The sequence below is a fragment of the Roseateles sp. Mitsp63 genome, from assembly GCF_059491535.1.
Window position 1 is genome coordinate 1 of record NZ_CP168509.1, and the last position, 113,408, is coordinate 113,408.

General features: G+C 70.0%; 94 protein-coding genes, 3 tRNA genes and 1 pseudogene (1 of these 98 running past the window's edge). 33 read left to right on the forward strand and 65 right to left on the reverse strand.

Annotated features, from left to right (window positions below):
* The 4 genes and pseudogenes from tuf to ACEN96_RS00020 form a co-directional block, all read right to left on the reverse strand.
* A pseudogene (gene tuf, locus ACEN96_RS00005) lies at positions 1 to 1,164 on the reverse strand (elongation factor Tu); the annotation flags it as partial.
* A gap of 47 nt (positions 1,165 to 1,211) precedes the next feature.
* Positions 1,212 to 1,286, reverse strand: a tRNA-Thr gene (locus ACEN96_RS00010).
* A gap of 71 nt (positions 1,287 to 1,357) precedes the next feature.
* Positions 1,358 to 1,431: transfer RNA gene (locus ACEN96_RS00015), tRNA-Gly, on the reverse strand.
* A gap of 83 nt (positions 1,432 to 1,514) precedes the next feature.
* Positions 1,515 to 1,600: transfer RNA gene (locus tag ACEN96_RS00020), tRNA-Tyr, on the reverse strand.
* A gap of 482 nt (positions 1,601 to 2,082) precedes the next feature.
* On the opposite strand from ACEN96_RS00020, the gene ACEN96_RS00025 reads away from it, so the two are divergent.
* Positions 2,083 to 4,722, forward strand: coding sequence for a TonB-dependent receptor (locus ACEN96_RS00025; protein WP_495586010.1), 2,640 nt, complete (start codon positions 2,083 to 2,085; stop codon positions 4,720 to 4,722).
* Positions 4,723 to 4,808: 86 nt separating this feature from the next.
* Here ACEN96_RS00025 and ACEN96_RS00030 read toward each other — a convergent pair whose 3' ends face one another.
* The 15 genes from ACEN96_RS00030 to trpE form a co-directional block, all read right to left on the reverse strand.
* Positions 4,809 to 5,519: a DUF6445 family protein gene (locus ACEN96_RS00030; protein WP_495586011.1), complete on the reverse strand. Its 711-nt coding sequence runs from the start codon at positions 5,517 to 5,519 to the stop codon at positions 4,809 to 4,811.
* 30 nt (positions 5,520 to 5,549) lie between these two features.
* Positions 5,550 to 6,623 (reverse strand): acyltransferase family protein, encoded by a 1,074-nt coding sequence (locus ACEN96_RS00035; protein ID WP_495586012.1) that lies wholly within the window; start codon positions 6,621 to 6,623, stop codon positions 5,550 to 5,552.
* Between the two features lie 22 nt (positions 6,624 to 6,645).
* The gene (locus tag ACEN96_RS00040) at positions 6,646 to 7,548 is read right to left on the reverse strand and encodes a glycoside hydrolase family 16 protein (protein ID WP_495586013.1); all 903 of its coding nucleotides are present in this window, start codon (positions 7,546 to 7,548) and stop codon (positions 6,646 to 6,648) included.
* Positions 7,545 to 8,864, reverse strand: coding sequence for an MFS transporter (locus ACEN96_RS00045; protein ID WP_495586014.1), 1,320 nt, complete (start codon positions 8,862 to 8,864; stop codon positions 7,545 to 7,547). Before ACEN96_RS00045 ends, ACEN96_RS00040 begins: the two co-directional genes overlap by 4 nt.
* A gap of 57 nt (positions 8,865 to 8,921) precedes the next feature.
* Positions 8,922 to 10,403 (reverse strand): beta-N-acetylhexosaminidase, encoded by a 1,482-nt coding sequence (gene nagZ / locus ACEN96_RS00050; RefSeq protein ID WP_495586015.1) that lies wholly within the window; start codon positions 10,401 to 10,403, stop codon positions 8,922 to 8,924.
* Positions 10,404 to 10,425: 22 nt separating this feature from the next.
* Positions 10,426 to 11,448: an SIS domain-containing protein gene (locus tag ACEN96_RS00055; RefSeq protein WP_495586016.1), complete on the reverse strand. Its 1,023-nt coding sequence runs from the start codon at positions 11,446 to 11,448 to the stop codon at positions 10,426 to 10,428.
* Positions 11,445 to 12,566 (reverse strand): N-acetylglucosamine-6-phosphate deacetylase, encoded by a 1,122-nt coding sequence (nagA, locus tag ACEN96_RS00060; protein WP_495586017.1) that lies wholly within the window; start codon positions 12,564 to 12,566, stop codon positions 11,445 to 11,447. Before nagA ends, ACEN96_RS00055 begins: the two co-directional genes overlap by 4 nt.
* Entirely contained in the window at positions 12,563 to 13,306 is a 744-nt protein-coding gene (locus ACEN96_RS00065; RefSeq protein ID WP_343635936.1) for a GntR family transcriptional regulator, read from the reverse strand. The genes nagA and ACEN96_RS00065 overlap by 4 nt, the downstream gene beginning before the upstream one ends.
* 16 nt (positions 13,307 to 13,322) lie before the next feature.
* On the reverse strand, positions 13,323 to 14,267 hold the full coding sequence (locus tag ACEN96_RS00070; protein WP_495586018.1) for a glucosamine kinase nucleotide-binding domain-containing protein: 945 nt from the start codon (positions 14,265 to 14,267) through the stop codon (positions 13,323 to 13,325).
* Positions 14,268 to 14,449: 182 nt separating this feature from the next.
* The gene (locus ACEN96_RS00075) at positions 14,450 to 15,151 is read right to left on the reverse strand and encodes a uracil-DNA glycosylase (protein WP_495586019.1); all 702 of its coding nucleotides are present in this window, start codon (positions 15,149 to 15,151) and stop codon (positions 14,450 to 14,452) included.
* The gene (trpC, locus tag ACEN96_RS00080) at positions 15,151 to 15,942 is read right to left on the reverse strand and encodes an indole-3-glycerol phosphate synthase TrpC (RefSeq protein WP_495586020.1); all 792 of its coding nucleotides are present in this window, start codon (positions 15,940 to 15,942) and stop codon (positions 15,151 to 15,153) included. The genes ACEN96_RS00075 and trpC overlap by 1 nt, the downstream gene beginning before the upstream one ends.
* Before the next feature lie 23 nt (positions 15,943 to 15,965).
* The gene (gene trpD, locus ACEN96_RS00085; RefSeq protein ID WP_495586021.1) at positions 15,966 to 17,006 is read right to left on the reverse strand and encodes an anthranilate phosphoribosyltransferase; all 1,041 of its coding nucleotides are present in this window, start codon (positions 17,004 to 17,006) and stop codon (positions 15,966 to 15,968) included.
* 12 nt (positions 17,007 to 17,018) lie between these two features.
* The gene (gene ltaE / locus ACEN96_RS00090; protein WP_495586022.1) at positions 17,019 to 18,071 is read right to left on the reverse strand and encodes a low-specificity L-threonine aldolase; all 1,053 of its coding nucleotides are present in this window, start codon (positions 18,069 to 18,071) and stop codon (positions 17,019 to 17,021) included.
* Positions 18,068 to 18,652 (reverse strand): anthranilate synthase component II, encoded by a 585-nt coding sequence (locus tag ACEN96_RS00095; protein ID WP_495586023.1) that lies wholly within the window; start codon positions 18,650 to 18,652, stop codon positions 18,068 to 18,070. Before ACEN96_RS00095 ends, ltaE begins: the two co-directional genes overlap by 4 nt.
* Positions 18,653 to 18,672: 20 nt before the next feature.
* A complete protein-coding gene (gene trpE, locus ACEN96_RS00100) occupies positions 18,673 to 20,157 on the reverse strand; it encodes an anthranilate synthase component I (RefSeq protein ID WP_495586024.1) in 1,485 nt (494 codons plus the stop codon).
* A gap of 383 nt (positions 20,158 to 20,540) precedes the next feature.
* On the opposite strand from trpE, the gene ACEN96_RS00105 reads away from it, so the two are divergent.
* Positions 20,541 to 21,212, forward strand: a complete 672-nt coding sequence (locus ACEN96_RS00105) for a chalcone isomerase family protein (RefSeq protein ID WP_495586025.1) — start codon at positions 20,541 to 20,543, stop codon at positions 21,210 to 21,212.
* A 14-nt stretch (positions 21,213 to 21,226) separates the two neighbouring features.
* On the opposite strand, the gene gph is transcribed toward ACEN96_RS00105, so the two are convergent.
* Positions 21,227 to 21,892: a phosphoglycolate phosphatase gene (gene gph, locus ACEN96_RS00110; protein WP_495586026.1), complete on the reverse strand. Its 666-nt coding sequence runs from the start codon at positions 21,890 to 21,892 to the stop codon at positions 21,227 to 21,229.
* Between the two features lie 256 nt (positions 21,893 to 22,148).
* Between gph and ACEN96_RS00115 the strand changes: the two genes are divergently transcribed.
* Positions 22,149 to 23,087, forward strand: coding sequence for an endonuclease/exonuclease/phosphatase family protein (locus ACEN96_RS00115; protein WP_495586027.1), 939 nt, complete (start codon positions 22,149 to 22,151; stop codon positions 23,085 to 23,087).
* The gene (locus ACEN96_RS00120) at positions 23,084 to 23,494 is read left to right on the forward strand and encodes a hypothetical protein (RefSeq protein ID WP_495586028.1); all 411 of its coding nucleotides are present in this window, start codon (positions 23,084 to 23,086) and stop codon (positions 23,492 to 23,494) included. Before ACEN96_RS00115 ends, ACEN96_RS00120 begins: the two co-directional genes overlap by 4 nt.
* Before the next feature lie 196 nt (positions 23,495 to 23,690).
* Here the strand turns inward: ACEN96_RS00120 and ACEN96_RS00125 are convergent, their stop codons facing one another.
* Positions 23,691 to 25,715: a sigma-54-dependent Fis family transcriptional regulator gene (locus ACEN96_RS00125; protein WP_495586029.1), complete on the reverse strand. Its 2,025-nt coding sequence runs from the start codon at positions 25,713 to 25,715 to the stop codon at positions 23,691 to 23,693.
* A gap of 254 nt (positions 25,716 to 25,969) precedes the next feature.
* Here ACEN96_RS00125 and exaC point away from each other — a divergent pair, with 254 nt between their 5' ends.
* The 5 genes from exaC (at position 25,970) to ACEN96_RS00150 (ending at position 34,312) form a co-directional block, all read left to right on the forward strand.
* Positions 25,970 to 27,490 (forward strand): acetaldehyde dehydrogenase ExaC, encoded by a 1,521-nt coding sequence (gene exaC, locus ACEN96_RS00130; protein WP_495586030.1) that lies wholly within the window; start codon positions 25,970 to 25,972, stop codon positions 27,488 to 27,490.
* 218 nt (positions 27,491 to 27,708) lie between these two features.
* Positions 27,709 to 28,794 carry a carbohydrate kinase gene (locus ACEN96_RS00135; RefSeq protein WP_495586031.1) on the forward strand — a complete coding sequence of 362 codons (1,086 nt, stop codon included), beginning with the start codon at positions 27,709 to 27,711 and terminating at the stop codon, positions 28,792 to 28,794.
* A gap of 29 nt (positions 28,795 to 28,823) precedes the next feature.
* Positions 28,824 to 29,753 carry a pseudouridine-5'-phosphate glycosidase gene (locus ACEN96_RS00140; protein ID WP_495586032.1) on the forward strand — a complete coding sequence of 310 codons (930 nt, stop codon included), beginning with the start codon at positions 28,824 to 28,826 and terminating at the stop codon, positions 29,751 to 29,753.
* A gap of 177 nt (positions 29,754 to 29,930) precedes the next feature.
* On the forward strand, positions 29,931 to 31,193 hold the full coding sequence (locus tag ACEN96_RS00145) for an efflux RND transporter periplasmic adaptor subunit (protein WP_495586033.1): 1,263 nt from the start codon (positions 29,931 to 29,933) through the stop codon (positions 31,191 to 31,193).
* Positions 31,190 to 34,312 carry an efflux RND transporter permease subunit gene (locus tag ACEN96_RS00150; RefSeq protein WP_495586034.1) on the forward strand — a complete coding sequence of 1,041 codons (3,123 nt, stop codon included), beginning with the start codon at positions 31,190 to 31,192 and terminating at the stop codon, positions 34,310 to 34,312. Before ACEN96_RS00145 ends, ACEN96_RS00150 begins: the two co-directional genes overlap by 4 nt.
* Here ACEN96_RS00150 and ACEN96_RS00155 read toward each other — a convergent pair whose 3' ends face one another.
* Positions 34,313 to 34,921, reverse strand: a complete 609-nt coding sequence (locus ACEN96_RS00155; RefSeq protein WP_495586035.1) for a DNA-3-methyladenine glycosylase I — start codon at positions 34,919 to 34,921, stop codon at positions 34,313 to 34,315.
* Positions 34,922 to 35,018: 97 nt separating this feature from the next.
* On the opposite strand from ACEN96_RS00155, the gene ACEN96_RS00160 reads away from it, so the two are divergent.
* Positions 35,019 to 37,271, forward strand: a complete 2,253-nt coding sequence (locus ACEN96_RS00160; RefSeq protein WP_495586036.1) for a hypothetical protein — start codon at positions 35,019 to 35,021, stop codon at positions 37,269 to 37,271.
* 7 nt (positions 37,272 to 37,278) lie between these two features.
* Here ACEN96_RS00160 and ACEN96_RS00165 read toward each other — a convergent pair whose 3' ends face one another.
* Both ACEN96_RS00165 and rpe read right to left on the reverse strand, forming a co-directional pair.
* Positions 37,279 to 37,758 carry a low molecular weight protein-tyrosine-phosphatase gene (locus tag ACEN96_RS00165; protein ID WP_495586037.1) on the reverse strand — a complete coding sequence of 160 codons (480 nt, stop codon included), beginning with the start codon at positions 37,756 to 37,758 and terminating at the stop codon, positions 37,279 to 37,281.
* 23 nt (positions 37,759 to 37,781) lie between these two features.
* Positions 37,782 to 38,468 carry a ribulose-phosphate 3-epimerase gene (rpe, locus tag ACEN96_RS00170; RefSeq protein ID WP_495586038.1) on the reverse strand — a complete coding sequence of 229 codons (687 nt, stop codon included), beginning with the start codon at positions 38,466 to 38,468 and terminating at the stop codon, positions 37,782 to 37,784.
* A 120-nt stretch (positions 38,469 to 38,588) separates the two neighbouring features.
* Between rpe and ACEN96_RS00175 the strand changes: the two genes are divergently transcribed.
* The 4 genes from ACEN96_RS00175 (at position 38,589) to mltA (ending at position 45,033) form a co-directional block, all read left to right on the forward strand.
* On the forward strand, positions 38,589 to 40,835 hold the full coding sequence (locus ACEN96_RS00175; protein WP_495586039.1) for a hypothetical protein: 2,247 nt from the start codon (positions 38,589 to 38,591) through the stop codon (positions 40,833 to 40,835).
* Between the two features lie 51 nt (positions 40,836 to 40,886).
* Complete coding sequence (gene apaG / locus ACEN96_RS00180; protein WP_495586040.1) at positions 40,887 to 41,261, forward strand: Co2+/Mg2+ efflux facilitator ApaG/CorD; 375 nt, start codon at positions 40,887 to 40,889, stop codon at positions 41,259 to 41,261.
* On the forward strand, positions 41,261 to 43,270 hold the full coding sequence (gene tlpB / locus ACEN96_RS00185; protein ID WP_495586041.1) for a transporter-like protein TlpB: 2,010 nt from the start codon (positions 41,261 to 41,263) through the stop codon (positions 43,268 to 43,270). Before apaG ends, tlpB begins: the two co-directional genes overlap by 1 nt.
* Before the next feature lie 479 nt (positions 43,271 to 43,749).
* Positions 43,750 to 45,033 (forward strand): murein transglycosylase A, encoded by a 1,284-nt coding sequence (gene mltA, locus ACEN96_RS00190; RefSeq protein ID WP_495586042.1) that lies wholly within the window; start codon positions 43,750 to 43,752, stop codon positions 45,031 to 45,033.
* Here mltA and ACEN96_RS00195 read toward each other — a convergent pair.
* Entirely contained in the window at positions 45,023 to 45,304 is a 282-nt protein-coding gene (locus ACEN96_RS00195) for a DUF427 domain-containing protein (protein WP_495586043.1), read from the reverse strand. The genes mltA and ACEN96_RS00195 overlap by 11 nt on opposite strands.
* Before the next feature lie 11 nt (positions 45,305 to 45,315).
* On the opposite strand from ACEN96_RS00195, the gene ACEN96_RS00200 reads away from it, so the two are divergent.
* Both ACEN96_RS00200 and ACEN96_RS00205 read left to right on the forward strand, forming a co-directional pair.
* Entirely contained in the window at positions 45,316 to 45,585 is a 270-nt protein-coding gene (locus ACEN96_RS00200) for a hypothetical protein (protein WP_495586044.1), read from the forward strand.
* Between the two features lie 66 nt (positions 45,586 to 45,651).
* Positions 45,652 to 46,818 carry a Fic family protein gene (locus ACEN96_RS00205; RefSeq protein WP_495586045.1) on the forward strand — a complete coding sequence of 389 codons (1,167 nt, stop codon included), beginning with the start codon at positions 45,652 to 45,654 and terminating at the stop codon, positions 46,816 to 46,818.
* 4 nt (positions 46,819 to 46,822) lie between these two features.
* Here the strand turns inward: ACEN96_RS00205 and ACEN96_RS00210 are convergent, their stop codons facing one another.
* Together ACEN96_RS00210 and ACEN96_RS00215 are read right to left on the reverse strand one after the other, a co-directional pair.
* Positions 46,823 to 48,472, reverse strand: a complete 1,650-nt coding sequence (locus tag ACEN96_RS00210; RefSeq protein ID WP_495586046.1) for a GDYXXLXY domain-containing protein — start codon at positions 48,470 to 48,472, stop codon at positions 46,823 to 46,825.
* Positions 48,469 to 49,419 carry a DUF2157 domain-containing protein gene (locus ACEN96_RS00215; RefSeq protein ID WP_495586047.1) on the reverse strand — a complete coding sequence of 317 codons (951 nt, stop codon included), beginning with the start codon at positions 49,417 to 49,419 and terminating at the stop codon, positions 48,469 to 48,471. Before ACEN96_RS00215 ends, ACEN96_RS00210 begins: the two co-directional genes overlap by 4 nt.
* A gap of 100 nt (positions 49,420 to 49,519) precedes the next feature.
* Here ACEN96_RS00215 and ACEN96_RS00220 point away from each other — a divergent pair, with 100 nt between their 5' ends.
* Entirely contained in the window at positions 49,520 to 50,191 is a 672-nt protein-coding gene (locus ACEN96_RS00220) for a dienelactone hydrolase family protein (RefSeq protein ID WP_495586048.1), read from the forward strand.
* 7 nt (positions 50,192 to 50,198) lie between these two features.
* On the forward strand, positions 50,199 to 51,689 hold the full coding sequence (locus ACEN96_RS00225; protein WP_495586049.1) for a M28 family peptidase: 1,491 nt from the start codon (positions 50,199 to 50,201) through the stop codon (positions 51,687 to 51,689).
* Between the two features lie 16 nt (positions 51,690 to 51,705).
* On the opposite strand, the gene ACEN96_RS00230 is transcribed toward ACEN96_RS00225, so the two are convergent.
* From ACEN96_RS00230 to ACEN96_RS00260, 7 genes are all read right to left on the reverse strand, one after another.
* On the reverse strand, positions 51,706 to 52,395 hold the full coding sequence (locus tag ACEN96_RS00230) for a YciI family protein (RefSeq protein WP_495586050.1): 690 nt from the start codon (positions 52,393 to 52,395) through the stop codon (positions 51,706 to 51,708).
* Positions 52,396 to 52,454: 59 nt separating this feature from the next.
* Entirely contained in the window at positions 52,455 to 52,901 is a 447-nt protein-coding gene (locus ACEN96_RS00235) for a methylglyoxal synthase (RefSeq protein ID WP_495586051.1), read from the reverse strand.
* A 35-nt stretch (positions 52,902 to 52,936) separates the two neighbouring features.
* Positions 52,937 to 54,277: a glycoside hydrolase family 18 protein gene (locus tag ACEN96_RS00240; RefSeq protein ID WP_495586052.1), complete on the reverse strand. Its 1,341-nt coding sequence runs from the start codon at positions 54,275 to 54,277 to the stop codon at positions 52,937 to 52,939.
* Between the two features lie 109 nt (positions 54,278 to 54,386).
* Positions 54,387 to 55,097 (reverse strand): hypothetical protein, encoded by a 711-nt coding sequence (locus ACEN96_RS00245; protein WP_495586053.1) that lies wholly within the window; start codon positions 55,095 to 55,097, stop codon positions 54,387 to 54,389.
* Positions 55,098 to 55,122: 25 nt separating this feature from the next.
* Positions 55,123 to 55,845: a zinc metalloprotease gene (locus tag ACEN96_RS00250; protein ID WP_495586054.1), complete on the reverse strand. Its 723-nt coding sequence runs from the start codon at positions 55,843 to 55,845 to the stop codon at positions 55,123 to 55,125.
* A gap of 2 nt (positions 55,846 to 55,847) precedes the next feature.
* Entirely contained in the window at positions 55,848 to 56,732 is an 885-nt protein-coding gene (locus ACEN96_RS00255) for an EamA family transporter (protein WP_495586055.1), read from the reverse strand.
* 406 nt (positions 56,733 to 57,138) lie between these two features.
* On the reverse strand, positions 57,139 to 57,690 hold the full coding sequence (locus ACEN96_RS00260; protein WP_495586056.1) for an Lrp/AsnC family transcriptional regulator: 552 nt from the start codon (positions 57,688 to 57,690) through the stop codon (positions 57,139 to 57,141).
* Between the two features lie 236 nt (positions 57,691 to 57,926).
* Here ACEN96_RS00260 and ACEN96_RS00265 point away from each other — a divergent pair, with 236 nt between their 5' ends.
* Both ACEN96_RS00265 and ACEN96_RS00270 read left to right on the forward strand, forming a co-directional pair.
* Complete coding sequence (locus ACEN96_RS00265; RefSeq protein WP_495586057.1) at positions 57,927 to 61,487, forward strand: indolepyruvate ferredoxin oxidoreductase family protein; 3,561 nt, start codon at positions 57,927 to 57,929, stop codon at positions 61,485 to 61,487.
* Positions 61,488 to 61,691: 204 nt separating this feature from the next.
* Positions 61,692 to 62,612 (forward strand): DUF2167 domain-containing protein, encoded by a 921-nt coding sequence (locus tag ACEN96_RS00270; RefSeq protein ID WP_495586058.1) that lies wholly within the window; start codon positions 61,692 to 61,694, stop codon positions 62,610 to 62,612.
* 82 nt (positions 62,613 to 62,694) lie between these two features.
* On the opposite strand, the gene ACEN96_RS00275 is transcribed toward ACEN96_RS00270, so the two are convergent.
* The 6 genes from ACEN96_RS00275 to ACEN96_RS00300 form a co-directional block, all read right to left on the reverse strand.
* A complete protein-coding gene (locus ACEN96_RS00275; protein ID WP_495586059.1) occupies positions 62,695 to 63,255 on the reverse strand; it encodes a hypothetical protein in 561 nt (186 codons plus the stop codon).
* 97 nt (positions 63,256 to 63,352) lie between these two features.
* Positions 63,353 to 64,963, reverse strand: a complete 1,611-nt coding sequence (locus ACEN96_RS00280; protein ID WP_495586060.1) for a CYTH domain-containing protein — start codon at positions 64,961 to 64,963, stop codon at positions 63,353 to 63,355.
* Positions 64,960 to 66,672 (reverse strand): alkaline phosphatase D family protein, encoded by a 1,713-nt coding sequence (locus ACEN96_RS00285; RefSeq protein WP_495586061.1) that lies wholly within the window; start codon positions 66,670 to 66,672, stop codon positions 64,960 to 64,962. The genes ACEN96_RS00280 and ACEN96_RS00285 overlap by 4 nt, the downstream gene beginning before the upstream one ends.
* A complete protein-coding gene (locus ACEN96_RS00290; RefSeq protein ID WP_495586062.1) occupies positions 66,669 to 70,718 on the reverse strand; it encodes an alpha/beta fold hydrolase in 4,050 nt (1,349 codons plus the stop codon). Before ACEN96_RS00290 ends, ACEN96_RS00285 begins: the two co-directional genes overlap by 4 nt.
* Positions 70,678 to 72,480, reverse strand: a complete 1,803-nt coding sequence (locus ACEN96_RS00295; RefSeq protein WP_495586063.1) for an ATP-binding response regulator — start codon at positions 72,478 to 72,480, stop codon at positions 70,678 to 70,680. Before ACEN96_RS00295 ends, ACEN96_RS00290 begins: the two co-directional genes overlap by 41 nt.
* Before the next feature lie 400 nt (positions 72,481 to 72,880).
* Positions 72,881 to 73,459: an HD domain-containing protein gene (locus tag ACEN96_RS00300; RefSeq protein WP_495586064.1), complete on the reverse strand. Its 579-nt coding sequence runs from the start codon at positions 73,457 to 73,459 to the stop codon at positions 72,881 to 72,883.
* Between the two features lie 312 nt (positions 73,460 to 73,771).
* Between ACEN96_RS00300 and ACEN96_RS00305 the strand changes: the two genes are divergently transcribed.
* From ACEN96_RS00305 to ACEN96_RS00315, 3 genes are all read left to right on the forward strand, one after another.
* Positions 73,772 to 74,311, forward strand: a complete 540-nt coding sequence (locus tag ACEN96_RS00305) for a cytochrome b (RefSeq protein ID WP_495588692.1) — start codon at positions 73,772 to 73,774, stop codon at positions 74,309 to 74,311.
* 55 nt (positions 74,312 to 74,366) lie between these two features.
* Positions 74,367 to 74,996: a YceI family protein gene (locus ACEN96_RS00310; RefSeq protein ID WP_495586065.1), complete on the forward strand. Its 630-nt coding sequence runs from the start codon at positions 74,367 to 74,369 to the stop codon at positions 74,994 to 74,996.
* A gap of 89 nt (positions 74,997 to 75,085) precedes the next feature.
* Positions 75,086 to 75,655 (forward strand): YceI family protein, encoded by a 570-nt coding sequence (locus tag ACEN96_RS00315; RefSeq protein ID WP_495588693.1) that lies wholly within the window; start codon positions 75,086 to 75,088, stop codon positions 75,653 to 75,655.
* Positions 75,656 to 75,669: 14 nt separating this feature from the next.
* On the opposite strand, the gene ACEN96_RS00320 is transcribed toward ACEN96_RS00315, so the two are convergent.
* Positions 75,670 to 76,440, reverse strand: coding sequence for a hypothetical protein (locus tag ACEN96_RS00320; protein WP_495586066.1), 771 nt, complete (start codon positions 76,438 to 76,440; stop codon positions 75,670 to 75,672).
* Positions 76,441 to 76,850: 410 nt separating this feature from the next.
* On the opposite strand from ACEN96_RS00320, the gene ACEN96_RS00325 reads away from it, so the two are divergent.
* From ACEN96_RS00325 to ACEN96_RS00335, 3 genes are read left to right on the forward strand one after another with little or no spacing between them, the layout of a single operon-like run.
* Positions 76,851 to 78,392 carry a histidine kinase gene (locus ACEN96_RS00325; protein WP_495586067.1) on the forward strand — a complete coding sequence of 514 codons (1,542 nt, stop codon included), beginning with the start codon at positions 76,851 to 76,853 and terminating at the stop codon, positions 78,390 to 78,392.
* A complete protein-coding gene (locus tag ACEN96_RS00330) occupies positions 78,389 to 78,829 on the forward strand; it encodes a hypothetical protein (RefSeq protein ID WP_495586068.1) in 441 nt (146 codons plus the stop codon). The genes ACEN96_RS00325 and ACEN96_RS00330 overlap by 4 nt, the downstream gene beginning before the upstream one ends.
* A gap of 15 nt (positions 78,830 to 78,844) precedes the next feature.
* Positions 78,845 to 79,669, forward strand: coding sequence for a LytR/AlgR family response regulator transcription factor (locus tag ACEN96_RS00335; protein WP_495586069.1), 825 nt, complete (start codon positions 78,845 to 78,847; stop codon positions 79,667 to 79,669).
* Positions 79,670 to 79,681: 12 nt separating this feature from the next.
* Here the strand turns inward: ACEN96_RS00335 and ACEN96_RS00340 are convergent, their stop codons facing one another.
* The 4 genes from ACEN96_RS00340 to ACEN96_RS00355 all read right to left on the reverse strand — a co-directional run bounded on the left by ACEN96_RS00340 (position 79,682) and on the right by ACEN96_RS00355 (position 85,914).
* Positions 79,682 to 82,336, reverse strand: coding sequence for a hypothetical protein (locus tag ACEN96_RS00340; RefSeq protein WP_495586070.1), 2,655 nt, complete (start codon positions 82,334 to 82,336; stop codon positions 79,682 to 79,684).
* The gene (locus ACEN96_RS00345) at positions 82,333 to 83,019 is read right to left on the reverse strand and encodes a lysoplasmalogenase (RefSeq protein ID WP_495586071.1); all 687 of its coding nucleotides are present in this window, start codon (positions 83,017 to 83,019) and stop codon (positions 82,333 to 82,335) included. The genes ACEN96_RS00340 and ACEN96_RS00345 overlap by 4 nt, the downstream gene beginning before the upstream one ends.
* Positions 83,020 to 83,115: 96 nt before the next feature.
* Complete coding sequence (locus tag ACEN96_RS00350; protein WP_495586072.1) at positions 83,116 to 83,688, reverse strand: ImmA/IrrE family metallo-endopeptidase; 573 nt, start codon at positions 83,686 to 83,688, stop codon at positions 83,116 to 83,118.
* 159 nt (positions 83,689 to 83,847) lie between these two features.
* Positions 83,848 to 85,914, reverse strand: coding sequence for an ATP-dependent helicase (locus tag ACEN96_RS00355; protein WP_495586073.1), 2,067 nt, complete (start codon positions 85,912 to 85,914; stop codon positions 83,848 to 83,850).
* Between the two features lie 65 nt (positions 85,915 to 85,979).
* Between ACEN96_RS00355 and ACEN96_RS00360 the strand changes: the two genes are divergently transcribed.
* A complete protein-coding gene (locus ACEN96_RS00360) occupies positions 85,980 to 86,357 on the forward strand; it encodes a DUF1304 domain-containing protein (protein ID WP_495586074.1) in 378 nt (125 codons plus the stop codon).
* Between the two features lie 6 nt (positions 86,358 to 86,363).
* On the opposite strand, the gene ACEN96_RS00365 is transcribed toward ACEN96_RS00360, so the two are convergent.
* The 3 genes from ACEN96_RS00365 to ACEN96_RS00375 all read right to left on the reverse strand — a co-directional run bounded on the left by ACEN96_RS00365 (position 86,364) and on the right by ACEN96_RS00375 (position 89,120).
* Positions 86,364 to 87,185 (reverse strand): substrate-binding periplasmic protein, encoded by an 822-nt coding sequence (locus tag ACEN96_RS00365; protein WP_495586075.1) that lies wholly within the window; start codon positions 87,183 to 87,185, stop codon positions 86,364 to 86,366.
* A 77-nt stretch (positions 87,186 to 87,262) separates the two neighbouring features.
* Complete coding sequence (locus ACEN96_RS00370) at positions 87,263 to 87,742, reverse strand: hypothetical protein (RefSeq protein ID WP_495586076.1); 480 nt, start codon at positions 87,740 to 87,742, stop codon at positions 87,263 to 87,265.
* A 244-nt stretch (positions 87,743 to 87,986) separates the two neighbouring features.
* Positions 87,987 to 89,120: a serine/threonine-protein kinase gene (locus tag ACEN96_RS00375; RefSeq protein ID WP_495586077.1), complete on the reverse strand. Its 1,134-nt coding sequence runs from the start codon at positions 89,118 to 89,120 to the stop codon at positions 87,987 to 87,989.
* Positions 89,121 to 89,155: 35 nt separating this feature from the next.
* On the opposite strand from ACEN96_RS00375, the gene ACEN96_RS00380 reads away from it, so the two are divergent.
* The gene (locus ACEN96_RS00380) at positions 89,156 to 91,606 is read left to right on the forward strand and encodes an alpha/beta hydrolase family protein (protein WP_495586078.1); all 2,451 of its coding nucleotides are present in this window, start codon (positions 89,156 to 89,158) and stop codon (positions 91,604 to 91,606) included.
* A gap of 24 nt (positions 91,607 to 91,630) precedes the next feature.
* Here the strand turns inward: ACEN96_RS00380 and ypfJ are convergent, their stop codons facing one another.
* The 3 genes from ypfJ to ACEN96_RS00395 form a co-directional block, all read right to left on the reverse strand.
* On the reverse strand, positions 91,631 to 92,521 hold the full coding sequence (gene ypfJ, locus ACEN96_RS00385; RefSeq protein WP_495586079.1) for a KPN_02809 family neutral zinc metallopeptidase: 891 nt from the start codon (positions 92,519 to 92,521) through the stop codon (positions 91,631 to 91,633).
* An 85-nt stretch (positions 92,522 to 92,606) separates the two neighbouring features.
* Positions 92,607 to 94,763: a sensor histidine kinase gene (locus ACEN96_RS00390; protein ID WP_495586080.1), complete on the reverse strand. Its 2,157-nt coding sequence runs from the start codon at positions 94,761 to 94,763 to the stop codon at positions 92,607 to 92,609.
* Positions 94,764 to 94,778: 15 nt separating this feature from the next.
* Positions 94,779 to 95,627, reverse strand: coding sequence for an ABC transporter substrate-binding protein (locus tag ACEN96_RS00395; protein WP_495586081.1), 849 nt, complete (start codon positions 95,625 to 95,627; stop codon positions 94,779 to 94,781).
* Between the two features lie 232 nt (positions 95,628 to 95,859).
* On the opposite strand from ACEN96_RS00395, the gene ACEN96_RS00400 reads away from it, so the two are divergent.
* Together ACEN96_RS00400 and ACEN96_RS00405 are read left to right on the forward strand one after the other, a co-directional pair.
* Positions 95,860 to 96,432 carry a response regulator gene (locus ACEN96_RS00400; RefSeq protein ID WP_495586082.1) on the forward strand — a complete coding sequence of 191 codons (573 nt, stop codon included), beginning with the start codon at positions 95,860 to 95,862 and terminating at the stop codon, positions 96,430 to 96,432.
* Between the two features lie 16 nt (positions 96,433 to 96,448).
* Positions 96,449 to 97,168, forward strand: coding sequence for a response regulator (locus ACEN96_RS00405; RefSeq protein ID WP_495586083.1), 720 nt, complete (start codon positions 96,449 to 96,451; stop codon positions 97,166 to 97,168).
* A gap of 12 nt (positions 97,169 to 97,180) precedes the next feature.
* Here the strand turns inward: ACEN96_RS00405 and ACEN96_RS00410 are convergent, their stop codons facing one another.
* Positions 97,181 to 99,286: a primosomal protein N' gene (locus ACEN96_RS00410; protein ID WP_495586084.1), complete on the reverse strand. Its 2,106-nt coding sequence runs from the start codon at positions 99,284 to 99,286 to the stop codon at positions 97,181 to 97,183.
* A gap of 361 nt (positions 99,287 to 99,647) precedes the next feature.
* Positions 99,648 to 100,754: a uroporphyrinogen decarboxylase gene (gene hemE / locus ACEN96_RS00415; protein ID WP_495586085.1), complete on the reverse strand. Its 1,107-nt coding sequence runs from the start codon at positions 100,752 to 100,754 to the stop codon at positions 99,648 to 99,650.
* An 84-nt stretch (positions 100,755 to 100,838) separates the two neighbouring features.
* On the opposite strand from hemE, the gene ACEN96_RS00420 reads away from it, so the two are divergent.
* The 3 genes from ACEN96_RS00420 to ACEN96_RS00430 are packed head-to-tail and all read left to right on the forward strand — an operon-like array spanning position 100,839 to position 103,091.
* Positions 100,839 to 101,525 (forward strand): LemA family protein, encoded by a 687-nt coding sequence (locus tag ACEN96_RS00420; RefSeq protein ID WP_495586086.1) that lies wholly within the window; start codon positions 100,839 to 100,841, stop codon positions 101,523 to 101,525.
* A 10-nt stretch (positions 101,526 to 101,535) separates the two neighbouring features.
* Complete coding sequence (locus ACEN96_RS00425; protein ID WP_495586087.1) at positions 101,536 to 102,543, forward strand: TPM domain-containing protein; 1,008 nt, start codon at positions 101,536 to 101,538, stop codon at positions 102,541 to 102,543.
* Positions 102,543 to 103,091: a TPM domain-containing protein gene (locus ACEN96_RS00430; protein WP_495586088.1), complete on the forward strand. Its 549-nt coding sequence runs from the start codon at positions 102,543 to 102,545 to the stop codon at positions 103,089 to 103,091. Before ACEN96_RS00425 ends, ACEN96_RS00430 begins: the two co-directional genes overlap by 1 nt.
* Positions 103,092 to 103,097: 6 nt before the next feature.
* Here ACEN96_RS00430 and ppk2 read toward each other — a convergent pair whose 3' ends face one another.
* From ppk2 to ACEN96_RS00490, 12 genes are all read right to left on the reverse strand, one after another.
* The gene (gene ppk2 / locus ACEN96_RS00435) at positions 103,098 to 103,979 is read right to left on the reverse strand and encodes a polyphosphate kinase 2 (RefSeq protein WP_495586089.1); all 882 of its coding nucleotides are present in this window, start codon (positions 103,977 to 103,979) and stop codon (positions 103,098 to 103,100) included.
* A gap of 45 nt (positions 103,980 to 104,024) precedes the next feature.
* Complete coding sequence (locus tag ACEN96_RS00440; RefSeq protein WP_495586090.1) at positions 104,025 to 104,870, reverse strand: D-hexose-6-phosphate mutarotase; 846 nt, start codon at positions 104,868 to 104,870, stop codon at positions 104,025 to 104,027.
* Positions 104,871 to 105,002: 132 nt separating this feature from the next.
* Complete coding sequence (locus ACEN96_RS00445; RefSeq protein WP_091728389.1) at positions 105,003 to 105,419, reverse strand: F0F1 ATP synthase subunit epsilon; 417 nt, start codon at positions 105,417 to 105,419, stop codon at positions 105,003 to 105,005.
* 81 nt (positions 105,420 to 105,500) lie between these two features.
* Positions 105,501 to 106,913, reverse strand: coding sequence for a F0F1 ATP synthase subunit beta (gene atpD, locus ACEN96_RS00450; RefSeq protein WP_495586091.1), 1,413 nt, complete (start codon positions 106,911 to 106,913; stop codon positions 105,501 to 105,503).
* 48 nt (positions 106,914 to 106,961) lie between these two features.
* Positions 106,962 to 107,837, reverse strand: a complete 876-nt coding sequence (atpG, locus tag ACEN96_RS00455) for a F0F1 ATP synthase subunit gamma (RefSeq protein ID WP_343635783.1) — start codon at positions 107,835 to 107,837, stop codon at positions 106,962 to 106,964.
* A gap of 61 nt (positions 107,838 to 107,898) precedes the next feature.
* Complete coding sequence (gene atpA, locus ACEN96_RS00460) at positions 107,899 to 109,452, reverse strand: F0F1 ATP synthase subunit alpha (protein WP_495586092.1); 1,554 nt, start codon at positions 109,450 to 109,452, stop codon at positions 107,899 to 107,901.
* A 91-nt stretch (positions 109,453 to 109,543) separates the two neighbouring features.
* Positions 109,544 to 110,077, reverse strand: a complete 534-nt coding sequence (locus ACEN96_RS00465; RefSeq protein ID WP_495586093.1) for a F0F1 ATP synthase subunit delta — start codon at positions 110,075 to 110,077, stop codon at positions 109,544 to 109,546.
* Positions 110,078 to 110,079: 2 nt separating this feature from the next.
* A complete protein-coding gene (locus tag ACEN96_RS00470) occupies positions 110,080 to 110,550 on the reverse strand; it encodes a F0F1 ATP synthase subunit B (protein WP_495586094.1) in 471 nt (156 codons plus the stop codon).
* Positions 110,551 to 110,588: 38 nt separating this feature from the next.
* Positions 110,589 to 110,837: a F0F1 ATP synthase subunit C gene (atpE, locus tag ACEN96_RS00475; RefSeq protein ID WP_058933479.1), complete on the reverse strand. Its 249-nt coding sequence runs from the start codon at positions 110,835 to 110,837 to the stop codon at positions 110,589 to 110,591.
* A gap of 78 nt (positions 110,838 to 110,915) precedes the next feature.
* Complete coding sequence (gene atpB / locus ACEN96_RS00480) at positions 110,916 to 111,794, reverse strand: F0F1 ATP synthase subunit A (protein ID WP_495586095.1); 879 nt, start codon at positions 111,792 to 111,794, stop codon at positions 110,916 to 110,918.
* 15 nt (positions 111,795 to 111,809) lie between these two features.
* A complete protein-coding gene (locus ACEN96_RS00485; protein ID WP_495586096.1) occupies positions 111,810 to 112,364 on the reverse strand; it encodes an ATP synthase subunit I in 555 nt (184 codons plus the stop codon).
* Positions 112,365 to 112,656: 292 nt separating this feature from the next.
* Positions 112,657 to 113,408, reverse strand: the 3' portion of a protein-coding gene (locus tag ACEN96_RS00490) for an SMP-30/gluconolactonase/LRE family protein (protein ID WP_495586097.1). 193 nt of this gene lie beyond the right edge of the window; only the last 752 of its 945 coding nucleotides appear in the window; the start codon falls outside the window, past its right edge; the stop codon is at positions 112,657 to 112,659.

Sequence of the window (113,408 nt, forward strand, 5' to 3'; positions counted from 1 at the left end):
CGAGCCGACGGTACGACCGCCTTCACGGATGGCGAAGCGCAGACCTTCTTCCATGGCGATCGGAGCGATCAGCTTCACGGTGATGCTGACGTTGTCGCCCGGCATGACCATTTCCTTGTCCTTCGGCAGCTCCACGGCACCGGTCACGTCCGTCGTGCGGAAGTAGAACTGGGGACGGTAGTTGTTGAAGAACGGGGTGTGGCGGCCGCCTTCTTCCTTGCTCAGCACGTAGATCTCAGCAGTGAAGTGCGTGTGCGGCTTGATCGTGCCCGGCTTGGCCAGCACCTGGCCGCGCTCGACGTCTTCACGCTTGGTGCCGCGCAGCAGGATGCCCACGTTGTCGCCAGCCTGACCTTGGTCCAGCAGCTTGCGGAACATTTCCACGCCCGTGACGGTGGTCTTCTGCAGATCGCGGATACCCACGATCTCGATTTCCTCGCCGACCTTGACGATGCCGCGCTCCACGCGACCCGTCACCACCGTGCCGCGGCCCGAGATCGAGAACACGTCTTCCACCGGCAGCAGGAACGCGCCGTCCACCGCGCGCTCAGGCGTGGGGATGTAGCTGTCCAGCGCGTCGGCCAGCGCCATGATCGCGCCTTCGCCCAGCTCGCCCTTGTCGCCTTCCAGCGCCAGCTTGGCCGAACCCTTGATGATCGGGGTGTCGTCGCCCGGGAAGTCGTACTTGCTCAGCAGCTCGCGGACTTCCATTTCCACCAGCTCCAGCAGCTCGGCGTCGTCCACCATGTCGCACTTGTTCAGGAAGACGATGATGTACTTCACGCCCACCTGACGCGCCAGCAGGATGTGCTCGCGGGTCTGGGGCATCGGGCCGTCAGCGGCCGAGCACACCAGGATCGCGCCGTCCATCTGCGCCGCGCCCGTGATCATGTTCTTCACGTAGTCGGCGTGCCCCGGGCAGTCCACGTGCGCGTAGTGACGGTTGGCCGTCTCGTACTCCACGTGCGCCGTGTTGATCGTGATGCCGCGCGCCTTTTCTTCAGGAGCCGCGTCGATCTGGTCGTAGGCCTTGGCTTCGCCGCCGAACTTGGAGGCCAGCACGGTCGCGATCGCGGCCGTCAGCGTCGTCTTGCCATGGTCAACGTGACCAATCGTGCCCACGTTCACGTGCGGCTTGGTACGTTCAAACTTGCCTTTTGCCATCTTGCGCTCCTGGCGATCAGATCAAGAAACGGGATAGAAGAGATTGGTGGTGCCCATGACGCGGATCGAACGCGTGACCTCTCCCTTACCAAGGGAGTGCTCTACCACTGAGCCACATGGGCATCGACACAGGATTGATGACCTTATCAGCAAACCTGTATCGATATCTCGACACGACACCTTCAGCTTCCGGTGGAGCGGGAAACGGGAATCGAACCCGTGTCATTAGCTTGGAAGGCTAAGGTTCTACCATTGAACTACTCCCGCCCGGGAGCTTGCCAATTCCAGCTGCCTGAACCGCGAAGCGTGTGACGATCACCCGCTTCGTTGCTCCTGCAATCTGTTCGCCTTGGTGGAGGAGGCTGGATTCGAACCAGCGTACGCGTTAGCGGGCAGATTTACAGTCTGCTGCCTTTAACCACTCGGCCACCCCTCCGAGGCGAGCCCACGACTATAGCAGCGTTCTTATTTGGCGCAAACACTTTTTGCTCGAGGAACCGTGGGCGTGCGATTGGCGAGTCGGCGCCTGGCGCAGCTCTCCTCATGACGCAGCGCCGCAGTCGACACGAACGCATCCCGGCGCACGCGCGTAGGCGCATGCATACGGACCACTAGTAATACCAATTTACGACCAAGTGGTCTCGTTCCAGCACTCGCCTCCGTCCCTCGCGCCAGCCCTCGCGGAAACCGCCAGACACCGCTGTCCATGCGGGTCGCGGCGGCGCTACAGCAGGGAAAACACGCCCCATTAACTGGTAGCAAAGTGGCGTTACCGACCGTTATAGTGGCATGGCATTGGTTGCATTGAGGTGTATTCGGGGGCGCCAGCAGCATGTCACTCAGCGGTCGGGTGTCGTGATTTCGGGTGCCAAGTCTTCATCAAGGCCAACAACTCCCAGGCCACTAGAGGAGCAGTTCATGAAGGTCAACAAGACCCCTATCGCGGCGGCGGTCACGCTGACGCTGCTGAGCGCGGCGTTCGCCGTGCAGGCGCAGGAACAGAAGAAGGACGACGGCACCCAGCTGGAACAGGTGGTGGTCACCGGCATCCGCGCGTCGCTGCAGTCGGCGGCCAACATCAAGAAGAACGCCAGCGCCGTCGTGGACGCCGTGAGCGCCGAGGACGTGGGCAAGCTCCCCGACTCCGACGTCGGCCAGGCGCTGGGCCGCATCCCCGGCATCTCGGTGGGCCGGGCGTTCGGCCAGGGCGCCTCGGTGTCGATCCGCGGCACCGACCCGCAGATGACGTACACCACGCTGAACGGCCAGACCGTCGCGTCCACCGGCTGGTACGACCAGATGGACATCGACCGCTCGTTCAACTATTCGCTGCTGCCCGCGGAAATGATCGGCGGGATGGAGGTCTACAAGTCCTCGCAGGCCAACCTGACCGAAGGCGGCATCGGCGGCACGGTGATCGTCAAGACCCGCAAGCCGCTGGACCTGAAGGCCAACACGGTCTTCGGCAGCGTGCGCTACGGCGACGGCACCATCAGCGATCCGGAGAAGGAAGTCTCCGGCCTGTACAGCTGGCGCAACGAGGGCCGCAGCCTGGGCGTGCTGGTCGCCGCCGGCCTGTCCAAGGGCGACTACATCCGCCGCGGGGTCGAGTCCGACAGCCGCTGGAACAGCGACGTGGCCCCCACCGCCTTCGTGCAGGAGCGCAAGCGCACCTCGTTCAACGTCGCCCTGCAGGCGCGTCCGGTCGAGGGCCTGGAAGTGGGGCTGAACCTGTTGAAGCTGAAGCTCAATGCCGACAGCTCCAACGCCAGCGACTACCTGATGCATGACCAGAATTGCGACAACCGCAATACCGCGGTCAAGTCGGACTTCAACCCGAACGGCATGTGCCTGCACAGCACGACCACGGCCGCCAACCCGCTGCCGCACAAGTTCTTCCAGGTCTGGGCGCGCGGCGCCAGCATGGACTCGGAAAGCGCGGTGGCCGACGCCCACTACACCCTGGGCAGCGCCAAGTTCGACCTCGTCGTCGGCACGACCAAGGCTGACGGCGGCACCTCGGCCACCACCAACTACCAGACCGCCGCCTTCGACGGCGCCGCCGGCCCCTTCACGCGACCGAACTGGCAGGGCACGATCGACGCCACCGGCAAGCAGATCAAGATCAATCCGAGCACCGACCAGTCCTGGGGCGTCGGCGCCCTGCCGGCGCAGATGTCGCCGGAAACTTGGGCCACCTCCGCCGGCCCCAACAAGGACAAGGAAAAGTTCGGCCAGCTCGACGCCACCTTCGACCTGGACTGGGGCGTCATCAACGCCTTCAAGACCGGCGTGCGCTTTGCCGACCACACCTTCGTGAAGCGCAGCTTCCGCCCGATCTGGAACACGACGATCACGCCGGTCGCCACCTCCGGCCTGTTCGACGGCTCGGTGAACGTCGGCGGCTGGACGGTGCCGCGCGCCAACATCGGCGCGATGCTGGACAACACCAACCGGAACATCGCCGGCTGGGTCGAGGACCGCTCCGGCTATGGCGAGCTGAACGAGAAGAACCGTTCGGTCTACGGCATGTTCGAGTTCGAGACCAAAGGCCTGCGCGGCAATTTCGGCGTGCGCTACATCTCCACCAAGGCCACCAGCACCGGCTACAAGTTCGACGGCGTGACCCCGCCCGACGAGTACGCCGGCAACCAGAACTGGGCGAAGACCACCACGTCGACCAAGTCGTCCTACAACGACGTGCTGCCGAGCCTCAACCTGGCCTTCGACCTGAACAGCAACCTGGTGCTGCGGGCCACCGCCTCGCAGGCCATCACGCGCCCGAACTTCGCCAACATGTTCGGCGTGACGGTGTCCGGCTACAACGACGACCGCGTCGGCAACGAGACCTGGACCATCGGCAACATCGGCCTCAAGCCGATGAAGTCGAGCCAGGCGGACATCGGCCTGGAGTACTACTACGGCCGCGGCAACATGATGTCGGCCACCTACTTCGTCAAGGACATCTCCAACTTCGTCGTCGCCAATGCCACGCCGAACCAGAAGGTCGGCCTGGTCGATCCCAAGTCCGGCGTCGACAACTGGACGGTGCAGAGCTTCCAGAACGCTGGCGGCGGCAAGATCCGCGGGGTGGAACTGCAGGCCAACCACGCCTTCGGCAACGGCTTCGGCGCGCAGGGCAACTACACCTTCACCGAAGGCACGGCGCCGGCCAGCAGCTACCTGGACCAGCTGAGCCTGTTCACCCAGTCCTCCAAGCACAACGTGAACCTGGTCGGCTACTACGAGAACGAGCAGTACTTCGCCCGCCTGGCCTACAACTGGCGCTCGAAGTACATGATCCGCGAAGGCGCGTTCTGGTACGGCAACCGCATGCACGATGCCTACGGCACGCTGGACGCCAGCGTGGGCTGGAACATCACCAAGAACCTGCGGCTGTCGTTCGAGGCGATCAACCTGACCAAGGAAGACGACGTCCAGTACGGCGCCGCGGCGGCCTCCAACACCGCCATCAAGGACCCGCTGCGCGCCGGCTTCCCGGCCTGGAGCTTCAAGGGCGAGACCACCTACAAGCTGGGCCTGAGCGCCAAGTTCTGACCGGCGCCGCGGCGTCACTTCGAAAGCCCGGCAGCCGCCGGGCTTTTTTCATTGCGCTGCGCCGCCGGGCGGGCAGCGCTCGCGCGCTAGAAGTCGTAGAACGTGGTGATGGTCAGGCGGCCCTGGCGCGGATCGCTGCTGAGCCCCAGCGCCGGGTTGACGATGGCCGAATGCAGCAGGCTGCCCCGGTAGGCCACCAGGCGGTTGAATCGCGCCGGCAGCATGCCCAGCAGCTCGAAGCAGTCGTCCGAGTCGCTGAAATAGCGCGGCGGCGCCGGGCAGCGCTCCATCTCCGCATAGATCAAGTCGCCGTAGCGTTCGCGCTGATCGGCGGTGATCTGCTGCAGGCCGCTGGCCTTGTGGCGGTAGAAGGCGGTGCCGCCATGGCGCTCGTCGCAGAGGTAGAGCATCACGGCCATGAAGTGCGGCGTGCTGGCATCGAAATGCGGCACCCGCTGCAGCGGTCCCAGGTCCTCGGGTGCCACCGTCGTCAGCGAGAAGGTGCACGGCGACTTGCGCAGCGGCAATTCTTCGGGAACGCCGAAGTTCAGCCGGATCAGCGGGTCAAGCAGCTCCGTCAGGCTTTCGGTATAGGCCGCGGGCGCCGGCGCGCGCAGCCCGGGATAGCCTTTGCGCTCGTCAGCGCCCGGGCAGCGCTCGAAGCGGGCCTGGCAGGCCGCCTCGACCAGGGCCTGCGGATGCGCGAGGAAATCGTCGATGACGACGACCGGGTGCTCGCCGACCCGCACCGAGCGGATGTCGGGCGGCATGCGAATGGCGAAGGTCTCCGGGCTCATGGAGCGGTATTGTGCGGGCGCAAAGCCCGCTCAGATCTTCCAGTACCAGCGGCGCCGGTCGAGCTCGCGCACGATGAGCCACCACACGCCCACGAAGGCCACCGCGAAGCCCAGCGACTGCGCATGCGGCCCGAGCCAGGCGCCCAGCCAGCCGAAGCCGTGCGCGTAGAGCGGGCGCATCCAGCCGAAGCCTTCGAGGAACACGGTGCACATCCACGCGCCGGCGTAGGCCGCGATCGCGTTGACGCCAAAGCTGCGGAACAGCGCGGGCGCGCCGAGCCGGTCGATCAGCGCGTGGGCGGCGAGCAGCACCAGCGCGGCCAGGCCGCCGGTCCACAACACGAAGGACGGCGTCCAGAGGTTCTTGTTGATCGGCATCAGGCCGATGGCATCGAGCGCGAAGCCCGTCGCCGCCGCGATGAGGCCGACGGCCGCGAGCTGCCTGAGGGCGCCGGCGCGCAGCGCCTCGCCGCAGCGCCAGCCCAGCAGCGTCGTGGCCAGCGCGCCCAGCGTCGCGACGATGCCCTCGGGGTCATGGCCCAGGCCGGTGGCCGCATCCCATTGGTACCCATGCGGACCGAGCAGCCAGGCATCGACGCGGCTGGCGATGTTGTCGGCCTTGTCGAGCGGACCGCCCCACAGCAGCAAGGCGCCGTATCCGGCGAGCAGGGCCGCGAGCCAGACGCGTTGACCGGCGGCGCGCCACTGGATCGCGATCAGGCCGGTGAAGGCGAAGCACAGGCCGATGCGCTGCAGCACGCCGGGAACGCGCAGTGCCGGCTTGTCCATCAGCCACCAGGCCAGCGCATGCAGCACCAGGCCCAGCGCCACGATGCGCAGTCCGCGCGTGATCACGGTGCCGCGCAAGGCCGCGCCACCGCCGGCCTCGATCCGCGCGCCCATGGCCAGCGACAGGGAGACGCCCACGATGAACAGGAAGAACGGGAACACCAGGTCGGTCGGCGTCCAGCCGTTCCACTCCGCGTGCTCCAGCGGCGCGTAGACATGGCCCCAGTCACCGGGGTTGTTGACCAGCAGCATCGCGGCGACGGCCAGGCCGCGCATCGCGTCGACGGACGCGATGCGTTTGGAAGGAGCGTTCATGGGAAGGCGGCGGGAAGGAGACTCAGAAATCGCAGCGGCTCTCGAGCGCCGGCTGCGCGGCCGGCACCTGATCCAGCCGGGCAATGCCGCCCGCGCGCCAGCGCTGCACCTGCGCCTCGACCTGCGCGGGACTCAGCACCGTGTCCTTCACATGGAAGACCCAGTCGACGTCCTGCTCGTACACGCGCGGCGGACCGCCGGCCGGGCCCTTCGGCAACGGACCTTCCGGCGAGAACCACAGGTTGAAGTTGATCGACATCGGCACCACCGGATAGTTGCGGCCGCCGTGCTCATCGACCTTGCGGCCATCGATGAACCAATGGGTGCGGCCGTCGGCCACCTGCATCACCAGCGTGTGCCAGTCGCGGCCGCGCTCGCCGAGCGGACCGAACTCCTCGTGCTGCTGATTGAAGGCCAGCCAGGGATCGAGGCGCACCGTCTGCCAGGTGATGCCGTAGATGCGCGTCTTGTCGCTGCCCCAGCCGCCGTTGGGCAGGTATTCCCAGTCCAGCTCGCTGAACTCGGGATCGAAGTCATGCTTCAGCGGGCTCACCGCGTAGAAGGTCTGGATCACCGGATCGCCATCGGCGCCGCTCACCGGCAGGTCGCTGAAGCGGATGCGCGCGGCATAGGTGCCGGCGAGGTACTTGCGCTGGTGGCACACCTGCACCTGCGCCGTGCCCGGGCCGGTGCCGTCGGTCGCGGCATGCAGCCGCAGCTTGCCGTCGACCAGGCTCAGGCCCTCGGGCGCCCAGCGGGCGCCGGGAATGCCTGGGTGACCCGGCGCGCCGCGGACCGTCCAGCCTTGCTTGAACAGCGCGGCCGTATCCGGGTAGTTGAAGTCGTCGAAGAAGTACTGCGGCTCGGCGGCATGAGCGCCGGCCGCCATCGACAGCGCCACGGCGCCGGCGGCGATCGCCTTCATGTCGCGTTCTCCACCGGCGCCGCGGCGGCCGCCGGTGCCTTCGGCGCCCGCCCGGGCATGCGCACGAACAGCAGCAGGATCAGCGCCGGCGCGCCGCAGGCGATGGTCCACAGGAAGAAGCGCTCGTAGCCCATCGCGAGCTGGATGTCGCCGCTGATCGTCTTCGAGAAGATGAAGCCCAGCTGCATCACGCCCGAACCCAGCGCGTAGTGCGCCGTCTGGTACTTGCCCGGCGCGACGGCCTGCATGATGAACAGGATCATCCCGACGAAGCCGAAGCCGTAGCCCAGCATCTCCACCGCGACGGCGAAGCCGACATGCCAGAGATCCGCCGGCATCGTGACGGCCAGGTAGTAGAAGGTCGCGTTGGGCACCGCCATCGCCACGATCAGGAAGGGCATCGCGCGGCGCAGGCTCATCCAGCTGGTGAAGTAGCCGCCGGCGATGCTGCCCAGCAGGAAGGCCGCCGTGCCCACCGTGCCGTAGATGCCGCCCACCTGCTCGGTGGTCAGGCCCAGGCCGCCCTTGTCGCGCGCCTCGATCAGGAACAGCGGACCGATCGTCTGCACCTGCCCCTCGGCGAAGCGGAACATCACGATGAACAGGATCATCAGCCAGATGCCCGGCTTGCTGAGGAAGTCCGCGATGACCTCGCGCAGCGTGCGCCACACCCCCGCGGCGGTGAGATCGCCATGATCGGTGTTGAGCGCGCCGGGCAGCGCGTAGGCGTTGTAGCTGGCCAGCACGAACAGCAGCACCGCCAGCAGCGCGAAGATCACCGACCACGCGTTCATGACGCCGATGCCGCGCTCCAGGTGGCCGGCCAGCACCAGCAGGCCGCCCAGCGTCAGGAACTTCGACGCGTTGAAGAACGCGCCCTGCCAGCCGGCATAGGCCGCCTGCTGCTTGTCGTCGAGCGCCGCCATGTACAGGCCGTCGCAGGCGATGTCGTGCGTGGCCGACGCGTAGGCGAGCAGGAACAGCACCGCGATGCTGGCCGCGAACCACATCGGCAGCTGCAGCGCCACCGCCATCAGCGCCAGGCCCGCGGCGCCGGTGAACTGCCCCGCCACGACGATCAGCTTCTTGCTGCGCGCCAGCTCCAGGAACGGGCTCCACAGCGGCTTGAATGCCCAGGCCAGCCCCAGCAGGCCGGTCCAGCGCGCGATCTGGTCATTGGCCACGCCCATGTTCTTGAACATCAGGCCAGCGATCAGCATGACGACGAAGAACTGCATGCCCTGCACGAAGTACAGGCTGGAGACCCAGCGGATCGGCGATCGCGGGGGCGGGGAAGCGGTGTGCGGCTGGCTCATGTCGGGGCCCTCGGATCAATGCGGCGTCACGGCGGCGTCACGGCGGCGGCCGTGCGCTCAGTTCAGCGTCACCGGCGACTGGCCGCCGGCCACGCCGTGGCCCTGCAGCCACGCGCCCAGCGCGCCCAGCGCGCCGTCGGCGTAGCCCCAGCTGATCACCGTCGGCGCGTCGACGTCGAGCGCCTGGAACGGATTCCACAGCACCAGGTGCAGGTCGGGCGTCCAGGCGCGGGCGTTGTCGCCATAGCGCGCCCGATGCGTCGAGGCCACGATGGTGAAGCGGCCATCGCGCGGCACCGAGGCCCAGTCCAGCGCGGCGATGTCGGCCAGCGAGACGAACTCGACGTCCGCGTGGCCGTCGAAGAGCGCCCTCACCTGCGCGCCGGTCGGTCCGGCCTCGGACACGCCGTCGGTGGGCACCTCGTCCTGCACCAGCACGCGGATCGGCCGGTCGATCGCCGGCGGCGCCGCGCCGCGCAGCGCGCTCAGGCCCGCCGCCCAGGCGGCGCGCATCAGCGCGTCATCGGCGTCGCGGCGCGCGCCCTGGTAGTCGTCGAAGCGGACCGGGAAGTCGCGCGCCAGCTTGTCCAGCCGCGCCTGCGCCTGCCGGCCCCGCGCGGCGCTCAGCTCGCCGCGCGCGAGCGCGTCCTGCAGCGCATGGATGGCCTGCGCCTGCTCGTCCAGCGAGCCCTGCGCCAGGATCATGTCGGCGCCGGCATTGATGGCCAGCACCGCCGCCTTCGCATAGCCGTAGCGCTCGGCGATGGCCTTCATCATCAGCGCGTCGGTGATGACGACGCCGTCGTAGCCGTACTCGTCGCGCAGGATGCCGCCGAGCAGCGTCTTCGAGAGCGTCGCCGGGTAGCGCGGATCGATCTTCGGATAGACGATGTGCGCCGTCATGATCGACGGCGCCGCGTCGCGCAGCGCCTTGAAGGGCTTGAGCTCGAGCGCGTCGAGCTCGGCGCGCGACTTGTCGACGGTCGGCAGGTCCAGGTGCGAATCGACATGCGTGTCGCCATGTCCCGGGAAGTGCTTGATGCAGCAGGCCACGCCCGCGTCCATCGAACCCTTCATCCACGCGCCGGCCAAGCGCGTGACGAGGTCGGCCGTCTCGCCGAAGCTGCGCTCGGCGATGACCGGATTGGCGGCGTTGTTGTTGATGTCGGTGACCGGCGCGAAGTTCCAGTTGATGCCGATGCCGCGCAGCCCGCGCGCCACCGCGGCGCCGACCTGCTCGGCCAGCGCCTCGCCGCCGGCCGCGCCCAGCGCCATCGCCGACGGCGGCTGCGGCAGGAAGGTCGCGCGCACGACGGAGCCGCCCTCCTGGTCGAGGCCGATCAGGGCGTCGGGGCCCATGGTCTCGCGCAGGTCGCGTGTCAGCCGGCGGACCTCGGCCTCGGTGCCCAGGTTCTTGCGGAACAGGCAGACCGCGCGGATCCGGTTGTCGCGCAGGAAGGCGGCGGTGGCCGCATCCAGGGTCTTGCCCTGGATGTCCACCATCACCAGCCGGCCCGGATGGAATGCTGTCTCGCTCATGTCGTTCTCTTGCTGCCGGGAATCAATGCGTCTTCGTGACCTTGGCCAGATGGCGCGGCTGGTCGGGGTTCAGGCCCCGCGCCTGCGCGAGCGCCTCCACCATCGGATAGAAGCTCTGCACCGCGGCGATCGGATCCAGGTCCTCGTTGCCGGTGCAGCTCAGCGGCAGCTCGGCGCCCGGCGTGCCTTCCGGCGCCGCCAGCAGCACGCGCGCGCCGCGGCCGCGCATTTCCTCGGCCAGCGCGAGCAGGCCCGCCTGCGCCGGACCGCGCGGCGCGAAGACCAGCAGCGGATAGCCCTCGTCGACCAGCGCCATCGGGCCGTGCTTGACTTCCGCGCCGGAGAAGGCCTCGGCCTGGATGCCGCAGGTCTCCTTGAACTTGAGCGCCGCCTCGAGCGCGATCGGCAGCGAGGTGCCGCGCCCGATGACGAACAGCTTGTCGGCGTCCTTCAGCGCGTCGACGGCCACGTCCCAGCGCTGGCGCGCGGCCTGCTCCATGGCCCGCGGCAGCGATTGCAGCGCGGCGGACAGGTCCTCGTCGCCCTGCCAGGCCGCGACGACGCGCGCGCCGGCGACCAGCTGCGCGATGTAGCTCTTGGTCGCGGCGACGCTCTGTTCGACGCCCGCGTGCAGCGGGAAGACGTGCTCGGCGGCGGCGGCCAGCGGCGAGCCCTCGGCATTGACGAAGGCGACCGTGCGCGCGCCATTGGCGCGGAAGTACTGCGTCGGCGAGACCAGGTCCGGGCTCTGGCCCGATTGCGAGAAGGCCAGCGACAGCAGGCCCTTGCTCTCGATGCGGCTCTGGTAGAGCGTGATCAGCGACATCGGCAGCGAGGTCACCAGCCGGCCCAGGCGCGCCATGACCAGGTAGGCCAGGTAGTTGGACGCATGGTCCGAACTGCCGCGCGCGATCGTCAGCAGCGAGGCCGGCGGCTGCTCGCGCAGCGCGTCGCCAAGCGCCGCGTAGGCGCCCTGATCGGAGGCCATCTGACGGGCCACCACCTGCGGCGCGCTCAGCGCCTCTTCCAGCATTCGCGAGGTCATATCGATTCCCCTTCCACGACCACGCGTTGCAACTGCAAGCCACGGTCCATCACCACGAAGTCCGCCCAGGCGCCCGGGGCCAGCCGGCCCCGGTCGTCCAGACCCAAGTAATCGGCCGCGTGCGTCGAGACGCGCCGCGACGCGTCCTCGACCGGCAGGCCCAGTTTCAGCACCAGGTTGCGCAGCGCCTGGTCCATGGTCAGCGTCGACCCGGCCAGCGTGCCGTCGGGCAGGCGCACGCCGCCCAGGCACTTGGTGACGCGGTGGCGGCCCAGGCTGTACTCGCCATCGGGCATGCCGGCCGCCGCCGTCGAATCGGTGACGCAGAACAGGCGCGGGATGCTGCGCAGCGCGACGCGGATCGCGCCGGGATGCACGTGCAGCAGGTCCGGGATGATCTCGGCGTACTGCGCATGCGCCAGCGCGGCGCCCACCATGCCCGGCTCGCGGTGGTGCAGCCCGGTCATCGCGTTGAACAGATGAGTGAAGCCGCCGGCGCCGCGGCCCAGCGCGGCCACGCCGTCCTCGTAGGTGCCCAGCGTGTGGCCGATCTGGACCTGGAAGCCGGCCTCGCGCAGCGGCGGGACGAGGTCCAGGTTGCCGGGCAGTTCCGGCGCCAGCGTGATCAGGCGGATCGGCGCGATCGCGTGCAGCTCGCGGATCTCGCCGATCGACGCGGCCTTGGCGAAGTCGGGCTGCGCGCCGAGCTTGCCGGGATTGATGTAAGGGCCCTCGAGGTGCACGCCCAGCACGCGGGCGCCGCCGGCGGGCCGCTCGGCGCAGGTCGGCGCGAGCGCGCGCATCGCATGGCGGATCTCGTCCAGCGGCGCGGTCATCGTCGTGGCCAGCAGCGAGGTGGTGCCGTGCTTCGCATGCAGCGCCGCGAGCCGCGCGGCGGCCGCGCCGCCTTCCATCGTGTCGTGGCCGGCGCCGCCGTGGACATGGGTGTCGATGAACCCGGGCAGCACGAGGGGCAGGTCTTGCGCGCCGTGGCGCGCCTCGTGCTCGGAGACCGCGCTCCCGTCGATGCGGGTCACGCGTCCGTCTTGATGTTCCAGCACACCGCGGAGGAAACCGCTCGGTGTCAGTATGAATCCGTCGATGTGCTGGGCCGTCATCCGTCTCGCCTCATCTCCGCGACGAAGTCGTAGTAGTCGCTGCGGCAGTAGGAATGGGTCAGCTCGACGGCTTGACCCTGGTCCAGATAGCCCACCCGCGTGATGAACAGCACCGCCTGGCCCACCGGAACTTCCAGCAGGCCGGCCAGCCGCGAATCCGCGTTGATGGCTCGAATGTGTTGCAGCGCGCGCACCGGCGCGCCGCCATGCCGGGCGAGGTGCTCGTAGAGCGAGGACTCGACCTTCTGCGGCTCGGGCAGCACGGCCTCGGGCAGCACGGACAGCTCATAGGCCATGACCACGGCATCGGCCAGGCGCAGGCGCTCCAGGCGCGCGACGCGCTGGCCGGTCGTCAGACCCAGCGACAGCTGCTCGTCCGGCGCGGCCATGGCGAAGCCGCGGGTCAGCCAGCGGCTGCTGGGCTTGAAGCCGCGCTGATGCAGTTCTTCGGAGAAGCTGGTCAGGCGCGACAGCGGCTGCTCGAGCTTGGGCGCGATGTAGTTGCCGGAGCCGCGCTTGCGCACGATCAGCCCCTGCTCGACGAGCCGGTCGATGGCCTTGCGCGCGGTGACGCGCGAGAGGTCCAGCGATTCGGAGAGCACGCGTTCCGACGGGAGGGCTTCGTCGGCCTGGTACTGGCCTTCGCGGATCGCCTGCGCCAGCTTGTGGGCCAGCTGCATGTACAGCGGCGAGGCGGCGGCGGAGTCGGGCTTGAACTGGAAGGGCAGCTTGGTGCTCATCGGGCGTCTCTTCTTCTCAACGTGTTTCGGAGAGAGCGCCGCGGACCAGCCGCAGCGCGCCGTCGGCCGAGTCGCCTTGAGGCGACACGCAACGGGCCCGAATGTTGCCTGAGAAAAGCGCGGCGAGCCGCTGCGCCACGCTGCCCGCCAGCGAGAGCGGCAGCTGCTGCGAAGGGTCCAGCGCGAGCGCGAGCTGCTCCAGTTCCGCGACCGCCTGCGCGACGAGCGCGTGCGCGGCCGGATCGGTGTCGGCGTGCTCGAACACGAGGGGCGCCAGCTGCGCGTAGGCATGCTGGCCGGCCTGGGCGACCCAGGCGTTGACGGCGTCGCGGTCCTGGTCATGGGCGCAGCCGGCGGCCGCCCACACGGCGCGGGCCAGCGGGCCGGGCCCGGCGCGGCCGTCCATGGCCTTCTGCGCGACGCGCATCGCCTGGATGCCGAGCCACGCGCCGCTGCCTTCATCGCCGCCGATCCAGCCCCAGCCGCTGACGCAGACCAGCGCGCCATCGGCGCGCAGCGCCTCGCCCACCGTGCCGGTGCCGGCCGCGATCACGCCGCCCGGACGGCCCGCATGGGCGCCGATGACGGACGTGGTGCCGTCGTTCACGAGTTCGATGTGGGCGTAGCCGGGCTGCTGCGCGACGAAGGCCTGCGCCTGCGCGGCCACGCCGGCACCGGACAGGCCCAGGCCGATCGCGGTGTCGCCGAGCGGCAGCCGTTCGATGCCGGCCTTGGCGGCGGCCTCCTGGACCGCCATCTGGATGTGGCGCCAGGCCTGGGCGATGCCCTGCCCCAGCGCGGACGGGCCCGCCCATCCCTGGCCAAGCAGGCGTCCGTGGACATCGCTCAGCCGGACCCGAGTGCCGGTGCCGCCGCCATCCACCCCCACCAGGAAGCGAACGGCCGCGAACTGCGGCTGCAAGGGCGCGGACCAGGCGTCCGCCAGGGTGTGGCTCGTCATGATTAATACCAGTTTAGTACCAAAAAACGCGAAGCGTCAATTGGTAGTGCACTGGACTTAACCCTGATGCATGGATCGCTCCGCTAGGGGCTCGCGGATGATAACCACCAACGTACCAGTGATGGCAGCGTCGTGGAATCGGGAGCAGCGCGCACTGGTGGCCTGCGTCCTGCGCGGTACCGTCAGTCCAGCGACCACTCGAAGTCGACGCCCTTGCCCTTGAGCCAGTCGCGCGCGGTCGAGAAGTGCCCGCTGCCGATGAAGGGCGCCGGGCCCCGCGTCGCGGAGAGCGGCGACGGGTGATTGGCCTGCAGCACCAGGTGGCCGCGGCCGGCCGCCTCGACGAGCGGCGCCTTCGCCTGCGCGTGCGCACCCCACAGCAGGAAGACCTTCGGCGCCGGGTCCTTCGCCGCCGCGGCGATGAGCGCGTCGGTCAGCGATTCCCAGCCCTTCTTCGCGTGCGAGGCAGCCGCGCCATCCTCGACGGTCAGGCTGGTGTTGAGCATCAGCACGCCGCGCCGCGCCCATGCCGACAGGTGGCCCGACATCGCCGGCTGCTGGCCCAGGTCGCGCAGCAGTTCCTTGAAGATGTTGCGCAGCGACGGCGGCAGCTTCTGCCCCGCCGGCACCGAGAACGCGAGGCCCTCGGCCTGCCCCGGCCCGTGGTACGGGTCCTGGCCGACGATGACGACGCGCACGCCCGTCAGCGGCGTCAACCGCAGCGCGCGCAGCGGGTCGGCGGGATAGATCGCCGCGCCGGCGGCCAGGCGCTCGCGCAGCAGCGCCTCGATGCGCTGGCCATCGGCGCTCGCGCGCCAGGCGTCGACCAGCGGCTGCCAGCCGTCGCCGACCTGCCAATCGATGGTGTTCAGCGTCGCCGGCATCAGCCGAACAGCGCCGCCAGCGCCGCGCCCGGATCGGGCGCGCGCATGAAGGCCTCGCCGACGAGGAAGGCGTTCACCTGCGCCTGGCGCATGCGGGCCACGTCGCCGGGGCCGAGGATGCCCGACTCGGTCACCAGCAGCCGGTCCGCCGGCACCTGCTTCAGCAGACCCAGCGTCGTGTCCAGCGTGACCTCGAAGGTCTTCAGGTTGCGGTTGTTGATGCCGACCATCGGCGTCTTCAGGCGCAGCGCGCGCTCGAGTTCGTCGCCGCCATGCACCTCGACCAGCACGTCCAGGCCCAGGCCCAGCGCGCAGTCCTCGAGCTCGGCCATCTGCCCGTCGTCCAGGCTCGCCACGATCAGCAGGATGCAGTCGGCGCCCATCGCGCGCGCTTCGTAGACCTGGTACGGATCGATCATGAAGTCCTTGCGCAGCACCGGCAGCGCGCAGGCGGCGCGCGCCTGCTTCAGGTACTCGACCGAGCCCTGGAAATGCGGCGCGTCGGTCAGCACGCTCAGACAGGCGGCGCCGTGCTGCTCGTAGCTGCGGGCGATGTCGGCGGGACGGAAGTCCTCGCGCAGCACGCCCTTGCTCGGGCTGGCCTTCTTCACTTCGGCGATGACGCCGCTGCGGCCGGCGGCGATCTTCGCGCGCAGCGCGTTCACGAAGCCGCGCGTGGGCTCGGCGCGCGATTCGGCCTCGGCGCGCAGCGCGGCCAGCGGCACCTTCGCCTGCGCCGCGGCGACCTCGTCGCGCTTGACGGCGTTGATGCGATCCAGGATGTCAGACATGCGGTTTCCTCTGCGTTTGCGGCCTAGGCGTGCGCGGCGGCCTGCTTCTGCGTCTCGGCGACGAACTGGTCGAGCTTGGCCCTTGCCGCGCCGGATTCGATCGCCACGCGCGCCTTCGCGACGCCGTCGGCGATGGACTCGACGACATTGGCCGCGTACAGCGTCGCGCCGGCGTTCAGCAGCACGATGTCGCGCGCCGGGCCGGGCTCGTTGCCGAGCACGGCCAGCAGGATCTGCCGGCTCTCCTCCGGACCGCCGACGCGCAGGTTGCGGCTCGCCACCATCGGCATGCCGAAGTCCTCGGGGTGGATCTCGTACTCGCGGATCTCGCCGTTCTTGAGCTCGCCGACCATCGTCGCCGCGCCCAGCGAGATCTCGTCCATCCCGTCCTTGCCGTAGACGACCACCGCGTGCGCCGCGCCCAGGCGCTGCATCACGCGCACCTGGATGCCCACCAGGTCCGGATGGAACACGCCCATCAGGATGTTGGGCGCGCCGGCCGGGTTGGTCAGCGGGCCCAGGATGTTGAAGATCGTGCGCACGCCCAGCTCCTTGCGCACCGGTGCGATGTTCTTCATCGCCGGGTGGTGGTTGGGCGCGAACATGAAGCCGATGCCGGCCGCCTCGACGCAGCGCGCCACCGCCTGCGGCGGCAGCGACAGCGTCACGCCGAGGGCCTCCAGCACGTCGGCGCTGCCGGTCTTGGACGAGACGCTGCGGTTGCCGTGCTTGGCGACCTGCGCGCCCGCCGCCGCGGCGACGAACATCGAGCAGGTCGAGATGTTGAAGGTGTGCGCGCCGTCTCCGCCGGTGCCCACGACATCGACCAGATGCGGCCCCGGCTCGATCGGCACCTTGACGGAGAACTCGCGCATCACCTGCGCGGCGGCGGTGATCTCGCCGATGGTCTCCTTCTTGACGCGCAGGCCGATCAGGATCGCCGCCGCGGTCACCGGCGAGATGTCGCCGCTCATGATGCGGCGCATCAGCGCCAGCATCTCGTCGTGGAAGATCTCGCGGTGCTCGATGACGCGGGTCAGCGCTTCGTTGTCGGTGATGGGCATGTCGATCTCCGCTCAGGCATTGAAGAAGCGCCGCGTCGCCGCGATCGCGCGGTCGACGCCCGCGGCGTCCACGTCGAGGTGGGCGACGAAGCGCAGCTTGTACAGCCCGGTCGCCAGCACGCCTTCGGTCTTGAGGTGCGCCACCAGCGCCGCGGCGATGTCCTTGTCCACGTCGCAGAACACGATGTTGGTCTGCGGCGCCTCGACCGTCAGGCCGGGGAGCCCCCGCAGGCCGTCGGCCAGCCGCCGCGCCAGCGCGTGGTCCTCGGCCAGGCGCGTCACGTGATGGTCGAGCGCATGATGCGCCGCCGCCGCGAGCACGCCCGCCTGGCGCATGCCGCCGCCAAGCATCTTGCGCCAGCGGTGCGCGCGCTGGATCAGCTCGCGCGAGCCGCACAGCACCGAGCCGGCCGGCGCGCCCAGTCCCTTCGAGAAGCACACCGACACGCTGTCGAAATGCCCGCTGATGCGCCGGGCCGCGGCATAGGGATCGCCGCCTTGCGCGGCGGCCACCGCCACCGCCGCGTTGAACAGCCGCGCGCCGTCGAGGTGGCGCGCCAGGCCATGCTTCGTCGCCAGCGCCGACGCGGCGGCCAGGTAGTCCATCGGCAGCACCTTGCCGCCGATCGTGTTCTCGAGCGCCAGCAGCCGCGTGCGCGCGAAGTGGGCGTCGTCGGGCTTGATGCTGGCCTCGATGTCGGCGAGCGGCAGCGAGCCGTCCGGCGCGTGGTTCAGCGGCTGCGGCTGGATCGAGCCCAGCACCGCCGCGCCGCCGCCTTCCCAGCGGTAGGTGTGCGCGAACTGGCCCACGATGTATTCGTCGCCGCGCTGGCAATGCGACATCAGCGCCGCGAGGTTGCTCTGCGTGCCGGTCGGCATGAACAGCGCGGCCTCGAAGCCGAGCCGTTCCGCCAGCGCCGCCTGCAGCGCGTTGACGCTGGGGTCGTCGCCGAACACGTCGTCGCCCAGCGGCGCCGCGGCCATCGCGGCGCGCATGCCGGCGGTGGGCTGGGTGACGGTGTCGCTGCGCAGGTCGACGACCTGGCCCTTCATGCCTGCATTCATCGCGCCAACTCCAGGAAGTTCCGCAGCATCGCGTGGCCATGCTCGGAGAGGATGGATTCGGGGTGGAACTGCACGCCTTCCAGCGGCGTCGCGGTGCCGGCCAGCGCGCGGTGGCGCACGCCCATGATCTCGCCGTCGTCGGTGCGGGCGCTGATCTCCAGCTCGGCGGGCAGCGTCGCCTCCTCGATCGCGAGCGAGTGGTAGCGGATCACGTCGAAGCGCTCCGGCAGCCCGCTGAACACGCCTTGCGTGTCGGTCGCGATGGTCGAGGACTTGCCATGCATCTGCACCTTCGCGCGGACGATATTCCCGCCCAGCGCGGCGCCGATGCTCTGGTGCCCCAGGCACACACCCAGGATCGGCAGCTGGCCGATGAAGCGCTGGATCGCCGGCACGCAGACGCCGGCTTCCTTCGGCGTGCAGGGGCCGGGCGAGAGCACCAGGTGGGTGGGCTTGAGCGCGGCGATCCCGTCCAGCGTGATCTGGTCGTTGCGCACCGTCTTCACGTCGGCGCCGAGCTCGGCGAAGTACTGCACCAGGTTGAAGGTGAAGCTGTCGTAGTTGTCGATCATCAGCAGCATGTCGTTCTCCTTCGTCAGCCTCAGAAGCCTTCCTCGACCAGCTCCGCCGCGCGCAGCAGCGCGCGGGCCTTGGCCTCGGTCTCCTTCCATTCGAGCTCGGGCACCGAATCGGCCACGATGCCCGCCGCCGCCTGCACGTACAGCACCTGGTCCATGACCACGCCGGTGCGGATCGCGATGGCCAGGTCCATGTCGCCGCCGAAGCTCAGGTAGCCGCAGGCGCCGCCATAGATGCCGCGCTTGACGGGCTCGAGCTCGTCGATGATCTCCATCGCGCGGATCTTGGGCGCGCCCGACAGCGTGCCCGCCGGGAAGCTGGCGCGGAACACGTCCATGTTGCCGATGCCCGGCTTGAGCAGGCCCTCGACGTTGCTGACGATGTGCATCACATGCGAGTAGCGCTCGACCGCGAACGCGTCGGTCACCTTGACGCTGCCGGTGCGCGCGATGCGGCCGATGTCGTTGCGGGCCAGGTCGATCAGCATCAGGTGCTCGGCGCGCTCCTTGGGATCGGCCTGGAGCTCGGCCTCCAGCGCCTGGTCCTGCTCCGGCGTGCCGCCGCGCGGACGCGTGCCGGCCAGCGGACGGATCGTCACCTTGCGGCCGTCCGGCGTCTGCTCCTGGCGCACCAGGATCTCCGGCGAGGCGCCGACGATCTGGAAGTCCCCCATGTCGTAGAAGTACATGTAGGGACTGGGGTTCAGCGAGCGCAGCGCGCGGTACAGGCTCAGCGGGGACTCGGTGTAGCGCTTCTTGAGCCGCTGGCCGAAGACGATCTGCATGCAGTCGCCCGCGGCGATGAAGGCCTTGGCCTTGTCGACCGAGGCCAGGAAATCGGCCTTGGCGAACTCGCGCTCCACCGGATGCGCCTGGCCGCGCGCGATGCGCGGCGCGGCCACCGAGTAGCTCAGTTTGTCCTTGAGCTCGGTGAGGCGCTTCTTCGCGCGGAAGTAGGCCTCGGGCTGCGACGGGTCGGCGTAGACGATCAGGTAGAGCTTGCCCGACAGGTTGTCGATGACGGCGAGCTCCTCGCACTGCAGCAGCATCACGTCGGGCGTGGGCAGGCCGCCCTCGGGCGTGGACTGCGCCAGGCGCGGCTCGATGTAGCGCACCGCGTCGTAGCCGAAGTAGCCGGCCAGGCCGCCGCAGAAACGCGGCATGCCGGGCCGCAGCGCGACCTTGAAGCGCTGCTGGTAGGCCTCGATGAAGGCGAGCGGGTCGCCGTCGTGGGTCTCGATCACCGCGCCGTCGCGGATCACGCGGGTGGTGTGGCCCTCGCTCTTGAGCACGGTGCGGGCCGGCAGGCCGATGAAGGAGTAGCGGCCGAAGCGCTCGCCGCCGACCACCGACTCCAGCAGGAAGCTGTGGCGGCCCGGACCGTTGCCGGCGCACAGCTTCAGGTAGAGCGAGAGCGGGGTCTCGAGGTCCGCGAAGGCCTCGCTGAGCAGCGGGATGCGGTTGTAGCCGTCGGCGGCCAGGCTTTGGAATTCCAGTTCGGTGATCACGTCGTCAAACCTCTTGTCGGTCGCGGCGCGCCGTCAGTGACACAGCGGGTCACGGCGCGCGCGCAAGCGGAAACTCAGGTCGCCTGTTGGACCTGCCCCGTCGGAGAAGGGTGCAGCAAGAGTGTGACGGTGACCCGCGTCCGGGGGGTGAGGGTGGACGGCGGGTGGCAAGCAGCAGGCGGCTTCAGATGAAGTCGTGCCAGGATCGCCAGGGCCAGGCTCCCCGGTCGTTCGACCCCTTGATGTGCTTGCGCGTGATAAACATGGTGGCGGGCAGTGTAGCAGGACGATCCCGGATGTCCGGGCCTCGGATCCGTGGCACATACTCGCGTCCAGAGCCGGCCGCGGAGCCGGCCGATCTTCCTTGGAGGGAAGGAGACACCATGTCCAAGCGCCTTGTTCCGATGACCGCCGGCCTGCTCGCGGCCGCACTCCTGATGCCCATCGCGGCGTCCGCCCAGACCGCGCCGCCGGCGAGCGCGGCCAACGCCGCCGCGCCGGTCGAGGTGGCCGGCGTCAAGTACGACGGCACCGCCGAGGTGGCCGGCCAGAAGCTCGTGCTCAATGGCGCGGGCATCCGCTACAAGGCGATCTTCAAGGTCTACACCGCCGGCCTGTACCTGAACGCGAGGGCCGCCACGGCCGAGGCGGTGCTGGCCAACACCGGCCCCAAGCGCATCCACATCCAGATGCTGCGCGACATCGACGGCGAGGAACTCGGCAAGCTCTTCACCAAGGGCATGGAGCAGAACGCGACGCGCGAGGAGTTCGGCCGCTCGATCAGCGGCGTGCTGCGGATGTCGGAAGTCTTCGTGCAGAAGAAGAAGCTCAAGAACGGCGAGAGCTTCGGCGTCGATTACATCCCCGGCACCGGCACGGTGATCTTCGTCAACGGCCAGCTGATGCCGGGCGACCCGATCAAGGGCGAGGACTTCTTCCACATGCTGCTGAAGATCTGGCTGGGCAAGTCGCCGGCGGACAGCGACCTGAAGGTGGCGCTGCTGGGCGGGGCCAAGCCGGCCAGCAACCGCAACGCGGCCGGCAGCAGCCGCTGACGGGCGCGCCGGCCTCAGCCGCGCAGCAACTCGTCGAGCCGGTCGACGTGGCGCTGCGCGGGCACCTCGCGGATCGGCTGGCCGTGGTTGTAGCCGTAGCTCACCAGCGCGATCGGGCAGCCGGCCGCGTGCGCGGCGCGCGCGTCGTTGCTGGAGTCGCCGATCATCCAGGTGGTCGCCGGCGCTGAGCCCATCGATTCGCAGGTCTTGAGCAGCGGCAGCGGGTCGGGCTTCCTGCGCTCGAAATCGTCACCGCCGAAGACGCGGTCGAAATAGCCGTCCAGGCCCTTGCGCCGCAGCAGCTCGCGCGCGAAGGCGGCCGGCTTGTTGGTCAGGCAAGCCATCGGCAGGCCGAGCGCGCGCAGCGCCTCCAGACCTTCGATCACGCCGGGGAACACGTCGGCGTGCTCGCCGTTGAGCACCTCGTAATGGCGCTGGTAGAGCGCCCAGGCTTCCTCGTAGCGCGCCTGCGGCGCGCCGGCCTCGGCGAGCACGCTGCGGATCAGGTGCTCGCTGCCCTGGCCGATCGTGTGCTCGATGAAATCGCGCGCGACCGGCGGCAGCGCCATGTCGGCCATCACGCGGTTGAGCACCGCGACGAAATCGCCCAACGTGTCGACGAGCGTGCCGTCCAGGTCGATCATGAAGGCGGTGGGCGGGGGAGTGAGCGGAAGGGTCATCTCGGCGGGAAGAAGGGATGCGATGCAGCGCGCGACATCGTATCCGCAGGGACCCACCACTGTCGGTGGGTCCGCTGACTGATGCTCGGCATCGGCGGCGGAAAGTGCATCAAAAGGAGAGCGACGGAGCGCTGGCGGCGCGAAATCCCGGCACGTAGAGTGACTGCCTTCCCCGCGAAATGCGCGATGGAAAGGCCGCCGTCCCGCAAGGGCTGGCGATGTCCTCCACCCCCTCGGCGACGCCCGCTCTCCGTCCATGAAGATCCAGCTTTCTCACACCGATCCCGGCCTTTGCATCGCGTGGTGGAACACCGGCCTGGCGCCGCCACGCGCCAGGAAACCGGCCGAAGATGCCGACATCGACGTGGCGGCCAGCGTGCTCCAGCACCTGATCGAGCACAACGGCGCCGATGTCATCGTGCTCGCGGAGATGTCCGAGGAATGCGTTCATCGCCTACGCGCCAGCTGCGACATCGCACGCACCGAGTTCACGTGGCTGCAGGCCTTCGTCCCGGCCGGGCGAAGCCGCTTCTCGCTTTGCGTGCTGAGCCGTACCCGCCGGCTCCATGTGAGGCTGATCCACCCGATCATCAAGAAGGAGGGCAACGCCTTCATCAAGATCGGCCTGCACTTCAGTGTCCGGCCTCACGGTGAGGACGAGCACCCCTTCACGCTGATTGCCTCCCACTGGCCCAGCCGGCTCCACATGGATCGGCATGACAGCGAACGGACCCACATCGCGGCCCACCTGCGGCGCTGGATCGACGATCACATCCCCTCGATCGAGGAGCTCTCGAATGTCGTGCTGATCGGCGACTTCAACGACGAGCCCTTCGACGAAGGCCTGGAACGCTACCTCTACGCGAGCCGGGACCGGGAGAAGGTCCGGCGCAATCCGCGGCTGCTCTACAACCCGTTCTGGCGCCACCTGAGTTCATTCCAGCCGGAGGCGCCCGCCCGCGCACAGGCGGATCCCGGGACCTACCTCCATCACGGCGGGACCTGCTCGCGATGGAGGACCTTCGATCAGGTCATCGTCTCGTCGGCCGTGCTGTTCGGACGCGCCGGTTGGCGCTTGAACGAAGCAGACACCCGAGTCGCGGTCCTACCCCAACTCGACCTCGAACGCGCACCGGCGCTTAGGGTCTTCGACCACTTCCCCATCGTGGGCCACCTTGAAAGGCATTACGCATGATTGACTTCGCAGAGCGCATCCGCACCGGCATCGAGAACGCCACCACCGCCGACGGCGAGCGCGCCGAGATCGAGCGCATCCTCGAGCAGCTCGACGCCGCCGTCCGCAGCGCCACCTTCGGCAACGCCCGGCTGTTCGTCGGCAAGTTCCGCAATGCCGAGGACGAGGAGGTGATGCGGATCTCCGACCTGAGGCATCGCCTGGTCATCCGGAGCACCGAGAACGAGCACGAGGGGCGGATCATCGCGGGCTGGGAGATCGACAGCCACGGCGGCTACGCCGTCAATCTGGTCTACGAGTTCCAGAGCCTCTACTGCAGCGACGGCGACGAGCTGATGGAGGAACTGGGCAATCTGCTGGAGACCGCGCGGGTCGGCCGCGCGATCCAGCACTTCGCCAATCGCTGAAGCCTGAAAAGACGAAGGCGGACATCCTTTCGGATGCCCGCCTTACCCATTGACGTCCGGCTTGCGCCTCTGCAATCCACCACCAGAAACCTTGGACCGCATGAACGAAAGAATACGGGCCGCCGCTGGCGCGCAGAAGCCGCGTTCGCCGCATCGCGGCTTCGGCGGATCGCTGATGGCCGCGTGAGGCGTTGACTTACACGGCAGGACCGCCCGCGCTGCCGCGCAGCAGCCGGTACAGCGTGTTGCGCCCGATGCCCAGCCGCCGCGCCGCTTCGGAGTGGTTGCCGCCGCAGTCCGCCAGCATCCGATGCGCGTGTGCGCGCGACTGCTCGCGCAGCATCGAGGGTCTTGGTGGCGGCTCGGCCGCCGAGGCCGGCACCGGCTCGCGAAGATCCAGTTCCTCGACGAGATCGTCCGGCAGATGGCCGCGCCGGATCATCGACTCGCCAGGCTCCATCAGCGCGCAGGCGATGCGCAACGCCTGCTCGAGCTGACGGATGTTTCCCGGCCATCGATACGCCGACAGTTCGCGCTCCAGCGCCGGGTCGAGCATGACGACGCGGGAGGGCTCGATGCCGGCCAGCAGCCGCTCCACGAGCAGGCGGAGGTCCTGACGCTCGCGCAGCGGCGGCAGGCTCAGCGTCAGGCCATTGAGCCGGTAGTAGAGGTCCTCGCGGAACTGGCCCTGCGCCGCGAGCTGGCGCAGCGGCCGGTGGCTCGCGCCGATCAACTGGAAGTCCACCTGGACCGGCGGACCGCCGCCCAGCGGCTGCACCTGCCGGTCCTGCAGCACGCGCAGCAGCCGCGCCTGCAGCGGCAGCGGCATGTCACCGATCTCGTCCAGGAACAAGGTGCCGCCATGCGCCTCGCGCAGCCGGCCCGGCGCGCCGTCGCGCGATGCTCCGGTGAAGGCGCCCGACCGGTAGCCGAAGAGCTCGGCCTCGATCAGCGATTCGGGCAAGGCGGCGCAGTTCACCGCCACGTAGGCGCGCTCGCGCCGCGGTCCGCTGTCGTGCACCGCGCGCGCGAACACGTCCTTGCCCACGCCGGATTCGCCTTGCAGCAGCAGCGGGATCGGCTTGTCGATCACGCGCCGCGCGCGCAGCACCGCCTGATGCATCGCCGCATCGCCGAGGTCCAAGGCCTGCAACGCGTCCGGCGTCTGGCCTGGCACCACTTGCGCAACGGCGGAGCACTGCGGCTTCACGTCATGCCGCGCCTGCTTGCCGGCGTCGAGGTCCATCTCGACCACGGCCGGCGAATTCACGGCCTGCTTCTGTCGCCACGCGCCCGGCGCTTCCATCCGCACCCAGAGCGCCGGAGCGCCCTCGCGACGGATCAGCCGCGCGCCTTCCCCGCCCTGCCGCGCCCAATCCATCAGCTCGGCCCAGCGGACCGGGAGCACGGATTCGAGCGGACTGGCGCGCGCCGTCCCGGCGCCCAGCCACGCCTGCGCCGCCGCGTTGCAGCCGAGGATCCAGCCATCGTCGCTGAGGGCGAGCAGCCCCTCGGTCGGCGTGCCCAGGCCTTCCGGCTGCACATGCAGCTGCAGTCGCAGTCCATCCGCGTGCCGGGTCTGGAACAGGCGATGCTCCACCATCCTCGCCGCCGACCGCACCAGTGCCAGCGTGTGCCGCTGGAAGCCGCGCTGCTCGCCCGAGATGTCGAGCACGCCCAGCACCCGCCCTTGCGGGTCGCGGATCGGCGCGGCGGTGCAGCTGAGGAAGCCATTGCGCTCGAGGAAGTGCTCGCCGCCCAGCACCGACACCGGCCGCTGCTCGGCCAGCGCCGTGCCGATCGCGTTGGTGCCGCGCCAGCGTTCGTCCCAGATCGCGCCCGGACGCAGCGCCACGCGCTGCGCGCGGTCGACGAAGCGGCCATCGCCGAGCGCGCCCAGCAGCAGCCCCTGCGCATCGGCCAGGATCACCAGGCCATCGCTGTCGCGCGTCTGCTCGAACAGGTCCTCCATCACCGGGCGCGCATGCGCGACCAGCTCGTGCTGGCGCTCCAGCGCGCGCCGCAGTTGAGCGCCCGACGCATGCGGCGCGCCGGGCGGACGGCCGACCGGACTCAATCCGAAGTCGCGGCTGCGCAGCCAACTGCGGCTCAGGCCCTCGTCGAGCACCTCGACACTCAGTTGGCCGGTGTCCAGCAATTCGCGCCGCGCGGCGCGCAGCAGCCGGGGCGCGGGCATGGCGCCGCTCGGGGTTTTCACCATCCTGTCGTCTCCTTGCGTCCGGTTCGAGCCGCTCGCGCGGGGCGGGTGTTCCATTCCGGAACAGCTGCGGCGCGCCGGGTCATCCCGGATCAGTCTGTGGAGCGATCCTGACCAAAGGCTTGCGGCTTGGGAAGGGGCTTCGCGCCGGCCGGCAGGGTCTTCGGCGCGAAACGGGAGGCCGCGCCGCATTGGCACGCGCCATGCAAGGAAGCGCCCGGCGTCCCTTCGCCTCATCCCTACACGGAGACATCGTCATGATCTATGCCAAGCCCAACGCGGCCGGCGCGCCGCTGCAGTTCAAGCCGCGCTACGACAACTTCATCGGCGGCCAATGGACCGCGCCGCGCGATGGCCAGTACTTCGACGTGATCACGCCCATCACCGGGCAGGTCTACACGCAGGCGGCGCGCTCGAACGCGGCGGACATCGAGCTCGCGCTGGACGCGGCGCACGCGGCCGCCGAGCGCTGGGGCGCCACGCCGGCGGCCGAGCGCGCGAATGTGCTGCTGCGCATCGCCGATCGCATCGAGCAGAACCTGGAGCGGCTGGCCTACGCCGAGACCATCGACAACGGCAAGCCGATGCGCGAGACGCTCAACGCCGACCTGCCGCTGGCGGTGGACCACTTCCGCTACTTCGCCGGCTGCCTGCGCGCGCAGGAAGGCGCGCTCAGCGAGATCGACGCCAGCACCATCGCGTACCACTTCCATGAGCCGCTGGGCGTCGTCGGACAGATCATTCCGTGGAACTTCCCGATCCTGATGGCCGCGTGGAAGCTGGCTCCGGCGCTGGGCGCGGGCAACGCGGTGGTGCTCAAGCCGGCGGAGTCCACGCCGGTGAGCATCCTGGTGCTGACCGAGCTGATCGCCGATCTGCTGCCGCCGGGCGTGCTCAACATCGTCAATGGCTACGGGAAGGAAGCGGGCATGCCGCTGGCGCAGAGCAAGCGCATCGCGAAGGTCGCGTTCACCGGATCGACGGCGACCGGGCGCGTCATCGCGCAGGCCGCGGCGACCAACCTCATCCCGGCCACGCTGGAGCTGGGCGGCAAGAGCCCCAACGTGTTCTTCCCCGACATCGCGGCGCAGGACGACGATCTGTTCGACAAGGCGATCGAAGGGCTGGTGCTGTTCGCGTTCAACCAGGGCGAGGTCTGCACCTGTCCGTCGCGCGCGCTGATCCATGAATCGATCTACGACCGCTTCATCGCCCGCGCGATCGACCGCGTGAAGGCCATCAAGCAGGGCAATCCGCTCGACACCGAGACGATGATGGGCGCGCAGGCCTCGTCGATGCAGCTCGACAAGATCCTGTCCTACCTCGAGATCGGCAAGCAGGAGGGGGCGCAGTGCCTCATCGGCGGTGGACGCGCGCAGCTGGGCGGGGACCTGGCGGGCGGGTACTACATCCAGCCGACGCTGTTCAAGGGGACCAATGACATGCGGATCTTCCGCGAGGAGATCTTCGGGCCGGTGCTGGCGGTGACGACGTTCAAGACCGAGGAGGAGGCGCTGCGCATCGCCAATGACACGCCCTATGGGCTGGGCGCGGGGGTGTGGTCGCGGGATATCAATACCGCCTTCCGGATGGGCAAGGGCATCAAGGCCGGGCGCGTGTGGACCAATTGCTATCACGCGTATCCGGCGCATGCGACCTTTGGCGGATACAAGGAGTCCGGCATCGGGCGCGAGACCCACAAGATGATGCTGGACCACTACCAGCAGACGAAGAACCTGCTGGTGAGCTACTCGCAGAAGAAGTTGGGGTTCTTCTGAGATTGCTGGCCCTGGCCGCCGCCGGTATCCAAAAAAACTCCCTCGCCCCGCCGGGGAGAGGGTGGGGGAGAGGGGGCGGTTCGGTGGGCAGCAGCGCTGCGGCGAGACCCCTCTCCCCTTCCCTCTCCCCCTGGCGGGGGCGAGGGGGAAATACACGAGCGAAAGTTGGGCGCATTGGACATTTGTCCTTGTCGTAGACATTTGTCTAGAATGCGCCGATGTCTTCATCGAAGGACCAGCTGTTCGCGCTGGTCGAATCCAACCCCTTCATCAGCCAGCAGGAACTGGCCGACCAGCTCGGCCTGTCGCGTTCGGCCGTGGCCGGCCATCTCGCGCAGTTGACGAAGGAGGGCCGCATCCTCGGCCGCGCTTACGTGCTCCCGCAGCGCCAACCCATCGTCTGCATAGGCGGCACCAACCTCGATCGCAAGCTGCGCGGCATCGGGCCGCTGCGGATGGGAAGCTCCAATCCCGCGACCCAGCATGAAACGGCCGGTGGCGTCGCCCGCAACATCGCGGAGAACCTCGCGCGGCTTGGCCTGCCGGTGCATCTGCTGACGGCCGTCGGCCGCGATGCCGCGGGGCAGGCCCTGCTGGCGCAGCTGCAGGCGCTGGGCGTCGATTGCGCCGGCTCGCTGCAAGCCGCGGACGCGGCAACGGGCAGCTACACCGCCGTGCTCGATCCGCAAGGCGAGCTGGTGCTGGCGCTCGCGCACATGGAGCTCACCGACCGGCTCGATCCCGCCTTCCTTCGCCAGACCGCGCCGCAGCGGGCGCCGGCGCGCTGGCTCGTCGCCGACCTGAACCTGCCGCGCGAGACGCTCGACGAGCTGCGCGCCGAAGCCCGCCTGCGCGAGCAGCGTCTGCTGCTCGTCGCCGTGTCGGAGCCGAAGATGGCGCGCCTCGGCGCGGACCTGCGCGGCGTCGAGCTGCTGGTGCTGAACCGCGGCGAGCTGCAGGCGCTGGCCGGCCGCGCGCTGCCCGATGAGGCCGCGCTGCGCGGTGCCTGGCACGCGCTGCGCGAGGCCGGCCTGCAACGGCTGGTGATCAGCGATGGCGCGCAGGGCGTGCGCCATTCCGAGGGCGATGAGCTCGCCCTGCTCGCCGTGCCGCCGCTGGATCCCGCGGCCATCCGCGAAGTCACCGGCGCGGGCGACGCGATGACCGCGGGCATCGCCGCGGCGCTGCATCGCGACCCCGACGACCTGCGCGGCGCCTGCGCGCTCGGCCTGCGGCTGGCGGCGCTGACGCTGCAGAGCGACGCGACCGTCAGCCAGGCGCTGAGCCCGGCGCTGCTCGTCTGACCCCGACCCATGAATCCGAGAGAGACCGCATGAACACGCAAGACCGCTTAGACCCGACCCTGATCGACTTCTCGCCCGAGGTGGCCGCCGCGCGCGCCGGAGGCCGTCCGCTGGTGGCGCTGGAGTCCACGATCATTTCCCACGGCATGCCGTATCCGCAGAACGTGCAGACGGCGCGCGAGGTCGAGGCCATCGTGCGCGAGCACGGCGCGGTGCCCGCGACGATCGCGGTGCTGGACGGGAAGATCCGCGTCGGCCTGGGCGATGAGCAGCTGGAGCTGCTGGGCAAGTCGCCCGACGCGATGAAGCTGAGCCGCCGCGACCTGCCCTTCGCGCTGGCGACCGGCCGCATCGGCGCGACGACGGTGGCCGCGACGATGATCTGCGCGCGGCTCGCCGGGATCGAAGTGTTCGTGACGGGCGGCATCGGCGGCGTGCATCGCGGGGCGGAGACCTCGTTCGACATCTCCGCCGATCTGCAGGAGCTGGCGCGCACGCCGGTGGCGGTGGTCTGCGCGGGCGCCAAGAGCATCCTGGACCTGGCCTTGACGCTCGAGTACCTGGAGACGCATGGCGTGCCGGTGCTGTCGGTGGGCCAGGAAAACTTCGCCGCGTTCTACACGCGGGACAGCGGACTGAAGGCGGACTTCCGCATCGACGCGCCGGCCGAGCAGGCCCGATTCCTGCGCACGAAATGGGCACTCGGCCTGAACGGCGGCGCGGTGATCAGCAACCCGGTCCCGGCCGAGCACGAGATGCCGAAGGCGCGGATCGACGGCTTCATCGAACAGGCGCTGGGCGAAGCCGCGGCGCAGGGCATCAGCGGCAAGGCGGTGACGCCTTACCTGCTCGCCCGCATCAAGGACCTGAGCGGCGGCGCGAGCCTGGCGACCAACATCGCGCTGGTGAAGCACAACGCCCAGGTGGGCGCGGCATTGGCCAAGGCGCTGCGCGGCTGATCGAGACCGGAGGACGAAAAGGGGTGAGGGACGTCACCCTCGCGCAGGTCCGAAACCCTCCAATCGCACAGTTTTCCTGACGCTCGCTCAGGATTAACCTGAACGAAACATTCATCGCAGGACCGCGGCCTAAGCTTCCGCGCCCCTCGAAGAAGACCGTCGTTGGAGAACGTGTTCATGCGCCGCCAGTCCCTCGCCCTGTCCTTGCTCATCCTGCTGCTGGCCGCCGGCGGCGGGTGGTGGTGGTGGAAGGCGCGCTCGGCGGTCCCGGGCGGCGACGCATCGGCCGCCGCGCCCGCTTCGCGCGGCGCTTCCGGCCCGGGCGGCATGCAGATGGTCGGCGTCGTCACCGCGCAGCGCCGCGACGTGCCCGTGACCGTCGAGGCGTCCGGCACCGTCACCCCGCTCAATCAGGTCGACATCCGCGCCCAGACCACCTCCACCGTGCGGGACGTGCTCGTCCACGACGGCCAGACCGTCGCCCAGGGCCAGCCGCTGTTCCGCTTCGATGAACGCGCCGATCGCGCCAACCTCGACAAGGCCCGCGCCCAGCTCGCGCGCGACAGGGCCGCCCTCGCCGACCTGCAGCGCCAGTACGAACGCGCCAAGGACCTGCTGGCGCAGAAGTTCGTCGCGCAGAGCGCCGTCGACACCGCGCTGGCCAACTTCGAGGGCGGCCGCAGCCTGGTCGACGCCGACACTGCCGCCGTCCAGTCCGCCTCCGTCGCGCTCAGCTACAACGAGATCCGCGCGCCCTTCGCCGGCCGCGCCGGCGCCGTCAACGTCTGGCCTGGCAGCCTGGTCCAGGCCAGCGCCACCGGCACGCCGCTGGTGAACATCGTCCAGATCGATCCGATCGCCATCAGCTTCAACCTGCCCGAGACCGAGCTCGCGCCCGTCCTCGAGGCGATGCGCCCGCAGCCCGGCAACGCCAAGGCCACGCCGCCCGAGGTCCAGGTCGTCCTGCCCGTCATCGAGGGCGGCCCCTCCCGGAAGGACGACAAGGACAGCCGCGGCGGCAAGCCGGCGGACGCCGCCGCGCGCGGCAGGCTGGTCTTCGTGGACAACCTCGTCGACGCCACCACCGGCACCATCAAGCTCAAGGCCGAATTCGAGAACGGCGCGCAGAAGCTCTGGCCCGGCCAGTACCTGCGCGTGCGCATGACGCTGCGCAGCATCCCCGGCGCGGTCGTGGTGCCGCAGGCCGCGATCATCCTGCGCGGCAGCGACCGCCAGGTCTATGTCGTCGGCGCCGACAAGACCGCCCAGCTCAAGCCCGTCAAGCTGCGCTACACCTTCGGCGAGATGGCCGTGGTCGACGGCGTCGATGCCGGCGCGATGGTCGTGCTCGACGGCAAGCAGAACCTGCGCCCCGGCACCCCCGTGCGCACCCAGCCCGCCGCGGTGGATCCCGCCGCTGCGGCGCGGAGGCTGCCATGAACCTCACCGAACTCTTCATCCGGCGGCCGGTCATGACCGTGCTGCTGAACATCGCGCTGGTCGTCGCGGGCCTGGCGGCCTGGAGCCGCATCCCCGTCGCCGCGCTGCCCAGCTTCAACACCCCGGTCATCAACGTCCAGGCGGTGCTGCCCGGCGCCAGCCCCGAGACCATGGCCTCCTCGGTCGCGCTGCCGCTGGAGAAGCAGTTCTCCACCATCGCCGGCATCACGACGATCTCGTCCACCAACACGCTGGGCAACAGCTCGCTGACGCTGGAGTTCGACCCCTCGCGCGACATCGACGCCGCCGCCGTCGACGTGCAGGCCGCGCTGTTCCGCTCGCTGCGCGCGCTGCCCACCGAGATGACGACGCCGCCGTCATACCGCAAGGTCAACCCGGCCGACGCGCCGGTGCTGCTGGTCTCGCTGACCTCGCCGTCGATCAACCTGTCCGAGCTCAACGACTTCGCCGAGAACCTGATCACGCCCAGCCTGTCGACCATCGACGGCGTGGCGCAGGTCTCGATCTACGGCCAGAAGCGCTTCGCGGTGCGCATCAAGGCGCGCAACGAGCTGCTCCAGCAGCGCAACATCACGCTGGACGAGCTGCAGGCGGCGGTCAAGGGCGCCAACGCCAACACGCCGGTCGGCACGCTGGACGGCACGCGCCAGACGCTGACCATCCAGGCCAACCGGCAGCTGCGCGACGCCAACGCCTTCGGCGGCATCGTCGTGGCCACGCGCAACGGCGCGCCGGTGTTCCTGCGCGAGGTGGCCGACGTCGAGGACAGCTACGAGACCGTCAAGTCCTTCTCCAACTTCAACGGCGAGCGCTCCATCGTGCTGGCCGTGCAGCGCCAGCCCGACGCCAACACGGTGAAGGTCGTGGACGCGGTCAAGGCGATGCTGCCGCGCTTCGCCGCGCAGCTGCCGGCCTCGGTGCGGATGAGCACGCTCAACGACCGCTCGGTCTCGATCCGCGAGTCGCTGCACGACGTCTACTTCACGCTCGCGCTCACCGTGGCGCTGGTCGTGATGGTGATCTTCCTGTTCCTGCGCCGCATGGTCGCGACGCTGATCCCGACGCTGTCGCTGCCGATCTCGCTGATCGGCGCGGTGACGCTGCTGTTCGCGCTGGGCTACAGCCTGGACAACATCTCGCTGCTGGGCATCACGCTGGCCGTGGGCCTGGTGGTCGACGACGCGATCGTGATGCTCGAGAACATCGTGCGCCATGTCGAGGACGGCATGGCCCCGTTCGACGCCGCCATCCGCGGCGCGCGCGAGATGGCGTTCACCATCATGTCGATCTCGATCTCGCTGGTGGCGGTGCTGATCCCGATCTTCTTCATGCCCGGCGTCATCGGCCTGCTGTTCCACGAGTTCGCGGTCGTGGTGTCGCTGGCGATCATGGTCTCGGCCGGGGTGTCGCTGACGCTGGTGCCGATGCTCTGCAGCCGCTTCCTGAGCAGCCATCACGAGGTCGAGGAGAACGCGCTGGGCCGCAGTTTCGAGGCCGGCTTCACCTGGGTGCTGGACCGCTACACGGCCTCGCTGGACTGGGCGCTGCGCCACCGCCGGGTGATCGGCGCGGTGGCGATCGCGAGCTTCGTCGCCAGCGCCTGGCTGTGGGTCGCGATCCCCAAGGGCTTCTTCCCGGAAGAGGACATCGGCCAGATCCAGGCCAGCACCGAAGCGTCCGAGGACATCTCCTTCGCCGCGATGACGGTGCTGCAGGAGCGCGTCGCCGCCATCGTCCAGGAGGATCCGGCGGTGGCCTCGGTGGCGGCGGCCGTGGGCGGCGGCGGTGGCGGCGGCAACGTCAACACCGGCCGGCTGTTCATCAACCTGAAGCCGCGCGCGCAGCGACCCGCGATGGCGCGGGTGCTGGAGGACCTGCGCAAGAAGCTGCGCGCCGTGCCCGGCATCGCCGTGTACCTGCGCCCGGTGCAGAACCTGCAGCTCGGCGGCCGGCAGTCCAAGAGCCGCTACCAGTTCACGCTGCAGTCGGTCAGCGCCGGCGAGCTCAACACCTGGGCGGAGAAGCTGCAGGACAAGCTGCGCAACGACGCGGTGTTCCGCGACGTCACCAGCGACTCCCAGCTGCGCGGCCTGCAGGCCAACCTGGTCATCGACCGCGAGCGCGCCACGCTGCTGGGCGTGCAGATGCAGGACCTGCGCAACGCGCTGTACTCGGCCTTCGGCGAGCGGCAGGTGTCGAGCATCTACGCGGAGAGCAACACCTACCAGGTGATCATGGAGGCGACCGACAGCGACCGCCTGAGCGAGGACGCCTTCGACAAGATCTACCTGCGCGGCAGGAACAGCACGATGGTGCCGCTGACCGCCTTCGCGAGCGTCAGGCGCGAGCTCGGCCCCACCGCGGTCAATCACCAGGGCCAGCTGCAGGCGATCACGCTGAGCTTCAACCTCGCGCCGGACGTGCCGCTGGGCAACGCGACCGCGAAGATCGACCAGTTCACGCAGGAGATCGGCCTGCCGCCGTCCATCATCACGAGCTACGGCGGCGACGCGGCGGTGTTCAAGGACTCGCAGGGCGGCCAGCTGCTGCTGATCGTGCTGGCGGTGGCGGTGATCTACGTGCTGCTGGGCGTGCTCTACGAGAGCTACATCCATCCGCTGACCATCCTGGCGGGGCTGCCCTCGGCGGCGGTGGGCGCGCTGCTGACGTTGCAGATCGCGGGCATGGAGCTGACCATCATCGCGACGATCGGCATCCTGATGCTGGTGGGCATCGTGAAGAAGAACGCGATCATGATGATCGACTTCGCGCTGGACGCGCAGCGCAATGGCGGCATGACGCCGGCCGAGGCGATCCGCGAGGCCTGCATCCTGCGCTTCCGTCCGATCATGATGACGACGATGGCGGCGCTGATGGGCGCGCTGCCGATCGCGCTGGGCCTGGGCGCCGGCGCGGAGCTGCGCCAGCCGCTGGGGCTGGCGGTGGTCGGCGGCCTGATCCTGTCGCAGGCGGTGACGCTCTACATCACGCCGGTGATCTACCTGGCGCTGGACCGCTTCAGCGGCAAGGGGCCGGACATGCGGGAGGTGGCGCAGACGCGCTTGACGGAGCATCCCGCGCCGGGCCACGCGGACTGATCAGCGCGGCGGCTCGAAGCGCTTGCGCTCCCGCGCCGCCGTCTCGCGGCCGATGCAGCCCGGCGCGTGGTCGTTGATCAGGCCCATCGCCTGCATGAACGCGTAGACCGTCGTCGGGCCGACGAACTTCCAGCCGCGCTTCTTGAGCTCCTTGGACAGCCTCACCGAGGTGTCCGAGGTCGGCCGGACATCGCCGCCCTGCTCCGGATCCTCGAAGCGCCAGAAGAACGCGGCCAGCGAGCCGGCTTCCTGCTGCAGCTCCAGCGCGCGGCCGGCGTTGTGGATCGCCGCCTCGATCTTGCCGCGATGGCGCACGATGCCTTCATCGGCCAGGAGCCGCTCGACGTCGGCCTCCTTGAACTTCGCGACCTTCGCGATCTCGAACTGCTTGAACGCCTTGCGGAAGTTCTCCCGCTTGGCCAGGATCGTCCGCCACGACAGCCCGGACTGGAAGCCCTCGAGGCACAGCTTCTCGAACAGCCGCCGGTCCTCGTGCACCGGATAGCCCCATTCGTTGTCGTGATAGTCGCGGTAGGCATCGAAGCCTGGGGCCTCGCACCACTTGCATCGCCATTGGCCATCGGGGCCCTGCGCCAGTCGTTCGCTCATCGTTCCTCCGGGATCTCACGGTCGTGCGCGCGATTCTGACTTCGCCCGGCGCAACACCCTGTCAGCAGGGCGTCCCGCGATGGCCCACTGACGCGCCATGCATCCCCTCCAATCCCGCTACGCCAGCGCCTTCCTCGCGGAACCCGCCGCGCTGGAAACGACCGTCCCCGCCCATGCTGGCACCGATGAAGCGCCGGCGCAAGGCGCGCCAAGCTACTGTCCCGCGCGCCATGGCTGCGTCGCCGAATTTGCCCTCAGCAACGCTTTCAAGGCGTTCCGGCACGGCATCGAGGACGACATCCAGACCCTGATCGACGTCGCGGCGGGCATGGACGACACGGTGCGCGCGCTGAAGGCCTGGCGCACGAAACTGTTCGACCTCGATATGCACGGCCGGCACCTGGGCTACGGCGAGGCGGAAGCAGCGCTCATGTATCGACATGGCACCGATCTCCTGCGGCGCCTGTCGGCGCTGATCCGCGACGAGCGCCTGACCCCGCAGACCCGCCAGCTGGAGCTGCACCAGCTGGGCCAGCAGCTGGATGTCTGCGCGCCCGCCGTGCTGTCGGAGATGGCGGGCTGCATCGGCCGGCTCGATCCCGATCGGTTCGGCCTGCGCGGCAAGGTCCGCGGCACGGTCGAGCAGATCATCGAGCAGGTCGCCGTCGATGCCGTCGAGGCCACTTACGGCGAGGTGTTCGCCGACGCACACCTGGGTCAGGCGCATTACGTCAGCGGCTTGAAGAAAAAGCTTTACGCGGTACTCGGTCTTCCGTGGCCGCTCCAGGAAGACCCCTTTGCCCATCACCAGCACGAGGAAGCGCTGATCCAGGGATGCATCGAGACCTTGCGTCCAGCGCTCGCGCCCGGCGCGGTGGCCCGGATCCTGGCCGACGACTACCTGCAGCGATTCACCGTCGCCATGCGCGAACTGAGGGCGCGCCACGGACCGATCCCGCATCCGACGCTCGACCAGATCAGGGACTGCACCGAACCGCTGGACGCGGAATTCGGCCCTCCGCCGCCTCGGGAGGCCCTGCTGCTCACTGCGGAGGATGGCAGCGAATGCGCCATCGACTCGACGCCGACGGCGCTGCATTTCCTGGACGCCATGCGATCGGCCGGGTTGCTCATCTCGGACCCGCGCGCTGATGTCGAGGCGGCGTCCGCGCGTCCGCCGAGCGGGAATGACGATGAACAGGGGCTCGACGGCAGGCCGGCCGGACAACTGCGGTGGGGGAGCAGAACCGGCGGCGGGCCCGGCGGAGAGACTGCGAGCCAGGTCGCACGCCACGAGCTGGCGGCATCGGAGATCCAGGAGCTGCTGAACCGGCATCTGCGCGGGGACCTCCCGCCGGAGAACCTTCAGATCCAGCTGAGCGATCTGCTGACCATGGTCGTGGGGGTGCGAAAGTCGTCGCTGGTCCGCGAGCGCCTCGGTCCGCGATCCAGCACCAGCCGCGTCATGGCGGTCACGCAACCCTTGCGACTGTGGTGGCGCGTGATCGGCGAAGCCTTGCGCGCAGAGCCTCCAAGGCTCACGCCCCAAGCACTGCTGGACGTGCTGACACGCCCCGGCAGCACACCGGCACCGCCACTCATCGAATGCCTGCGGAGCGCCGATGAGGACATCGTCCATCTCCTCTTCGCGGGCCTGACGGAACTGCAGCGCGATGGGCTGCTCCCGGCCGAAGCGCTGTTTGAAGCGCTGAACCAGCACGCGCTCACCTTGTCCGGCGGGTGGCCCGCCGCGCTGGCCACCTTCAGCCCTCATGGCGTGAACGCGTTGCTGACCCTTGCCGTGAAGGTCGCCGCCGGGAGTGGGATGACGCATGAACGCTGCCGCGAACTGCTGCTCGGCCCCGGCGCTCATCCGACAGTCACACTGGCTTTGCTCGGAGGGCCGCTCAAGGGCGACAGCTTCAACAAGCGGGCGCGCGCCTACTTCGACGTGCTGAGCGAGGCCGCGTCGCGCCAGGTGATCACGAAGGAGGATCTGCGGCGTGTCGTCGATTGCCTCATTCCCCTGGCGTCGACCTGGGCAGCGGGAGACACGGCCAGCCCGGACGACCGGAACTTCAACTTCGGTCTCCAAACGTGGCTCACCCGGATCGTGGGCCTCTGCCTGGACGGCCACTTGTCCGAGAACGAAACGGTGGCGGCGCTGCGGGTTCCATCCGGCTGGCCGGAGACGGGACGGCCGGCATTCGCCAAGCGCGCCATGGATGCCGTGACGCCCCCGCTGCAACTGGGATCGAACCGGCAGCCCGAGCCGGAGCACCGTGTCCAGGTGCGGCGCCGGTTGCGGAGCGCCCTGACCGGAACGGGTGGTCAACCCCCCGTCGCCTGATCCGGGCTCAAGCGCCGGCGGTCTTGTGGAAGACCGCCTCGTCGCGCGGCCAGGTGTGCACGCGCGCCTCGATGAGATCGAGCACCTGCACGAACGCGTTGCCCGCGCCGTAGTACGGATCAGGCACCTCGTCCAGGCCCAGGCCGGTCATGCCCGCCATGAACAGGCCCAGCCTGGCCGGCGACACCGCCGGCCGCATCGCCCGCAGTCCGCGCAGCACGCTGCGATCCATCGCGAGGATCAGGTCGTGCCGGTCGAAGTCCTCCACCGTCACCTTGCGCGAGCGCCACCGGCGGTCCATGCCGTAGCCGCGCTGCTCGAGCACCGTCAGCGCCCGCTTGTCCACCGGATGCGCCTTCGAGGACGCGAACACGCCGGCCGATCGCACCTCGCTCAGGCCGAGCTCGCCGGCGCGCACCCGCAGCACGGCCTCGGCCATCGGCGAGCGGCACAGGTTGGCCGCGCAGACGAGCAGCAGTCGAGTCACCGGTCCATCGCTCCACGCCGCGTTCAGCGCGCCAGCTCCGCGCGCATCGCGTCGATGACGCTCTTGTAGTCCGGCTTGCCGAAGATGGCCGAGCCCGCGACGAAGGTGTCCGCGCCAGCGTCCGCGATCTCGCGGATGTTGTCGACCTTCACGCCGCCGTCGATCTCCAGCCGGATGTCGCGGCCCGAGGCCAGGATCATGGACCGGGCCTGCTGCAGCTTCTTCAGCGCGCCGGGGATGAAGCTCTGCCCGCCGAAGCCCGGGTTGACGCTCATGATCAGTACCAGGTCCACCTTGTCGATCACCCACTCCAGCACGTCCAGCGGCGTGGCGGGGTTGAACACCAGGCCAGCCTGCGCGCCCTCGGCCTTGATCAGCTGCAGCGTGCGGTCCACGTGCTGGCTGGCCTCCGGATGGAAGCTCACCAGGTCCGCCCCGGCGCGGCAGAAGGCCTGCGCCAGCGCGTCCACCGGCTGCACCATCAGGTGCACGTCGATCGGCGCGGGCGTGCCGTCGGGCTTGACCGCGTGCTTCTTCAGCGCCTCGCAGACCATCGGGCCGAAGGTCAGGTTGGGCACGTAATGGTTGTCCATCACGTCGAAATGGATCCAGTCCGCGCCGGCGGCCAGCACCTGGCGGACCTCCGCGCCCAGGTTGGCGAAATCGGCGGACAGGATGCTGGGGGCGATGCGATGGGTGGGCGGGTTCATGGCGGGCCGGCGCGGGGCGCTGGCAGGAAAGACGACGATTGTAGGAAGGCCCGCACCCGCGCCCGCACGCGCCGACCCGGATGGCGAAACAACAGTTGTCGTCCTTCGCACTGACCCGGCATGCCACTCACCCGACTCCTCCGACACTTCATCCCTTCCAGCGCCGGCCCCGCCATGGCGGAGGAGGCCGCTCCCGACAGCGACATCGCGAACGCCTCGAACTCCTGGCGATACCAGCGTGAGCGCCATGGTGGGCCGGCCGCGTTCGTCCGTCATCCGGACTTCGAGCGATTCCGCGAACACATGGCCGCGCTCACCGACGAACTGTCGACCCACGTCACGGATTCACCGCAGGCAGTGGCCGGCTTGCGGCAGTTCCTGTCCAACGTGACCACCGTCGACGCAGGGGGAAAGAACCTGTTCTTCCAGGAGCAAGCCGGACAGATCTACCACCAGGGTGCCGAACTGCTCGACCGCCTGGTGCTGCTGTCCAGGGATCCCCAGGTGGAACGGCTCCGGCTTCATGCCGAGCTGGTGGACCTGTCGAAAGACCTGGACTTGTGCTCGGCGGCGGTGATCCAAGGGCTGCAATCCTGTGTCCAGCGCCTCTCGGCCCCTCCCCGGACGCTGCAGGACCGGTGGCACGACATGCGGGTCCAGCTCGTCGAGCAGTCGGCCGCCGAGACGGTGCGACTCAGCAGGCACGGGACGACGAACCGGCATGTCGTCAATGCGCTGCTGCCCGACCTGTACCGGAAAGCGAAGCTGCCGGTCCGCCCGACCGACGACCCCTACGTCGCGACGGATCTCGAGCAATCCCTCGTCGACGAGGCCGGGCGCCGGCTCGCTGACGACCTCCACCCCGCCTCCGTGTCGATGCAGATCGCGCAGGACTATCTCGCCCGGCTGAGCGCATCGCTGCGCGAGACGAATGACAAGGCGTCGGCAACTCCGAGGTTGACGCTGACGCAGATGGAAGCAGCCATCGAGTTGCTCGCCGCGGACTTTGGCTGCAAACCACCGCCATCGGCAGTGCTCCGCGTGGATTCCGATGACGGCTCGTGCGAGGTCGCCACGGATGCCACGCTGCTCGCCGCCTACTTCCTGGACTGCTGGCGCAGCGAATCGCGCGCCGGCCGAACGGACGCTCGGAGCCAGCCCGTCGCCTTCGGCAACCCGCCCGCGGGAACGAAGTTCATGCGAGCGGGACGCCTCGCCTGGGCCGAGACGCACGGCGAACGCCGCCTGCTGGATTTCGACGATCTGGAGCGCTTGAAGCCGGAAAAGGTGCCGGCCGACATTGCCGCGTCGATCATCCGGGGCGGCGCGCCCGACGCTTTGTGGACAACGCTGCCAGCCAAGTGGATGCGAGACACGGCGGCGTTCGACGCGCTGCTCGATCGCGTGGACGACGTCGCGCTGCGGGCGTGCTTCGAACGGTGGCAGTCTTCGCCAGCGCCCTTGAGCAAGGATCAGCAGGTGCTGCTGCGGGACGCCTTGCTTGCTCGCGGCCGCGGCGCGGCGTTCTTCGAAGGCGCGACGCTGCACTGGCAGCGGCTGACACTCCCCGATCTGGAAGACCTTGACGGCCTGCGGGCGCTGTATCGCCGACGGCAGTCGGGCGAGATCACGGCGCAGGCGCTGCGCGGCCGTCTGCAAACGATCTGGATGGCCGCCCTGTCCGGCGATCTGTGGGATCTCGTGGGCGTCTCGATGCCCGGTTTGCCGCCAGAAGCGCGCATGCAGGCCTCGGCCCAGTTCGTCCAGCAATGGTTGTTCGCGGCCGCTGAGGCGCTGTCGTCCAATCCGCCTCGCACCACGCTCAACGATGTCTGCTCGGCCATGCGCTCCGGGACTCTCGCCTTGGGGCCGTCAGCCCCAGGCGAGGACTGGGAGATAGGCGCCAGGCAGCCCGCCGCGGCGATGCTGGTCCTGGGAGAGGCCGAGGCGAAGCTGGATTCGCCTCGGCGCGAGCAGGTATTCCGGCCCGGGGAGGCACGCCATCTTCTGCACGGTTTCCTGGACCTGCACGAGGGGCGATCTCGCCTGCTTCAATGGGCGTGGCGCTCCAGAAGGGTCCACCCGCAACACTTCTTCGTGTATCTGGAAACAGCCGTGCGGGCCATGGTCCAACGCGGCTGCAAGTGGTCCGAGTTGAGCGCCCTCCTCCAGGTCGAAGGCGTCCCCCACACGCCCGAGATGATCGAGCGCCTGGCCTACGCTCGCGCTTTCATTCTTGTCCGTTCGTACCCGGACGGCCCGGCGGAGCTCGATCAGCTGCCTCTGGGTTTCAGCAGCATCCCGACAGCCAAAAAGACATTCGCCGATACCGGGATCCAACCGGACGACATCGATGCACAGGCTTGACGCCGCGGCCCAGCGGGCGAACGCCGCGCGCGGAGTCCCTAGAATCCCCCGATGGCACATCCGCAATTCCACTGCAGCGTGGCCGTCGAGCCCCTCGCCGAGCAGACCGTCCCCGAGCGCAACGAGTTCGCCTTCGGCTACACGATCACCATCGAGAACCGCGGCGACGTGACCGCGCAGCTGATCGGCCGTCACTGGTCCATCGTCGACGCGAACGGCAAGGTGCAGGAGGTGCACGGGCTGGCCGTCGTCGGACATCAGCCGCTGCTGCAGCCCGGCGAGCGCTTCCAGTACAGCTCCTGGGCCCAGATCGAGACCCGCCACGGCACCATGAGCGGCCGCTTCCTGTGCGTCACCGAGCACGCCGAGGTCTTCTACACCGACGTGCCTGAATTCCTGCTCGCCGATTCCGGATCGCTGCATTGATGTTCCGACGTCAAGGCTGGGATCTCACCGCGCTGCTCAACGCGGCGCATCCGCAGGCACCGCTGGCCGAACGCAATCTCTGGCTGGTGCGATTGATCGAATGGCTGCGGCACGCGCCGCTGAAGGACGAACGCGCCGCGTCCCCGTCCGCGGAGGCCGCCCCCGCGCCCTCCGCGCCACTGCCGGTGCGGCGCCTGAAATACCTGCTCAACCTGCTGGAGCGCCATCCCGAGCACGCCCGGGCCTTCGCCGAGGTCATCGCCAGCGTCTGGGCCGATGTCGACGCGATCAGCCTGTTCGCCGAGGTCGGCTTCGCGCCCCGGATGGCGCTGTGGAACGAGTTCCTCGGCCGCCTGCGCCGCCGCCTGCTGCCGCTGAGCGCCGACACCCGCGACCTGTCCGAGCTGTTCGAGCTGCTCTTCCCCGAGGAGGACGACGAACAGTGGATCAATGCCGTCGACGACGACCTGCTGCTGCGGCTGGGGCTGCTGTTCACCGGCGCGCCCGAGGGCGACTGGCGCGATGAGATGCGCGCCGCGATCACCGTGCTGGTGAGCGCGGTGCGCTCCGCCGGCCTGTCCGGCGCGCTGCGCGTGCGCATGGACCCGCAGCGGCTGGCGCGCCGGCCGTTCCGCAACCTGGCCACCGCCTGGGAGCAGGTGGAGCATGCGCTCGACGAAGGCGACACCGCCGCCCTGCCCGGCAAGCTGCAGTTCCTGCGCGGCCTGCTCGACGAATGCCGCGCGGCGGTGCGCTCGGTGCCGGACCATCTGGAGGAGCACGGCGTGTCGGTGGACCTGATGTTCGGCGTGGAGCAGATGCAGGCGCGGATGCGCCGCGTCGAGGACCTGCTGGCGGTGCTGCTGGCCGAGCATCCGCAGCGCGAGCTGCTGCGCCTGGTCGCCAGCCTGGTGGCGGTCGTGCACGACCGGCGCAGCGTCCGCACGCTGTTCGCGCGGCATTACTCGCTGCTGGCGCGCAAGGTCGCCGAGCGCAGCGCCGAGACCGGCGAGCACTACATCACCCGCAACCGCGAGGAGTACGGCGACATGCTGCGCCGCGCCGGCGGCGGCGGCCTGGTGATCGCGGGCACGACCTTCATGAAGTTCGCGATCATGGCGATCGGGCTGTCCGCGTTCTGGGGCGGCTTCTGGGCCGGCGTGAACTACGCGGCCAGCTTCGTGCTGATCCTGCTGCTGCACTGGACGGTCGCGACCAAGCAGCCCGCGATGACCGCGCCGGCGCTGGCCGACAAGCTGCGCCACATCGACAGCGACGCGGGCTTGCAGGCCTTCGTCGACGAGGTCGTGCATCTGTTCCGCTCGCAGACGGCCGGCATCATCGGCAACCTCGCGCTGGCCGCGCCGATGGTGCTGGTGGTGCAGATGGCGGCGTGGCTGAGCCTGGGCAAGCCGCTGGTCGGCGCCAAGGAGGCGGAGCACGTGCTGCATTCGCTGACGGTGCTCGGGCCCTCGCTGTTCTTCGCCGCCTTCACCGGCGTGCTGCTGTTCGCGGCCAGCCTGATCGCCGGCTGGGTCGAGAACTGGTTCGTCTTCCACCGGCTGGACAGCGCGATCGCCTGGAACCCGCGCATCATCGCCACGCTCGGCGCGGGCCGGGCCGGCCGCTGGTCCCGCTGGTGGCGCGACAACATCTCGGGCCTCACGGCCAACATCAGCCTGGGCCTGATGCTGGGACTGGTGCCGGCGCTGCTGGGCTTCTTCGGCCTGCCGATCGAGGTCAGGCACGTGACGCTGTCGACCGGTCAGCTGGCGGCCGCGGCCGCGGCGCTCGGCTGGGACGTGCTGCGGCACTGGCCGTTCTGGCTCTGCGTGATCAGCATCCTGGGCACCGGGGTGCTGAACGTCGGCGTCAGCTTCTTCCTGGCGTTCAAGGTGGCGCTGCGCTCGCGCGGCATCCGTCTGGCTGACCAGAAGCGCGTGCGCGCGGCGATATGGACGCGGATGCGGCGCCAGCCGATGAGCTTCCTGGTGCCGCCCAAGGCCTGAGCAACCGTGTCGAGCGCTCCCGCGCTGCTACCGCCGCTGGCCCTCACCCCTCCCGCAAGCGGCCGAGGGGGTCAGACGATCGAGCGCCGCCCGTATGACCCCCTCGCCCCAGCGGGGAGAGGGAGGGGAGAGGGGGCTCGTGCCACAGCGCCGCTGCCCTTCGAAACACACCCTCTCCCCCACCCTCTCTCCCACCCTCTCCCCTGTGGAGGCGAGGGAGTTGGTCAGCAGCAGCGCTTGACACGGTTGCTCTCCCACTTCGCGGGAGAGGGTGTAAGAAAAAAATGCGCTGGCCGGTATGCCCCCCGCCCGTTTGCGGAAGAGAGTGGGGGAACGCAGTCCCGGCAGTGCGGGAAGTGGCTCAGGCCGGATCGCGGTCGTCGGGCCGCTCGCCGCCCTTGCGGCCCGAGAACATCGTCCACCAGACGATGAAGACGAGCAGCGCGAGGGCGCCGAGCGCCTCCAGCAAAATCACGCCCATGATTCGTGGTCCGATCCGTTGCAGAACTCGCCGCTGGAGCGCGGCGCTGGCGATTCTAGGCGCGCTGTCGGCCTGCGCCGGCTCGCAGCCCGTGCGGGAACCGGGGGCTTCCCCGAAAGCGCCGCCGGGCCCGGCGGCCGCGGTGCGGCCCATCCTGCCGGGCGCCGTCGCGCCGCGCGGGGCGGTCGATCCCGAGAAGCTGCTCAACGGCGAGGACGACACCGCCGGCCGCCGCGTGCTGCTGCGCGAGCGCTCGCGCTGGGTCGCGGCCGAATGGAGCGAGCTGCCGGGCTGGGGTCAGGACCGCGCGCTGGAATGGTGGCCGGCGCTGCTGCGCGGCTGCGAGAAGCCGATGCCCGGCTGGACCGCCGCCTGCGCGCAGGCGCGGGCGCTGCGTCCCGCGGACGATCGCGACGCGCTGATCTGGCTGATGAAGACGCTGCAGCCCTACCGGATCGAGACGCCGGAGGGCCAGCGCGAAGGCGTGGTGACGGGCTACTACGAGCCGCAGCTCGAGGCGCGCCGGCAGCCGCAGGGCGACTTCAAGGTGCCGCTGCTGCCGCCGCCGCCGGACCTGGCGCAGCGCAGGCCCTACGACTCGCGCCAGCAGATCGAGAGCAACGCGTCGCTGTCGCGGCTCAGCCTGGCCTGGGTGCAGGATCCGCTGGACGCGCTGGTGATGCAGATCCAGGGCAGCGGCCGGCTGCGCGTGACCGAGCGCGATGGCTCGAGCCGCTGGGTGCGGCTGTCCTTCGCGGCGCACAACGAGCAGCCCTACCGGTCGATGGGCCAGTGGCTGATCGCGCAGGGCGAGTTGCGGCCGACCGAGGCCTCGTGGCCGGGCATCAAGGAATGGGGCCGGCGCAATCCGCAGCGGCTCAAGGAGGCGATGTGGGCGAACCCGCGTTACGTCTTCTTCCGTGAGGAGCCGCTGCCCGACCTGGCGGTGGGCCCGCGCGGCGGTCAGGGCGTGCCGCTGACGCCGGGGCGCTCGATCGCGGTGGACAAGGCCAGCATTCCGTACGGCACGCCGGTGTGGCTGGACACGACCGAGCCGCTGTCGACGACGCCGCTGCGGCGCCTGGTGATGGCGCAGGACACCGGCACCGCGATCGTGGGCGCGGTGCGGGCCGATTTCTTCTGGGGCTGGGGCGAGAGCGCCGAGGCACAGGCCGGCCGCATGAAGCAGCCGCTGCGGCTGTGGGCGCTGTGGCCGCGCGAGGCCGGAACCACGGCCGGCGCTACAGCCGGCACCATGGCCGGCGCGCCCCTCACTCGCTGACCTGGACGCCCTTCCAGAACGCGACGCGGTCCTTGATGCTGGCGGCGGCCTCGGAGGGCTCGGGGTAGTACCAGACGGCGTCCGGGTTCATGTCGCCGTGGACCAGCAGGCTAAAGTAGTGCGCCTGCCCTTTCCAGGGGCAGCTCGTGCGGTGATTGCTGAACGTGGTGAATTCGCGCTTGAGCGCGGTCATCGGGAAATAGTGATTCCCTTCGACCACCACGGTGTCGTCGCTCTCGGCGATGACTTCGCCGTTCCAGGTTGCCTTCATTCCATCTCCTCGTGCAGAAACGCTATTTCGCCCATCGGGGCAAGGACATCTTCGTCACCGCCGGATCGGCGCGCGATCTCGCGCCGGGCAGCTTCGGGATCTGCGCGATCGGGGGCGGCGCCGAAGGCTGGTCGGTCGTCCACGTCGGCCCCGATGGCGACGCCGCCGATCTGGGCGGCGAGTACTACTTTGCCACCGCTGAAGAGGCCCTCGGATTCCTGCGCGAACTCATCGACCTGATGACCGACGGCGGCGAGCCGGAAGGGCTGCGCGGGGAGTAAATCGGCCGCCGTGAGGCGATTAGCGCGCATAATCGACTCATCATTTGAGTCGATTTCTCAACATCCATGGCCTACGACCTCGCGCTGATCTGGCAAGACCCGGCTTGGCCGCGCCTGCGTTTCGACCTGGATCCGGTCGCGGACGCGCTCTCCATGGCGCGCCGCATGCAGGGCATGGTGGAAGGGAAATGGGCCTCGATTGGCGCCAGGCACCGCGCCATCCTCGAAGCCCAAGCCTGGAGCGACGACGCGCTCGCCACGGCCGCCATCGAGGGCGAACGCTACGACCGCGTGTCGGTGGAGTCGTCGATCCAGCGGCGCCTGGGCATCGCGGAAGGCATTGGCCCGCATGTGGCGCGTGACATCGAAGGCTTGCTCGACGTCATGGAGGACGCGGTGCTCCGCTGCGCGGTGCCGCTGACCCACGAGCGGCTCTGGGCCTGGCAGGGCGCGTTGTTCCCGGATAGCCGGTCCGGGCTGCGCCGGATCGAAGCCGGGGCCTATCGCACCCATTCCGGACCGATGCAGATCGTCAGCGGACCCGAAGGGCGGCAGAAGGTTCACTACGAGGCCCCGCCCTCCACGCAGGTTCCGGTGGAGATGGAGCTCTTCATCCACTGGTTCAACGGGACCCTGGGCAAGGATCCGCTGGTGGCGGCGGCACTCGCGCACCTGTGGTTCGAGAGCGTCCACCCGTTCGAGGACGGCAACGGGCGGGTCGGCCGCGCGCTGATCGATCTGGTGCTCGCGCGGGAGATGGGGCCGTCGAGCCGGTTGATCCGCATGTCCCAGCAGTTGCTGGCCGTCAGGCCGGCGTACTACGAACGCCTGCGGGAATCGCGGACCGTCGATGTCACCGAATGGGTGCTGTGGTTCCTCGATCAGGTGCGCATCTGCTGCGAGCAGTCCATCGCGCTCATCGACCAGACGATCGAGAAGTTCCAGTTCTGGACGGAACACCGCGACGCCAACCTGTCGCCGCGCCAGCGCAAGGTGATCAACGTGCTGCTCGACGCCGGCCCCCATGGATTCGAAGGCGGCATGAGCACGCGCAAGTACGAGAGCATCGGCGCGACCTCGCGCGCGACCGCCTCGCGGGAGCTGCTGGAGCTGGAGGCGCTCGGCCTGCTGCGGCGCGTCGGCGCGGGCCGCTCGACGCGGTACTACATCGCCCTCGACGGCTGGGGACCGGCGCCGGACGATGGCGCCGAGGCCCAGGCGCCGGGCGGCTGATCGCTCACAGCGGCTTCAGGTCCTCGCCGACCACGCGCACCAGCAGGCCCTTCCCTTCGGGCGTCACGCGGAACTCCCCATACCGGGCGGGCTGCCAGCGCGGGCCCTCGCCTTCCTTGAAGAACCAGCCGTCGGAGACGAAGGTCCAGCCGCCGCCCTTGGGCGTGAGCTGCAGCAGCTGCGTCCCCGGCGGCGCCGCCTCGCCCGGGCCGAGCAGCCGCGGGGATTGCGCGATGCCGCGCGCATCGAGCGTCACCGCGATGCGCGGACGCACGCCCCACAGCATCGGCGCGCCGACGCGGTGGCGGCTGCTCCAGTCCACGCCGGGCAGGTCGTAGCTCAGCCGCATGTAGTCGCCCTGCATCAGCGAGCGCGGATCCACCGGCGCGAGTTTCACGAACACCGGCCGGCCGGTCTCGATCAGCCGCTCGCGGCCCGCGATGCCGACGTTCACCACCGCCAGCGCCAGCACGCCCGCGCCGGCGAGCACCGCCGGGGCGCCGCGCAGCGCGAGCGTGGCATGCGATGGCCCGCTCGCCGCGGGAGCCGGATGCCAGGCCAGCCAGCGGACCCACGCGAGCAGCGCCGCGCCAGCCGCGACGAGCGCGAGCGACTTGTGCGCCAGCGGCAGGCGCCACTCGTAGTACAGCGCGCCGATGGCCCACACCGCCGCGACGCCAGCAAGCGTCGCCAGCCGCCAGCGGCGCGTCGACAACATCAGCGACAGCACCAGCAGCGTGCCGCCGAGCGCCGGCATCAGCGCGGCCAAGGCCGCCAGCACCAGCACGGGCGGCAGCAGCCGGACCGCGCCGGCCAGCCGCCAGCGGTGCCACAGCCAGGCAGCCGCGATCAGGACGAGGGCCGCGGACAGCACCCGCGACGCGGCGTGGAGCACCGCATGCTCCGCCGGCATGCCGGCCCAGAGATCGCGCGACACGTCGCCCATCGGCCCGAACGCGGCCATCGCGCCGAACGACCAGCCCGCCGCGAGCGCATGGCACGCGAGCACGACGATCCACCATCCAGCCAACGCCGGCTCCATCGCCGCGGCGAGCGGCGCGGTGGCGGACTCCCTGCCGGCACGCGCCTGCAGCCACGCCATCCCCAGGCCGAAGGCGAGCAACAGCGCGGCCTGCGTCAGCGGCTGGCCACCGTCGAAGCGGTACCAGCGGTGAGGCGTCAAGTCCCTCAGCGCAAGATGGATCAGGAAGGCCACCAGCCCCGCCATCCCCGCGCCAAGCAGCACCCGCAGCCAGCCCTGGCGCAACAACGCGATCAGCACGGCGCCAATCACCAGGCCCGCGACGGCCGCGCCATCGTTGGACAGATCCCGCGCCAGCCCGTAGCCCAGGCAGACGCCGCCCGTCAGCAGCAGCGGGACGGCCGCCTGTTCGAGGAACAGCGGCAACGCCCGGCTGCGCAGCAGCACGACGGCGAGCGTCAGCAGGCCGATGCCTTCGATGTAGGCCATCGGCCCTTGGTCCCAGTCGCGGCCGAAGAGCATCGCGAGCAGGAAGATGAAAGGCGGCACCGCCAGCCACGCGCCCAGCGCCGTGAGCACCACCACCGGCCATGGCCGCTCCGGGGCGCCGTCTTCCGCGGGCGCCAGCCCTTCGGCGCGGGCCTGCTCGACCCAGTCCTCACGCGCGGTCATGCCCTAGCCTCCTTCGCACGCACGCGGCGCATGATCAAACTCACGCTGGCCGCCAGCAGCCCGCAAGCCACCAGCCCGATCAGGAACACGCCGCCGATGTCGCCGCGCGCGTCGATCACCGCGCGCGCCAATCCCGCGACGAGCAGCGTGTCGACCGCCAACGCGAGCGCGCTGAGCGCGTAGACCTCCGCATGCCGCCAGGCCAGCACCAGGCCCACGCCCATGACACCGAGGCCGAGATGGAACTGCGGTCCCACCTCGCGCTCGAACAGCGCGCCCAGCGCCGTGCCCGAGATCGCCACCACCGACGCCAGCACCGCGATGCGCCACGCCCACGGCTGTGCATCGGCGCCCGGGCGGAACGCCAGCCCGGCGCACAGCGCGCCATACGCGACGAAGCCGATCGCATGCACCGGCACCGTCGACGCGTCGAAGCGCCACAGATGTCCGCCGAAGGTCTGCATCCACAGCCCGATCCCGGTCGCGACAGCCAGCGCCCACGGCGTCCACACCAGGTCCGAACGCGCGGCCCAGGCGATCGGCAGGCCGATGGCGGCCCACAGGGCGAACAGCTGCCAGGGATCGGCGCCGGTCTGATAGGTCTGGCCGAAGTAGGCGAGCAGCCCGCCCAGCGCCAGGAACGCCGTCATCGCCAGCGGCGCCCGCCAGGCGGCGAGCAGCGCGGCGGCGATCAGCGCCACGCCCAGCACCGCCTCCAGCAGCCCGAAGCGCAGCGCGCGGCCGAAGTCGTCCCAGTTCGCGGCCACCCACAGGATCAGGCCGAAGCCGATCAACCCCGCCGCCAGCGTGCCGGCCCCGCGCCGGATCGGCGTCCACGGCTGGGCCGGCGGATCATCGACGCCGGCGAGCGCGCGCAAGCGGCGTGCGCTGCTCGCATCCAGGCCCTGCCGGGCCGTCCATTGGTACAAGCGCTCGTGCAGACTCACAGCTTCCTCCCTCAGGATGCGGCCGTCTCCGGGCCGCCCGTGGTGTTCATCGAGGGAGCCGATTCTTCCTCATCCTTCGCCTTCCAACCGGGAGATCCACATGGGACAGATGATCGACTTCGAACGCCCCGACGGCGCCCTCACGTCCGGCTACCTGGCCAGCGCCGGCGAGGGCTCGCCCGGCATGATCCTGATCCAGGAATGGTGGGGCCTGAAGCCCCACATCAAGGACATCGCCGAGCGGCTCGCCTCCGCCGGCATCACGACGCTGGCGCCCGACCTCTTCCGCGGCCGCATCGCCAGCGACGCGGACGAGGCCAGCCATCTGATGAACGGCCTGGATTTCGCGGACGCCACGACGCAGGACCTGCAGGGCGCGCTCAACCACCTGCGCGATCAGCTCGGCTGCGGCGCGGTGGGCGTGATGGGCTACTGCATGGGCGGCGCGCTGACCATCGCGGCCGGCGTGCATGTCAAGGACCTGCAGGCGGCGGTCTGCTACTACGGCATCCCGCCCGCGGAGTTCGCCGACCCGGCGAAGATCGCCGCGCCCTTGCTCGGCCACTTCGCGACGCGCGACGACTGGTGCACGCCGGAAAAGGTCGACGCGCTCGAGGCCCGGATGAAGGCCGCCGGCAAGCAGCCGGAGATCCATCGCTATGTCGCCGACCACGCGTTCTCCAACAGCACCCGGCCCGAGGTCTACGACAAGGCCGCCGCGGAGCTCGCGTGGACGCGCACCCTCGACTTCCTCCACCACCACCTCGCCTGATCCCTCCATGCCCATGCATCGCCGCCTGATCTCCACCGCCGCCGCTGTCTGGGCGCTGTTCGCCGCTTCCGCCTTCGGGCAGGTCACGCCGGCCTCGGGGCCCGCGTCGGCGACGGCCCGCGCCATGGCCGAGACCGCCCCGCCGCCGCTCGATCCACGTGTGGCGCCGATGCTGGCGGACATCTCCCCCGAGCGCATCGAGCGGACCATCCGCCAACTGGCCGCCTTCGGCACGCGCCACACCGCGTCCGAGACCGCGAGCGACACGCGCGGCATCGGCGCCGCGCGGCGCTGGATCGAACGCCAGCTCCAGGACTGCGGCGCCAAGGCGGGCGGACGGCTGCGGGTGACGATGGACGCCTTCATCGAGCCCGCGGGCAACCGGCTGTCGGCGCCGACGGAACTGGTCAACGTCGTCGCGACCTTGCCGGGCGCGTCGGCCGGCACGCCGCGCGAGCGGGTGCTGGTCGTCAGCGGGCATTACGACTCGCGCAACAGCGACGTGATGGACGCCAAGGGCGAGGCGCCCGGCGCCAACGACGATGCCTCCGGCACCGCGGCCGTGATGGAGATGGCCTGCGCGATGGCGAAGCAGCGCTTCGACGCCACGCTCGTGTTCATGGCGGTGCCGGGCGAGGAGCAGGGCCTGCTCGGCGCGCGCCACTGGGCCCGGCGCGCGCGCGCACAGGGCTTGAATGTCGAGGGGATGATCACCAACGACATCGTCGGCAGCTCGCGCGGCGACAAGGGCGAGCATGACCCGAAGCGGCTGCGGCTGTTCGCGGACGGCTTCGACCCCCTGCTGCGGCTGCTGGTGAACGCCGGCAGCAACACGCCGGCGACCGACGACGAGGTCAAGACCAATGCCGCGATCCGCGCCCAGCTGCAGCCGCTGGCGGTGGCCGGCGGCGGCGCGGACCTGCCGACGCAGCAGTTCGGCCGGCACCTCAAGGCTGAAGGCGAGCGCTATCTGCCCGGCTTCCGCGTCGACCTGATCCAGCGCCGCGACCGCTACCTGCGCGGCGGCGATCACCTGCCCTTCCTGGAGCGCGGCTACGCGGCGGTGCGCTTCTCCGAGCCCTTCGAGGACTTCCGCCACCAGCATCAGAACCTGCGCACCGAAGGCGGCGTCGTCTACGGTGACCTGCCCGAGTTCGTCGACTTCAACTACGTGGCCGACGTCGCGCGGATCAACCTGGCGGGCCTGGCCACGCTGGCCTGGGCGCCGTCGCCGGTGCAGGGCGCGCGCATCGACGCGCGCGAGCTGACCAACGACACGACGCTGCTGTGGACGGCCAGCGCCGACCCCGGGCTGGCGGGCTACCGCGTGGTCTGGCGCCGCAGCGAGTCCCAGGCCTGGGAAGGCGCCAAGGACGTCGGCAACGTCACCACGGTCACGCTGCCGCTGTCCAAGGACAACCTGATCTTCGGCATCCAGGCCCTGTCCAAGTCCGGCCACGCGAGCCTGGCGAGCTACCCGCTGCCGCTGTCGCGATAGACAAAAGGCCGCCGGGCTATCGCAGCACGCCCTTGCCCAGCCACTGGCTCCAGATCTTCATCGTGACGCGCTGATCGGACAGGCCGGGGTACTCGGCCATGGTCTTGCGCAGCGCGGTCTCGTCGGTGCCGCGCATGAAGACGACCTCGCCGATCGGGCCGTCCTCCAGCGAGTACCACGCGCCGATCACGCCCTCGTCGAGCGCCCGTTGCAGGAAGACCGGCACCGCGTCCTTGTCCTTGGGCTCGGCGCGGCTGAACAGCACGATGCGGTGCTCCTCGATCCCATCGGGATCGATCCCCGTGTGACGGAGCGCCTGGTGCACCGTCGCCATCTGCGCGTTCACCGTCATGTAGCCCTCGCGCACATACGCGTCGGGCTGGAAGTACTGCATCAGGATCTGCCGGTTGGGCGCCTTGGCGACCACGATGCCGCGCTTCTCCCGCGACGGGTCGCGCAGCGGTCCGGCCGCGAAGAGCTTGCCCTCGCCGAACAGCCGCTTGAAGTTGTCGAGGTGTCCGCGCTGCATCGCCTCGACGGCGGCCTTGTCATCGGGCACCGGGCGGCCGGTCTCGAGGAAGATGAACCACATCTGCTCGGCCGCGAAGATCGAGGCGGGGGCGCCGCCGGCCTGCGCCTGGGCCGGCGCGACGGTCGACAGCGCGCTCAGCGCCGCGGCCCCCGCGATCAGGGAACGTCGTTGCATCGGAGTCTCCTTGCCGTTCACCGGACGATCGACGGATCGGCCGGCGCCGGCGGACGACTCTACTCCCGCGGCTGCGTGCCCGGCACCGCCACCCGCAGCGAGTTCAGCATCAGCCGCGCGCTGGACAGGTTGGTGGCGCAGGCGACGTCGTGCACGTCGCAGGCGCGCACCAGCGCGTTGATGTCGGGTTCATGCGGCTGCGGCGTCATCGGATCGCGCAGGAAGACCACCGCGTCGACCAGACCCACCGCCAGCCGCGCGCCGATCTGCAGGTCGCCGCCAAGCGGGCCCGACAGCATGCGCTCCACCGTCAATCCGACTTCCGCGGTCAGGCGCGTGCCGGTGGTGCCGGTGGCGATCAGCTCGCAGCCGCCGAGGAAGTCCGCGAACTCGGTCGCGAGCATCACCATCTCGTCCTTCTTGCCGTCATGGGCGATCAGGGCGAGGCGCAGGCGCGCGGGCGTGGCGGTCGACGCCGAGGCGCCGGAGGGGAGGAAGGCGGTCATGGGCGCGATCGTAGGTCCGCCAGACGGCGCGGGAGTTACCGGCGCGGTTCTTTCTGCGCGGACGCCGTCGCCGCTTTCGGCGCGCCGGCCGCCAGCGGCAGGTTGCCCACGCCGCGATTCATCGCGTTGAGCAGATCGCCGTTGTCCTGGCTGAGCTCCCACGCGAACACGCCGGCGAGTCCCAGGTCGCGCGCGTAGCGGCCCTTGGCCAGCACGGCGCGCGGATCGTCGTAGCCCATCCAGAGCTTGAGCGCCGGGTGGTACAGCGACCACGACTGCGTCACCGGATCCCAGACCGACTGGTAGCCCGCGCGGCCCTTGCCCGCCGCGTCGAGGATCCGTCCCGCGATCTCGCGATAGCCCTGCGCGCCCTCGCCGCCCGGGTAGGCGCCGGTCTTGGCCGCCCCCGCCCGGGTCTCGCCCACGCCGGTGAAGCCACGGCCGTACATCGCGACGCCGGCCACCAGCTTCGCGCGCGGCACGCCGGCGGTCTCGAGGTTGCGCACGGCGCGCTCCAGGCTGTCGTCCGCCTCCGGCCCCGAGGCCCGCAGCGCCGTGTGGTGGCCCGCCACCGGCGACCACATGCCGTAGAAGTCGTAGCTCATCATGAAGACGAGGTCGAGCGGCTTGGACGCGTCCTTGAAGTTGATCTTGCCGACGATCGACGCCATCGGATTCACCGCCGTCGTCAGCAGATAGGGGCGGCCCGTCTCGGCGGTGAGCGCATCCAGCGCCCGGCGCAGGTCGGTCATCAGCTCGGCGTAGGACTGGCCGTCCTGCGGGCTGCCGAGTTGCACGCCGTTGGGCGCGCCGTTGTTGCCGGGATGCTCCCAGTCGATGTCGATGCCGTCGAAGGCCGGATGCTCGCGCAGGAAGCGCTGCGCCGAGGCGGCGAACACCGCGCGCCGGGCCGGGTCGCCGGCCAGATGGAAGATCGGATCCGACCCGCCCCAGCCGCCTATCGACGCGACGATCTTCAGATGCGGCGCGCGCTGCTTGTAGCGCAGGAAGGCGGCGTTGAAGCGCTCGTCGATGGGGCCGGTGCCGATCTCGAAATCCTTCTTGCCGATGCACTTCGCGGCGTCCTTCTCCAGCTGGCCGGGGCCGCACAGGCGCAGGAAGGCGTAGAGCACATGGGTCAGGTTCTGCGGCGGCACGCGCTCGATCAGCTCGACCGGCTCCCAGTTCGGCACGTAGATGCCGACGATCTTGCCGCCGGTGCGTTCGAACTCGACCGGCTTGCCGCCGAAGAGCGCATAGCCCGGCGCCTCGGGTTTGGCCTCGGCGGCCGGCGCGGGCGCCGCGGCGAAGGCGCCCGCCGCGATCAGCGCGGCGCTCAGGGTGATCAGGACGCTGGACAGGACACGAAGGGACATGCGGGCCTCCAATGGACGCCGCAGCTTAGCGGATCAACGCCGAAAATAACACCAGTCAAATACCAATCAAGCCGATGAAGGCGATTCGAAGAAACCGCCATGGATCCAGTCAGGGCGCCACGTCGATCCGCAACTGGAGTTCGCGCAGCTTCTGCACTTCCGCGTCGCGGGTGCTGTAGACGTTGCGGCCGGCGCTCGCCGCGACGCTGCCGGTCCGGGCGATCGTGACCCAGATGCCCAGCGGCGCCTGGACGGTGCTGAGGACATCGGTACCCGGCCGCTGCTGGGCGTCGGGCAGCGAGCTGCCGTAGGTGCCGCCCGGCGGCAACTGCGCCTGGTCCGTCGCGCGGACCTCGACGGTCACCGGCCCTTGCCCGCCCGGCCAGCTCGGCTTGACCACGATGCCGCGCACCCGCTCGGCCATGCCCTGGCGCGGAATGACGACCACGCGATCGCGCGGCTCGCCCTGCTGGCGATCGAGCGCGACGTCGACCCACTGGATCGGCGTCGACTCGGTCATCGTGAACGAGGCCTGGGATCCATTGAGCACCATCAGCCGCGGGAACAGCTGCTGGCGCTGCTCGCGGTTTTCGGTGGACAGCGTCACGCCGCCGCGCGGCGACACGCTGCCGCCGGTGCTGACGACCGTGCTGCCGTCGCGGATGCCGGCGACCGTGGAGCCGCTGAGCTCCGACTCGACCCAGCGCAGCTCGACCTGCAGGTTCTGTCTCGGACCGGGCGCCGCGCGGACGGGCAGGACAGCGGCAAAGGCCAGCGCGGTCAGGGCGGCGAAGGCGGCGAGGCGGCGGTGCGGGTTCATCAGATCAGCATACGCCCGCGCGCTGTCAGCGGTTCAACGCCCGGCAGCGCGCGATGTCGCAGGCGGTGGGCAGCATCGAGCGGTACTCGACGACGCTGCCCCAACTCCTCGAGTCGCGCAGCGCGCAGCGTTCGCCCTTGCCGTTGTCGTAATAGGACATGGTGTCGACGCAGCGCTTCGAATGCGCCATCAGGCCGAAGAAGTGACCCATCTCGTGCGACAGCACCATCTGCAGCGTCTGGTCGGCGGGGTACTTCGGATTGCGCTCGCGCAGCAGCGCGAACAGGCCGGGGCCGATGGACAGGCTTCTCGCGGTGACGTTGGCCAGGGCGAACTGGCCGCGGCTGCCGGCGTCGCTCCAGAGGATCTGGATGGCGTCCTCGGGCGGCAGCTGGCCGCGCGGGACGGCGATCACGGTCAGGCGCAGGTCGCAGGCGGACCAGGCCTGGGCCGAGCGCTTCACGAGCGCGAGCACCTGCGATTCGGTGAACCAGGGCGGCGCGTTGTCATGCCGGTAGGCGAAACGCAGCGAGCGCGAGGCGATCGGACGATCGCGGCCATCGCCCCAGGTCTGGAGCTCGCCGGGCAGGCATTGGGCGATCTCCTGATCGCGCACCGGTGGAGCCTGCGCGGGCGCACTGGCCGTTCCCTTCTCCGGCGGCACGAACTGCGCGCGGCCGGCCGGGGCGAACAGCGCGACCGCCACGGACGCGAGCGCCGCCGCCCACACGCCGCGTGCGCGCCGCATCGTCAGGCGGCCCTGAGCACGCCACGCACGCGCGGCCACAGCAGGTTGACGGCCAGGCCGCTGATCACGAGCGCGGCGGCCATCAGCTTCCACGGCGGCAGGCCTTCGCCGAGCAGCAGCGCGGAGCAGCTCATGCCGAACACCGGCACGAGCAGCGCCATCGGCACGACGGTCGCGGCGGGATGGCGCGAGAGCAGCCAGCTCCAGGCGCCGTAGCCGAACAGCGTATTGCCGGCCGACTGCCAGAGCACGGCGGCCCAGGCGCCGGGACCGGCCTGGGCGAGGGCCTCGCCGATCCGGGCGGGGCCTTCGACGATGAGCGACAGCGCGAACAGCGGCGGCGCGGCGAAGGCGCTGCTCCAGACGACGTAGGCGAGCATGTTCACGGCGCCAGCGCGCTTGCCGACGATGTTGCCGCTGGACCAGCTGAACGCCGCGACCAGCACCATCGCCAGGCCGAGCACGGTGGTCGAGCCGTCGGTGTGCGAGGCGATGACGCCGATGCCGGCGGCCGCCATCGCGAGCGCGAGCCACTGGAAACCCTGGACGCGCTCGCCGCTCATGCGCATCGCGAGCAGCAGCGTGAAGAACACCTGGGTCTGGATGACGAGGGAGGCGAGCCCCGGGGAGATCTGGGAGCCCATCGCCAGGTAGAGCAGCGCGAACTGCCCGACGCCGACGAAGGCGCCGTAGGCGGCAAGGTTGCGCCAGCCGACCTTGGGGCGGGGCAGCAGGAACATCGCCGGCACGGCGGCGAGCGTGAAGCGCAGCGCGGCGAACAGCAGCGGCGGGAACGCGTTCAGGCCCCAGCGGATCACGACGAAATTGCTTCCCCAGATGGCGACGACGGACAGCGCGAGCAGGAAATGGCGGAGCGGTAGCGTCATGACGGCCGAGGCGAGCGGGGGATCGCCGACTATGCCAGCGCGGCTTCAAACCGGACCGATACAGGAACTTGCGGAGGCGACCGGCACAGTCTGCTGGCCCTCACCCCTCCCGCAAGCGGGTGAGGGAGTAGGAAGAGCCGAGCAGCGCAGTCAACCCCCTCGCCCCCGCAGGGGGAGAGGGAAGGGGAGAGGGGCCTCGTGCCCCAGCGCTGCTGCCCTTCGAAGCGCCCCCTCTCCCCTGCCCTCGCCCCCCTCGCGGGGGGCGAGGGGGTTGGTCAGCAGCAGCGCTTGACACGGTTGCTCTCCCCCCCTTGGGGGCGAGGGAGTTGGCGGTCGTGGTCAGGCAAGTCCAAGCGCTTGACACGGTTGCTCTGTCACTTCGCCGGAAAGAGCGGAGTGAGGGTCTTCAGCCTTTGGGCCGGAGGTGCCCCAGCGGCAACGCGCCGCCTGCCTTCACTTCCCCGAGCGAGAAACTCGTGTGGATGTCCTTCACGTTCGGCAGGTTCAGCAGCGTGTCGATCGAGAACCGGCTGAACGCATCCAGGTCGGTCGCCATCACCTCCAGCTCGAAGGTCCCCGCCCCGCTGATGTAGTGGCAGGCGATCACCTCCGGCAGTTGCCGGATCGCCTCCTCCAGCTCCTTCGTCGCGGCGCCGTTGTTGCGGTCCGCGTCCACCCGCACGAAGGCCAGCACTCCCAGCCCCAGCCGGCGCCGGTCGATCTCCGCGCGATACCCGGTGATGAAGCCCTGCTCCTCCAGCCAGCGCACCCGCCGCCAGGTCGGCGCCGGCGACAACCCGATCCTCGCCGCCAGTTCCGCGTTCGACAGCCGGGCCTCCCGCTGCAGCTCCCCCAGGATGGCCACGTGATACCGGTCGAGTTCCCCACTCGCGGGGCCTCCGGCCGCCGCCGCGTCCTCGTGCTCCTCGGCGCCGGTCGAACCCGCCGCCGCCCTCATGGTTTTCCCTGATGAGCCATTTTTCGATGCCATACGAATCCCTTTCACCGTTTCGGGAAAGATTCTTGCTCAAGCTGCCGCTCACGGCGCAGAACGAGCAAACACTCGCCGGGCATTGTTTCCTACACTGATCGCTGCGTTTTGCGCGCGCCAACATACTTGGCGCGACGGCAGCCCAGGCACACGGCCCGCCACAAGCGGGACCGAGGTCAGCCACCCATCAGGAGACTCCCCCCATGAACGCCCCCTTGCCCGAACACATCCTGCGTGCGCTAGAAAAGGTCACGCTGGACGACAAGTACGCCCTCGACGAAGGGCGCGCCTTCATGAGCGGGGTCCAGGCCCTGGTCCGGCTGCCGATGCTGCAGCGCACCCGCGACGCCATCGCCGGCCTCAACACCGCCGGCTTCATCTCCGGCTACCGCGGCTCCCCGCTGGGCGGCTACGACCAGGCCCTGATGGCCGCCAAGAAGCACCTGGCCAAGCAGAACATCGTCTTCCAGCCCGGCGTCAACGAGGAACTCGGCGCCACCGCCGTCTGGGGCACCCAGCAGATGGCCCTGTTCCCCGAGAAGGCCAAGTTCGATGGCGTCTTCGGCATGTGGTACGGCAAGGGCCCCGGCGTCGACCGCTGCATCGACGTCTTCAAGCACGCCAACATGGCCGGCACCTCCCGGCATGGCGGCGTCATCGCCATCGCCGGCGATGACCACATCGCCAAGAGCTCCACCGCCGCCCACCAGAGCGACCACGTCTTCAAGGCCGTCGGCTTCCCGGTGTTCTTCCCGTCCAGCGTCCAGGACATCCTCGACATGGGGCTGCACGCGTTCGCGATGAGCCGCTTCTCCGGCCTGTGGTCGGGCATGAAGACGATCCAGGAGATCGTCGAGTCCTCCAGCAGCGTCAGCGTCGACCCCGATCGCGTCGAGATCCTGATGCCCGAGGACTTCCAGATGCCCCCGGGCGGCCTGCACATCCGCTGGCCCGACCCGCCGCTGGACCAGGAAGCCCGGATGATGGACTTCAAGTGGTACGCCGCCCTCGCCTACGTCCGCGCGAACAGGCTCAACCACAACGTCATCAGCACGCCCCATGACCGCATCGGCCTGATCGCCTCCGGCAAGGCCTGGAACGACACCCGCCAGGCGCTGCACGACCTGGGCCTGGACGACGACAGCTGCCGCCGCCTGGGCATCCGGCTGCACAAGGTCAACGTCGTGTGGCCGCTGGAGGCCACCATCACCCGCGACTTCGCCACCGGCCTGCAGGAGATCCTCGTCATCGAGGAGAAGCGCCAGATGATCGAGTACCAGCTCAAGGAGGAGCTGTACAACTGGCGTCCCGACGTGCGCCCGAACGTGCTCGGCAAGTTCGACGAGACCGACGGCGACCGCAGCGGCGGCGAGTGGAGCCAGCCCAATCCCAGCAGCAACTGGCTGCTGCGCCCGCAGGCCGACCTGACGCCGGCCATCATCGCCCGCGCCATCGCCAAGCGGCTGAGGAAGCTGGGTGTGGACGCCGACACCGCCGCGCGCCTGGATGCCCGCGTCGCGCTGATCGACGCCAAGGAACAGTCGCTCAAGAGCGAGGAGAAGACCGCCGGCGGCGCCGACCGCACGCCCTGGTTCTGCTCCGGCTGCCCGCACAACACCAGCACCCGCGTGCCGGACGGCTCGCGCGCCGTCGGCGGCATCGGCTGCCACTACATGGTCACCTGGATGCCGGGCCGCAACACCGCGACCTTCACCCAGATGGGCGGCGAGGGCGTGCCCTGGGTCGGCCAGGCGCCGTTCACCGACGAGAAGCACATCTTCAGCAACCTCGGCGACGGCACCTACTTCCACAGCGGCAGCCTGGCGATCCGCCAGTCCATCGCGGCCGGCGTGAACATCACCTACAAGGTGCTCTACAACGACGCCGTCGCGATGACCGGCGGCCAGCAGGTCGGCGAGCGCCCCGAGGGCCACAGCGTCACGCAGATCATGAACAGCCTGATCAGCGAAGGCGTCGCCAAGCTGGTCATCGTCACCGACGAACCGGAGAAGTACGACGGCAAGCCGCTCGCCGCCGGCGTGACGGTGCATCACCGCGACGAGCTCGACGCCATCCAGCGCCAGTTCCGCGAGATCCCCGGCACCACGGTCATCATCTACGACCAGACCTGCGCCACCGAGAAGCGCCGCCGCCGCAAGCGCGGCAAGCTGGCCGACCCGGCCAAGCGCACCGTCATCAACGAGCTGGTCTGCGAAGGCTGCGGCGACTGCTCGGTGCAATCGAACTGCCTGTCGGTCGAGCCGCTCGAGACCGAGTTCGGCCGCAAGCGCCAGATCAACCAGAACACCTGCAACAAGGACTTCTCCTGCGTGAAGGGCTTCTGCCCGAGCTTCGTTACCATCGAGGGCGGCGAGCTCAGGAAGCCGAAGAAGGACAAGCGCGTCAGCCCGTTCGACGCCTCGCTGCCGGCGATCCCGCAGCCGGTGGTGCCGAACGCGTCCGAGGCCTGGGGCATCGTCGTCGCGGGCGTCGGCGGCACCGGCGTGATCACGATCGGCCAGTTGCTCGGCATGGCCGCGCACCTGGAGGGCAAGGGCGTCGTCACGCAGGACGCGGCCGGCCTGGCGCAGAAGGGCGGCGCGACCTGGAGCCACATCCAGATCGCCAACTCGCCGGACGCGATCTACTGCACCAAGGTCGGCACCGCCGAGGCCGACCTGGTCATCGCCTGCGATTCCATCGTCGCCGCCAACAAGACGACGCTGGCCGTGATGCGCGAGGGCCGCAGCTTCGTCGCGCTGAACACGCACGGCTCGCCCACCGCCACGCTGGTCAACGACGCGAACTGGTCCTTCCCGGGCGCGGCCTGCGAGGCCGCGGTGCAGAAGGCCGTCGGGGCGTCCCACCTGGGCATGTTCGACGCGGAAGAGGTCGCGGTGAAGCTGCTGGGCGACTCGCTGTACACCAACCCGCTGATGCTGGGCTATGCGTGGCAGAAGGGCCGCGTGCCGCTGAGCCATGCCGCGCTGATGCGCGCCATCGAGCTCAACGGCGTGCAGGTGGACAACAACAAGGCCGCCTTCGAATGGGGCCGCCGCTGCGCCCATGACCTGGCCGCGGTGCAGTCGCTGTTCGCGGCGCAGCAGGTGATCAACTTCGTCAAGCGCCAGGGCGTGGATGAGCTGATCTCCAAGCGCGTCGAGTTCCTGGTCGGCTACCAGAACGCCGCCTACGCCGAGCAGTACCGCGCCTTCGTCGAGAAGGTCCGCGCCGCCGAACTGCCGCTGGGCAGCACCCGCCTGACCGAGGCCGTCGCGCGCTATCTGTTCAAGCTGATGGCCTACAAGGACGAGTACGAGGTGGCCCGTCTGCACACGGACACCCGGTTCCTCGAGAAGATCCAGGCCCAGTTCGAGGGCGACTTCAAGGTCGTGCACCACCTGGCGCCGCCGATGCTCGCCAGGAAGAACGACAAGGGCGAGCTGCAGAAGCGCGCCTTCGGCGGCTGGGTGCGTCCGGCGATGGGCGTGCTGGCGAAGATGAAGGGCCTGCGCGGCACCGCCTTCGATCCGTTCGGCCACACCGGGGAACGCAAGATGGAGCGCCAGCTGATCGCCGACTACCGCGCGACGATCGAAGCCATCCTGGCCAAGGGCCTGACCGCCGAGCGCCTGCCGGTGGCCGTCGACTTGGCCCGCATTCCGGAGGACATCCGCGGCTACGGCCATGTCAAGGAGCGTCACCTCAAGGCGGCGCGCCTGAAGTGGGACCAGCTCGCCAAGCGCTGGCAGGAAGCGGCGTAAGGCCCGGCCATCCGCTGGCGGACGCGGCCCGTCCGGGGAAACCCGGGCGGGCCGCGTGTCTTTCGTCATCTTGGGCGACTGGCGACGCCCTCTCATGGGGGAGGTGCGGTTTTCCCGGCAAGGGGCATCGATAGACTCGCACCCCTCGGCCCGTCAGAGGCCACGCACTTTCCGGCCCGCGAGGCCGTTTCGAGGGAGCTTCCCATGACCACCATCCCCCTGTCCCGCTGGATGCGGACCCTGGCCGGCGCCGTCGCGCTCGGCGCCTCCTTCCTCGCGGCCCCGGCCGCCTCGGCCCAGGCCGCGAACAACGAGTTCGACCAGGTCTTCGCGGCCGCGCAGAAGGACATCGTCAAGGGCCCGCAGGACGTCAAGCTGTCCAGCCAGGCCGTGCTGCACCTGCCCGACGGCAAGCTCTACATCCCGCAGCCGCACGCCGCCCAGCTGATGCACGCGATGGGCAACCCGGGCGACTACAGCGACCTGGAGGGCCTGGTGTTCCAGCGCGACGACGACGGCTGGTTCGCGACGCTGCGCTTCGAGAAGTCGGGCTACATCAAGGACGACGACGCCAAGCACTGGGACGCCGCCGACATGCTCAAGAGCTTCAAGGAAGGCACCGAGGCCAGCAACGAGGAGCGCAAGAAGATGGGCGGCCGCGCGCTGGAGATCACCGGCTGGGCGCAGGAGCCGGCCTACGCCGCGGACACGCACCGGCTGGTGTGGGCGATGAAGTCGCGCGAGGTCGGCGCGCCGGCGAACGAGCCGCAGGGCGTCAACTACAACACCTACGCGCTGGGCCGCGAGGGCTACATGTCGCTGAACCTGGTCACCGGCCTGGACGACCTGCCCAAGTACAAGGGCCAGGCGCAGCAGCTGCTGGGCGCGCTCGAGTTCAACGACGGCAAGCGCTACGCCGACTTCAACGGCAGCACCGACAAGGTCGCCGAGTACGGCCTGGCCGCGCTGGTGCTGGGCGTGGGCGCGAAGAAGCTGGGGCTGCTGGCGGTGATCGGCGCGTTCTTCCTGAAGTTCGCCAAGATCATCGTGCTGGCGGCGGTCGGCTTCGGCGGCGCGATCATGAAGCTGTTCGGCCGCAAGAAGAGCGAGACCGCGGAGTCTTGATCCGCGCTGCTCGCGGACTCGCGGCCTTCCTGGCGGTCAGGATGCACGATGTGCACGATGTGCACGAGATGCTGAGCACCGCTCAGGCGGTCAGGTCCGGCGCGCGATAGAACATCGTCGTCGGCGTCTTGCCGCCCTGCCCGCTCGCCCAGCGGAAATGCGGGCTGGCGGCCTGGTTGTCGACGACGATCATCTCGTCCCCGTTCACCGCCCGCAGCACCAGATACACATGGTCCTCGCCATGGTGCCGCTCCGCGCGGCAGGTGCTGCCGATGTCGCCGGCCCGCTGGTTGCCTGGCGCCACCTCGATCCAGCCCCGGGCCAGCAGCATCGCCGGCACGTCCAGGGCCCAGAACAGGTCGGGCACGTCGAATCCCGCGCCCTGCATCAACACGGACAAGGTGATCGCGCAGCCATCGGCCGGATACACCGTGCCGTCTTCGTTCAACAGCTTGCGCGCGGCCAGCGCCTGCGCGGCGCGCAGTTGATCGGGATCGAGCGCATGCGCCAGGAGCGCGACGACCCTGTCGTGGTCCGGGATCGCGTCGACATCGGCATCGGCGCCGGCGAGGCGGGTGCTCGTGGCGCTGCTCGCGGGACGATCGCCGTTCGGACAGGGGTGGGAAGAGAAGTTGGTGGACATGTCGGCCTCGAGGCAAGAGGAATGGGAAATCGTCCGCCGGCCTCGATCGGAGGAGCCAGCGGCGCATTCCTCAGTGAAGGCGGCCGGCCGGCCCGCTTCAGTCGGGCTTGCCGCCCTTCGAGGCCTTGGCGGGCTTCGCCCGCTTGGCTGCCTTCGCCGGCTTGAAGGCCGGGATCGCGCGGACGGCCTTGGCGGCCCGCTCCAACGCCTGCTTCTGGCGCGGCCGCAGCCAGCCCAGCGAGAACCCGGCTCTCGCGGCGGCCGGCACATCGCTGCTGGCCATCGCCAGCGCGAGCTGCTCGCGGGCCTGGGACAGGCCGATCTCGAGGTCGTTCAGGGCACCGAGCTTCTGCGCCGCCTCGTGGACGCGCTCGAGCAACTTGCCGCGGGTCTCCAGTTCCTTCTTCGACAGCCGGCGGCCGTCCGCGCCGCCGGGCACGGCGAAGGCGAGTTCCATCGCCAGCCGCAGACGGCGCAGACGCCGGCGCAGGTGGTGACGGCCTTCGGCGTCGAGCCGGTCGAAGCGCTTGAGCTGCTTGTCCGCGGCGGCCCGCCACTGGGCGATGCGCTCATGCACGAAGGACAGGTCCTGCTGCGACCCGGGCACGTGCTCCGGCTCGGGACGCGCGAGCCAGCCGATGATCGCGAGCATCCAGCCCTGGACCTCGCGCGCGTGGATCAGACCGGCCACGTCGACGCGCGGCGCGGCGGCGGCCTCGGGCGCGGCGGCGGACGGACGCTCGGCGCGCCAGGCGGCAAGCATCGCGACTCGCCAGGGCGCCTCGGCCTGCGCGTCCGCGTCCCGCGCGGCGGTGAGCCGCCGCGACAACTGTCCCGCGCCATCGGCGAGCGCGTGGAGCGCCACCTCGTCGTCCCCGGCCAGCAGCCGCAGGCCGGCGCGCAACCGGCGCAGGGCGACGCGGAGCTGGTGCAGGTGCTCGGGCTGATGCCGGCCGCTGACGATCTGCGAGGCGTTGCCCAGGACCGGCTCGAGGCAGTCACGCAGCAGCACGTGCAGCGCGTCGTCGCGGGTCATGTCGCCGGTCCAATGGATGCCATGCGACTCGGCGACCGGCGCGCAGTCCAGGTTGCGCGCCAGCAGATCGCCGCGCAGCGCCTTGGTGCGCAGCTCCAGCGACAGCCCGAAGCGCTCGACGGCCCATTGGCGGGCGACCTCGAGGACCGCGCGCGCCTGGCCGCTCTTGAGCTCGATCTCGAGTTCGGCGACGGCGGCCGAGCGCAGCGTGTCGCCCTCGCCGGCGAGCAGCGCGCCGTGGTCGAGCGCGAGTTCGACGAGTCCGTAGCGCGTGCGCAGCGGCCGCGTCAGGCGCGTGATGTCGGTGCGGAACAGCGCTTGCAACGCGCCCTCGGGCAGCGTGGCGAGCAACTCCTGCAGCGCCTGGCCGGCAGGGTGGTCGGCGTGCCGCGCGACGTCCAGCGCGGGGGTGTCGGCGCCGAGCGGAACGTTGTGTTCGAGCCGGGTCATGCCGTCGGGCGCGGCGCCCTTGAGCGTCTGCACCCAGACCTCGCCCTCGCGGCGCAGGCGCAGCGCGAAACCGGCGCGCGCGAGATCGCGCTCGGCGGTGTCGAAGTAGGCGGCCTGCAGGCGCTCCTGCGCGGCGGTGGACTTGCCGCTCCCCGCCACCCAGCGATGCACCGCGGGCCATTGCGATTCGGGGATCTGGAAACGGAGCTCGATTTCGTTCATGGGGCAGTGTCGCATGCGAGGGGTGACAGCAAGGCAATGGCCTCCTCGCCCGGCTGCCCCGCCCGATCGAACCACAGCTCGGTGCCCGCACCGGTCACCCGAAGCACGGCGAAGCCGTCGCCCGGGTGGTCCACCCATGCACCGACGACGCATCTCAGACGCCGTCCCTCGGGGCCGTCGAACTCGAACATCTCCGGCGCGGCGAGTTCCTCCTCGGCGGTGATCGCGAACGGCCACGGCGCGTACAGCGCCGAGCTGTGCACCGAATGCACCCGCACCGGCGACGGGTCATCGCCGTCGATGGCCGAGATCTCCACGCTCGCCCAGCCCGAGCGGTGCTCGTCGCCGGAGAGGAACACCAGCCCCGAGGCGCGATGCCGCCACACCTCGCCGAGCAGCTCATGCAGGCTGTGCGGATACCCGTCCCACGCATCCGAGCGCAGGCAACTGGCCGCGTGCTCCACCGTCGTCCGCTTGCGCGGCAGCGGCAGCGAGCCGCTCATCACGAAACGCGGCCGGCCCGCGCCGCGCGCCAGCCACTCGCCGAAGGCATCCCGCTGCGCGACGGACCACATCCGGGCTGTCGACCAGGTCGCGACGCGCCGGGACTCGCGCTCGCAGCGCGCGTCGGCGATGAAGAACGCCGCCCCGCGCCAGTCGAAGTCATGCCACAGCAGCCCGGGCCCGCCCACCCGCGCGCCCGCTTCCCATCGGTGATCCCAGGCCGCCTGCCGCGCCACCTCGAACCACGGGCCGTGGCCGCCATGACCCGCGCGCGGGCTCGGCTCCCAGTTGTCGACGATCTCGTGGTCGTCGACGCCGTGCACCACGCGCGCCACCGTCGGCGGCAACAGCCGCGCGGGACCGGCCTTGAATTCGCCATAGGCGCGCGCGTAGCGCTCGACGCCGCTGCGCGAATCCGCCAGGCCGCCGCTCGCATCCGCATAGATCTGGTCGCCGGCGAACAGCACCAGCGAGCACGCCCGCCCCCGTGCCGTCGAGCGCGTGAACCGGTGCAGCCGCGCCATCGCCGCCAGCGCCGGTCCCGCCTGCGAGGCGTCGAGCTCCCAGCCCGGGCTCACGTCGAGCAGCCCCGGCGGGTATTGGCAGGCGGCCAGGGCGAAGCACACGCCGCTCGCGTCCGCCGCGGCCGTCGCGGCCTCGCCCGGCGCGGGCACGAAGCCGTGAGCCCAGCGATGCGGCGGCAGGTCCAGCAACTCGTCGAGCGCGCCTTCCACCTGCGCGCGCAGTTCCTCCTCGCCGAGCTCATGCATCACGCCGTGATGCACGCCCTCCATCGCGAGCGCGCGCGGCTCCAGATACAGCGCCAGCAGCAGCAGCCCATCCATCGCGATGCCGGGGTCCTCGTCATCCGTGTCCGCCGCGTCCGCCGCGGCCGGCTCGCGCGGCGCCGGCGCCGGAAAGGCCTCCACCGCCTGCGAGCCCCGCCACGGCGCGCCGGGCTGGCCAACACCCGGTGCCACGAAGGGCTCGATCCGCCACGGCAGCGGCAGGCGCTCGTAGTCCCACCCGCCGCGCCAGCGCATCGGCACCCACAGCAGCCAGTGGGGCCAGCCGCGCTCCGGCCGCAGCGCCGTCAGCACCGGCACGCGGCCGCCTTCCGGCGCGCCGTGCTCGACGCGATGACCCGGCGCCTCCGCGCTGATCAGCAGCGCGCTCGGCGCCAGCCTGCGGAAGATCGCGCTCATGGCTGCGGCTCCTCGGCCAGGAAGGCCAGCACGTGCGGGAACACCTGCGTCGCGACATGGCGCCCGATCAGGCAGTCCTGATGCCCATGCCCCGCGATCACCCGGTAGCGATAGCGCCCCGGCGCCGCCTGGTCGTAGTAGTCCTTCAGCAGCTCCGCGCTGTCCGCGCTGCACAGGCCGTTGTCCTCGCCATGCAGCGACAGCACCGGGAAGGCCTTCAGCAGCGCCAGGCTCTTGGCCAGGCTGTCGAGGTAGACGCTCGCGCCCTGCCAGTCGGTGATCTCGTGGCAGCGCGCGAAGTGGATCGCCTGCGCGACGGTGTCCATGTTCAGCGGCCCGAAGTGGTCGTCGATGAAATCGAACACCGGCTGGTCCACGTTGCCGATCGCGAAGTCGCGCCCGTAGAGCAGGTCCATCCGGTGCCGCGTCGCCGTCCACGGCGTGCGCCGCATGCGCCATGGCGGCCAGGGCGGCGGGTTCTCGAGGTCGAACTCCGCGTCCGGATACGGCAGGCTCGACAGCAGCCGGTCCAGCAGCCGATCGGCCAGCGCCGGCTCCCCGGCGGGCCGGAAGGCGAAGTCGCTCATCGGCAGGTAGGGCCGCACGTACTGCATCAGCACGCCGCGCAGGCTGTTCGTCGGCGACATCACCATCAGCGGCGTCACCTGCGAGATCACCAGCTTCTCGATGCGGTCACGCAGCTTCACGCGCAGCGCATGGAAGCGTTCCCACGGCTGCTCGCGCGGCTCGAGAAGCGCCATGTGCAGCATCACCGAGCCCATGCAGTGCGCGAACACGGCCAGCCGCTCGCGGCCGGTCTCGCGCAGCACGCGGTCGACGGCCAGCGGAATGTCGTTGAACGCCGCCTCCTCGAAGGTCCACGGCAGCTTCGCGGTGGGCTGGCCGGCGCTGGTGCGCATGTCCACGATCCAGACGTCGTAGCCCGCGTCCCACAGCAGCTTCGCCGGGCCCGGCCGCACCGAGTGATGCGCGAAGGTCGTGCCGCTGGCGCTGTAGCCATGGATCATCAGCACCGGCATGCCGCCCGGACGCGCGTAGCGCGTCAGCCGGATCAGCACCGGGTCGTCGTCGTCCGGACGCGGCGGCCGGTCCAGGTCCTGGCGCTGCGCGCCGGCATCGCCCCAGCGGCCGGCGGCCATCTCCGTCACCGCCGGCTCCGGCAGCCCCGGCACCACGCCGGGCAGGCGCGACACCTGCCGCGCCGGCGCCTCGTCGGGCTTGCGGAAGGTCCAGGCATGCAGGCCCACCGTCATCCGCGCGACGTAGGCCATCAGCGCGCCGATGTCGCGCGCCGCGGACGGGATGTCGCGCGCCTGCCGGATGCGCAGCAGCGGCAGCCGTTCGCGGGCCAGATGGTGGAGGTCCAGCGTCAGCGTGATGGCGCGCTCGCCGGGCGGCGGCGACAGGCCCGCGACCGGCTTCAGCACCATCCGGCTCAATTGCGTCCAGGGATTGCCGCGCCGCGTGTAGCTGACGCGCTTGCAGCCCTCCAGTCCCTGCATGCGCAAACCGGCCGCCCAATCCGGCAGCGCGGCGTCCGGATCGATGCGGACGCGGTAACGCATCAGGCGCGCCTCGCCCGCGTGGCCGGAGAGATGCCAGGCATTGACGGCGCGTTCGCGCAGGCCGGCGCGCGCCGCGCCCGGCGCCTTCGGTGGCGAGCGCCCGGCGGCCCAGTCGGTCAGCCCCTGCCAGCAATCACGCACGCCGCGATTGATGGCCCACGCCCAGAGTCCGCGCGCATGGCGGCGCAGCGGGCCGGAGCCCTCGCGCTGGAACAGCGTGAGCTCGCCCTCGGCCAGCGGCGCGGTGAACAGCGCCCGGTCGTCGCCGCGCTCCTCGTGCGACCACAGCCGGCCGTCGCCGGGATTCGGCCCCACCACCTCGAAGCGGCCGGCGCGGGTTTCGCGCGTCTCGAACACGCGCAGCCGGCTGCCCGGCGCGACGATCAGCCGCCGCTGCGGTCCGGGGCGGAGCAGCTCCACCACCGCCTTCGGGCGATAGGTCACGCACAACTCCAGGTACTTCACCGGCGAGCCGGGCGCCCCGTCCCATCGCAGGAAGCCGCCGAGGCGCTCGCGCACCTCGACCACCGTGGGCTGCGCGGCCGCGGTTGACGGGGCCTCCCGCGACACGTCCCGGAACACCGGCCGTTCGCGTTCGCGTCTGTGCGCCACCGGCGACGGCTCGCCCAGCCCCCAGGCCTGGACGAGCCGGTCCAGCGCCCGCAGCGCGAGCGCGCTGATCGTCAGCGCCGGATTGATCGCGAGCGAGCTCGGCACGATCGCGCCGTCGAGCACCACCAGCCCTTCGTGCACGTCCGTGCCATCGCCGGCGAACACCTGGCCGATCGCGTTGACGACACCGTCCGTGCCGCGGTCGCCCATCGCGCAGCCGCCCAGCGGATGCACGCTGACCATCGGACCGCGCGCGTCGTTGAGGAAGGCCATCTCCGCCGGCAGCAGCTGCCACAGCGGATTGCGCAGCAGCCGCGCGCCCTGCCCGCGCAGACGGCGCTCCAGTGCCTCGTGCCGGCGCACGATCGCGGGCTCGTCGCGCAGTCCGGGCCATTCGACCTGCAAGCCGCCCGGCTCCTCGAACCCCTCGCGCCGCACCAGCCGGCCCGTGCCGCTGTCGTGGCCGATGATCGCCAGCGGCAGGTAGCGGTCCGTCACCGAGGGGCGCACAGCAAAGGGATCGTCGAAGTCATCGCGCTCTTCGTGCGGCCCGGCGTTCGGCCGCGCGAGCGCATCCAGCGTCGCGGCCAGCGCGAAGCTCTCGTCGAACAGCGGCCGCAGCGCGCCGGGCACCGCCAGGTCCTCGATCACGTGATCCGGCCCCGCGTCGAGCAGGCCGGTGATCGTGGGCCCGACCTGCCGCGCGGCGGCGGGCTGGTCCTCGTCCGCGACGGCGTGCACGGCGCGCGGTCCGTCGTGTCCGACCGCGATCACGTCGCCGTTGGCCGAGAAGCCCTGCCCCAGCATCCGCGACACGGTCAGGCCGCGCGCGCGGGACCGCATCAGGATCTCGGTCGAGCCCAGGCTCCCTGCCGCGAGGATCACGCGCCGCGCGAGCACCTCGAAGGGCTCGCCCTGGCGGTCGCGCAGCAGTTCGTCGGTGTGCTGGACCGAGACGCGCCAGCCGACCCCCGGCACCGGCTCGAGGCACTCGACGCTCGCGCCGCAGACGAGTTCCGCGCCCTGCCGCCAGGCCTGCAGCAGCAGACCGGTGTCGAGCGACTGCTTGGCCTCGTGGTTGCAGCCGGTCGCGCAGTCGCCGCAGGCGATGCAGGCGCGATGGCGCCATGCGGCCGCGCCGCGCGGCTCGTCGTCCATCGCGACCTGGAGGCGCGCCGCGCGCGTGCGCGACGCATCGAGTGCCTTCAGCGCATCGAGCCGGCGCGCCTTGAACTGCGGCGCGCGGGCGCGCAAGCGTTCGATGGTGTTGTCGCCCGCCTCGTCCCGGACGCCGAGCAGCCGCTCGGCGCGCTCGAACCAGGGCGTCATGTCCTCGCCGAGGAAGTCCTGCGGCCAGCCCGGCGCGCGCAGCACCGAGGGATCGGGCCGCTCCATCACGCCCGCGTTGATCAGCGATCCGCCGCCCAGCCCGTTGGCCACCGCGACGCACACGTCCGGCCCCAGCCGCAGGTCGAAAAGCCCCTCGCGCCGTCCGCTCGGCGCGTCGGCGCCGGAACGCGCCAGGCGCACATGACCCGGCAGGTCGGCGAAGCGGCTCGGGAAGGCGCCGGGCAGGTACTCGCGTCCGCGCTCCAGCACGGCCACCTCGAGCCGGCGCCCGCCGGCATCACGCCGCCCGGCCAGCGCATGCGCCGCCGCGGCGCCGCCATAGCCGCTGCCGACGATCAGCACGTCCACGGCGGACGGGCCGGGCCCGGGCGTTCCAAGCCTCGCGGCCATCCAGTCCTCGAGCGGCCGCGACAGCCAGCGCGTGCCCCGCGGGCGCTGTGGCGCCTCGCCGGCGGCGTCAGGCGGGACTGGCGGCGCCTCCGCGAATGGACGTGACATCGGAACCCTCCCTGCGCTGGTCGGCCAGCGCGGCTTGCATCGCATGGATGAGCAGGTCTTCGGTGACCGGCTTGTGAAGCAGCGTGAGTCCGGCCTCGTGGGCTTCGCGCAGCCGCTCGGGCGCGGTGTCGCCGCTGATGATCAGCGCCGGCAGGCCCGGGAAGGCGCTGCGCAGCGAGCGCACGGCGCTGATGCCGTCCTCGCCGCCGCGCAGCCGCAGGTCGGTCAGCAGCAGGTCCGGCTGCTGGCCCATGCTCTTGAGCAGCCCCTCGCGCGTGCTGCCCGCCAGCAGCACCTGGCAGCCATGCGCGCTCAGCAGCGCGTGCATCGCCACGCGCACCGGCTCCTCGTCGTCGATCACCAGCACCCGCACCGGCGGCAGCGCCGGCCCGCGGCGCGGCGCGGCGTCGGGCTGCACCTGCGCGATGTCGGCGGCGGTCACGTTCAGCATGAAGCTCGAGCCATGCCCGGGCGCCGAGCGCAGCGCCAGGTGCAGGTCCAGCAGATCGACCAGGCGCGTGACGATGGACAGCCCCAGGCCCAGGCCCTTGGCGCGATCGCGCTCCGGATTCCCGACTTGATAGAACTCCTCGAAGATGCGCTGCTGCTCATGCTCCGGGATGCCCATGCCGGTGTCGCGCACCGACAGCCGCCAGACCTCCTCGTCCTGCCCGCGGTGGACCTCGATGGCCACCTCGCCGCGCATCGTGTACTTGATCGCGTTGTCGATCAGGTTGCGCACGACCCGCTCCAGCAGCACCGGGTCGCTCTCGACGCAGGCCTCGGGCGGACAGTCCAGCCGCAGCAGCAGGTGCTTGCGCAGCGCGGCGGGCTGGAACTCCCGCTGCAGCCGCGCCAGCCAGGGCTGCAGCGCGAAGACCTGGTTGTTCACCGGCACGACGTTGGCATCCAGCTTCGAGATGTCCAGCAGCGCGTCCATCTGCGACGACAGCGATTGCAGCGCCAGGTTCATCTGCGTCACGATGACGCGGCCCTCGTCGTCGAGCGTGCGCTTGTCCAGCGCCGCGCCGAACAGCGACAGCGTGTGCATCGGCTGGCGCAGGTCGTGGCTGGCCGAGGCCAGGAAGCGCGTCTTGGCCGCCATCGCCGATTCCGCCTGCGACAGCGCCTGGCGCAGCTGCTGGTTGTTCTTCACCTGCTGGAGGCGGATCAGCACCGACTCGGCGAACACGCGGTAGGTGTCGCGCGCCAGGCCGGTGAGGATCAGGCCGAAGAAGATGATCAGCGCCGACAGCACCCAGTCCAGCCAGCGGTGCTGGGTGCCGGTCTGGTGGAACAGGCCCCAGGCCAGCGCGGTGGCGATCGTCACCGGCCACAGGAACACCTGCAGCACGACGCGGTGGCCGGCGGTCGTGGCGACCGCGCCGGCGCACAGGCCCAGCAGCACGATGGTCTGGACCATGCGCTGGAAGTCGCTCAGGAAGGGCGCCGCGGCCAGCGAGGCGCTGAAGACCAGGCCGTTGATCAGGCTCAGCCCGACCGCCCAGCGCAGGCGCTGCTCGAGCGGGCGCTCATGCATCTCCGGCAGGCGGCCCAGCACCGCCCAGCGCGCCGCCAGCACCGCGTACACGACCGCGAGCCAGCCGTAGGCCAGCCAGGGCGACATCACGTTGGCCGCCATCACCGCCATCGCCAGCGCGGCGATGCTCACCGGATACGGGACGCGCCGGCCCTGCTTGCCGATCAGGCGCAGCAGTTCGAGTTCGACGCTGGCCTGCTCGGCGCTGCGCTCACCCGGCATGGCAGCCGCCATGGCCGGTGGAGACGGCGCCTGGCCGCTGCCGCGAGGGGAGATGCATGAGAGGTGTAAAGCTTGTTCAGGCGCGGCAATATATCTTGCCGATCCTCTCCCTCCCAAGCGCGTCACCTAGGCTGTGGCGCCCATTCGGGACCGGCGTGCGCGGCGCGGTGTCCGTAAGTGAAAAACCGCCCGTGGAATCGCTAAAAAGCGAAACGCGCATAAAACTATGCCGACCACCGCCACCCTTTCGGGCTTTGGTAGGTCGGCATAGCACTCCTCCCCTTGATCACGACGCTGAGGTCCAGGCAGCGCGCGATCGGTGCCCAGTATGCAAAGCCGCCGGGTCCGCCGATATCCCCCTCAAGTGGGAGTCGCCGAACCGATCTCAGGCAATGCGATCTCAGGCAATGCGAAGACGCGCCGGCGCATGCTCCTCGCGCAGCAGCTCCTCGAGCAGCGCCAGGTAGTACCCCAGCGGCGGCGTGCGCATGCCCGGCCGCTTGGCGAGATCGTCCCAGCGGCGCAGCTGCAGCGAGGCGCTCGCATGCGGATGCGCCATGAAGCGCAGCCGCTCCTCGGCGTTCATCGGGCCGCCCTGCAGCGCCAGGCTGTGGCGCGACGCGTCCGACAGCGCCGGCCCATAGGCCGGATCGGTGGCGACCAGGTAGCGCTTGGCGGCGACATGCAGCCGGATGGGCTCCAGCACGTCGGCCCCGAGCCCGCCGGCGCGCAGCAGCGGCAGGGCCATCAGCTCATGCTCATCGTCCCGCAGAGGGGCCGAAGAACCGCCGTCCATCAGTTGCCCGATGTCATGGAGCAGCGCGGCGGCTACAAGGCTATGCTCCGCGTGCGCCCACTCGGCCAGTTGCGCGCATTGCAGCGCGTGCTCCAGGGCGGTGACGGGTTCCCGGCGCTCGTCGCCGTACTGCAGGTGACCGCGGCGGTGGAACACCGCCTCGATCTTGGCGATCAGGTCCATGACGAATCCTCGACGTCGCTCCCATTCGGAGCGGTCGCCAGTCTCGACCCGGCCGATGACGGATCTATGAAGCGTCGCCGGGGTCCGCATTCAAATCGACTGAACATTGGCCTCAGTTCCAATGAACCGACGACGCAAGCCGCACACGGACACTTCGAACCGAACCGGACGCGCTGGCGTCCGCCGGTGCCTTCCCAGGACGCCCCAGGACGCGAATCCGCCATGACCACGCTGAACGACAACGCCCACGATCCCCATGCCGCGCCGACCATCCCGGCCGAGGCCGACATCCCCGCGCCCGCGCCGGCGCCGATGCCGGTGGTGAAGACCCGCTACGACGGCGTGGCGATGGCCTTCCACTGGGTGCTGGCGATCGCGATCATCGGCACCTTCTCGGTGGGCTGGTACATGGCCGACCTGCCGTTCTCGATGACGCGGCTCAAGCTCTTCAACTGGCACAAGTGGGCCGGCGTGACGATCCTGGCGCTGTCGGCGCTGCGGCTGCTGTGGCGCCTGGCGCACCGGCCGCCGGCCGACCTGCCGATGCCGGCCTGGCAGAAGCTGGCCGCGCACGCGGTGCACTGGCTGCTGTATGCCGCCTTCTTCGCGGTGCCGCTGAGCGGCTGGGCCTACAGCTCGGCGGCCGGCTTCCCGATCGTGTGGTTCGGCGTGCTGCCGCTGCCCGACTTCGTCGGCAAGGACAAGGCGCTGGCGGAGACGCTCAAGGAAGTGCACGGCTTTTTCGCTTATGGCCTCGGCCTGCTGGTGCTTGCCCACCTTGGCGCCGTGGTCAAGCACGTCGTCCTCGACAAGGACGGCCTGTTGCGACGCATGCTCCCGGGCCGCGGCTGAGCGCCGACGCTCCGATCGAACAACACCTGACCCCACCGACTCCGCAGAGGATTCCATGACCGCACGACTGGCCACCCATCTCTCGATCACCGCCCTGTCGGTGCTGAGCGCCGCCTTCCTCCTGGCCGCGCCGGCGATGGCGCAGACCAAGCCCGCCGCGGCTGCGACGGCAGCCACGGCCAGCGCGGCCAAGCTGGTGCCGGCGCAGAGCGACATCGCCTTCACCTTCCGCCAGATGGGCGTGCCGGTGGACGGCCACTTCAAGAAGTTCGACGCCCAGCTGGCCTTCGATCCGAAGAACGCGGCGGCGGGCAAGGTGTCGCTGTCGATCGAGCTGGCGAGCGCCACCATCGGCGATGCCGCCACCGACGCCGAGCTGGTGAAGCCGGAATGGTTCGACACCAAGAAGATCCCGACCGCGAGCTTCCAGAGCACGTCGATCAAGACGCTGGGCGGCGGCAAGTTCGAGGTCGCCGGCAAGCTCACGATCAAGGGCCAGGTGCATGACACCGTGGTGCCGGTGGCGCTGACGCAGGCCGGCGGCACGACGACCGCGACCGGCGCGTTCGCGATGAAGCGGCTGGACTTCAAGATCGGCGAAGGCGAGTGGAAGGACACCTCCATCGTCGCCAACGACGTGCAGGTCAAGTTCAAGCTGGCCATCGCCGGCATGGCGCCGCTGTAAACCGCGCGCCGCCGGTTTCCCGAGTTTTTCCAACCGGTCCGGGTCCTCGCCCGGTTCCATTCCTCACTGTTCGACAGGACCCCACCATGATGAAGAAAGCCCTGCTGCTGGCCTCCCTGCTCGCCGTCGCCGGCCTGGCGCAAGCCGAGACCGCGACCTACGCGATCGATCCGACGCACACCTACGCGACCTTCGAGATGCGCCATTTCGGCACCTCGACCAACCGCGGCCGCTTCGACAAGAAGGAAGGCTCGGTGCAGCTGGACAAGGCGGCCAAGACCGGCAAGGTCGAGATCACCATCGACATGGACAGCATCGACACCGGCTTCTCCAAGTTCGACAGCCACCTGAAGAGCGCGGAGATCTTCGACGCGGCGAAGTTCCCGACGGCCAAGTTCGTCGGCTCGAAGTTCAACTTCACTGGCGACAAGGTGTCGTCGATCGACGGCGAGCTGACGCTCAAGGGCAAGACCGCGCCGGTCACGCTGAAGGCGGTGAACTTCAACTGCTACGAGAACCCGATGCTCAAGCGTGAAGTCTGCGGCGGCGACTTCGAGACGACCTTCGACCGCACCCAGTTCGGCGCCGACTATGGCGTGTCCTACGGCTTCCCGAAGGACGTGAAGGTCGTGATCCAGGTCGAGGCGATCAAGCAGTAATTCCCGCGCATTCGTCAGACCGACGTGGAAAGGCCTGCGGAAGCAGGCCTTTCTGCTTCTCGATCTTCCGTCGTCAGCATCGAACCGATGCCAGGCGCCATCGACACGAGCTGTCCGCTGGTGGCGTGATCGCGCATGAACGCCTGGACCGCATGCGTGGTGCAAAGCCTGTTGAACCAGTTCCAGGCAAATGACGCGCGGTAGATGGCCGCTGAATCCGGCGAACTCCAGACGAGCAGGTCCTGCATCTCCTCGTGGAACGTCCGGAAGGCCGCCACCGCTTGGCTCCAATGCCGTGCGACGGCCCCACGGGACGTGAACCAATGGGGCTTCCAGACCGGTTCGAAATGACAGACGCGGTTCCTCAATTGCTGCAGCCGCTTGATCCGAAGCAGGAGCGCTTTCCTGTTCGCCTCGTGGCTCCAGTGCTGCGGCTTTGAATGCGGGTGGTGTTGGAACACGTCCGTGAAGGTCCTCGGGGCGTGACGGTTCGACAAACCTTCCAACAGGTTCGGCCAGAAGCCGAAAGACAAACTTGCGACGACGACGTCCGGAGACGGCTGAAGCGGCTTGCGGACCGGTGGCGAACCTTCCGAAAGGAGTTCCTCGATCCGCTCGAGCGATTTGCCACGCAGCGGAACGGCCCCCGCAGTGGCCCGGTCGTACCAGGGAAACGAGGCCTGCCGCTGCGTGGAGACCTGCAGCGAGAGCGATCGGTGGATCGCGTTCCGAAGCACGACTTCAATCAGTCCGACGAACGGATGGACACTCGCGCTCAGCGTCAAAGCTCCTGGCGTTGATGGGTTTGACTCATCGGGTGCGACTCGCTACTCTCCCGCTCCGTAGGCACTGTGGATCCCACTCCCGCACCTTCACCCGGAGGTACCCAAGCCGGTGATGCCCACAGCAGCAGCAGAGCGAGACGCCACCTTCGGGTGGCGTTGAGCTTTCTGGACCGCCGAGGCTCCCTGCGCCACGGCGAGGGGACATATCCTCCGGCGCCCGCCCTTGGGAAGCCAGCCTCCGTGACGTCTTTCACGCGAGCCGTTGACCGATCTCGACTTGTGGCGATGCCATGCCTCCGGCCTGTCGCCGGGCCATGCAGTCCATCCCGCCGTCCGCACGGCGCGTCGCCCGGCGTCCTGGCGCGAGAAGGGACTTGCGTAAAGTGCGTCCCATACGACAGGTCCCCCTCATGAACGCGCCGTCCCCCGCCTCCCCCACCCCGCGCCAGCGCTGGCAGAGCTTCCTGCACACCGCCGAGCAGGGCTTCCACGCCTACGGCAGCTGGCTGGTGTCGATCACCTGGAAGCGCTTCGCGCTGCTGTCGGTGATGCTGATCATCGGCGCCAACATCCTCCAGACCCTCCCGCCGTTCTCCTTCAGCTGGCAGCTGCCGGTCGAGACCACCGAGACCGTCCACTCGCCCAAGGACCTGCGCCGCGATCGCGAGCGCGAACGCGCCGCGGAGAAGGCCGCGAGGGCGAAGGCGGAAAAAGCGGAAAAAGCGGAGAAGGCCCGCAAGGAGCGCGAGGAGAACGCCGGCAAGTCCTCCGGCGCCGAAGGCGCCGACGCCGAGCGCGCCGCCGCCAGCGGCATCAGCGCCGACGACCTGGAAGGCCTGCGCTACGAGGTCCAGATCAACAAGAACGGCGTGCGCATCGTGCCGCGCAAGCCGGCCTCCCCGGCCAGCGCCGCCGCCAGCGGCCACCCCGCCTCCGACGCCGAGATCACCGACCCGAACCTGCCCTCGGTCGACATCCGCATCCCCAACGAGAAGCAGCGCGAGGCCGTCCGCGAGGCGGTGCGCGTGGCCGTCGACGACGCCAAGCGCGCCCTCGAGGACGCCGCCGAGGAGGCCCGCCAGGCCAAGGCCGATGCCGAGGAAGCCCGCGACGAGCTCGAGCAGGCCCAGCGCGAAACCTCCCGCAAGACCCGCTACCGCACCGTCCACCTGGGCGACTTCCTGGACAAGCTCGCGGTGCTGGTGGTGTTCGCCTCGGCGCTGCTGAAGGCGACCTACAAGGGCCGGCTGCAGGCCGAGGTCAAGGCCGCCAAGGCCACCGAGACCGCCGAGGCCGAATCGCTGCGCCGCCAGGTCGTCGAGGCCCGCATGGCCGCCATGCAGGCCCAGGTCGAACCGCACTTCCTGTTCAACACGCTGGCCTCCATCGACCACCTGATCGAGACCGATCCGCCGCGCGCCTCGCAGATGCAGAAGAACCTGATCGCGCTGCTGCGGGCCTCGATGCCCACCATGCGCGAGGCCAACGCCAACGGCGGCGTGCGCGACCTGGGCCGCGAGATGGCCGTCATCCGGCCCTATCTGGAGATCCTGCAGGTGCGCATGGAAGAGCGGCTGCAGACCCGCATCGACGTGCCCGACGGCCTGCTCTCGGCCGAGTTCCCGCCGATGATGATCCAGAGCCTGGTCGAGAACGCCATCAAGCACGGCCTGGAGCCCAAGGCCGAGGGCGGCAGCCTCACCCTCAAGGCCGAGATCGTCCACGGCAAGCTGCAGGTCGTCGTGGCCGACACCGGCCTGGGCTTCGGCCGCGCCGCGACCTCCGGCACCGGCGTCGGCCTGGCCAACATCCGCGAGCGCCTGTCGCTGCTCTACGGCAAGGCCGCCAGCCTGACCGTGGCCGAGAACCAGCCCAGCGGCACCGTCGTGACCATCACCGTCCCCTACCGGACGTCCGCGCACCACGCGCAAGAGCCAGGAGCCCACGCATGAAAACGCTGTTCAAGACCCTCCTCATCGTCGGCCTCGCGCTGGTCCTGGGCGCGATGCTGCTCGGCTGGGGCGTGCTGCACCTGCTGGGCGACGCGCCCGGCGTGCACCTGACCATCGACGGCGACGAAGTGATCTGGTCCGGCATCGGCATGGCCGACGCCTTCGGCGCGGGGCTGGGCATGATCATCGCGATCGGCGTGATGTGCCTGGTCGTGCCGCTGGTGCTGCTGCTGGGCCTGGGCCTGCCGCTGCTGATCCTCGGGGCGCTGGCGCTGGCGGGCCTCGCCGCGCTGCTGGGCGTGGGCGTGGTGGCGGGATCGCCGCTGCTGCTGATCGGCTTCATCGTCTGGCTGCTGGTGCGCGACCGGCGTCCCCGCGCCGTGACACCCCCGCCCTCTGCCCCGGCCGCGCCGAGCGAGCCCGTCCTGCACGCCTGACCTAACATCGGCCCCATGAGCGACACCCCCACCTCCCCCCGCGCCGTCCTGGCCGACGACGAGCGGCTGATGCGCGAGCAGCTGCGCAGCCGCATCGCCGAGGTCTGGCCCGACCTGCAGATCGTCGCCGAGGCCAGGAACGGCCTGGAGGCGGTCGAACTGGTCAAGGAGCACAAGCCCGACCTGGTCTTCCTGGACATCCGCATGCCGGGCCTGACCGGCGTCGAGGCCGCCAAGCAGATCGCGCAGCTGCCCGACGACGAGGACTGGGCGCTGCCCGAGATCGTCTTCATCACCGCCTACGACCAGTACGCGGTCGAGGCCTTCGAGCAGGGCGTGTGCGACTACGTCCTCAAGCCGGCCGAGCGCGACCGCCTGCAGGTCACCGTCGAGCGCATCAAGAAGCGCCTGGCGCAGCGCAGCGGCGAGGTCGAGCCCGACGGTCCGAGCAACGGCACGCTGCAGCAGTTGCTGCACTCGCTGACCGCGCGGGTCAATCCGTCTGGCGCGCCCAAGTACCTGCAATGGATCCAGGCCTCGGTCGGCCAGACCATCCAGATGATTCCGGTCGACGAGGTGCTGTTCTTCATCAGCGACGAGAAGTACACGCGCGTGCAGACGCCCACCGTCGAGGCGCTGATCCGCAAGCCGATCAAGGAGCTGGTCGAGGAGCTCGATCCGCAGGTGTTCTGGCAGATCCACCGCTCGACGCTGGTCCACGTCAAGGCCATCAACGGCATCAGCCGCGACTTCCGCGGCCGCCAGCTGGTCGGCGTGCGCGGCCTCGATGAAAAGCTTGAAGTGAGCCGCAGCTACACCCACTTGTTCAAAGGGATGTGACGCGGAGCCCGCTCACTCGCGCAGCGGGCCCTTGAGCTTCACGCCGGCCGCCGCCATCGCGCGGCGGACTTCGGGGGCGTCCTCGAAATCGGAGTCGAGCTCAGGCAGCACGGTCTCCAGGTCGAGGACCGATTCGCCATCGCGCGGCTTGCGCGACGGCATGCGCACGCCCAGCCCGAGCGCCATCAGCGCGTAGAACAGGAAGGCGATCCGCGGCGCGTCGATCAGGCTGTCGAACAGGCCCACGATCACGAAGCCCGCGACGCCGCCCACGATCGCCGGCGACAACGGATGCTGCCGCCCGGCGCCGAAGGTGCAGCGCCACAGCACCGTCACCACCAGGCTCGCCCACAGCGCCAGGCCGAACACGCCCTGCTCGAACAGCACGTGCGCCGGCAGGCTCTTCATGTGGAAGGGCATGTGGTACCGGTCGCTGCTGAAGAACCAGCGCGCCAGGCCCTCGCTGAAGTCGCCATTGCGCAGCACGGGGCCGTGCACGCTGTCGGCGATCGAGACCGATGCCAGCTCCACCACGCCGCCGCGCCAGTTCTGCGTCACCGACGCCACCAGCCGCCGCGGCGCCCATGACGGCCCGCCGAAATCGGCCGGCGCGTTGCCCAGCTTCAGCGCCAGCGTCTGCCACGCGCCGCCCAGCGGCTGGACCTCGGTCTCGCGGTCGACGCAGCGCAGCGGATAGAGCAGGAACTTCTCGCAGATCTCCAGGCGCAGCCGGGTCTTGAACTGCGTGCGCAGCACCACCGTCGCGGCGACCTCGCCCGCCACCGCCGGCACGCGCTGACTCAGTCGGAACATCTCCCCGTTGCCCATCTGATGCAGCCCGCTGGTCAGCGTCACCGTCGGACGCGGCGACGGCGCCAGGCCCGGCAGGCCGGAGGCGGCCGGCTCCGTGCCGCCCGGGTTCAAGTGGTAGTCGCCGACGCGCTGGTCGAAGGGGCCGCCATTGGCGAAGCTCGCCGGGAAGCGGCCGCTGCCCTTGCCCAGCAGCCATTCGTCCATCGACTTGAGCAGGCCCAGGCCGATGCGCCAGTGCTCGAGACGGCCATCGAAATCCTGCTGGCCGGTCGACATGCGCTGGCCGATGTAGGCGCCGCCGCCCAGCGCCGCGACCACCGCGCAGGCGAGCAGGCAGGCGGTCCAGACCAGGCCCCGGACACGCCAGCCGGCGGCGCGCAGGTCGGCGCCGACACGCGGCGACCATTGCGTCGCGATCCATGCGATCGCCAGTCCCGCCAGCACGATGGCGACGGGCGCCAAGTCCCGGCCACCGCCCCAATGCGCGGCAACCAGCCCCGCACCGGCCAGCGAGGCCATCCACACGACGGCCAGCGCGAAAGCCTGGGGTGGCTGCGTCAGGCCGCCGCGCCAGCGCCAGCCCAGCGTCAGGCCGAGCAGCACCACCGCGGCATCGATCAGGTAGGCGCCCTTGGGCAGCAGATCGATCAGCAGCCCGCCGCCGAGCGCCAGCAGCACGGCCGGCAGCGGCGCCATCAGCAGCAGCGCCCGCTGCTGGCCGCGCGGCCAGGCGGCGCGTGAGGCCGGCATCGCCAGCAGCACGGCGACGCTACCGGCCAGCGCCAGCAGCGCGCGGTAGCCGCCGGCGCCGAACAGCACCCAGGCCGCCACCGCCGTGCCGGCGATGACCCCGGCGGACCAGCCCAGCGGAATCGCCCCGCCGGTGCCAGGCGCCGCGGGCGCGGCCGCGGACTCCGGCGCCAGCACGGCCAGGGCCTCGCGCCGCTGCACGGCCCACAGCAGCGCGCACAGCGTCAGGCCGGCGGGCACCGCCAGGTAGACGCCGCGCGAGAAGGTCGTCAGCGAGGCATAGAACGCCAGCAGCAGCACCGCGAGCGCGGCGGCGAAGCGCAGCGGGCGCCGCTCCCCCATCGCCCAGACCAGCGCGAAGGGCAGGCTCAGCGCGAGCGCCCCGTCCAGCGACGCGCCGCCGACGTTCATCTCCCAATAGAAGGAGGTGGTGCGGTAGTCCGTCGAGAAATCGAGCAGCCCGGTGTAGATCCAGCGCTCCCACAGCGCGCCCAGCGAGGTCAGCAGCAGCACCAGCACCCAGGCCGCGCGCCCCAGCCGCTGCACCGCCGAGGGCCGCAGGTCCGAGGCCTTCTGCCACAGCGGCAGCATCAACAGCACCAGCGCGAAGCTCTTGCCGGCGCGCAGGCTGTTCATCGGCTCCTGGACGCCTTGCCAGAAACCGAACTGCACGCCGCCGGCCTGCTCGAAGCCGCGCCACACGGCGATGCCGACCGACAGCGCGAACACCGCCATGAGCACCCGCACCGCGGCGCGCCAGCGCAGCGTGCGATAGCGCCAGGGCACGGCCTTCCTGGACGGCGCCGTCAGCGCGAGCGCCGCGTAGCCGCCCGCAGCGACCGCGAGCACCAGCAGGTCCAGTTCCTCGAAGGTGATCCAGCCGGTCCAGGGCGCGAAGCCGATCACCGGCACCAGCGCCGGCACCAGCAGCGGCAGCACGCGCCAGCCGAAGAAGGACGCGACCGCGATCGCGGTCCACAGCGCCATGGCGGCGAGCGGCTCGACCGGGTAATGCCGCACCAGCCAGAGCCCGAGCGCGGCGCTGGCCGCGGCGGTGGCCAGCAGGACGAAGGACGCGGGGCGCCGGGGCAGGACGAATTTCATGCGCGGGACCGTCCCAGGCTGCTGGCGATGCACCACTGCGCCGGCCAGTAGCTGGCGAGCACCCAGAAGCTGGCCATCTCCAGAGGACCCGCGAACTTGTTGATCGCCAGCATCGCGTCGGACAGCACGAACAGCGTGCCGCCCCAGGCGGCCCAGCGCGCCAGCGGCTCATCGGCCTGCCCCACGCTGCCACGCCACCAGGCCCAGGCCTGCGCGGCCATCGCCGCCAGGCAGACCACGTAGACGACCACCGGCCCTTGCAGCGCGGCGGGAATGCCCGGCCAGAGCCGGCCCAGCACCGCCGCCGCGATGACGCCGAACATCAGGAAGGGCCAGCGCACCGCGCCCAGTCGCTGGCGGGTGCAGAAGCCGGCGATGTAGCAGACATGCGCCACCAGGAAGCTGATCAGCCCGGGCAGGAAGCCCGCCTCGGGCCAGAGCAACGCGATGTCGCCCGCCAGCGACCACGCGAGACCGGCCCGCAGCCAGCGCGCCAGGCGCGGCTCGCCCGCGCCGCGGTGCCAGGCATGCACGAGGATCAGGACGGTCGTCAGCGGCTTGAAGACGAACCCCAGCGCGGGCGGCAGCTGGGCCGGCTGGGACAGCGCGAGGATGGCGACGGCGGCGCTGAGCAGGGTCAGGAGCGGGAGCGCGACGGCGGTCTTGGCGGCGGAGACGGTCATAGCGCCCGCATTCTGCCGTTTGCCAGCGGCGCCCATCGACCCCGTCCCGGTGACATGGCAGACCTTACAGGTTCGAAACGCAGTCGGCGGCCGGGCTCACAGATAGCCGCACTTGCGGTCCAGCGCCTGCAGGCGCTCGTGGAGGGCGTCCTCGGGCACGTGGAACTTGTCCGCGAGCCGGCGCGCGCTGACCATGCCCTGGTTCATCAGCCGGTAGATCACGAAGTCGGGCATCAGCAGCTCCAGCGCGAAGTGATGCGCCTCCTGCTCGACGCGGCGCGGGCATTGCGTCGACAGCGTGGGGCCCGTCTCGGGCGGCACCGGGCCGTGGCCCAGCAGATGGTGGCCCAGCGCATGCGCCAGCACGATGCGCCGGCGCCGCGGCTCCTCGCCGGCGTTGAGCTCGATCACCGGACGCTCGTCCAGGTAGAGCAGCCGGCCGCGGTAGGGATAGGTCGGCTCCTGCGGCCCGCCGCGCGCGCGGACCTCGATGCCGGCGCCCGCCGCCAGATCGCCCACGCTCACCGGCAGCTGGTCCGCATCGCCGTGCTCGCGCCGCAGGCCGTCGGCGATGGCGTCGATCTCCCGGTACCGGGCCGCGGGCATGGCGGCCGCGGCGGCGGACGGAATGTCCCGGGAAGCCGGGATCGGATGGGGAACGGCGGACATGGACGGTCTCCTCGGCGGGCGCAGAGGGACCGGATGCTAGGAAGCGGCGGCGGCCCGCGAAATGACTCGAACCAGTAAGAAACGTTCGCCCACCCCTGCCATCCGCCGTTCGGGTGACAGGTCTTGCCAGTGAGCGCTCAACGGGCGCTCAGCGCGTGCTCAGCGGTCGTCCCTGGCCGCCTGCGCCTGCTTCTCGGCCGTCGCGGCGGCCTTGGCGGCGAACTGCTCGCGCATGCGCTTGAGCTTCTCGCGCGGGTCTTCCTTGAGACCGCCTTCGTCGAGCTTCATCTCCGCGATGAAGCGCGAGGGCACGCCCACCACGGTCTCGCGGTTCTTCTTGCGCCGCCGCAGCGTGGACACCGCCAGCGTGCGCCGCGCCCGCGTGATGCCGACGTACATCAGCCGGCGCTCCTCCTCGACGCGCTGGGGCGTGAGCTCGTCGTTCTCCGCCTTGAACGGCAGCAGGCCCTCGTTGACGCCGGCCAGCATCACGTGCGGCCATTCCAGGCCCTTGGAGGCATGCAGCGTCGTCAGCACGACCTGGTCCTGCTCTTCCTGACGCTCGGCCAGCGACAGGATCACGCTGATGGTCTGCGCCACCTCGAGCAGCGACTGGCGCGGGCTCTCGGTGGTGATGCCGCCGTCGGTCGTGATCTCGCCGCCGCAGCGCTTGGCGACCCAGTCCACGAAGTCCAGCACGTTGCCCCAGCGGGCCTGCGCGACCTTCTCGTTGTCCTCCTGGTCGACCAGGTACTGCTCGTAGCCGATGTCCTTGAGCCACTCCATCATCAGCGCCTTGCCCTCCTCGCCGCCGACGGCGTGACGGGCGCGGTACTCCAGGTCGACGACGTAGCGGCCGAACTCGTGCAGCCCGTGCAGCGCCTTGCTCGACAGCGTCGCCTTGAGCGACTCCGCGAACAGCGACTCGAACATCGACAGCTTCCACTTCGCCGAGAAGTCGCTCAGGTGGCCCAGCGTCTGGTGGCCGATGCCGCGCTTGGGCGTGGTCACCGCGCGCAGGAACGCGGGATCGTCGTCCTGGTTGACCAGCAGGCGCAGCCAGGCGCACAGGTCCTTGATCTCGGTGCGGTCGAAGAAGCTCTGCCCGCCCGAGACCTTGTACGGGATCTCGGCGCGGCGCAGCGCCTGCTCGAAGATCCGCGCCTGGTGATTGGCGCGGTACAGGATCGCGAAGTCGGAGAACTTCGTCTCCGGATGGTTGGCGCGGATCGACTGGATGCGGGCCACGGCGCGCTCGGCCTCGTGCTCCTCGCCGTCGGCCTCGATCAGCGTGATGGGATCGCCCTCGCCGAACTCGCTCCACAGCGTCTTGGGGAACAGCTTGGGATTGCTGCCGATCACGTTGTTGGCCGCGCGCAGGATGGCGCTGGTGGAGCGGTAGTTCTGCTCCAGCGGAATGATCTTGAGCTGCGGGAAATCGACCGGCAGCTTCTTGAGGTTCTCGATGGTCGCGCCGCGCCAGCCGTAGATGGACTGGTCGTCATCGCCCACGGCGGTGAACATCGCGCGCTCGCCGACCAGGCACTTCAGCAGCTCGTACTGGACCGCGTTGGTGTCCTGGTACTCGTCCACCAGCACGTAGCGCAGCGTCTCCTGCCACTTGCCGCGCGCCTCCTCGTTGGTCTGCAGCAGCTTGAGCGGCAGCCCGATCAGGTCGTCGAAGTCGACCGCCTGGTAGGCGGTCAGCCGCTCCTGGTAGCGCTGCATCACCACGGCGGCGGCGCGCTCCATGTCGTCCTTCGCATAGGCCAGCGCCTGCTGCGCGCTCAGGTTCTGGTTCTTCCAGAGCGAGATCGTCCACTGCCAGGACTTGGCCGTCGCCGCGTCGGTCGTGCCGCCGGCGTCGCGCAGCACCGACAGCACGTCGTCCGAGTCCAGGATCGAGAACTGCTCCTTGAGCCCGAGGTGGCGGCCGTCCTCGCGCAGGATGCGCACGCCCAGCGAGTGGAAGGTCGAGATCACCAGCTCCGAGCCCGCCTTGCTGCCCACCAGGTGCCGGGCGCGCTCGCGCATTTCCTGCGAGGCCTTGTTGGTGAAGGTGATCGCGGCGATGTTCCTGGGGCGATAGCCCTCGGACATCAGCTTGGCGATCTTCTGCGTGATCACGCTGGTCTTGCCCGAGCCGGCGCCCGCGATCACCAGGCAGGGACCCGCGAGGTGATGCACGGCCGCGAGCTGGGCCGGATTGAGCGTGGTCTTGGACATGGAACGTGCGGGACAGGGGAACTGCGGGGCGGCCGGGGATGATAGCGGGACGTACAGTGCGAACCATGAACACCACCACCCTCGCCGCCAACATCGCCGCCAACGTCGTCATCGCGCTCGTCGCGCTGATCCACGTCTACATCCTCATCCTGGAGATGTTCCTCTGGACCACGCCCAAGGGCCGCAAGGCCTTCGGCCTGACGCCCGAGTTCGCCCAGGCCAGCAAGGTGCTGGCCGCCAACCAGGGGCTGTACAACGGCTTCCTCGCGGCGGGCCTGATCTGGGGACTGGCGCTGGGCGCCGCCGGCGGCCCGGTGAAGATCTTCTTCCTGGCCTGCGTGCTGGTCGCCGGGCTCTACGGCGCCGCGACCGCGAGCCGCAAGATCCTGTTCATCCAGGCGATCCCGGCCGCCATCGGCCTGGCGCTGCAGCTGCTGAGCTGATCCAGCTCAGTCCGGCAGCGCCACGCCGCGCCGGGCGGCCATCTGCTGAAGCTCGCCGCTGGCGCGCAGGCGCTGCATGCCGGCGTCGATGAGCGCGGCCCAGGGATCGCCCGCCGGCTCGCGGCTGAAGGCGAAATGACCCTTGAGCTGCGCGAACGGCGGGGCGCACAGGGCGACCTGCTCGGCCAGGCCGAGTTCCTGGATCACCGGTTCCGAATTGCGCTGATTGGCCGCGACCAGGTCGAGCCGGCCGAGCTGCAGCATCCGCAGCCCGGTGGCGAGGTCGCGCACCGGCGTCACGTTGAGCGAGGCGCGCGCCTGCTCGAAGCGCTCGCCGTAGACCCAGCCCTGCACCGAGCCGATGCGCAGCGGCTGCAGCGCCTGGAAGTCGCCCCACCACAGGCCCTCCTCGCGCCGGCGCGCGTAGAACACCAGCGCGTCCTCGTAGAACGGCTGGCGCGAGAAGCGCATCTGGCGCTCGCGCTCCGGCGTCCGATAAGGGCCGACGAGGATCTGCGCGGGACCGTGCTCGATCATCGACTGGGCGCGCAGCCAGGGATAGAACTCGTAGCGCGGCTGGTGACCGACCGGGACGAGGATCGCGTCGAGCAGGTCCACGGCCAGGCCGCGCGGCCGGCCGCCGTCGGGCGCGGGTTCGAAGAGCCGGGCGAAGGTCGTGCCGGCGACCAGCACCTGCGCGGCGCGCGGGCGTCCGGCGCCCGCCGGCGAGTCCGGCAGCGAGGCCGCGGCCATCGCGCGCGGCGTCAGGCCCAGGGCCACAGCGCCAAGCGCGGCATGGCGGAGCAAGTGGCGGCGCAGAGCATTCATGTGAGCGCCGATGATAGGCGCGCGCCCTCGCGGTGACAGCCCCGGGACACGGGGAGGCCGCACGGGCCGTACGGGCCTCAGGGCCCGCGGGTCTCGGCGGCGAGGTGCTCGGGCATCAGCGCGCCGGGGATGAAGACCGGCTCGCGGATCGGGTCGCGGCCGATGTCCTCGGCATAGGAACCGTGGATCGCGAAGGCCGCGCCCAGCACCGCGTGCACCTGCGCCATCGTGTCGCAGGGCGGCGACGAGCCGCCGGCGAAGAACACCTTCGGATCGCCGATGCCCAGGCCGCACAGGCCATAGAGCCGGTCGCCGACGCGGGCGCAGAACTGGTCCGTGATCTGGCGGCCGATCAGCGACGGCAGACGCACCAGGTAGTCGCCGGTCGCGGGGTCGACGGCCCAGCGCACCGACAGCCGGATCCAGTGCGCGTTCTTCTCGTCGATGCAGCTCTCCAGCACGCCGCGCAACCAGGACGAGCACTCGGGGTCCGTCACCGCGTCCCGCCAGCAGGTCCGCCAGTCCGCGACGGACATCGGCCGAATTTCGAAACTCACGCACATCTCCTCGCGCCGCCACCCGCGACGACAGACGAAGATCGTAGGCATCGCACCCACGGCCGGACAACCCGCCTTGATCGGCCTGCGCATGACTCGTCGAAGTCGATCGGCGCCACGAAGTTGTCGATTCGCCAGGGCGATTTCCGGCCCCGGCGCGGGCCCTGCGAGAGCGAGCTAGCTCATCGAGGCTGGGCGGCGACACATCGCCGCCGGCACGCGCGAGCGCGTCGCGGCGCGGCCGTCAGGGACGCAGCAGCAGCCAGGCCACCACCGCCGCCAACGCCAGCACGAACGCGAATCCGGCCAGGCGCTCCAGCAGCGAGGTGCCGGGCGGCACGGGGCGGTCCTCCGCGCGCGCTTCCAGCGGCGGCGGCGGGAATGGCATCGGCGCAGAGGCAGTGCCAGGGGGCGGCGAGGGCGTGGGCGTGGAGCGCGCCGCGGCGGCCGGCTCGGATTCGATCCAGTCGCGCACCGCCTGCGCCAGCAACTGGCGATCGGTGAACGACCGGCCGTCCATCATGGCGCGGTCCAGCAGCTGGTCCAGGCTCTCGCGCTGCGCGGCGGTCAGCGTCAGCCACGACTGCAGCGAAGCCACCGGCGTCGCGCCGGGTTCGGCCTCCTCTTCGACGCCCTCCTCGGCGGCATCGCGGCGCGGCAGCCGGCCATTGACCAGCAGTCCCAGCAGGCGGCCCAGCGCATGGGTCTCGCTGTTGGCATCGGGCCGGCCGCCGGCGCGCTGGCGCGCGTTGGCGAGCGGCTCGGCGGCGCGCACCAGCGCGGCGGGCGCGTGACTGTCGCGCGGGGCCAGCCCCTGCCCCAGCCAGTACAGCTGCTGCGCGGGGCTGAGCCACAGCGTCCCGGGGTCGAGCTCGTGCAGCACCAGGCCCTGCTCATGCGCGGCGTCGAGCATCCCGATCAGGTCGAGCAGCAGCTGCATGCGGCGCTTGAGCGGCAGCGCCATCGCCACGCGCAGCAGCGGCGCGCCGTCCATCGCCGGAACGACGAGGTAAGGCAGCCCGGTGGGACTGAGTCCGCTGTCCAGCGGCGCGCCGTAGGTGGGGCATTCGAAGCGCGCCAGCGCTTCCGAGTCCTCCGCGAAGCGCATCAGCACCGCCTGCGCGTCCGAGTCGTTGCGGTAGACCAGCGCCAGCCCGACCTGCGCGGCGGCCTTGCCGTGCTCGACGCGGAACCAGAAGCCGGACGCGCATTCGAACAGCGCGGCCGCGACGCGCCACACGCCCAGGCGCTCCCCCACGGCGGGCAGCGCGGCAGGCGCGCGGACCATGCCGCCGGCACCGGCGCCGCCGCCCTGCGGGGCGGGCGGGTCGTGCGGGGCCCGGGAGTCGGGCGCGTGCGGCGCGGGCGGCTCGATCATGGGCGCGAATCCTAGCGCAGCGATACTTCGACCCCATGTCCTCGCGCGTCCCCTCCGTCGGCCTGTGCCGCCCGCCCGTCGCCGCCCTCGCGGCGATCCTCGCGACCGCAACCGCAACCGCGATGGCGGCGCTGGCCACCCTGCCAGCGCCCGCGGGCGCGGCGCCCTCGTCGTACCGGCAGCCCTCGCCGGCGATCCGCGACCTGCTCGACGCGCCCATCCTGCCCCGCCTGCTGCCGTCGCCGGACCGCCAGTCGCTGGCGCTGGTCGAGCAGCGCCGCTACACGCCGCTCGAGGAGCTCTCCCGCCCCGGCCTGCGCCTGGCCGGGGCGCGCTTCGATCCCCGCAACGCCAGCCAGCAGAACCTGGTCGCGGTGCAGCGCGTGCGGCTGCGCCCGCTGCTCGATCCGGACGCGACCGAGCGCGAGGTCGAGCTGCCGGCCGGCGGCACCTGGCACAACTTCGTCTGGGCGCCGGACGGGCAGCGCTTCCTGCTCTCGCGCCGCACCGACACGGCCGATGAACTGTGGGCGGGCGCGACCGCCAACGGCCAGCTCTGGCGCATCTACAACGTGCGGCTCAACAACGCCGTCGATGCCGACGACATCGCCTGGCTGAATCCGCGCGAGGCCGTCGTGCTGACCGTGCCCGATGGCCGCGGCCCCGCGCCCAGCCGCCATCAGGCCGGTCCCGCGATCCAGGAGACGCACGGCAAGGCCTCGCCCGAGCGCACCTATCCGGACCTGCTGCGCAATCCGCGCGACGAGGACCTGTTCGAGTACCACGCGCGCTCGCAGCTGACGCTGATCGACATCGCCAGCGGCCAGAGCAAGGACATCGGCACGCCGGGCCTGTTCACCAGCGTGTCCAGCGTGGGCAACGGACAGGCGCTGCTCACGGAACGGCTGGTCCGCCCCTTCAGCTACAACCTGACCTTCGACGACTTCCCGACGGTGGTCGAAGTCCGCCAGCGCGATGGCAAGCTCATCCGCGAACTGGCCAAGATGCCGCTCAAGCAGGGCGTGGCCATCGACGGCGCGCTGACCGGACCGCGGGTGTTCTACCCGTCGCCGACCAAGGACGCGGCGATCTACTGGGTCGAGGCGCTCGATGGCGGCAATCCGGCCGCGCGCGCCTCGTTCCGCGACCGCGTCATGCGGCTCGATCCGCCCTACACCGGCGACCCCTTCGAGGTGCAGCGCATGCCCTACCGCTTCACGCGGCTGCGCTTCCTCGACGACGGCATCCATGCGCTGCTGACCGAGGAGGACCGCAGCCGCGGCTGGACGCGCACCTACCTGCTGCCGCTGCGCGGCACGCAGAGCCGGCCGCTGTTCGAGCACTCGGTGCGCGAGCGCTACCGCCACCCCGGCTTCCCGTTCATGCGGACGCTGCCCAATGGACACCAGGTCGCGCAGACCTTGAACGGGGATCTGCTGCTGTCGGGCCAGGGCGCGGGCCCCAAGGGCGACCGGCCCTTCCTCGACAAGATGTCGCTGCGGGACCTGAGCGTGCAGCGGCTGTTCCAGTCGGCCGAGGGCGTCTACGAGGCGCCGGTGGCGCTCTTGGAGGACCGGCGGCTGGTCACCCAGCGCGAGACCGAGCACGAGCCGCCCAACCTGGCGCTGCGCGAGAACGGCAAGGTCACGGCGCTGACGCGGCTCAAGGATCCGACGCCGCAGCTGAAGGCGGTGCGGCGGGAGCTGGTGACCTTCAAGCGGGCCGATGGCGTGGAGATGTCGTTCTGGATGTACCTGCCGCCGGACCTGCGGGACGGCGAGAAGCGCCCGGCCCTCGTGTGGGCCTATCCGCTGGAGTTCAACGATGCCTCGATCGCGGGGCAGCTGAGCGGCTCGCCGGGGCGCTTCATGAGTTTCTCGGGCATCAGTCCGCTGAACCTGCTGATGGATGGGTATGTCGTGCTGATGGACGCGACGATGCCGGTGGTGGGGGACTCGCGCAACCTGAACGACAGCTTCGTCGAGCAGTTGACCGCCAATGCGCGGGCGATCGTGGACAAGGCGGAGGATCTCGGCACGGTGGACCCCAGGCGCATCGCCATCGGCGGGCACAGCTACGGGGCGTTCATGGCGGTGAACCTGATGGCGCACACGAAGCTGTTCCGGTGCGGCATCGCGCGCAGCGGCGCCTACAACCGCACGCTGACGCCGTTCGGGTTCCAGAGTGAGCGCCGCTCGCTCTGGGATGCGAAGGAGGTGTATCTGAAGCTGTCGCCGTTCCTCTTCGCGAATCAGATCAAGGATCCGCTGCTGCTGATTCATGGCGAGGCGGACAACAACTCGGGCACCTTCCCGATGCAGAGCGAGCGTCTGTACCAGGCGCTGGCGGGTCTGGGCGGAACGGCGAGGTATGTGCTGCTGCCGTTCGAGGCGCATGGCTACACGGCGCGCGAGTCCGCGGGCCAAGTGCAATGGGAGATGAGCCAGTGGCTCAAGGCGTGCGTGGGCGACCCGCACGCGCCATGACGGCTGTGTCGATGCGCTCGATATTCAGAGCGGTTTCGCCGAAAACGTATCGCAGTCCCGCAGATCGCCCTGCGCCATGCCGCGCTTGAACCATCGCTGCCGCTGCTCGCTGGTCCCATGGGTGAAGCTTTCAGGCACGACGGCGCGTCCGGCGTTGCGCTGGAGGGTGTCGTCGCCGATCTGCGCGGCGGCGTTGAGCGCTTCGTCGATGTCTCCCGCTTCGAGCCAGCCCTTGCTTTGCTGGGAGTGGTGTGCCCACACGCCAGCGAAGCAGTCGGCCTGGAGTTCCACGCGCACGCTGGTGGCGTTGGCGGCCTGTTCGGACTGACGGCGGCGGGCGGCGTCGACTTTTTCGGTGATGCCCAGCAGGTGCTGGACGTGGTGGCCGACCTCATGGGCGATGACGTAGGCCTGGGCGAAGTCGCCCGGAGCGCCGAGGCGGTCCCGCAGGGTCTGATAGAAGCTGAGGTCGATGTAGACCTTGGAGTCGCCGGGGCAGTAGAACGGGCCCATGGCGGACTGCCCCATGCCGCAGGCGGTCGGTTCGCGGCCGGTGAAGAGGCGGAGCTTGGGGACCTGGTAGGTCTTGCCGGCTGCCTGGAACAGCTGGGTCCAGACGTCTTCGGTGTCGGCCAGCACGACGCTGACGAATTTGGCGGGCTCGTCCTGCGGATGGGTCGGGGCGACGGGGCGCTGCTGGCTGCCGGGGCCGGTCTGGACGGTGCTGCCGTCGAGCATGCCCAGGACGGTGAGCGGGTTGATGCCGAAGGCCCAGGAGGCGAGCAGCGCGATCACGATGCCGCCGATGCCGATGCCGCGTCCGCCGATCATCGGCAAGCCGCCACCGCCGCCTCCCCCGCCGCCGTCGCGTGCGTCCTCGACGTTGTCGCTCTCGCGCTGGCCTTCCCACTTCATGATGTGCTCCTGGTGCCGGGCAGCCCGGCTCGACGATGCGCCAAGCATGGCACAGCGCGCGTGACGATGGTGTCGGACGGCGCCCCTAATCCGCGGCTTGGGCGTGACCGCCGGGCGCGTCGCCGGCGGGGAGGATCAGGTGGAATTCGGCGCCGCCGCCGGCGCGGTTGGTGGCGTAGAGACGGCCGCCATGCATTTCGACGATCCGCCGGCTGATCGGCAGCCCCAGGCCGGTGCCGCCGGAGCCGTCCTTGGTCGCAGTCGACTGGACGAAGGGATCGAAGATGCGCTCCAGCTCGTCGACCGGGATGCCGGGCCCGCGGTCCGCCACGCACAGGTGGAGCGAGCCGTCGAGCGAGCGGTCGCCGAGCAGTTCGATGGTGCCGCCGGCCGGCGCGAACTTGATCGCGTTGGCCAGCACGTTGCGCACCGCCTGCTGGATGCGCAGCGAGTCCAGGCGCGCCGGCATCGACGCGGGCAGCTCGGCACTGACCATCAGCTGCCGCTTGGCGATCAGCGGCGCGAGTTCGCGCAGCACCGCGCCGACCGGCTCGCGCAGATCCTGGTCGCGCAGCTCCAGCGCGCCGACGGTGCTCTCGAGCTTGGCGGCGTCCAGCAGGTCGTTGACCAGCGCCAGCATGCGCTGCCCCGAGCCATGGATGTCCGCGAACATCGCGTGCAGCCGCTCCTGCGCGCCGCTGCGCATCATGCCGATCTCGGAGAAGCCGAGGATGGACTGCAGCGGCGTGCGCAGCTCATGGCTGATGTTGGCGAGGAATTCGGTCTTGGTGCGCGAGGCCTCCTCCGCCGCGTCGCGCGCCTGGCGCGTCAGGCGCTCGGCGGCGGCGCGTTCGGTGATGTCCACGGCGCTGCCCGCGTAGCCGAGCAGCTCGCCGTCGCGGCGCAGCGGCACGGTCGCGATCTGGTAGCGGCGCGGGGCGCCCTCGCCGTTGCGGATCGTGGCCTCGACGCTGCGCACGCCGTCCTCGCCATCGAACAGGCTGGCGACGGCCTCGCGGTCGGCCGGCTCGGCCAGATCGGCGAGCCGCCGGCCCACCGCCTCGTCGGGGCGGCCGCGATGCAGCGTGGTCCAGCGCGCGTTCACGAAGGTCAACGTCCCGGCCGGATTGGTCCGGAAGATCACCTCCTGCACGCTCTTGAGCAGCACGCGCATGTCGCGCTCGCGGTCGGCGAGCTGCTCATGGGCGCCTTCCAGCGCCTCCATCGCCTCCGCGCGCGCCTGCAGGCTGCGCCGCACGGTCGCGGTCGCCAGCGCGATCAACGCCAGCGCCAGCGCGCCGATCAGCAGCAGCCAGCGCAGGCCGGCGTGCCAGCGCGCGAGGACCTCCTCGACCGGCTGCTCGACGCCGACGATCAGCGGCCGGCGCGGCGCCGCCCGGTACGCGACGATGACCTCGCCCGGCAAGGCGCCCGCGCCGATGTAGGCGCCGTGCTCGCGCCCGCGGCGCAGCGCGTCGAAGACCGGATGGCCATCGAGCCGCTGCCCGGGCAGTTGATTGAGCGACTCCATCGCGGCGAGCAGCTGCCCATCGGTCGACGCCAGCCAGGCCGCGCTGTGCCCCGAGGGCAGCGCGCGCTGCTGGACCTGGGTCAGCGCGTCGGGATTGATCAGCGCCAGCAGCCAGCGCGGGTCGCTGTCGCGCGTGGTCCTGGGCTCGGCGGCCGGCGCGTCCGGGCCCATGGGCAGCTGCAGCAGCAGCGGCAGCATGCCCACCGGCGAGCCCCGCGCGCCGCGGCCCTTCGTCAGGTCCACCAGTCCGCGCCCCGGCCGCAGCGGCATCAGCATGTCGCGGTCCGGTCCCGGCAGGCGGCCGAAGTCGTCGAGCGAGACCTCCAGCCCGACCTCGTCCCCGTTGGTGCTGATCAGCACCCGCCCGCGCGTGTCCAGCAGCGAGACGCTGCGGATGAAGGGCAGCCCCACCAGCACGTGGCTGAAGTGCTCGCCCAGGTGCTTCACCTCGTCCTCGTTGCCGATCGAGCGCGTCAAGCCGTCGCCGATCGCGTGCAGCGACAGCGAGGCCGTCTCGATCGTGCGGCTCGCATCGTTCTCCAGCACCTGCGCCAGCAGCTCGCCGCGGGCGCGGGCTTCGTCGATCGCCTCCTGGCGGCCGACCCAGGCCGGTCCGATCAGGCCCGCCACCGTGCCGGCGGCCACGGTCACGCCTGCCCACAGCGCGGCGCGGCGCAGGCGCTGGAGGGATCGGACGGCCGGACCGAGCATCGCCGCGTCTCCGCCTCAGGGCACCACGATCGCGCCCAGGCCGTGGCGCTCGGCGGCGGCGCGCAGCCGCCCGTCGCGCTTGATCCGCGCGACGAAGTCGTCCAGCCGCGCCAGCCACGCGTCGTCGCCGCGCTTGATCGCGTAGGCGTAGGGCAGGATGTGGAAGGGCCGCGGCGGCGCGATCAACTGCGCCCAGTCCGCGTTGTCCAGCAGCCGGCGGCTGTAGGGGTAGTCGGTCATGAAGACATCGGCGCGGCCGGATTCCAGCTCCCGCTCGCGCGTGGCCGGCGGCTCCACCACGCGCAGCCGCGCGCGCTTGAGCGCCTCGCGCATCACCGGCTCCATCGAGGTCCCCGCCTGCACCGCCACCACCACGCCGGGCTGGTCGATGTCCTCCCAGCGCTTGACGACACGGCTGGCGCGGCTGGCGATCGCGTAGATGTCGCTCTGCAGGTAGGGCTGCGTGAAGGACAGCGTCTCGCGGCGCTGCGGCACCACGGCGACGGCGAACATCGCCACGTCGCAGCGCTCCGCCACGAGGTCGCCGATCAGGCGCTGGAACGAGGACTCGACGTAGCGCAGCCGCACGCCCAGGTCCTTGGCCAGTTCACTGGACAGGTCGATGTCCAGGCCGCTCAGCGTCTCGTCGCGCGGATGGCGGTAGGTGATGCCGTAGTAGTCCGGCCAGATGCAGACCCGCAGCACGCCGCTGCCCAGGACGCGCTGCAGCGCCGGACTGGCCGACGCCGCCGGCGCGGGCGGCACCGCCGGCGCGCTCCAGGCAGGCGTGGCCAGCACGGGCAGGGCCGCCATCCATGCGGCGGCCGCGGCCCGGGCGGCGCGTCCGGTCATTCGCTTCGTCATCGCATCTCCTCGGACCCTGGATTGCACCAGAGTTCCCCCCGCCAAATGGCCAGGGAAGCCCCGAGCCCCACCGAAGTCACACCGGATATCAGTTTTATCGCTTATAAGTGGGGATATTGCCCACCTAAAGAATTAGGAAATTCGGCAAAATCGACTTATGACTGCTATTGCCCGGACCCCTGACGACATGCAAGAGGATTTCAGCACGCGCGAAGTCGCGCAGCGCCTCGGCATGGCAGTCCGATCGGTCCAGCTGATGGTCGACCGCGGCGAACTGCAGGCCTGGCGCACGCCGGGCGGCCACCGCCGCATCCTGCGCAGCTCGCTCGACGCCTGGCTCACCGGCCGGGGTCTGGCGCCGACCAAGCCCGCCGAGCTGTCGCCCGGCGACGGCACGCCGCAGCGGCTCAAGGCGCTGCTGATCGAAGACTCGGTCCACTACCAGAACCTGGTGATGCTGCTCGCGCAGCAGGAGTTCCCCGACCTGGACCTGCACACCGCCAACGACGGCATCGGCGGCCTGGTGCTGTACGGGCAGCTGCAGCCCGAGATCCTGCTGGTGGACATCCTGCTGCCCGGCATCGACGGCGCGGCGCTGGTGACCAGCCTGCGCTCGCAGCCGCAGTTCGCGAGCAGCGAGCTGATCTTCGTCACCGCGCTCGACGAGCAGCAGCGCGCGCCCTACGCCTTCGCGCTCGCGGGCCTGCCGCTGGTGCACAAGCCGCGGCTGGTCACCGACCTGCCCCCGCTGCTGGCCGACGCCGTGCAGCGCATCCGCGCCCGGCAGCCGCAATTCGCCGGCTGATCGCGGGCGGTTGAGCATGGCGGCCCGCGTCCGGGTCCTCCTGGTGGAGGACGATCCGACCCTGCAACGTTTCGTCGCCATGGCCCTGGAGGACGACGAGGTGCGCCTGCAGGCCTGCATCTGCGTCGACGAGGCGCTGCTGGCGCTCGCGACCCAGAGCTTCGACCTGGTCATCAGCGACCTGATGCTGCCGGGCCGGCACGGGCTGGATCTGCTGCAGACGCTCCAGCAACGGCCCGAACTGCGCGGCAACGCGCGGCTGGCCGTGTTCAGCGCCGGGCTCAATCCGGCGGTGCGCGAGCAGCTCGAGGCGCTGGGCGTCACGCGCTTCCTGTCTAAGCCCTGCTCGCTGGCGGACCTGCAGTCCTGCCTGGACGGCCTGCGCGACGCGCCGGCGCCCGCCACGTCGCCCTCGATCCATCAGGCCGCCATCGAGCAGTACTTCGGCGGCAACGCGGCGCTGTACCAGGCCTTCCTGGCGCGCTGCCGGATGCAGTTCCCGCTGGACATCGCCGCCGGCCGCGGCGCCTGCGAGCGCGGCGATCACGTCAAGCTGCGGCACCTCGCGCACAGCCTCAAGAGCGTGCTGCTGACCCTCGGGCATGCCGAGGCCGCCGGCGTCGCGCGCCAGCTGGAGCAGGATGCGCAGGAGGCCGCCACCGGCTCGGAAGACGCGCTGGCGGCCGTGCGCGCGGCCTGGCCGGTGCTCGAGGACGCGCTCGCGCGCCTGCTCTGAGCCGCCGCGGCGTCAGATCGCCAGCGGATCCACGTCGACCGCCCAGCGCGTCAGGCCCTTCTGACGCCGCTTGAGCGCGTGCAGCTCCGGCAGCCAGGCGCGCAGGAAGCGCTGCAGCTGGGCCCGGCTGCCCGCCTCGATGAGCATCTGGAAGCGCTCGACATCGGCCACGCGCGCCACCGCCATGGGCACCGGCGGGTACAGCAGCAGCCCGAGCGACAGCGGCAGCGCGCGCGCCGCCTCCTGCGCCGCGGTCAGGAAGTCGCGCGCGGCCTCGGCCGTGCGGCCCTCCGCGCGCACCAGCGCCAGATGCGCGAAGGGCGGCAGGTTGGCCGAGGTGCGCTCATGCAGCTGGCTGGCCGCGAAGGCCTCGTAATCGTGCTTGCGCAGCGACTGGTACAGCGCGTGCTCGGGATACCAGGTCTGGACCCACATCTCGCTCGCGGCGGCCTGCGCCGCATCGCGTCCGGCGCGGCCGCCCGCCTGCATCAGCAGCGAGAACAGCCGCTCCGGCGCGCGGAAGTCGCTGCTGAACAGCGCGCCATCCGGGTTCACCGCGGCGACCAGCGTGATGCGCCGGAAATCATGCCCCTTGGCCACCATCTGCGTGCCGACGAGGATGTCCACCTCGCCCTCGTGCACCGCCGCGAGCTGCGATTCCAGGCTGCCCTTGAGCCGCGTCGTGTCCGCGTCGATGCGCGCGACGCGCGCGCCGGGCAGCGCCTGCGCGAGTTGCTCCTCGAGCCGCTCGGTGCCGCGGCCCAGCGGCGCGATGTCCGGGTTGCCGCAGGACGGGCAGGCGCGCGGCACGCGCGTCGACACGCCGCAGTGGTGGCAGCGCAGCGTGCGGTCCTCCTTGTGGAAGACCTGATGCGCGCTGCAATGCGGGCAGTCGCTCTTCCAGTTGCACTGGTCGCAGTGCAGCACCGGCGCGTAGCCGCGGCGGTTCAGGAAGACCAGGCTTTGCTCGCCGCGATCGAGCCGTTTGCGCAGCGCGTCCAGCAGCGGCACCGACAGCGCCGTGGTCACGCCCTTCTTGCGCTCGAGCCGGTTCATGTCGAAGAGCCGCACCTGGGGCAGCGCCCCGCCGCCGATGCGCTCGGTCAGGTCGATGCGCTGGTAGCGGCCACCGAGCGCGTGCTGCCAGCTCTCCAGGGACGGCGTCGCCGAGCCGAGCACGACGGGGATTCTTTCGAGGTGGCCGCGATAGACCGCGAGGTCGCGCGCCGAGTAGCGCGCGCCGTCCTGCTGCTTGTAGGAGGGGTCGTGCTCCTCGTCGACGACGATCAGGCCCAGCCGCGGCATCGACGCGAACACCGCGAGCCGCGTGCCCAGCACCAGCTGCGCGCGGCCCAGGTGCGCCGAGAGCCAGTGGCGCAGGCGCTGGGCCGGCGTCAGCGCGCTGTGCAGCGACACGATCGCGCGGCCGGCGAAGCGCTCGGCGAAACGCGCCTCGAGCTGCGGCGTCAGGTTGATCTCGGGCACCAGCACCAGCACCTGCTGGCCGCGTTCGAGCGCGGCCTCGGCGGCGCGCAGGTAGATCTCGGTCTTGCCGCTGCCCGTCAGGCCCCACAGCAGGGCCGGCGGTGGCGTCTCGCGTCCGGCCAGGGCGAGGATGGCGTCCAGCGCCGCCTGCTGCTGCGCGGTCAGCGCCGGCCGCTCCGCCGTGGCCGGCGACGCCTCGGCCGCGGCCTTCGCCGTTTCGGCGTCGGCCTTGTCGAGCTTCTTCAAGCGGCCTTGCAGCTGCTTGCCGTCGAGTTCGCGCAGTTGCGGCGGCAGCACCGCCAGCGCCAGTTCGCCGACGCTGCGCTGGTAGTAGCCAGCCGCGAAGTCCACGAGCCGGCGCCAGCGGTCCGACAGCGGCGGCAGCGCATCGAGCGCCTCGCCGACCGGACGCAGTTCGGATTCCGGCAGGCGGTCCTCGCCGGGCAAGTCCTGGCCCTCGGGCAGGTCGTCCCAGACCAGCCCCATCACGTCGCGCCGGCCCAGCGTGACGTGCACCAGCGTGCCCGGGGTCAAGTCTTGCGGCCCGAGGTAGTCCAGCGGGCCGGTCAGCCCGCTGTGCTGCGGTGCCTCGACGGCCACGCGGACGCGCCGCGGCGAGGACGCATCGTTCATCTCGGCGCCCCGCCCCACCCCGCGCCTCCGCCCGCCAAGCGTTTCACGGCCTCCATCGGCCATGAGGAAAGCGCGCCAAGTGCCTGATTTCCAACGGTGTTCACAGCGGGGTCGAAAGCCTGTGGATAACTTTGTGGGAAACGGACCGGGTTTCTCGGCCCGGGCCGGATTGCCGCCCGGAGCGGGCGCCGGCGTCAAATTCGGGGGGAATTCTCGATCCCCTTTGAAATCAACGACTTAGGCGCCCATCGGGGAAAGCCCTAGCAGCGGGCCGGCGCATGTGCTGCGTTTTGGTGACATGCACGATTTTGGGGATAACTGAGGCGGCGGCCATGCCGCCGGAATCCCTTCCGGGCCCGGCTCAGGCCGGTTTCGACAGGCCGGCGGCGCGCAGCGCGCGCGAGTGCCGATGCACCTCGTCGACGAGTTCGGCCACGCTGTCCGGCGGGGTGAACTGGCTGATGCCGTGGCCCAGGTTGAAGACGTGACCGCCCCAGCCGCCATCGGCGCGCTGCGGCGCGCCGAAGCTGTCGAGCACCGCGCGCGCCTGCTCGCGCACCGCGGCCGGCGGCGCGAACAGCACGTTCGGATCGAGGTTGCCCTGCAGCGCGACGCGGTCCTGCACCTGCGCGCGGGCGCGGCCCAGGTTCACCGTCCAGTCCAGCCCGACCACGTCGGCGCCGGCCGCCGCGATCTCGTCCAGCCACAGGCCGCCACCCTTGGTGAACAGCAGCTTGGGAATGCGGTGGCCGCCGTGCTCGCCCTTGACCTGCGCGAGCACGCGGCGCGAGTACGCCAGGCTGAACTGCTGGAACTGCCCGTCGGCCAGCACGCCGCCCCAGGAGTCGAACAGCATCACCGCCTGCGCGCCGGCCTCGATCTGCGCGTTCAGGTAGGCGGCGACGGCGTCGGCGTTGATCTCGAGGATGCGGTGCATCAGGTCCGGACGCGCGTACATCAGGCTCTTGACGTGGCGGTAGTCGTCGGAGCCGCCGCCCTCGACCATGTAGCAGGCCAGCGTCCAGGGGCTGCCCGAGAAGCCGATCAGCGGCACGCGGCCGTTCAGCGCGCGGCGGATGGAGCTCACCGCGTCGAAGACGTAGCGCAGCTTGTCGAGCTCGGGTACGGCCAGCGCGGCGACGGCGGCCTCGTCACGGACCACCTTCGCGAACCTGGGGCCCTCGCCCTGCGCGAACGACAGGCCCAGGCCCATCGCGTCGGGCACGGTCAGGATGTCGCTGAACAGGATCGCCGCGTCGAGCGGATAGCGCTCCAGCGGCTGCAGCGTGACCTCGGTGGCGTAGTCGGTGCTGGTGGCCAGGCCCATGAAGCTGCCGGCCTTCGCGCGGGTGTCCCGGTATTCCGGCAGGTAGCGGCCAGCCTGGCGCATCAGCCAGACGGGGGTGTATTCGGTGGGTTGCCGCAGACAGGCGCGGAGGAAGACGTCGTTCTGGAGGGGGGCGCTCATGGGAGGGCGATTATCCTCGGGGCTCGCTGCTCTTGAATTCCGAGGGGCGGCCCTCGATATGCCGCCGCACAGGAGGATCTTCCGATGACACCGTCCCCGTCCCGTCTGCTCGCCACCGTCCGCGCCACCGCGGCCGCCGCGTTGATCGCCGGCGCGCCGCTGGCGCTCACCGGCTGCGGCTACAACGAATTCCAGAGCCTGGACGAGCAGGTCAACGCCAGCTGGTCCGAGGTGCTGAGCCAGTACCAGCGCCGCAGCGACCTCATCCCCAACATCGTCAACACGGTCAAGGGCGAGGCGAGCTTCGAGCAGGACACGCTGACCAAGGTCGTCGAGGCGCGCGCCAAGGCCACCAGCATCCAGGTCACGCCCGAGCTGGCCCGCGACCCGGCCGCGCTGCAGAAGTTCCAGGCCGCGCAAGGCGAGCTGTCGAGCGCGCTGAGCCGGCTGATGGTCGTCAGCGAGCGTTATCCGCAGCTGCAGGCCAACCAGGGCTTCCGCGACCTGCGCGTGCAGCTCGAGGGCACCGAGAACCGCATCACCGTCGCGCGCAACCGCTACATCAAGGCGGTGCAGGAGTACAACGTGCTGACGCGCCGCTTCCCGACCAACCTGACGGCCAAGGTCTTCGGCTACGAGGTCAAGCCCAACTTCACCGTGCAGAACGAGGCGGCAATCTCCGCGCCGCCGACGGTGAACTTCGACAAGCCGGCCGCGCGCGCGGCGACGACGCCCGCGCCGGCCCCGGCGGCCTCGCCGGCGTCGAACTGAGGCGCCGCGCATGCGGGCGGCCTGGACGGTGCGCGGCGGCGGGCTCTGGCGCGTCGCCGCGCTGGCGCTGCTGGGCGTCTTGATGAGCCTGGGCCTGCTGCCTCGGGCGCGCGCGCAGGACCTGCTGCCGGTGCCCGCGCTGAGCGGGCGCGTCGTCGACCGGACCGGCACGCTGAGCGAGGCGCAGCGGCAGGCGATCGACGCGAAGCTCGCCGCCTTCGAGCGCGAGGCCGGCCCGCAGATCGTCATCCTGATGGTGCCCACGACCGCGCCCGAGGACATCGCCGCCTACGCGCAGCGCATCGGCGATCAATGGAAGATCGGCCGGCGCGATGTCGGCGACGGGCTGCTGATCGTCGTGGCGAAGGGCGACCGCCGCGTCAACATCCAGACGGCCAAGGCGCTCGAGGGCGCGGTGCCCGACCTCGCCGCGCGCCAGATCATCGAGCGCGACATCGCGCCCGCCTTCAAGGCCGGCGACTACGCCGGCGGCCTGAACCGCGCGATCGATTCGCTGCAGGCACGCATCCGCGGTGAGCATCTGCCAGCGCCCGCGCCGAGACCGACCGGTGGCATGTCGTCCGCCCCCTCCTCCTCCGGCCCCAACATCGACCTCGGCGAGATCGCGATGATCGCCTTCCTCGGCGTGCCCCTCGCGGGGGTCTTCCTCACGTCCATCTTCGGCCGCAAGGTCGGCAGCCTGTTCACCGGCGCCGGCGCGGGTGCCGTCGGCTGGGGCCTCAGCGGCAGCCTGCTGCTGGGCGCCGGCGCGGCGATCGGATCGATGATCCTCGTCGGGCTGCTGGGCATCGGCGCGGCCCGGCGCCGCGGCGCGGGCTCGGGCTACAGCGGCTACCGGCGCAGCGCGCACGGGACCGGCGGCATCTCGCCGCCGATCATCTGGGGCGGCGGTGGCGGCGATGGCGGCAGCAGCTGGAGCGGCGGCAGCGATGGCGGCGGGTTCTCGTCCGGCGGCGGTGGCGACTTTGGCGGCGGTGGCGCCTCGGGAGACTGGTGATGACGCAGAGCACCGATCACGAGATCCGGCATGCCGGCGATACGAGCCGGCTCGGACGTTTCCTCCGCCATCGCCTCTGGGATGAGGCCGACGCGCGGCGCGTGCTGCCGCCGGAGGCGCTCGCGCGGCTGTCCGCGCGGGTCACCGAGAGCGAGCTCCGCCATGCGGGCGAGATCCGCCTGTGCGTCGAGGCGAGCCTGCCCATCAGCTACCTGTGGCGCGGGCTGGCGGCGCGGCAACGCGCGCTGGCGCTGTTCGGCAAGCTGCGCGTCTGGGACACCGAGCACAACAACGGCGTGCTGATCTATCTGCTGCTCGCGGAGCGCGCGATCGAGATCGTCGCGGACCGCGGCCTGAGCCGGCGCGTGAGCGCGGCGCAGTGGCAGCCCATCGTCGAGGGACTGCGGCTGTCCTTGCGAAACGGACAGTTCGAGCCGGGCCTCATCGACGCGATCCGCGCGGTCGAGGCCCTGCTCGCCGAGCACTTTCCCCCCGAGCCCGGCACGCCGCCGCGCAACGAGTTGCCCGACGCCGTCGTCGTGCTCTGAGCGCGCTCAGTCCAGGCCAGCCGGCTTGATCGGCTTGAGCTTCCAGTCGAAGCGCTCCTGCTTCGGTCCGCTCTTGAGCGGCGGGAACTTGAGCGGCTTCTCCGGCACCGACACATCCGGCACATGGTCGAGCAGGTGGCGGATCAGCGTGAGCCGGCCGCGGCGCTGATCGTTGAAGTCGACCAGCGTCCAGGGCGCGTGCTTGGTGTGCGTGTGCTCGAGCATGCGATCACGCGCGCGGCCGTAGTCCTCGTAATGCTGGCGCGCCTCGAGGTCGATCGGCGACAGCTTCCACTGCTTGAGCGGGTCCTGCGCGCGTTCGGCGAAGCGCTCTTCCTGATGCTTCTGGTCGACGGTGAGCCAGTACTTGAAAAGCAGCAGGCCGTCCTCGACCAGCAGCCGCTCCAGGATCGGCGCCTGGTGCAGGAACTCGTCGGTCTGCCGCGGCGTGCAGAAGCCCATCACGGCCTCGACGCCGGCGCGGTTGTACCAGCTGCGATCGAAGAGCACGAGCTCGCCAGCGGCCGGCAGATGGGTCATGTAGCGCTGGAAGTACCACTCGCCCTGCTCGCGCTCGCTGGGCTTGCCCAGCGCGACGGTGCGGCACTGGCGCGGATTCAGCGACTCGGAGATCGCATTGATGACGCCGCCCTTGCCGGCGGTGTCCCGGCCCTCGACGATCACCAGCAGCCGCTTGCGGCTGTGCTGCAGCCAGCGCGCCAGGTTGTTGAGCTCGACCTGCATCGGCTGCAGGTGCTCGAGGTAGTCGGACTTGGACAGCTTGCCGACGCCATTGCCCTTGCCGTCCGCCTTGCCGTCCGCCTTGCCGTTGGCCTTGGCGTCGTGCTTTCCGTTCTTGCCGCCGTTCCCGGACTTCTTGTCGCCCATGCTGGCTCCGTTCGATGAAGGACGGGCCAGCTTACCTCGGTGGGATCAGAGCAGCTCCAGCGTCTGCATGCCGGCCCAGGACTCGCCCGGGGCCAGCTCGACAGGGCGCAGCACCTGCGCGGCCTCGACGCACAGCATCTGCTTCCAACCCCCTTCGGGCATGTCGGCCAGCGCGTCGCCCTTCTCCTCGCCCGGGTTCCAGACCACCGCATCGGTGAAGCCCTGCTGACGGATCGCGACGCGGCGGTCAGCGTCGCGCAGGGTCAGGCCGTGCTTCGCATCCTGGTAGATGCGGTCCATCTCGCCGTCCAGGCGCAGCAGGTCCTCATGCTGGGTGCCGGCGCGCTCGGCGGCCGAGTCCCAGTACGCCAGGCCCGACAGGCCTTGCAGCGAGGCCGACATGATCTGCGTCAGCCGCAGGTAGGTGTGCAGCGCCGCGGTGAAGGACAGCGGCGCATCGCCCTTGTTCTCGCAGGCGAGCTCGATCTGCAGCACGCGGCCGGCGATGCGCAGGCTGATCTCGGCCTCGAAGGCATGCGGCCAGACCATGCGGGTCGCGCCATCGTCGGTCAGGCGCAGCACGGCGAGCGCATCGTCCTTGCCGGTCTCGGCGCTCACCAGCTGCCAGGGCTTGCCGCGCGCGAAGCCGTGGCGTTGCAGCGGGCCGCGCGTCGCGAACTGCGGAAAGATCACCGGCACGCCGCCGCGGATCGCCTGACCGGTCGCGAAAGCGCTCTTCGGAGACAGATAGAGCTGCTCGTCGCCGCCGGCCGGGATCCAGGACACGAGGTGCGCGCCATGCAGCAGCAGCGTCGCCCGGGCGCCGTCCGGGGCGTGGAGTTCAATGGCCTCGAGGCCCTGATGGCGGGTGATGGAGATCGGTGTGCTCATGCGAAGGGGCGGGGCCGCCGGCGGAGCGGCGGCCCAATGAGAAACGGCAGGCGTGCGGGATGCACGGCCTGCCGTCGATTGTCGTCGCGGTGGCGGGCCTCGACGTCTCGAGGCCGCACCGCATGCAGGGGCTCAGCGCTTGGCGCGGAACTTCCGCAGCGCGGCGATCTGCGCGGCCATGGCGGCGAATTCGCTTTGCGCCTTGGCGAAGTCGATGTCGCTCTTGGCGTTCTTCATCGCTTCCTCGGCGGCCTTCTTCGCGGCCTCGGCGCGGGCCTCGTCGAGGTCCTTGCCGCGGATCGCGGTGTCGGCCAGCACGGTCACGACGTCCGGCTGCACTTCCAGCAGGCCGCCGGCGACGAAGACGAACTCTTCATCGCCATTGGGACGCTGGATACGCACCGCGCCCGGCTTGATGCGGGTGATCAGCGGGGTGTGCTTGGGCAGGATGCCCAGCTCGCCGCCTTCGCCCGGCAGCGCCACGAATTTCGCCTCGCCCGAGAAGATCTGCTCTTCCGCCGAGACCACGTTCACGTGGAGGGTTGCCATTGCGTTTCCTTGATCGAGAAGTGAGAAGTCCGTTCAGCTCATCGACGGCGCCTTCGCGAGGAGGGCGCCGTCAAGCCGGCTTTACTGGATCTTCTTGGCCTTCTCAAACGCCTCGTCAATCGTTCCGACCATGTAGAACGCTTGCTCGGGCAGGTGATCGCACTCGCCGTTGACGATCATCTTGAAGCCGCGGATCGTTTCCTTGAGCGGAACGTACTTGCCGGGCGCGCCGGTGAACACTTCCGCGACGTGGAACGGCTGCGACAGGAAACGCTGGATCTTGCGGGCACGGGCCACGGCCAGCTTGTCTTCCGGCGACAGCTCGTCCATGCCCAGGATCGCGATGATGTCGCGCAGTTCCTTGTAGCGCTGCAGCACCGACTGCACCGAGCGGGTCGTCGTGTAGTGCTCTTCGCCGATGACGTTCGGGTCGATCTGGCGCGAGGTCGAGTCCAGCGGGTCCACGGCCGGGTAGATGCCCAGCGAGGCGATGTCACGCGACAGCACGACGGTGGCGTCCAAGTGGGCGAAGGTCGTGGCGGGCGACGGGTCGGTCAGGTCGTCCGCGGGGACGTACACGGCCTGGATCGAGGTGATCGAGCCGACCTTGGTCGACGTGATCCGCTCCTGCAGGCGGCCCATTTCCTCGGCCAGCGTCGGCTGGTAGCCCACCGCGGACGGCATGCGGCCCAGCAGCGCGGACACTTCGGTGCCGGCCAGCGTGTAGCGGTAGATGTTGTCCACGAAGAACAGCACGTCACGGCCTTCGTCGCGGAAGGACTCGGCCATCGTCAGGCCGGTCAGCGCCACGCGCAGACGGTTGCCCGGGGGCTCGTTCATCTGGCCGTAGACCATCGCGACCTTCGACTTGCTCAGGTCCTCCTGGTTCACGACGCCGGCGTCCGACATCTCGTGATAGAAGTCGTTGCCCTCGCGGGTACGCTCGCCGACACCCGCGAACACCGACAGACCCGAGTGAGCCTTGGCGATGTTGTTGATCAGCTCCATCATGTTGACGGTCTTGCCAACGCCGGCGCCGCCGAACAGACCCACCTTGCCGCCCTTGGCGAACGGGCAGATCAGGTCGATGACCTTGATGCCGGTTTCCAGCAGTTCCTGCGACGGGCTCAGCTCGTCGTAGGCCGGGGCCTTGCGGTGGATCGGGGCGGTCTGGGCGGTCGACACCTCGCCGCGCTCGTCGATCGGGTTGCCCAGCACGTCCATGATGCGGCCCAGCGTCGCCTGGCCGACCGGGACCTTGATCATGTCGCCGGTGTTGTAGACCTCGGTGCCGCGGCGCAGGCCGTCGGACGAGCCCAGCGCGATGGTGCGGACCACGCCGTCGCCCAGCTGCTGCTGCACTTCCAGCGTCAGGGCCGAGCCTTCCATCTTCAGGGCGTCGAAGACCTTCGGCATGCGGTCGCGCGGGAACTCCACGTCCACCACGGCGCCGATGCACTGAACGATCTTGCCCACCGATTGAGTGTTAGCCATTTCTTCGTTCCTTCAATTCAAATCTGTTGCCTGCGATCGATCGCGAGATCAACCGCTGATGGCGGCGGCGCCGCTGACGATTTCCGACAGTTCCTTCGTGATCGCGGCCTGGCGGGTCTTGTTGTAGACCAGCTTCAGCTCACCGATCAGCGTGCCGGCGTTGTCGGTCGCGGCCTTCATGGCCACCATGCGCGCCGATTGCTCGGACGCCATGTTCTCGGCCACGGCCTGGTAGACCAGGGCCTCGGTGTAGCGCACCAGCAGCTCGTTGATCACCGTCGGGGCGTCGGGTTCGTACAGGTAGTCCCATGCATGACCCGCGGCGTCCGTCTCCAGCGACTCGGCCGTCAGCGGCAGCAGCTGCTGCACCACCGGCTCCTGCTTCATCGTGTTGACGAAGCGCGTGTAGCAGAGATAGACCGCCGACAGCCTGCCTTCCGCATACGCGTCCAGCAGCGTCTTGACCGGGCCGACCAGCTTCTCGAGCTGGGGGCTGTCGCCGAGCTGCGTCGCATGCGCGACGACCTTGGCGCCGATCCGGTTCATGAAACCGAGACCCTTGTTGCCGATCGCCACCACTTCCGACTTCTGACCGGCGGCCTCGAGCTCCTTGAGCTTGTTGGTCGTCGCGCGAAGCAGGTTGGTGTTCAGACCACCGCACAGACCCTTGTCGGTCGTGACCACGACGAAACCGGCCGTCTTGGCGTCGGCATGCGACACCATGAACGGATGACGGTACTCGGGGTTGGCCTTGGACAGATTGGCGGCGATGTTGCCGACCTTCTCCGCGTAAGGACGGGCCGCGCGCATCCGATCCTGCGCCTTGCGCATCTTCGAAGCGGCGACCATTTCCATGGCCTTGGTGATCTTCTTGGTGTTCTCGACCGACTTGATCTTGCCGCGGATTTCCTTGCCTGCTGCCATGATTTCTCCTTGTGAGGGCCGGGTCTTGCCAGTACGTCAGCGAGACCCGGTCATGGTTGCTTTAGGCGAAGGACTTCTTGAACGACGTGATCGCGGCGTTCAGTTCAGCTTCCGCATCCTTGTCCATCGCCTTGTCGTTCTCCAGCTTCGTCAGCAGGGCAGCGTGCGAGGTCTTCAGGAACTGGTGCAGGCCGTGCTCGAAGGCCAGGACCTTCTTGACCTCGATGTCGTCCATGAAGCCCTTGTTGGCCGCGTACAGCGACGCGCCCATCAGGCTGATCGACAGCGGGCTGTACTGCGCCTGCTTCAGCAGTTCCGTCACGCGGGCACCGCGGTCCAGCTGCTTGCGGGTCGCGGCGTCCAGGTCCGAGGCGAACTGCGCGAACGCGGCCAGCTCACGGTACTGGGCCAGGTCGGTACGGATACCGCCGGACAGCGACTTGATCAGCTTGGTCTGGGCAGCGCCACCGACGCGCGACACCGAGATGCCGGCGTTGATCGCGGGACGGATGCCGGCGTTGAACAGGTTGGTTTCCAGGAAGATCTGGCCGTCGGTGATCGAGATCACGTTCGTCGGGACGAAGGCGGACACGTCGCCGGCTTGCGTCTCGATGATCGGCAGCGCGGTCAGCGAGCCGGTCTTGCCCTTGACTTCACCCTTGGTGAAGGCTTCGACGTACTCGGCGTTGACGCGGGCGGCGCGCTCCAGCAGGCGGCTGTGGAGATAGAACACGTCGCCGGGGAAGGCTTCGCGGCCCGGCGGGCGGCGCAGCAGCAGCGAGACCTGGCGGTACGCGACGGCCTGCTTGGACAGGTCGTCGTACACGATCAGCGCGTCCTGGCCGCGGTCGCGGAAGTACTCGCCCATCGTGCAGCCGGAGTAGGCCGACACGTACTGCATGGCGGCGGATTCCGACGACGAGGCGGCGACGACGATGGTGTAGTCCATCGCGCCGGCGGCTTCCAGCGCGCGCACGACGTTCTTGATCGACGAGGCTTTCTGGCCGATCGCGACGTACACGCAGGTCATGTTCTGACCCTTCTGGTTGATGATCGCGTCGATCGCCACGGCGGTCTTGCCGGTCTGGCGGTCGCCGATGATCAGCTCGCGCTGGCCACGGCCGACGGGCACCATCGAGTCGATCGACTTCAGGCCGGTCTGCACCGGCTGGTCGACGGACTGGCGCGCGATCACGCCCGGGGCGACCTTCTCGATGACGTCGGTCATCTTGGCGTTGATCGGGCCCTTGCCGTCGATCGGCTGACCCAGCGCGTTCACGACGCGGCCGATCAGCTCGGGGCCGACCGGCACTTCCAGGATGCGGCCGGTGCACTTGACGGTGTCGCCTTCGACGATGTGCTCGTAGGCGCCCAGGATCACGGCGCCGACGGAGTCGCGCTCGAGGTTCAGGGCCAGACCGAAGGTCTGCGAGCCGTCGGCGGCGGCCGGGAACTCCAGCATCTCGCCTTGCATCACGTCGGACAGGCCGTGCACGCGCACGATGCCGTCGGACACGGACACCACGGTGCCCTGGTTGCGCACGTCGGTGGACGCGCCAAGGCCTTCGATGCGGCTCTTGATCAGTTCGGAAATTTCAGCAGGATTCAGTTGCATTGCTTGCTCCCAACGGCATCCTGCCGAAGCGGGACACCAGGGTGAATCGGGGGGATCTTGGCAGTCGGGCCGAAAGCCGGAGGCTTGCGCCTCAGGCCGTCAGCGCCACTTTCATGCGTTCCAGGCGGGCCTTGACCGAGGTGTCCAGCACCTCGTCGCCGACCACCACACGGATACCGCCGATCAGGCCAGGTTCCAGCTCAACGTTGGCTTGCAGCTTGCGACCGAAGCGCTTCTCCAGCGACGCGACCACGTCGGCCAGCTGGGCTGGCTCGATCGGGAACGCGCTGTAGATGTGCGCATCGGACACGCCGGAAGCCGCGTTGGCCAGGTCGTGGAACTGCTGGACCATCGCCGGCAGCGCCGACAGGCGGCCATTGGCGATCACCTCGCGCAGGAAGTTCTGCACGCCGGGCAGCAGCGTCTGCTTGCTGGCCGCCGACATGACCTGGAACACCTGGTCGGTGCCCACCTTCGGGTCGTCGGCGAACTGGCGCAGCTGGCTGTCGCCGGCGACGAGCGCCAGCGCGGCCAGTTGCTCGTTCCAGGCCTTCAGGTCCTGGGAGGACGCGACCTGGAACAGCGCTTCGGCGTAGGGACGGGCAATGGTTGCGAGTTCAGCCATGATTACAGCTCCGTCTTGAGACGGTTCAGCAATTCGGCGTGCACGCTGGCATTGACCTCGCGCTGCAGGATTTGCTCGGCGCCCTTGACGGCCAGCGCGGCGACCTGCTCGCGCAGGACCTCGCGGGCACGCACCGACTGCTGCTCGGCTTCAGCCTTGGCAGCGGCGATGATCTTGGCAGCTTCGTCTTCCGCGCGCTTCTTCGCCTCGTCCACGATGGCCGCGCCGCGCTTCTCAGCGTCGGACAGCAGCTTCGTGGTTTCGTTGCGGGTCTGCGCCAGTTGCTCGTCGACCTTCTTGTTGGCGGTGGCCAGTTCGGCCTTCGCCTGGTCGGCGGCAGCCAGGCCAGTGCGGATCTTGTCCGCGCGTTCGTCCAGCGCCTTCACGATCGGCGGCCAGATGAACTTCATCGTCACGAATACGAGAACGATGAACGGGATCCACTGAATGAACAGGCTAGCGTTGATATTCACGGCACGATCCTTTCAGTCGTGAAAGGGGTCGTAGCGGATTAACGCAGGACGAACGGATTGGCGAAGGCGAACAGCAGGGCGATGGCGACGCCGATCAGGAAGGCGGCGTCGATCAGGCCGGCCAGAATGAACATCTTGGTTTGCAGTTCGTTCATCAGCTCGGGTTGACGGGCCGAGGACTCCAGGAACTTGCCGCCCATCAGCGCGATGCCGATGGAAGCGCCGATCGCGCCCAGACCAACGATGATGCCGCAAGCCAGAGCGACCAGACCGAGGATGTTTTCCATGTTTTGCTCCTGAGAGAGTTAGATAAAAGGGAAAGGGAAAAGGAACTGTTGAATCGGGATCGAGGCTGTCCGGCCGGATCAGTGCGCGTCGTGCGCCTGGCCCAGGTAGATCAGCGTCAGCATCATGAAGATGAAGGCCTGCAGCGTGATCACAAGGATGTGGAACAGCGTCCAGACCGTGCCGGCGATGACATGGCCGATGGCCAGGCCGATGCCGGTGCCGGTCAGGGCCCAGCCGCCACCCATCAGGGCGATCAGCATGAACACGAGTTCGCCGGCGAACATGTTGCCGAACAGCCGCATGCCATGAGACACCGTCTTGGCGATGAACTCGATGACCTGCATGAGGAAGTTGAAGGGCCACAGCGCCCAGTGGTCGCCGAACGGCGCCGCGATCAGCTCATGGGCCCAGCCGCCCAGGCCCTTGATCTTGATGTTGTAGAAGAAGCACAGCAGCAGCACGCCGGTGGACAGGCCCAGGGTCGTGGACAGGTCGGCGGTCGGGACGACGCGCTGGTAGGCGTGGTGGGGATCGTGGCCGGTGGTGCCGACATACCAGGCCCACAGCGACGGCAGCGCGTCGACGGGCAGCATGTCCATGGCGTTCATGAAGAAGATCCAGATGAACACGGTCAGCGCCAGCGGGCCGACGAGCTTGCGGCTCTTCTCGTTGTGGATCAGCGCCTTGGCCTGGTTGTCGACCATCTCGACCAGGATCTCGACGGCGGCCTGGAAGCGGCCGGGGACGCCGGCATGGGCCTTGCGTGCGGCACGCCAGAGGAAGAAGACAGCCAGCAGGCCGAGGACCGACGTGTACAGCAGCGAGTCGAAGTTGAAGACGCTGAAGTCGACGATGTTCGTCTGCTTGACGTCCTGGAATTGGAAATTCTTCTGCCAGTGCTGCAAGTGGTGGGTGATGTATTCACCCGAGGTCGGCGCGTGTCCTTCTGCTGCCATGGTTGCTTTCCGATGCTATTTTTTGAATCGACCCCGCCGAAGCAGGGCCAGCCAATTTGCCTTCAGGGTCACGACGAGGGTCGACAGCATGGCTGGCCAACTCAACGACGAGAACCCCACGGCGACCGCCACCAGGATGGCGACCGCCAGAATGATCTTGATCAGCTCCCACACCATGAACGCCAGCACCGCGGTGCCGCCGCCCATCGCCGGGCGCCGGGTCATGCCCCACGCCATCAGGGCGTTCGGCACGACCACCGAGACGGCACCGAACAGCGCCGACCAGGTTTTGTCGCCCTGCAGGGACAACAGCCCCCACAACGCGACCATCGCGGCCCCCGCCGCGGCCTGCCAGGTCAACAACGACCAGGCCGACACCACCGGGAGCCGGGCCCGCAAGTCCTGTGCTTCTTCTCGCGTCAGGGGCTTGAAAGCCGGTTCGCCGTCCGCATCTCCGTCGATTCGGTCGTCCCAGGGATCCTGGCCGGCGGCACTTCCGGCGTCCTTCGGAACGCGGGTGGGCGGCTCGGCGGGCGGCGCATCGGATGCGCGCGCTGGATCGGGATTCACGGCTTCAGGGCACGATCAGCAAAACCATGGGATTATAGGGGTACTGGCCTTACAGACCCTTAACAGGCCGTGGCGCCAGCCCATCCGCCGCGACTTGACAGTCCGTGCGAAGCGCGCATAGGGCGCTCGAGGGCCCTGTTCATCGGGCTTCGCGGGAATCGGCGCGCCGCCCGCGCGAGGTGCGCGCGCAACACCTGGCCCCCAGGGCGCGCTCGGGATTGCGCGCGGTTCCCCAGGGCCGTGCCGCAAGTCATGCGGCAGCGGCCGCCCGATCGCAGTCGAAGAAGGCCGGTCAGCCCGGCCAGCGCGCGAACTGCACCGGCAGGCCGGCGACCGGGACCCGCATCTTCAGCACGCAGCCGGCCCAGGGCTGGGCGGCGAGCTCCGCCTCGCTGCGCTTTTCCCGTGCGGTGGTGACGAAGATGGTGCGCAGGTCCGCACCACCGAAGGTCGGCATGGTGGCGCAGCGCACCGGCAGTTCGACGCGCGTGAGCACCTCGCCCGCCGGCGACAGCCGCAGCAGTTGCTGCCCTTCCATCATCGCGACCCAATAGCCGCCCTCGACATCGACCGCCGCGCCATCCGGCCGGCCGCCATAGGTCTCGAGCGGCTGCTCCGGACCGCGCGGCTCGAAGCGCGCGAACGGCTCGCGCTCGCCGAGCGCGCCGCTGTCCGCGTCGAAGCCGAGCCGGTAGATCTCATGCGCCTTGGTGTCGGCCCAGTACATCGTGCGGCCATCCGGGCTCCAGCCCAGGCCGTTGGACGTCGTGATGCCGTCCTTCATCTGGACGAAGGCGCCGTCGCGCAGGCAGTACAGCGCCGACGCGGGCTGGCGCGCGTCGTCGATCGTGCCGACCCACAGACGCCCCTTCGCATCGGCCTTGCCATCGTTGAAGCGGCGCTTGGCCGAGTCGTACGGCGGGTCGAGCAGCTTCACGTACTCGCCGGTCCTCGGATCGAAACGCCACAGCCCGTTGCGCTGCGGGATCAGCAGGCCGCCTTCGACCAGCGGCACCACGCAGCCCGGCTCGTCGTTGAGCGCCC

Bases quoted from the DNA above. Each gene is read 5' to 3' on its own strand.
- ACEN96_RS00240 (WP_495586052.1), bottom strand. From the start codon at position 54,277: ATGTCCCTTCGTGTCCTGTCCAGCGTCCTGATCACCCTGAGCGCCGCG.
- ACEN96_RS00205 (WP_495586045.1), top strand. From the start codon at position 45,652: ATGGCCTACGACCTCGCGCTGATCTGGCAAGACCCGGCTTGGCCGCGC.
- gph (WP_495586026.1), bottom strand. From the start codon at position 21,892: ATGACCCTTCCGCTCACTCCCCCGCCCACCGCCTTCATGATCGACCTG.
- ACEN96_RS00040 (WP_495586013.1), bottom strand. From the start codon at position 7,548: ATGAAGGCGATCGCCGCCGGCGCCGTGGCGCTGTCGATGGCGGCCGGC.
- ACEN96_RS00445 (WP_091728389.1), bottom strand. From the start codon at position 105,419: ATGGCAACCCTCCACGTGAACGTGGTCTCGGCGGAAGAGCAGATCTTC.
- ACEN96_RS00140 (WP_495586032.1), top strand. From the start codon at position 28,824: ATGAACACGCAAGACCGCTTAGACCCGACCCTGATCGACTTCTCGCCC.
- ACEN96_RS00285 (WP_495586061.1), bottom strand. From the start codon at position 66,672: ATGAGCGCGATCTTCCGCAGGCTGGCGCCGAGCGCGCTGCTGATCAGC.
- ACEN96_RS00070 (WP_495586018.1), bottom strand. From the start codon at position 14,267: ATGACGAGCCACACCCTGGCGGACGCCTGGTCCGCGCCCTTGCAGCCG.
- ACEN96_RS00255 (WP_495586055.1), bottom strand. From the start codon at position 56,732: ATGACGCTACCGCTCCGCCATTTCCTGCTCGCGCTGTCCGTCGTCGCC.
- ACEN96_RS00380 (WP_495586078.1), top strand. From the start codon at position 89,156: ATGTCCTCGCGCGTCCCCTCCGTCGGCCTGTGCCGCCCGCCCGTCGCC.
- ACEN96_RS00400 (WP_495586082.1), top strand. From the start codon at position 95,860: ATGGCAGTCCGATCGGTCCAGCTGATGGTCGACCGCGGCGAACTGCAG.
- ACEN96_RS00045 (WP_495586014.1), bottom strand. From the start codon at position 8,864: ATGAGCCAGCCGCACACCGCTTCCCCGCCCCCGCGATCGCCGATCCGC.
- exaC (WP_495586030.1), top strand. From the start codon at position 25,970: ATGATCTATGCCAAGCCCAACGCGGCCGGCGCGCCGCTGCAGTTCAAG.
- ACEN96_RS00410 (WP_495586084.1), bottom strand. From the start codon at position 99,286: ATGAACGATGCGTCCTCGCCGCGGCGCGTCCGCGTGGCCGTCGAGGCA.
- ACEN96_RS00250 (WP_495586054.1), bottom strand. From the start codon at position 55,845: ATGCGGCGCGCACGCGGCGTGTGGGCGGCGGCGCTCGCGTCCGTGGCG.
- ACEN96_RS00465 (WP_495586093.1), bottom strand. From the start codon at position 110,077: ATGGCTGAACTCGCAACCATTGCCCGTCCCTACGCCGAAGCGCTGTTC.
- ACEN96_RS00155 (WP_495586035.1), bottom strand. From the start codon at position 34,921: ATGAGCGAACGACTGGCGCAGGGCCCCGATGGCCAATGGCGATGCAAG.
- ACEN96_RS00195 (WP_495586043.1), bottom strand. From the start codon at position 45,304: ATGAAGGCAACCTGGAACGGCGAAGTCATCGCCGAGAGCGACGACACC.
- ACEN96_RS00265 (WP_495586057.1), top strand. From the start codon at position 57,927: ATGAACGCCCCCTTGCCCGAACACATCCTGCGTGCGCTAGAAAAGGTC.
- ACEN96_RS00390 (WP_495586080.1), bottom strand. From the start codon at position 94,763: ATGCTCGGTCCGGCCGTCCGATCCCTCCAGCGCCTGCGCCGCGCCGCG.
- ACEN96_RS00210 (WP_495586046.1), bottom strand. From the start codon at position 48,472: ATGACCGCGCGTGAGGACTGGGTCGAGCAGGCCCGCGCCGAAGGGCTG.
- atpG (WP_343635783.1), bottom strand. From the start codon at position 107,837: ATGGCAGCAGGCAAGGAAATCCGCGGCAAGATCAAGTCGGTCGAGAAC.
- ACEN96_RS00030 (WP_495586011.1), bottom strand. From the start codon at position 5,519: ATGAGCCCGGAGACCTTCGCCATTCGCATGCCGCCCGACATCCGCTCG.
- ACEN96_RS00025 (WP_495586010.1), top strand. From the start codon at position 2,083: ATGAAGGTCAACAAGACCCCTATCGCGGCGGCGGTCACGCTGACGCTG.
- ACEN96_RS00270 (WP_495586058.1), top strand. From the start codon at position 61,692: ATGACCACCATCCCCCTGTCCCGCTGGATGCGGACCCTGGCCGGCGCC.
- nagZ (WP_495586015.1), bottom strand. From the start codon at position 10,403: ATGAGCGAGACAGCATTCCATCCGGGCCGGCTGGTGATGGTGGACATC.
- atpB (WP_495586095.1), bottom strand. From the start codon at position 111,794: ATGGCAGCAGAAGGACACGCGCCGACCTCGGGTGAATACATCACCCAC.
- ACEN96_RS00405 (WP_495586083.1), top strand. From the start codon at position 96,449: ATGGCGGCCCGCGTCCGGGTCCTCCTGGTGGAGGACGATCCGACCCTG.
- ACEN96_RS00290 (WP_495586062.1), bottom strand. From the start codon at position 70,718: ATGTCACGTCCATTCGCGGAGGCGCCGCCAGTCCCGCCTGACGCCGCC.
- ACEN96_RS00350 (WP_495586072.1), bottom strand. From the start codon at position 83,688: ATGTCCGCCGTTCCCCATCCGATCCCGGCTTCCCGGGACATTCCGTCC.
- ACEN96_RS00145 (WP_495586033.1), top strand. From the start codon at position 29,931: ATGCGCCGCCAGTCCCTCGCCCTGTCCTTGCTCATCCTGCTGCTGGCC.
- ACEN96_RS00115 (WP_495586027.1), top strand. From the start codon at position 22,149: ATGAAGATCCAGCTTTCTCACACCGATCCCGGCCTTTGCATCGCGTGG.
- ACEN96_RS00260 (WP_495586056.1), bottom strand. From the start codon at position 57,690: ATGAGGGCGGCGGCGGGTTCGACCGGCGCCGAGGAGCACGAGGACGCG.
- ACEN96_RS00365 (WP_495586075.1), bottom strand. From the start codon at position 87,185: ATGAATGCTCTGCGCCGCCACTTGCTCCGCCATGCCGCGCTTGGCGCT.
- ACEN96_RS00300 (WP_495586064.1), bottom strand. From the start codon at position 73,459: ATGGACCTGATCGCCAAGATCGAGGCGGTGTTCCACCGCCGCGGTCAC.
- ACEN96_RS00420 (WP_495586086.1), top strand. From the start codon at position 100,839: ATGACACCGTCCCCGTCCCGTCTGCTCGCCACCGTCCGCGCCACCGCG.
- ACEN96_RS00325 (WP_495586067.1), top strand. From the start codon at position 76,851: ATGAACGCGCCGTCCCCCGCCTCCCCCACCCCGCGCCAGCGCTGGCAG.
- ACEN96_RS00375 (WP_495586077.1), bottom strand. From the start codon at position 89,120: ATGATCGAGCCGCCCGCGCCGCACGCGCCCGACTCCCGGGCCCCGCAC.
- ACEN96_RS00330 (WP_495586068.1), top strand. From the start codon at position 78,389: ATGAAAACGCTGTTCAAGACCCTCCTCATCGTCGGCCTCGCGCTGGTC.
- ACEN96_RS00225 (WP_495586049.1), top strand. From the start codon at position 50,199: ATGCCCATGCATCGCCGCCTGATCTCCACCGCCGCCGCTGTCTGGGCG.
- ACEN96_RS00295 (WP_495586063.1), bottom strand. From the start codon at position 72,480: ATGCCGGGTGAGCGCAGCGCCGAGCAGGCCAGCGTCGAACTCGAACTG.
- ACEN96_RS00135 (WP_495586031.1), top strand. From the start codon at position 27,709: ATGTCTTCATCGAAGGACCAGCTGTTCGCGCTGGTCGAATCCAACCCC.
- atpA (WP_495586092.1), bottom strand. From the start codon at position 109,452: ATGCAACTGAATCCTGCTGAAATTTCCGAACTGATCAAGAGCCGCATC.
- ACEN96_RS00360 (WP_495586074.1), top strand. From the start codon at position 85,980: ATGAACACCACCACCCTCGCCGCCAACATCGCCGCCAACGTCGTCATC.
- ACEN96_RS00235 (WP_495586051.1), bottom strand. From the start codon at position 52,901: ATGACCGCCTTCCTCCCCTCCGGCGCCTCGGCGTCGACCGCCACGCCC.
- ACEN96_RS00440 (WP_495586090.1), bottom strand. From the start codon at position 104,870: ATGAGCACACCGATCTCCATCACCCGCCATCAGGGCCTCGAGGCCATT.
- ACEN96_RS00105 (WP_495586025.1), top strand. From the start codon at position 20,541: ATGTCCAAGCGCCTTGTTCCGATGACCGCCGGCCTGCTCGCGGCCGCA.
- atpD (WP_495586091.1), bottom strand. From the start codon at position 106,913: ATGGCTAACACTCAATCGGTGGGCAAGATCGTTCAGTGCATCGGCGCC.
- ACEN96_RS00220 (WP_495586048.1), top strand. From the start codon at position 49,520: ATGGGACAGATGATCGACTTCGAACGCCCCGACGGCGCCCTCACGTCC.
- ACEN96_RS00150 (WP_495586034.1), top strand. From the start codon at position 31,190: ATGAACCTCACCGAACTCTTCATCCGGCGGCCGGTCATGACCGTGCTG.
- hemE (WP_495586085.1), bottom strand. From the start codon at position 100,754: ATGAGCGCCCCCCTCCAGAACGACGTCTTCCTCCGCGCCTGTCTGCGG.
- ACEN96_RS00065 (WP_343635936.1), bottom strand. From the start codon at position 13,306: ATGAGCACCAAGCTGCCCTTCCAGTTCAAGCCCGACTCCGCCGCCGCC.
- ACEN96_RS00395 (WP_495586081.1), bottom strand. From the start codon at position 95,627: ATGACGAAGCGAATGACCGGACGCGCCGCCCGGGCCGCGGCCGCCGCA.
- mltA (WP_495586042.1), top strand. From the start codon at position 43,750: ATGATTCGTGGTCCGATCCGTTGCAGAACTCGCCGCTGGAGCGCGGCG.
- ACEN96_RS00310 (WP_495586065.1), top strand. From the start codon at position 74,367: ATGACCGCACGACTGGCCACCCATCTCTCGATCACCGCCCTGTCGGTG.
- ACEN96_RS00095 (WP_495586023.1), bottom strand. From the start codon at position 18,652: ATGCTGCTGATGATCGACAACTACGACAGCTTCACCTTCAACCTGGTG.
- ACEN96_RS00125 (WP_495586029.1), bottom strand. From the start codon at position 25,715: ATGGTGAAAACCCCGAGCGGCGCCATGCCCGCGCCCCGGCTGCTGCGC.
- ACEN96_RS00160 (WP_495586036.1), top strand. From the start codon at position 35,019: ATGCATCCCCTCCAATCCCGCTACGCCAGCGCCTTCCTCGCGGAACCC.
- ACEN96_RS00345 (WP_495586071.1), bottom strand. From the start codon at position 83,019: ATGACCGTCTCCGCCGCCAAGACCGCCGTCGCGCTCCCGCTCCTGACC.
- ACEN96_RS00120 (WP_495586028.1), top strand. From the start codon at position 23,084: ATGATTGACTTCGCAGAGCGCATCCGCACCGGCATCGAGAACGCCACC.
- ACEN96_RS00280 (WP_495586060.1), bottom strand. From the start codon at position 64,963: ATGAACGAAATCGAGCTCCGTTTCCAGATCCCCGAATCGCAATGGCCC.
- ACEN96_RS00335 (WP_495586069.1), top strand. From the start codon at position 78,845: ATGAGCGACACCCCCACCTCCCCCCGCGCCGTCCTGGCCGACGACGAG.
- atpE (WP_058933479.1), bottom strand. From the start codon at position 110,837: ATGGAAAACATCCTCGGTCTGGTCGCTCTGGCTTGCGGCATCATCGTT.
- nagA (WP_495586017.1), bottom strand. From the start codon at position 12,566: ATGACGGCCCAGCACATCGACGGATTCATACTGACACCGAGCGGTTTC.
- trpC (WP_495586020.1), bottom strand. From the start codon at position 15,942: ATGTCTGACATCCTGGATCGCATCAACGCCGTCAAGCGCGACGAGGTC.
- apaG (WP_495586040.1), top strand. From the start codon at position 40,887: ATGGCACATCCGCAATTCCACTGCAGCGTGGCCGTCGAGCCCCTCGCC.
- ACEN96_RS00075 (WP_495586019.1), bottom strand. From the start codon at position 15,151: ATGCCGGCGACGCTGAACACCATCGATTGGCAGGTCGGCGACGGCTGG.
- ACEN96_RS00035 (WP_495586012.1), bottom strand. From the start codon at position 6,623: ATGAACGCTCCTTCCAAACGCATCGCGTCCGTCGACGCGATGCGCGGC.
- ACEN96_RS00275 (WP_495586059.1), bottom strand. From the start codon at position 63,255: ATGTCCACCAACTTCTCTTCCCACCCCTGTCCGAACGGCGATCGTCCC.
- rpe (WP_495586038.1), bottom strand. From the start codon at position 38,468: ATGAACCCGCCCACCCATCGCATCGCCCCCAGCATCCTGTCCGCCGAT.
- ACEN96_RS00355 (WP_495586073.1), bottom strand. From the start codon at position 85,914: ATGTCCAAGACCACGCTCAATCCGGCCCAGCTCGCGGCCGTGCATCAC.
- tlpB (WP_495586041.1), top strand. From the start codon at position 41,261: ATGTTCCGACGTCAAGGCTGGGATCTCACCGCGCTGCTCAACGCGGCG.
- ACEN96_RS00305 (WP_495588692.1), top strand. From the start codon at position 73,772: ATGCCGGTGGTGAAGACCCGCTACGACGGCGTGGCGATGGCCTTCCAC.
- ACEN96_RS00230 (WP_495586050.1), bottom strand. From the start codon at position 52,395: ATGCAACGACGTTCCCTGATCGCGGGGGCCGCGGCGCTGAGCGCGCTG.
- ACEN96_RS00055 (WP_495586016.1), bottom strand. From the start codon at position 11,448: ATGACCTCGCGAATGCTGGAAGAGGCGCTGAGCGCGCCGCAGGTGGTG.
- ACEN96_RS00175 (WP_495586039.1), top strand. From the start codon at position 38,589: ATGCCACTCACCCGACTCCTCCGACACTTCATCCCTTCCAGCGCCGGC.
- ACEN96_RS00430 (WP_495586088.1), top strand. From the start codon at position 102,543: ATGACGCAGAGCACCGATCACGAGATCCGGCATGCCGGCGATACGAGC.
- ACEN96_RS00315 (WP_495588693.1), top strand. From the start codon at position 75,086: ATGAAGAAAGCCCTGCTGCTGGCCTCCCTGCTCGCCGTCGCCGGCCTG.
- trpD (WP_495586021.1), bottom strand. From the start codon at position 17,006: ATGCCCATCACCGACAACGAAGCGCTGACCCGCGTCATCGAGCACCGC.
- ACEN96_RS00245 (WP_495586053.1), bottom strand. From the start codon at position 55,097: ATGAACCCGCACCGCCGCCTCGCCGCCTTCGCCGCCCTGACCGCGCTG.
- ltaE (WP_495586022.1), bottom strand. From the start codon at position 18,071: ATGAATGCAGGCATGAAGGGCCAGGTCGTCGACCTGCGCAGCGACACC.
- ypfJ (WP_495586079.1), bottom strand. From the start codon at position 92,521: ATGAAGTGGGAAGGCCAGCGCGAGAGCGACAACGTCGAGGACGCACGC.
- ACEN96_RS00340 (WP_495586070.1), bottom strand. From the start codon at position 82,336: ATGAAATTCGTCCTGCCCCGGCGCCCCGCGTCCTTCGTCCTGCTGGCC.
- ppk2 (WP_495586089.1), bottom strand. From the start codon at position 103,979: ATGGGCGACAAGAAGTCCGGGAACGGCGGCAAGAACGGAAAGCACGAC.
- ACEN96_RS00425 (WP_495586087.1), top strand. From the start codon at position 101,536: ATGCGGGCGGCCTGGACGGTGCGCGGCGGCGGGCTCTGGCGCGTCGCC.